This is a genomic window from Streptomyces montanus, from assembly GCF_005786655.1.
GTDB lineage: Bacteria > Actinomycetota > Actinomycetes > Streptomycetales > Streptomycetaceae > Streptomyces > Streptomyces sporangiiformans.
The window spans coordinates 57,672-170,328 of the sequence record NZ_VBZC01000011.1 but is presented as its reverse complement, the minus strand read 5'-3'; the positions used below and the strand labels follow the sequence as shown (position 1 = coordinate 170,328).

Sequence of the window (112,657 nt, the reverse complement as noted above, 5' to 3'; positions counted from 1 at the left end):
GGTCCGCGCTGAACTCCGTCCACAGCCATTCGGCACCCGGCACGGGCTCGAAGCCGAGCGCGCTGAGCGCTTGCGTGCGCTCCGTGAACGTCGGCAAATGGTCGGGCTGCTCGAAGCTGTGCTCAGGCCACGCGACCGGGGTGCCCCGCAGAGCCACGAACAGCAGCCACCGGCCGCCGTTCAAAGACATGTGCGCCGTGAACTCCCCATCCATCACGCCGCCTCCCCCGAGGTGGCACGGTTGGCGAGCGTCGCCCGCTCAGCCAGCACTCGGTGCCGGTCGCGACGCACGCGCCGCTGGTCCAGTTCGTTCGGCGTCCGCTCCAGCAGGGCGATCCGCACGTCCAGTGCCTCGATGTCGGCCTCGACGTCGGCGAGGATCAGCGGCATCTCAGCCTCGATCGCGTCAAGCTCAGCGTCCGTCGGCTCCATCCAGTCGGCGAACGCGGTAACAGCGTCCTGAACAGTCACGATGTGGTCCATGGGTCGTGCTCCTCTCTCAGGTGGAACGGCCCGAACAGCACCCCCGGAGTAGCCGCTCCGGGGGTGCGCGCCGTTGTGGAGTCAGGGGATTCCGGCTCCCCTCAACCCCGCCCGTACGACCCCCGCACGAAGTGCGGAGCCGGACGCGCGGGGGAGGCAACCGGCCGCAGTCGACAGCGCTGCGGAGAGATTGAAGGGGCGCGGGCCTCACCCCGCGCTGGCCGCCTTTTCGGAGGAGGCGGCGACCTCATCACGCTGTTGAGTTCTCAAAGAACGACCAACAAGGGGCCCCTGAAAGAGCGAGCTATCCCGAACCGGTAGGGCTGTCCGCGCACGCCGGATAAGCCCCTTGCGGAGCCCCTGGGCGACGAACCTCCCTAGGGATATTTAAAGCACTCCTCCCTAGGGAGGTCAACAGGGCACGAAAAAAGGGGCCCGCGTGAGCGGGCCCCTTCGGGCTGTACTCGTTCCCGTCAGCCGGTGATGTGGTACTCCATGACGTACACCCCGGCGTCCAGCAGCATCCTGTTCACCTCAACCGGCCTGCCGTCCTCAGTGAGGGCCGTCCGGTAGATCTCAACCACCGGGGTTCCCTCGGTCAGGTGCAGACGCTCGGTTTCCTCCTGGCTGGGCATCCGTGATCGCAGCTCTTCCACGAACCGCACTGGCTTGGCACCGAGTTCGGCCAGGCGTGCGTATGTACCACCAGGACCGGTGTCCTCCTGGGCGATAGCCGACTCTCGTACGAGATCAGCCGACAGGTACGAGACCGCCGCCTGGACCGGTTCGCCCTCGACGGTGAACAGCCGGTCTCGGACCACGACGGCCGCGCCCTCCTCTAGGTCGAGGATGCGCGCCACGTCGTCCGGGGCGGGAGCCTCATAGACCCGTAGCTCGGTCACGGTCATGGGGCGTTCACCGATGTCCGCGCTCCAGATGGCGCGGCCGGCGCCCCACGTTTCCTGGGAAAGTCGCCGGTTTGCGACTCGCCGAATCGGTTGGAATTCCCGGACGTAGGTACCGCTACCCTTCCGTCGAACGGCCAGCCCTTCGGACACGAGCAGCATCAGTGCCCGCCGCGCCGTCTCCTTGGCCACCCCGTGCTTCTTCACGAGGGCAGGCTCACCGGGGAGCCGTGCGCCGGGCGCCAAGTCGCCTGAACGAATGCGCTCCCGCAATTCGTCGGCGATCTCCCGGGCGGTCTCCGCCATCAAGCTCCTCACTTCCCTAGGGTGGTTCTGGCTTACAGCTTGGCACACCTGCGGGCGGTTGCCTCTCTGGGGGAGAGTGACCCGCGTGTGGACCTCGAATCCGGCGGGTTGTGGGCCATGCGTGGGCCAGCGCCCTCGGCGTCGCCTCGGAACAGTGCTACCGACCAGGTCAGGCGGGGTTTCGCCCGGTGAAGACGTCTAGCGTCACCTCGGGCCCTTCGAATGCCGTGCTGATGAATGACTGCAGCGTGACCGCGTGCGCGCCGCGCGCGGTCCTCGTCCCCGAAGTGCGGATTCGCTGCGCCTTGATCACCCTGGATCCGCTGCCCTGACGGGTCTCGATCCACCCCTCGTTGCGCAGTGTCCACAGGGCCCGCTGCACGGTGTCCCGAGAGACCTCGAATCCGTTGCCAGAGAACGCTGAGGTGGCAGGAGCGTTCCCAGCGGGTAGACGCCCACGGCCATGCGTTTCCTCAGTTCGTCCGAGACCCTCTCCAATTCCCTGTCGCCACCGTCCACGGCTCCGTCTCCGCTCACCGTGGAACCGTGTCTCTTCCGGAAGACGAGCAAACCAACTTCTGTGCGTGCGGCCGAACTTCCCAGGCCCCTCGGTCAGGTGTCCGTCACGCCAACGCACTCTCAGCTCTAGGGACGCCCAGTGGCCGTCAGCTCAGACGCCACGACGGCTAGGTGGTGCGAGGTTGCCCAGGCGCGCCACTCAGTGCCTCCTCCCGCCTTCTGGCGCTTACGTTGTGCGCGCTCCTCAAGGCGAGCGTCGCCCCAGGATGTGGCGGCTCCCGTGGCAGGCCAGTAAGGCGAATTGACGAGGTCCTGGCTGAGCGTGAAGAAGTCGTCGTTGCCCTGCCGGAGTCGCGGATACACGAAGACTTGCCAGTCCACCGCCGTGGTGTAGCGCATGTTGGGATCTGGAGTCCCGCGGCTCTTGGGCAGGATCCGCGGGTACGTTACGCCGAAGTCCCCGAAGTCAGGTTGCGGACCCTGCCACCTCTTGATGACCTCCCGCCAGAGCAGTGCGTCTTCTCTCACCACGGGTGTAGCTCGGCCTCGCTTGAAGCCCGTCAGATTGATGGGGAAGGCACCGGCCGCCACGCAGAGATGCCTCCACTGCCAGTGCGAGAGGTGCTTCAGGGCCTCGATGGTCTGCTCAGCCAGGGCTTCCCTTGTCCGATCCGAGTGAACCGGACCGGCATCAAGCAGCAAGTCGACCTCCTCGGGGGCCAGCTGCACTGCTCGAAGCAGGTCATGTATCTGCTCTTCGTGTGGGAGCGAATCGCCGAAGTCATCGGCCGTAGAGATTCGCAGGCATGCTCCTTGTTGGTGGGCTGTCGCTACCCCTGCCACCTCGGCCAACACGTCATCTGGGTCGGAGCCCCTGAAAACCGGGGACATGGCAACGCCACGTAGTCCCAGAGACTCACCGACTCGAGTGACGGGCCCGCCGGCTTCTCCCTTGAGCACGCGGCCGGGTGGCAGTGCGCCACAGTCAACTGTGACGATCATGCCGTTCGGTACGTTTTCCATGGCGTGCTCGCAGAAGGTCTCCAGCAAGTCTCGTAGCTCAAAATCCGGCACGATCTCCATCACTGGACGGACCTGAGCTTGCACCTCGGGCGAGGCGTGCCCCAGCGCCAGAAACTCGCCCGCCTTGCCCTTCAGAATAGGAACGTAGGCCACCGGCCACCCCCAAGCGCTCCCCACACTCAGCCAGTTGTCGAGCTAATCGTTCTTGACAGAGTGACCGCGCCAGACAGAGGTAGGTAGAGCGCTGTTCGAGCCACGGGGCTCAAAGTTGAGGGTCGAACGAAGACCCGTCCCTCAGACCGTCTCCGATCGGCGCCGCCGCAGACGGCGTTGAGGGGTGACGAGGGGCAGTGGCTGGATCCGGGGGACCCAGCCACTGCGGCGCAGAGCGGCATCGCAGTCGTCGGGGAAGCCGACCACTAGGAGGCTCGACGACCACTGTCCTATAGCGAACTCCTGAAGCTACGGCCGGCTGTCAGAGGCTCGACTCCACGCGGTACTTCAGGACCCGACCGTCGTCTGGTTTGGCGGCTGAGGGGAGCTCCAACCGGAACGCCATGACGATTCGAGTCGAGTCAAACCTGAGGGTCTCCTCGTCCGGCTTGGCGATCATTGGGTAGAGCAACATGCCAGCCGTACGTGAACCCGGGACGCGCACCACATCGTGAAGCAACCGATGATGTATGGGTTGCGACTTCGCCTGGAGGCGCCCTTCGATCTCGTTCCGACTGTGGAGACTGAAGGGTCCGAAACTGAGCAATGGCGTGGTTGATTCAGCGTCGAGAAGCTGTGGCATGACAACGTGCCAACGGTCGACTTGCGAGGAACCCAAGGTCTTCAGCCAACGCAAGTCCGCTTGGAATTTCTCCTCATCCAGCCAGGACAGCTTCTCCAAGATCTTGACAACCAGGCCATGGCTGAAGTCGCCCTGGAAGATGCTCAGCGACTTACTCACGTGTGGGGCAGGCTGTGGACCGCTCATTCCGGCGAAGATGGGTCGAAAAGCCTCCAGGTTATCGCGCAGCTTCGCTTTCTCGCTCAGCAGCGGGTACGCGCTACTGGGCTCTTTGACGTCCGTAGCGTCCTGTTCGAGGATGGCGCACCATCTCTTATTCGCTGCGGTGGGCTTGACTGAGGAGTGCTGAGCGACCAAGGGGACGATCCGCTGAGGTGTGATCAGGGGCTGGCCGTTGTCATCCATCTTTGCGTACTTGTCGAGTTGATTTCGAAAGAATTCTTCGTCTTGGCAGATCCCGGCGAAAGTCTCATGAAGACTCTCGGGGATATAGAGTCGCACCAGATCGCGGTAATTCTTCCGGAAACCGAACCAGCGTCCCATCTGCATAAGTGTGTCAGCTGCCCGTGCGGCGCGCCGGTAGTAGGTAACTGTGAGACCCTCGACGGTGAAACCGCGGGCTAGCATGTTGCCGCCGATCAAGATACGCCAGACGGGCGATGAATCGAAATCCAGCTCTTCGCCTTCGATCTTATCGCTGTTGACGACCAGGACCGGGTGCCCTGTTTGCTCGATTAGTGCTACAGCTTCCGCTATGTAGGGTTTGAGCTCGTCAAAGCCGGCGGGCAAAGGCAAATCGCTAGCGATGGCTGAGGAGGCTGGTGCGATGTCTCGCAGGTATAGGTTCCGGAGTCTTTCATAGCTATTGGTCGAAGAATATCCGGCCCTACGCCAGTGCCGCTTGATGTTTTCGGCCTGATCTCTATGTACGGTCTTCTTCTGGGCTTCATGAACGAGCATGGTGTGATGCTTGAATTTGCCAATCCCCATGCTCTCTCTAAAGAGCTTAACGGCTCCAGAAAGTACGAAGGCATCGAGGGCCTCCCCAAGCTTGGAATCATCATCCTTGCGTCGGGGTAGGAATCTCACATGGCATTTCTCAGGTGAGTTCGCGTAAGTCTTTTCTTCCCCGTCCGTAGACGAATCGTCGTCATTGAAGTCCGATGCCCCCATGTATCCGCTGGGGCGGTCCAGGGAGATGAGGAAGTCCTTCGGGAAGAGGCTGTGGGGATCCCCGGGATCTATAAACACGTTGGCGAAGGGCGTTGCCGTATACCCCACGTACTGGGCGCGAGGCAACATCATGAGCAGTTCGGATATAGCTTTGTTGATAGCGGTCCGTTCAGCTTCTTCCTCGTACCACTTCTTACGGTTCGTGTTGATTGAAGCCTGATCCGACTCGTCGTCGATGATCAGGGTGGGGATTCCGGGTAGGCGCGAATGAACCCTTTTCAAGTCCTTGATAACTCGCTTGAGGACACCCGAGTTTTTCTTCACCACGGCGAGGCGAGCGGCTTCAGGGAATACGTTGTCGGGATGATACAGCGGCTTGGTTGGGTCTGTGCCATGGAAGTCGAGAGAATCGATGGCTCCCGATTGATAGTCCTGATGATGCCTGGTGAGACGGTGCACCTCAGGTATACGCGCTCCTGCGGGTATCTGCCCATGGTCAATGAATCGACCGGCGACCCACTCTTTATCCTGCTGGTAGTCGACATCATCCAACGCGTATTCGTCTGCCGGGTCGATGCCTCCCAACACGCTGCTGACGCCAGCGAATTCCATATCGAGACGCCGCTGAGTCTGAGACCGTAGCTTATCTGTGGTCCCCGTCAGTACGATAATGAGCCGGTAGCCGACATCGACTGCCTTAGCGATCACTCCGGTGAAGTTGGCCGTCTTTCCGCTCTGAACATAGCCGACAACGAGTCCCTTGGACTGGTAAGGCTGATCAGTAGTCGGATCAGCCAATCGCTCCACCACGCGTGAGGTGGCCGGCCCCAGGGAGCTCGCGACGTCTTCGGCGGACCACCCTTTCTCGATAAGATAGTTCTTATAGTGATTCCAGTAGAATCCTCTGTCGCTGGCTAGTCCTTCTGTGTACCAGGGAATCCAATTTTCGGCCGACGTGATGACCGTGGGCCGGCCCGTTTGCGCTACTGGGAAGAGTTCCACGAATAGTTCGGCCGTTTTCTCATCGACCCGAAGACGATCAATGATGACCGCTCGGCGTTGGTCACTTCCAGCCTCAGTGTGCTGCGTCCACGAGTCGGTGGGTGGCGCGGCGTCCCATCCGGCTATGCTCATGTGCATTTGGATCCGAAGAGGGTCATTGGCGCCGACTGAGCTAAGGTAGCGACAAAGCTCGGGATCCCCCACCTGAACCGGTGAAGTGTCGGAGTCATCCGCAGCAAATTCGGCTGCGGTATGGAGAGATCGAGGACCGCGTGCTTCCATCAATTTGAGAGCCGCCAGGTAAGCGTCTGTCAATGCGTGGCCGCTGCTCATACATCATCCACTTCTTCTAGGCTGTCTGTGAGAAATTTTGGTAGTGGAGCGCTCGAGTTGCGGCCCGTCAGGTCGATTTGGTAACGGACTTGGATGATCTGTTCCCGAGCTGCCACTCTGCGGACTTGATCCGGAGTCAGGCGAGGGAAGTCGTCCGTAACAGCGAAAGCCGCAGGTTTCGTGCGAAGCGCCCAGGGGCCCTGACAGGTGCGCTCGAAGCGATCGCGCCAGCCAGCCTGTTCTAGGTGTGCCTCCAAGGCAGCATGGTCTTCGTCGTCTCGTGCTTCGGCTCTGGCGAGGCGGACCAAGTCGGGCAACCTATTCCCGGTACCTGGCCCTGCCGACGTTATTTGGCAAGAAATTAGCCAGAGGGGCTGGGAACCGGTGGGGCGCAGCTGGGTTAGAGATTCGATCCAATGGATGCGTCGTTCCGACCGTGTTGTCTTTACTTCGATATTGAGGCCCCGTAGGGCAAAGTCGTGCTCTTCTCTTCGGGGACCCAGCCAAGCCCCGAGAGCCTCCTTACTGCCGATAGTTCGTGTCAATCCGAGCAATACGATGAGCTCGCCGAAGAGTCCCACCTCGCGTTCGATCTCCAGCGCGTGGCCGCTCTGGATCAGGTTCGCTAGCGAACGAACGGTGTCGCCGAGTGCCTGTTCCGGAGAGAGGCCTTGCAGCTGGATCCGGTCGGCGATGACACAAAGCATGGGATAGGCGTCAGCGAACAGGTCACGGCGAGTCACCGCGATCTCTAGGTAGCGGCGTTCACTGTTTCGTACAATCTCGCAACGAATGTGCTCCAAACCCCGGTCGGGGATAATCCCGGTGCCATCAAAAGGAACTCGCAGCCCAATTTCTGGTCGCTTTGGGGAGATGAAGAGAATTAGAGGCGGATCGCCAGGTATGGGCTGATCGATGGGGACGTTTGAGCGCAGGTAGCTCCTGAGGCTCGCTTCGCTAAGATGGCGTCGCTCGACCCCGTGGGTCACGATTTCTCCCCCTGTGCCGCCACGGTCAACAACTCCTGCCAGATTTCAAGATTGTCTTTGTCTTTCGAGCCGAGATATTCACCCTGGAATAGGTCTTCCATGATGATATATAGAAGCGCTTTGAGGACGGGCATGTCGTTGAGTCCACCTCTGCGACCACCTAGCAATGTCGCCCGATAGCGTTCGTTGAGCCACAGGGTACGGTTATCGCGATCGACGAGAAAGAAGGACTCATCGGCGAAGGCGGCCCAGCGAATATTGATGGGCTCTTCGTCCTCCAGTAGCGGTATTTCTCGCTTGATGGCCTTCTTCAGGGGCGGAGCGAGGCCGCGGCCGGGAGGGATCATCCGCCTTCGCTGCATAGTTCGTTTTTTGGAGTCACGGAATACGGTTTCGGCGACTTGCAGGTAGTCGGCGAGGGTGGTTTTGTCCTCCGCCTGGGCCTCTTCGCATAGGTATGCAAACTTGGGACCTATACTGACCTTAGATTTTTCCGGATTCATTTTGAAAAGGCCAATCGTGTCGTCTTCGATGTCGATTTCGACACGGGCCAAACGGAGTCGGCGGTCGCTGGCGTGGATTCCCTCCCATCCGCCAGCGTGGAGTAGGCGGTCGTTTCGGTAGAAGTACAGCCCCTGCCTGAAGTCAGCCCCGCCCGGAAGGTTGAACTCGGGCAGCTGTGAGCGACCAGGCCAGATGTGACAGCGCATGCTCAAGGTGAGCCCTTCGGCCCGGCCCACCAACGTCTTGGGCCAGCCGCTCTTGCCTGTCCGGGTGTAGCCGAAGGGGTCGAGTGGCGAAACGCCGAAGCGGCTACCGCATTCCCCGGTCTCCGCCTCTTCCACCTCGACCCATATCCTCATGCGGTGCGCGGCCAGTAGCCGATGCATGACCAGTCCGAGGTGCTGACGTATCTGTACCAGGGTCCTGCTGATGTACTCCTCTACCCGGGCCGGGTCGTCGGTGGCGGGGAATCCCGTGACCTCGTCCCAACGAACAACGGTTCTTCCGGCGCCTTGAGGGAGGTTCCACTCGCGGTCAAGCTCGCCGGCGGCGAAGTGTTCGGGCACGACGCCGCAGAGAAATCCGCTCTGCTGAGGGCTAAGCTCCCACCGGCGACCAACCACACGTCCCCTCTGGTCCCGAGAGAGCAGAGTGAGACTGCGAGCCTGACTGAAGGATGCAGCCTTCAGACCAATGCCGAAACGGCCTAGATCACCGGTCCTGTATTTGCGACGCCCCCCTAGGGTCATGGCGTCATCGATGGCTTCAGGTGCTATGCCGAAGCCATTGTCAACCACGTAGAGGCTACGGAGCCTGCCCGCACTCCTGACTATGCGGATGAGGATGTCTGTGGCTTCTGCGTCCACGGAGTTGTCCACTAGGTCGGCTAGCGCGGTATCTAACGAGTGATTGCGACCGAGACCATCCATCGACCGTGCATCTGGCGGCAGGTCGACGCCCCCGCTGGTAGGAACCTCATCGCGCCATCTGACCATGGGACGATGATCGCTGCGAGCTCAGTGCCTGTAAAGGCGCTTGGATATCTTGGTGGGACGTTGACCGGAAGAAACGATGCCGCTACGACTCATGATGTAGGGGGCGCCGTGCCGCATCCGTGCGCACATAGGTACGTGTACTTCCTTCGGAGCCCTTACCCCCTGCTCTAGAGCGCTCCCAGTCAGTCTCGGTGAGGTGTTGAACGGTCTCCGGAACACGGAGACGATCGCCTTCGATCCTGTCGCCCTGGAATTTTCAGTTCCGTTTCGCGGGGAGGTGCTTGGAGTCCCGCGCCGGAAGCAGCCCTCGACGAAGACCGCCACATGCCCGCGCTGGGAGGTGACGGGACGAAGGGGCCTGTGTACACGCTGGTGCCGTTGCTGGGCAGGGGCCGTAGGCGACGCCCCTGCTCGCCACCGGCGCCCGGCCGAGTCTGCTGGGAACTCCGGACGGGGTCAGCCAGGGAACCTCTCCTCGCATGGGTGCAGCGGCCAGAGTTACGTCCCCTTCAGGACGATGAGGGCGGGCCGCTCCGACTCCCGCCTGCTCCCGGTGGGCAGGCCACTGCCACCTCCGTGGAGTTCCCCCAGGCGTCCCCCAGAGAAGCATCGGATTGTCGAACGGCCTGGTCAGAGATATCAGGGGCGGCCCGCTGTAAAGCTGCTGCCCTGCCTTCATGGAGTTGCAGGGCATCCCGCGGTCGAGTGACGCAGCCCTTGCTCAGGTGACGGCGTGGGGCGCCAAGTCGTGCGCGCTTAGCTCGAGGTGATGCCGTCGGCTCGTTGGCCGCCGGCCTTTGCGGGTGGGCGGCATGTGGAGCACTTGCCCGTCAGCGTCCGCCGCTCCAGTGACGAAAGATCCCTATATCAGACGTAGATGCTTGGTGTCTCGAAAACAGGAGAAGAGTGCCAACCGACTGAACTTTTCGACAAGGTAATCGCATTGGACGCACTTCGTCCCGGCACGTCGCGAGACATGGCATTCCTCCCCATGTGTTGGCAGTGGTCGCACCGTCACCTCGACGGAGGACCCGACAGGCGATCGGCACTGGGTGCGGCCGCTCGGCAACACCGGAATCTTAGGGATGCCGCAGCGGGGACAGCTGGTCGCCTAGCGGCCCTTCGTCTCCAGGTGAGGCGGAAGGGCCCTTTCGTTTGTCTGAAGTGGCATGTCCCACGGAGGGCTCCGATCGCCTCAACGAACCCCAGCGCCGCTGCGGTTCGTTCCACGCAAATCGGAAGGACCCCCCGTGGACGAGAACCACGACGCTCAGCTGCCGTCCGACGGCCCCGAGTCAAATCCGGCATCTTCCGCTGAGCCCACCCCTTCACCCCAGGAGCAGGCGCAGGCCAGTTCGGATGAGGTCGAGCTCTCCGCTTCGGAGTCGAGCCAGACAGGCGCGGACGAGGCTGAGCGCTCAGAAGAGGATCTTCCATCCTTGCCCGATGGGCTACCGGCTCTTCCCCGGACGGCGGCAGTACGCAAGCTCGCTAGCACGCTCGTCACACATGGGTTCAGTGAAGGCGCGGCCACAGCGGTCGCACGAGCGATCGCACGGCCCGAAGAGGCTCGCAAGCGGCTCCAGAATCCTGACATCATGCGTGTCCCTGGAGGAATTCTCCACACCATCACAACCCAGGTATGGGCGCCTGCGGTCTGTCACTTCCCCGGCAACAACCGGGAAGCGGGCTACAGGGTCTACCCCCTGTCGGGAACCCTGTCGCCGGGGCAATTCCCCCCTCTGCGGGGCCTAGAAGCAGCTCCGGGGGAAACCGGGGAACTCGTTCTCCAAGCAGAATCGCGCGCCCACGTGGTTAGCGCCATGGATAAGTCGAACAGCTTCCTTGCTCGGCACAATGACCTTACCGAGACCATCGGGCAGCACGGAATCCTGAGGGAGCTCTTGCTCACGGTCGTCAGGATCGACCATGAGTCTGAGGACGAACCGCCGGCATGGGCTCTCGCCGGTGCTGACGGTAGCAGCCGGATTTCTGCGAGTCACCGGATTCACGCACTGGGAGCGAGCGACGTCCTGTATGGACTGCCGGGCGACGACCGAAAGTATCGGCAGCTGCTGAGCCAGGTCCTTGGGACGGGTGAACGCCCGCGTGAGGAGGTCACTCCCGACGACGTGAAGCGGGCTCGAGCACTCGTTGCCCCAGCGACACTCGTCCTGCGCTTCGTCCCGGACGAAGGCTCCCAGCTGCAATACGACCAGGCGGTCAAGTTCATCGTGGGGATCACCCACGTAGAACCTCCGAAGCCCTGGGGAAGCGCAAGCGAGAACGACGCTTTGGCGGATCCGGTCATTGAAGAATTTCTGCGAGCCGGCCGCCTCACGCGTACCCGCGCGGAGTGGTTCGCCGCAGACCTGACGCCTGAAGAAGTGCGCTCCAACGTCCTCGATCCCTGGCCCGATACCCGGGTCACCGAGATCGTGTCCACCTTCCTCAACGCCGAAGAGCATGCCCTCTTTCGCAAGGGCGTCTTGAGGATCACCGCCAAGAGCAAGGTGACAGCCGACTTCAAGGCGAAAGTGGTCACCGAGATGATCTTGCGCCCTTGGCGCGCAGCCAACGCTGACGCTGATGCCGCGGATCGGGTGAGTGGGACTCGCAGCACGCTGCAACGCATGCTGAAGTGGACGCCGCTACAGGCGTCAGGCTGGCACACCAGCGGCGACAACGATCCCGACAAGATGCTGGAAGTAGCCCTCCGCAATCTCAAGGAGGGCGGCAGCGCGGAAGAGGCGGGCATTGAGCTGGGCGTCCGCGGCGGCTACTACCTGGCGGTGCACGGGACTCTGGTTCGAGAGGCACGAGGACGCACTGTGGACTACCGCACTCCGTCATCGGTGCTCCAGCGGATGACGGAAAGCTCTCATGGGCTCAGGACCCTTCACAGGGCGATCGTCGACGGACGACAGAACAGGAAGCCGCAGAGGGTCGACGAGGTCGGAACACCGCAACTCAACCTGAGCAACAAGCCTCTCCTAGCCGACGATAAGTGGCTGCGCACCACATTCACTGCCGTCGGTGAATCCGTGGCGTCGCCTCCCATCGAAGGAGACGTAACCACGCCAGAGAGCGAGTTCGAGTCAGCCAAGACCCACTTCGCGAACCTCGTGGCCTCTCTGGAAAGCGCACTCGTAGCAGCCGAGAGTGTGCGTGGACACAGTCGGCCGTTCGTCAGGGAACAGGGATGGCCTCAGGTTCACGCGGAGGACCTTGGTATCCGTCTCGACAAGATCAGCGGACGGCTGAAGATGTACGCCGCGATCGCCGAGGCGGCGGAAGAGGCTCACTCCGGCAGCACGGATGGCACGGAGGAGGCAGACGAAGTCTGAGGGCTGACTACATGCCGTCGTACCCGGCGCGGGGTCGAGACCTACGGATATGGCTGAGCGGAAGCCAGTGGATGCCGCTCGTGGGGCCTTAGCTGCGCCGAAGACTGAAGCGGTAAGCCAATGAGGCCTTGTAGTGAGGTCTGCAAGGCTGCCGGTCGGCTGGCTGGCGCTGCGCGCGCTGTTCGTGATCGCCGCCGAGCGAGGTGCCTGGTATGTAGAGCATTTGAGATCGCCCGGCTGAGGAATGGTTAGCGCGCTCGTCAGGTGGCCACCTGCGGCCAGCTGCGAAGGGCCGGAGACTCAGTCTCCGGCCCTTCGCAGCCGTTTTGGGATGAGCCGGGATTGAACTCGCCATCCACGACCGGCCAGCGCCGTGGACTACAGATCGCCCTCGGTGAAGTGGCTCAGTTCGGCCTCGGTCAACTCCGGGGTGGACGTCGGGTCTGGGTTGGCTACAGGCACGGCAAGATGCTCTCGAATGAGACGAAGGCTCTCTTCCGGGCTTCGACCGGGCTTGTCGTGCTTGGCGGCCCATGTGCGCCCGGGGTGGAACTCGTCCCAGTCAGGACGGGCCCCGCGGCGGCGGCCGCCGCCCGGATCATGGTTGCCGAAGCCCTGTAGGACCTGATTCCACAGCGGTCGGTAATGCCCGATCATGAGCGCTTCGGCCAACGGGACCCAGATGTCATCCACTACCAGGAACCTGCACTTGAAGTCGCTCAAGCGCAGCTGGGGTTGGCCGTTCTCCGCACCATAGGACTCGACCTGCGCCAGGCTACGGGCGTGCTCTCGGAGGCGCAGGTACAGTACAGGCTCTTCCGGGGTGGACAGTAGGCCGTTGAGGCCAGCCCGGGCTCCCTTCGGCACGGCTCGGCCGACGTAGATAGGCGTCTCCAGATCCAACTGGCTGTAGGGCTCATAGGGACCCGCGTAGTAGATGCAATAGAGACCCGAGCCGTTGAACGAGACTTCGGGAGCAAGCGGGTTGAGCGGCTCCTCCCGAAGCGCCTGTTCCACACTCCAGGCCAAGTTGATTCGGTCCAGCGGATTGAATCTCTCCGTACGCTTTCGCTGCACAGAGGGAGTCGCTACTGGCTGGCTCGACCGTCCGCGACGGTCGAGATAATCCCGAACAGCGCTCCCGCTGAATACTGGCCCACTCCGGAGCTCGACCAGAGGCAGGGGGAATTGCGCGTCTCGGCTGCGCATGTTGGTGATCGCTTGTCTGGTCATACCTGACAGCTCGGCGATCTCCGCGATGCCCACAAGATCCACGCGACGCGTCTCAACGCTCGGTTCGAACTCGAACAAGGAAGTCTCCCACCCGTAGTGTCACTTGGAAACGTCAAGCCGTTTCCCTCATGCACGGACGTTACCGTGAAACTTAACCGCTGTCCACAACGTGCTGTGTCAGGCGTACACGCCAGAAGGTTCCTTGACGCTCGAGGCGACTACCGGCGTTGGGCTCTGGGACAAGGGCGCGCTTCGGCGGCTGAGCAGCTCCCTGAGGGAGTGGGGTCGCTCGGGAGGTGTCGCCGCTGAGCAGGTCATCAACGGCCGATCAGTGACGGCGCACGTGCTTTGAGGGCGAGCAGGTCAGGAAGGCGAGTCAGGGCGAGAGTCGCCCCTGATCTCCTTTCGGGCGAAGGACCGTCGAGGACCTGCGCGTGCGCGGAGGTGAAAGAGCCCTAGACGCCGTGGGGCCCGCGTGGGGCGGCCGGGCAACGTGCGGCGTTTCCGCTGATCAAGGCCGCCCGGTCGCGCGGACTGTAAATCTGCCGGCTCAGCCTTCCCAGGTTCGAATCCTGGCGCCGCCACAGTTGAAACGAGACCCCCTCTGATCTGCGAGAACGCAGAGCGGAGGGGGTTTCTTCGTGTTCGGGCTCGTTCCGTTTTGTGTGTGGACGGCGATCGGGGCGGTCGGCGGTACGGGATGCGGTGCGCAGGAGCGTGGACGTGGTGCGGACCGAAGCGGACCGCGAGGGCCAGGGAGCCGAGTCGTGCGCCCGCCGCCGTCCGGCTTCGTACGCTGAGGTGTATGTCGTCACGTCGCAGGAACTGCCCCGAGTGCCGTCGCGAGATCGCCGTCGTCGCCGGGCGGTTCGCGCGGCATGATCCGCCTGGGGCGCGCGAGAGCGGGGAGCTCGTGTCGTGTCCGGGGTCGCGCAGGCAGGCGCCGCTCGGAGCGGACCAGCCCGCGCTGGACGGGTACGTCGTACCGGAGTTCCCCGGCCAGCTCCCCCTCTTCTGACCACGAGGTCACGACGTCACGAGAGCGGGCGTACGTCCATCCGGCTCACCAAACCGTCCGCGCCGAACCGGTACACATGCTCGACCGGCTCCTCCGCCCAGTGATCGCCCGAGTCGTCCCGCAGCCCCGGCCGTACCGTGGCGACCACGCGGCTCCCGTCCTCGTCCAGGCGCAGCCCGTCCAGTCGTACGAGAGGGTGCATGGTCTCGAACTGCGCCGCCCAGTAGGCGCGTACCTCGGCGTGGCCGTGCAACCGCACCCCGTCGGCGACGTTCGGCCAGTCCACGTCCGGGGCCAGACAGTACGGGACGAACGCGTCGCGTTCATCGGTGCTGAAGACCTCGTACATCTTCCGCAGCAGGGACTCCTGCGCGGCGGGAACCTCTTCGGACACGACAACGACTCCTCCGCTCGGGCTGGTCACCGTCCCCTCAGTTCCCCGCCACCGATTTCACCGCCACAGAAACCGGCACCGACCCGCTGATCAGCTCCAGTGTCAGCCCGGCCGTCGCGGATGTGTCCACCAGCTCGGCGAGGACGGCCGCGACGTCGTCGCGCGGGATGGGGCCGCGGCCCGTGGAGGCCTCCAGGCGTACGAGACCCGTGCCGGCGTCGTTCGTCAGCATTCCGGGGCGCAGGATCGTCCAGTCCAGGCTCTTGAAACCGCGGATGTACGCATCGGCCTGGCCCTTGGCGCGCAAGTACACGTCGAACACGTCGTCCCCGGGGTGCGAGGGGTCCGCGCCCATCGACGACACCACCACATACCGTCGCACCCCGGCCCGCACCGCGGCATCCGCGAAGAGGACCGCGGCACCCCGGTCCACGGTGTCCTTGCGGGCCGTGCCGCTGCCCGGGCCCGCGCCCGCCGCGAAGACCGCGGCGTCCGCGCCCTGCAGATGCGCGGCGACCTCCTCGACCGAGGCCGACTCCAGATCGCACAGGACCGGCTCGGCTCCGGCAGCCCGCAGATCGTCGCCCTGCTCGGGCCGGCGGATGATTCCCGCTACCTCGTCACCGCGCGCGGCGAGCAGTCGCTCCAGCCGCAGCGCGATCTGACCATGACCTCCAGCGATAACAATGCGCATGTTTCCGACCGTACGCCCGGACGCCCACACGTGCCGCACAACTCTGTGGACAACTCATGAGTCTCCTGATTGATCGCTGAGGTACCAGAACGATCACTCAGTCACGAGGGCGACGCCGCGCGGCGTCCGAAGGAGACCGTCATCATCGCCATGACCACTGCCATGACCACCCTGCGCAAGCCCCTCGCCGCGGTCGGCTGCACCGCTGTCCTGTTCGCCGGAGCGGCCGCCTGCGGAACGGTCGAGAACCTCACCGCCGGGCAGAAGGTCGACCACGCCGTCGAGGCACTCGGCGAAAAGAAGTCGCTCTCCTTCGAGTTGGCGCTCGACGCCGAACCGTCCGCGCTCACGAAGCTGGCCGGAGAGGCGGACCCGGGCGAGGAACTGCCGCCCGAGCTCGCGAAGTTCCTCACGGGGATGCGGGTCACGGTGTCCGTCGAGTCGAAGAAGCCGCTCGCCGACTCGGGCGAGAAGGACCTCGTGGGTACGGGCATGCAGGTCTCCGGGGCCGACGGCGTCCTGGTCGAGTACCGGGCCGTCGGCGACTTCACGTACTACCGCGCCGACATGAAGGCGCTCAGCGACGTGATGGGCTTCCCGTTGCCCACGGCCGACGAACTCCCCGAGGGGGAGAAGGAGTTCAAGAGGGTTCTCGAGGGCAAGTGGGTCAAGGTCGACAACAGCGAGCTCGAGAAGTCCGGGAAGCGCGCCTCGGGATCCGGCGAAATCGACACCAAGACCCAGCAGAAGATCCTGAAGGCCGTCCGCGGTGTCTTCGCGCGTGAGGTCACCTTCAGCAGCAAGGAAGGCAGCGACGGCACCGAACGGATCATCGCCAAGGCCTCGTTCCGCGACCTGCTCACGGGGGTCTTCGACAAGCTCCGGCCGCTGGCCGACGACCTCCCGGCGGGCACCGAACTGCCCACCCGCAAGGACCTCAAGGACGCCCCGGACAAGAAGATCGCCGTCAACTTCTCCTTGAAGAACGGCGACCTGACCCGCGTCTCCGTAGATCTCGCCGCCCTCGCTGAGGACGCGAAGGGCGCCAGGCTCCCGCTGGTCCTCACGTTCGGCAAGGCCGCCGACGTCAGCGCTCCGTCCGACGCCACCGAGGTGCCCGCGGGGGAGTTCGCGGGCCCCGGCAACCCGTTCACGGGCGGGGTGCTGCCCGGCGGTTTCTGAGGCAGGAAGCAGTCGCCATCGGTGACAGCTGAGAACACAGGCACGCGCGCGTGGACCCCTAATGCCCCCGATAAGCCCCAGAAGACCTTCACGCGCGCGTGAACCCTGAAAAACCTCCACGCGCGCGGTGCCCCGCCCAAAGTCCCCAGGACGGCCCCTCAGGACGGCCCCCCCAAGCCTTCAAGACGGCCCCTCAAGATGGTCCCCAGCCCGCCCCTGCCGAGGCAGATCCAACGCCGCAGCCGCAGCCGACCCGCAGTACTCGCGCACCGCGCTCGTCCGCGCCACCACCCGACCCCGGTGCACCACGATCCGGCTGTACGCCAGCGCCAGCGCCCCCGAGAGCCGGTCGCCGCGCACGGCGAGCAACTCGGCCGGGAAACCCGCCTCCACACGCACCTCGGGCAGCCCGAGCAACGCCCGTGCCGACGAGCTGACCGCGGTGTAGGCGTCCTCGGGGCGCAGCCCGTAGCGGGAGGCCAGCAGGTACGCCGCTTCCAGCGGATCTCCGCGCCCCACGGGATTCGACAGGTCCCTCATCGCCCCGCTGCCCGCCGCGACACGCACCCCGGCCGTCTGCAGCAGTCGTACGGGAGCCGTCCCGCGCCGGTCGACTCCCGAGCAGCCGCCCTGCGGCAGGCAGACCACGGTCACTCCGGCCGCGGCGAGCTGATCCGCCGTCCGCGACACCGTCTCGAAGGGCAGCCGGCCGAGCGCGCCGCACGGACCGAGCGTCACCCCGGGTCGCAGCCCGCCGGCCATGGCCGCGAACCGCGTGAGCCGCGCCGGATCGTCACCGTCCGTGTGCAGGTCGACCGGGCAGCCGTGCTCCGACGCGACCTCCAGGACCGCCTCCACGTACCCCGTCGGGTCGGGGTCGAGATCCGGACAGCCGCCCACCACGGAGGCGCCCATTTTCATCGCGTCCCGCAGTATCGCCAGCCCTTCGGCCCCGGCGAGCCCGGTCAGCACCCGCGGCATCGCCACCGCCGTCAGCTCGACGAGTCCCCGCAGCGCCCGCCGAGCCCGGAGCACCGCCGTCAGCGCGCCGAGCCCCTGCACATCGCCCACGTGCACGTGCGAGCGCAACGCGGTGGCCCCGTGTCCGAGTTGCAGCAGCGCGGCCTCGGTCGTACGGCGCTGGACGTCCTGACCGTCGTACGAGACCGGACCGTCGCCGTCGGCCGACAAGGCCGTGTCGCTGTGGGCGTGCGCCTCCGCGGGGGCCGGAAGGAGCAGATAGCCGGCGAGGTCCACGCGCGCGGTGTGCGCGCTGAGGCTGCCGGCCGTACCGACCGCCTCGATGCGCCCGCCGCCCAGCCGCACGTCCACGGTCCGGCCGTCGGTCAGCCGCGCACCGCACAGCAGCAGGGCGGAGCCGTCGCCGGGGCCCGGCGAGGGGGACGAGGGAGAGGGCTGCGGCGGCTGACTGTCGGGCATCGCGCTCCTGGGGCTCGGCGGCTGCGGAGAGGGACACCTGATCACGCAGCGTGAGTCGAGCCTAGGATGACGATCGGCGCGCTTCGAGGAGGAGCGGAATAGTAGTACCGGTGTGGTCCGCTGGGTGTGAGGAGCGGATGGAACTCCTGGGAAGCGCAGGGGAACGTCCTGGAACGGGGTGGGGCAGGTGCCGCGAAACGGATTTGGGCGATCGGTGGCCGACCGTGTAATGTCTTCATCGCTCGCCCCAATAGCTCAGTCGGCAGAGCGTCTCCATGGTAAGGAGAAGGTCTACGGTTCGATTCCGTATTGGGGCTCTGGTGCGTGAGGTTCCTGCCGCGAGGCGGGGCCCGATCGCATCGCAGCGGTGTAGCTCAGTCGGTAGAGCAAGCGGCTCATAATCGCTGTGTCACCGGTTCAAGTCCGGTCACCGCTACTGACAGTAGCCGATTGTGGGGTCGGTCCTTCGATCGGCTACTCTTTTATGTCTATGCGTTAAACCCTGTCCCATCCGTTCGTCAAGGAGCACTCACGTGGCTGCCACCGACGTCCGCCCGAAGATCACGCTGGCCTGCGTGGAGTGCAAGGAGCGGAACTACATCACCAAGAAGAACCGGCGTAACAACCCGGACCGTCTTGAGATGAAGAAGCACTGCCCGCGTTGCAACGCGCACACCGCGCACCGCGAAACGCGATAAATCAGGCTCGTACGCGAGGCCGTCCCCAGCAGAATGGGGGCGGCCTCGCGTCGTTGTCGGCCTACCGGGCCGGCCAGAACGAACGCTCAGTTCGGGCAATCACAGCGAACACAGGAGGTACCGAGCCCATGGCGCTCGACCAGTCCTTCGTGGGGCGGTCCTACCCGCCCACCGACCCTTATGAGGTCGGCCGGGAGAAGATCCGCGAGTTCGCGGAGGCGGTGGGAGACCCCAACCCCGCGTACACGGACGCCGAGGCCGCCAAGGCCTTCGGCCACTCCGATGTGATCGCCCCGCCCACCTTTGTGTTCACGATCACCTTCAAGGCCGCGGGGCAGGTCATCCAGGACCCTCAACTGGGCCTCGACTACAGCCGCGTGGTGCACGGCGACCAGAAGTTCGCCTATACGCGCCCGGTGCGCGCGGGCGACCGGCTCACGGTCACCTCGACCATCGAGGCGATCAAGTCCCTCGCGGGCAACGACATCCTGGACATCCGCGGCGAGGTCCACGACGAGGCGGGCGAGCACGTGGTGACCGCCTGGACCAAGCTCGTGGCCCGCGCGGCAGAGGAGGGCTGACACGTATGACGGCGAAGATCGCGTACGCGGATGTGGAGGTCGGCACCGAACTGCCGGCCCAGGCCTTTCCGGTGACCCGCGCCACGCTCGTTCAGTACGCGGGTGCCTCCGGTGACTTCAATCCGATCCACTGGAACGAGAAGTTCGCGGTAGAGGTCGGCCTCCCCGATGTCATCGCGCACGGCATGTTCACGATGGCCGAGGCGATCCGGGTGGTCACCGACTGGGTGGGCGATCCGGGTGCCGTCGTCGAGTACGGCGTGCGCTTCACCAAGCCCGTCGTCGTCCCGAACGACGACAAGGGAGCCACCATCGACGTCAGTGCCAAGGTCGGGGCCAAGCTGGACGACAACACCGTGCGCGTCGACCTCACGGCGATGAGCGCGGGCCAGAAGGTCCTGGGGATGTCGCGGGCGGTCGTACGACTGGCCTGAGGGCAGCGCTTGGGCCGGCGGCGCCCGCAAGCTCTTGTGTAAGGGGCACCCTCTACGGAGGCGTGCCCCTTACTCATGAGCTCTCCTCATCCTTGGGCTCTGTATGGGCCTCACGCCACCCCTTGACTTAGGTAGTGATTGGCCACTAACTTAGTCGCATGGTCAGGATGAGCGCGGAAGAGAGGCGCGAGAGCGTCATTCGCGCCGCGATGAGCGAGTTCGCCCGGGGCGGCTACTACGGCACGTCCACCGAGGCGATCGCCAAGCGTGTGGGCGTCTCGCAGCCGTATCTCTTCCGCCTCTTCCCGGGCAAGAAGGCGATCTTCCTCGCGGCGGCGGAGCGCTGCACGGAGGACACTCGCCGAACCTTCGAGGAGGCGGCCAAGGGCCTGGAGGGCGAAGAAGCCCTGCATGCCATGGCGGACGCGTACACCAAAGTCATCGCGGAGCAGCCGGAGCGGCTGCTGATGCAGATGCAGGTGTACGTCGCGGTGGGCGCCGCCGAGGAAGCCGGTGACCATGAGTTCGGTGAGGCGGTGCGGGCGGGCTGGATGCGCCTGTGGGACACCGTCCACCTGCCGCTCGGGGCCGACCTGGGCGAAACCGCGACCTTCATGGCCTACGGGATGCTCATCAACTGCCTGGTGTCCATGGGATTTCCGCCCGAGCACCGGGTGTGGGAGGGCGTCTACCCCTCGGCTCGGACCAAGGGCCGGCTCGAGAAAGGCTGAAGCCGGGACGGTGCAGATCGGCGCCTCTTCATGACCGTAAAAGTTAGTCATCAATAACTAACCAAACTACTGGGGGAGCGATGTCACAGGAGACAGCACGTCGCGGGAGCACAGCCTGGGCTCTCGTCATCACCAGCGTCGCCGGGTTCATGGCGGCGCTCGACAACCTCGTCGTCACCACCGCACTGCCCTCGATCCGAGAGGACCTCGGGGGAGGACTCGACGACCTGGAATGGACCGTGAGCGCGTACACGCTCACCTTCGCCGTGCTGCTGATGTTCGGCGCGGCCCTGGGCGACCGGTACGGCCGCCGCCGGCTCTTTCTCGCCGGAATCGCGATCTTCACCGGGGCCTCGGCCGCCGCGGCCATGGCGCCCGGCATCGACTCGCTGATCGCTGCCCGCGCGGTGCAGGGCGTCGGTGCGGCGATCATGATGCCGCTGACGCTGACCCTGCTGACGGCCGCCGTTCCCGCCGCCAAGCGCGGTATGGCGTACGGGATCTGGGGTGCCGTCAACGGTCTCGCGGTCGCCTCAGGGCCGCTCATCGGCGGCAGTCTCACCGAACACGTCTCCTGGGGCTGGATCTTCTGGCTGAACGTGCCGCTCGGCCTGGCCTTGCTGCCGCTCGCCCGGCTCCGCCTCTCGGAGTCGTACGGCTCGGGCGCTCCGCTCGACATCCGCGGCACCCTGCTGGCCAGCGGCGGGCTGTTCGGCGTCGTGTACGGCCTGGTGCGCGCGCCCATCGTCGGCTGGACCGACGAGCTGGTGATCCTGGGCCTGTTCGCCGGCGCGGCTCTGCTCGTCGGCTTCGTGGTGCACGGCAGCCGTGCCAGGCATGCGATGCTGCCGATGCGGCTGTTCCGCAGCCGCGCCTTCGCCGGGATCAACGCGGCCAGCCTGCTGATGTTCCTCGGCATGTTCGGCTCGATCTTCCTGCTCAGCCAGTACATGCAGGGCGTTCTCGGCTACTCGCCCACCGAGGCGGGCCTGCGGATGCTGCCCTGGACCGGCATGCCGATGATCGTCGCACCCGTCGCCGGCTATCTGTCCGACCGGATCGGCGGCCGCCCGGTCGTCGCCGTGGGCCTGTTCCTGCAGGCCGTCGGGCTGGGCTGGTTCGCCTCCGTCGTCGCGACCGACACCTCGTTCGCCGCGCAGCTGCCCGCCCTGATCATCAGCGGCATCGGAATGTCCCTCTTCTTCGCCCCGGCCTCCAGCCTGGTCATGTCCAGCGTCAAGGGACATGAGCAGGGGATCGCGTCCGGCGCCAACAACGCGCTGCGCGAGGTCGGTGGCGCGCTCGGTATCGCGGTGATGGCCTCGATCTTCTCCGCCCAGGGCGGCTACGAGACCGGCCAGACCTTCGTGGACGGCATCCGGCCGGCGCTGTGGGTCGGCGCCTCAGCGGTGGCCCTGGCAGGCGTCGCGGCCCTGTTCATCCCGGCCGGAGGCCGTACGGCCGAGGCGGGGACGCGGGACGCCGAGGCCGACACCGATGTGGACGCCAAGACGGCGCCCGCGCCGGTGCTGGAGACCGTCTCGCCCTGAGTCCGGAAATCGAACCTTCTGTTTTCGCAGTGGATCCAGAAACCAAACCCTGGAAGGAGCCCAGCCATGCCCACCCTCCCCTGGACCATGCCGAACATCCCGCCGGACCACACCGAGGTCCATGTCTTCGCCTCCCGCTTCGAAACCCGGACCCTCTGGGGAGCGCTCAAGTTCTTCGCCAGGACACCGGGTGTCTGGCGGCAGGTGCGCAGGGCGCCCGGCGCGTACGGTGCCACGCTGAAGGCAGCGCCGCTGCGGCGCACCTTCTGGACGCTTTCCGCCTGGGAGTCGCCCGCGGCGCTCAAGGCCTTCGCTCGCGGCGGCGTCCACGCGCCGACCGCCCGGGGCCTCGCTCCTCAGATGCGGGACGCGAAGTTCGCCACCTGGACGGTGACGACGGACGACCTCCCGCTGGACTGGGCCGACGCGTTCCGACGCCTGTGACCGAGCCCCGCGGAGAACGGCCCCGCCCTGCCCGGCGGGGCCGTTCTCGTACTCTTGTGCACGTGCAGGAACTCCACGACGCCCCACTGGCCCCACTGACCACATTCCGGCTCGGCGGTCCCGCCACACGCCTGATCACCGCGACGACCGACGCCGAGGTGGTCGCCGCCGTCCGCGAGGCCGATGACACCGGTACTCCGCTGCTGCTCATCGGCGGCGGATCCAACCTGGTCATCGGCGACAAGGGTTTCGCGGGCACCGCCCTGCGCATCGCCACGCGCGGCTTCGAACTCGACAGTACGGCCCTGGAGCTGGCCGCCGGCGAGGTGTGGACCGACGCGGTCGCCCGCACCGTGGAGGCCGGCCTCGCGGGCGTCGAGTGCCTCGCCGGCATTCCCGGCTCGGCCGGGGCGACGCCGATCCAGAACGTTGGCGCGTACGGCCAGGAAGTGTCGTCGACGATCACCGAGGTGATCGCCTACGACCGGAAGACCCGCGAGACGGTCACCGTTGCGAACGCCGAGTGCGCCTTCTCGTACCGCCACAGCCGGTTCAAGGCCGACCCCGAGCGCTTCGTCGTCCTGCGCGTCCGCTTCGCGCTGGAGGACGCGGCCGGGCTCTCCGCGCCGATCAAGTACGCCGAGACGGCCCGGGCCCTCGGTGTCGAGCCCGGCGACCGCGTGCCCCTCGCGGCCGCTCGCGAGACCGTTCTGAAGCTGCGCTCCGGCAAGGGCATGGTCCTCGACCCCGAGGACCACGACACGTGGTCGGCGGGGTCGTTCTTCACCAACCCGATCCTCACGGACGAGGAGTTCGCCGCGTTCCACGCGCGCGTGGAGGCGCGTTTGGGCGCCGGCGTCACCCCGCCCGCGTACGCGGCGGGCAACGGGCACACCAAGACCTCCGCGGCCTGGCTGATCGACAAGTCGGGCTTCACCAAGGGCTACGGCACCGGCCCGGCGCGCATCTCCACCAAGCACACCCTCGCCCTCACCAACCGGGGCGGGGCCACCACGGAGGACCTGCTCGCACTGGCCCGCGAGGTCGTCGCCGGAGTCCACGACGCCTTCGGGATCACGCTGGTCAATGAACCCGTGACGGTGGGCGTCAGCCTGTGACCGCGGCTCATGCGAGCCAGTCGTCGACCCCGGACAGCAGCTTCTCCTTGATGTCCTCCGGCGCCGCCGACCCCCGGATCGACTGCCGTGCCAGCTCGGCCAGTTCGGCGTCCGTGAAGCCGTGATGGCGTCGCGCGATCTCGTACTGGGCGGCCAGCCGCGACCCGAAGAGCAACGGGTCGTCCGCGCCGAGCGCCAAAGGGACCCCGGCCTCGAAGAGCGTGCGCAAGGGGACGTCCTCCGGCTTTTCGTACACCCCTAGGGCGACGTTCGACGCCGGGCACACCTCGCAGGTCACCCCACGGTCCGCGAGCCGCTTCAGCAGACGCGGGTCCTCGGCGGCCCGCACCCCGTGCCCGATCCGTGTGGCGTCCAGGTCGTCCAGGCAGTCGCGCACCGACGAGGGACCGGTCAGCTCGCCACCGTGCGGGGCCGACAGCAGCCCGCCGTCGCGCGCGATGGCGAAGGCCCGGTCGAAGTCCCGTGCCATACCGCGCCGTTCGTCGTTGGAGAGGCCGAAGCCGACGACGCCCCGGTCCGCGTACCGCACGGCGAGGCGGGCCAGCGTGCGGGCGTCCAGCGGGTGCTTCATACGGTTCGCGGCCACCAGGACCCGCATCCCGAGCCCGGTCTCGCGCACGGCCGAGTCCACCGCGTCCAGGATGACCTCAAGGGCCGGAATCAGCCCGCCCAGACGAGGCGCGTACGACGTCGGGTCGACCTGGATCTCCAACCAGCCGGAGCCGTCCTTGATGTCCTCCTCGGCGGCCTCGCGCACCAGCCGCTGAATGTCCTCGGGCTCTCTGAGGCACGACCGTGCCGCGTCGTACAGCCGTTGGAAACGGAACCAGCCACGCTCGTCCGTGGCCCGCAGCTTCGGCGGCTCCCCGCTCGTCAGCGCGTCGGGCAGCCGTACGCCGTACTTGTCGGCCAGCTCAAGCAGAGTGGAGGACCGCATGGACCCGGTGAAGTGCAGGTGCAGATGAGCTTTCGGTAGTTCAGAGACATCACGTACGTGCTCCATCCCAAGATCCTGCCGCAGGTCCCCGTCGTGCCGGTACCGCTTTCCCCGATAGTGGTCTTGCTCGCACTGAAAAGCGGGCCGTCGACCTACTCACGGTGAGTAGGTCGACGGCCCGCACGCGCGCGCAGAGCACGAAAAACGTCAGTCCCGCGCCTCTGCCAGCAGCTTCTGGATCCGCGAGACACCCTCGACGAGATCCTCGTCACCCAGGGCGTAGGACAGCCGCAGGTAGCCCGGCGTGCCGAAGGCCTCGCCCGGGACGACCGCGACCTCGGCCTCCTCCAGGATCAGGGCGGCCAGCTCGACCGAGTCCTTCGGGCGCTTGCCGCGGATCTCCTTGCCGATGAGGGCCTTCACGGAGGGGTACGCGTAGAAGGCGCCCTCAGGCTCGGGGCAGACCACGCCGTCGATCTCGCTGAGCATGCGCACGATGGTCTTGCGGCGGCGGTCGAAGGCCTCACGCATCTTGGCGACGGCCTCCAGGTCGCCCGAGACGGCGGCGAGCGCGGCGACCTGCGCCACGTTCGACACGTTGGACGTGGCGTGCGACTGGAGGTTCGTCGCGGCCTTCACCACGTCCTTCGGGCCGATGATCCAGCCCACGCGCCAGCCCGTCATCGCGTACGTCTTGGCCACGCCGTTGACCACGACGCACTTGTCGCGCAGCTCGGGCAGGAGGGCCGGCAGCGACACGGAGGCCGCGTCCCCGTAGACGAGGTGCTCGTAGATCTCGTCCGTCATCACCCACAGGCCGTGCTCGACGGCCCACTGGCCGATGGCCCTGGTGTCGGCCTCGCTGTAGACCGCGCCGGTCGGGTTGGACGGGGACACGAAGAGGACGACCTTGGTCTTCTCCGTGCGGGCCGCCTCCAGCTGCTCGACCGAGACCCGGTAGCCGGTGGTCTCGTCGGCGACGACCTCGACCGGGACACCGCCTGCGAGACGGATCGACTCGGGGTACGTCGTCCAGTACGGAGCCGGAACGATCACCTCGTCACCCGGGTCGAGGATCGCGGCGAACGCCTCGTAGATGGCCTGCTTGCCGCCGTTGGTCACCAGGATCTGCGAGACGTCGGGCTCGTAGCCGGAGTCGCGCAGCGTCTTCGCGGCGATCGCGGCCTTCAGCTCGGGCAGGCCGCCGGCCGGCGTGTAGCGGTGGTACTTCGGGTTCTTGCACGCCTCTACGGCGGCCTCGACGATGTAGTCCGGCGTCGGGAAGTCGGGTTCGCCGGCGCCGAAGCCGATCACCGGTCGCCCGGCTGCCTTGAGGGCCTTGGCCTTGGCGTCCACGGCGAGGGTGGCGGACTCGGAGATCGCGCCGACTCGGGCGGAGACCCGGCGCTCGGTGGGAGGGGTTGCTGGGCTCATGGGGCCCATCGTTCCAGACCCGAAACGTCCCTGGCACATGGGTTTCACAGACTGAACAGGCCCCTGCCAAAGTCCGTACGGACGCTTCCTGTTCGACGACCGGCCGCCGACCACGTACACTCTCACCTCGTTGGCCTTCACCGGCCGCACTCACCCGGTGCACACCGAGCACTCGGGCCGATGCGGTACGTTGAGGGGGACACAAAGGGTCGTAGCTCAATTGGTAGAGCACTGGTCTCCAAAACCAGCGGTTGGGGGTTCAAGTCCCTCCGGCCCTGCTACACACTCCTTCGCCAGGAAGTGTGCGCATGTACGTACTGCAATGCACCCGCCGTGCGGCTCAACCGGGCGCGGCACGGCCACGACCCGGAATCAGGTGAGGACGAGTGACGGACGCCGTGGGCTCCATCGACATGCCTGATGCCCAGGATGAGGCGCCGGAGTCCAAGAAGAAGGGCCGCAAGGGCGGCAAACGTGCCAAGAAGGGTCCGTTGAAGCGTCTCGCCCTCTTCTACCGCCAGATCATCGCGGAACTCCGCAAGGTCGTCTGGCCGACTCGCAGTCAGCTGACGACATACACCACTGTGGTGATTGTCTTTGTTGTCATCATGATCGGTCTGGTGACTGTGATTGACTTTGGACTCGACAAGGCCGCCAAGTACGTCTTCGGCTGAGCAAAGCGCGAAGGGCGCCGTACTCGGCGCCCCATTTCGCGTGTTCCACCCCCATGATCCAGGAAGAAGCAGCCACCGTGTCTGACCCGAACCTGAACGACGCCGGCGAGTCGGTCGAGTCCGTTGACGACGAGCTCGACATCGTCGAGGGCGCGGACGCCAAGGACGAGTTCGAGGCTGCCGACGCCGAAGCCGGCGAGGCCGCCGAAGAGGCTGCCCTGAACGTCGAGGACGAGTCCGGCGAGGACCGCGAGGTCGACGTGGACGCCGCGGACCTGGCCGTCTCGGACGAGACCGAGGAGGCCGAGGAAGAGGCCGAGCCGGTCGACCCGATCGCCGCCCTTCGCGAGGAGCTCCGCACGCTGCCCGGCGAGTGGTACGTCATCCACACCTACGCCGGTTACGAGAACCGCGTGAAGACCAACCTCGAGCAGCGAGCCGTCTCGCTGAACGTCGAGGACTTCATCTTCCAGGCCGAAGTGCCGCAGGAAGAGGTCGCGCAGATCAAGAACGGCGAGCGCAAGACCGTCCGCCAGAACAAGCTCCCCGGCTATGTGCTGGTGCGCATGGACCTGACGAACGAGTCCTGGGGCGTCGTCCGCAACACGCCCGGTGTCACCGGTTTCGTGGGCAACGCCTACGACCCGTACCCGCTGACGCTGGACGAGATCGTCAAGATGCTCGCCCCGGAGGCCGAGGAGAAGGCCGCCCGCGAGGCCGCCGAAGCCGAGGGCAAGCCGGCTCCGGCCCGCAAGGTCGAGGTCCAGGTGCTGGACTTCGAGGTCGGCGACTCGGTCACCGTCACCGACGGCCCGTTCGCGACGCTGCAGGCGACCATCAACGAGATCAACGCCGACTCGAAGAAGGTCAAGGGCCTTGTCGAGATCTTCGGCCGCGAGACCCCGGTCGAGCTGTCCTTCGACCAGATCCAGAAGAACTAGCAACCGCTGGAACAAACGCTTCCGACCAGGTCAGGCGAACGCGCGAGCGAGCGCCTGACCTGCTCGGTTTTTGGCCGCACATGGATACCCGTTATCGTTGTGCGGTATGCCTCCATCCGGATGATCCGGTTCGGACGGCTGGAAACTCTCACTAGGACCCGGAGAGAGCAATGCCTCCCAAGAAGAAGAAGGTCACGGGGCTCATCAAGCTCCAGATCCAGGCCGGCGCCGCCAACCCGGCTCCGCCGGTCGGCCCCGCGCTGGGCCAGCACGGCGTCAACATCATGGAGTTCTGCAAGGCGTACAACGCCGCGACCGAGTCGCAGCGTGGCTGGGTGATCCCGGTGGAGATCACGGTCTACGAGGACCGCTCCTTCACCTTCATCACCAAGACGCCGCCGGCCGCCAAGATGATCCTCAAGGCCGCGGGCGTGGAGAAGGGCTCCGGCGAGCCGCACAAGACCAAGGTCGCCAAGATCACCGAGGCGCAGGTCCGCGAGATCGCCACCACCAAGATGCCCGACCTCAACGCGAACGACCTGGACGCCGCGTCGAAGATCATCGCCGGTACCGCCCGCTCCATGGGCATCACCGTCGAGGGCTGATCACACCCCGTAGACCTCTGTGGTAGGGCCAGCGCTGGTCCGCACCACGACTCCATACCTGAACTCAGGAGTAGAAGTGAAGCGCAGCAAGTCTCTCCGCGCTGCGGACGCCAAGATCGACCGGGAGAAGCAGTACGCCCCGCTCGAGGCCGTGCGTCTCGCCAAGGAGACCTCCACGACGAAGTTCGACGGCACCGTCGAGGTCGCCTTCCGCCTGGGTGTTGACCCGCGCAAGGCCGACCAGATGGTCCGTGGCACCGTGAACCTCCCGCACGGCACCGGTAAGACCGCCCGGGTCCTGGTCTTCGCGACCGGTGACCGTGCCGAGGCCGCGCTCGCCGCGGGAGCCGACATCGTCGGCTCCGACGAGCTCATCGACGAGGTGTCGAAGGGCCGTCTCGACTTCGACGCCGTCGTCGCCACCCCGGACCTCATGGGCAAGGTCGGCCGCCTCGGCCGTGTCCTCGGCCCGCGTGGTCTGATGCCGAACCCGAAGACCGGCACCGTGACCCCGGACGTGGCCAAGGCCGTGACCGAGATCAAGGGCGGCAAGATCGAGTTCCGCGTCGACAAGCACTCGAACCTGCACTTCATCATCGGCAAGGTGTCCTTCGACGACACCAAGCTGGTGGAGAACTACGGCGCCGCGCTGGAGGAGATCCTCCGTCTGAAGCCGTCGGCCGCCAAGGGTCGCTACATCAAGAAGGCCGCCATCACCACCACGATGGGCCCCGGCATTCCGATCGACCCGAACCGCACGCGCAACCTCCTCGTCGAGGAGGACCCGGCCGCCGTCTGATCCGACGGCAGCCGCGAGCCGCCAAGCCGGCACGCGTAGGTGTTCTCAGCGGGCCCCGCAACCTTTCGAGGTGCGGGGCCCGTCCCTTTGATGAATACGGATTTTTCGGATCCGTGTCAGTGGCCTGCGCTAGCGTGCGGGGCACAGGAATCGCATAGGGGTGGGACGAATGAAGAGCACGACCGTGCGTCGCGTGGCCCTGTCGATCGCGGTGACCGCCGCGCTGACGGGGGTGGCGGCCTGCAGCGGCTCGGACTCCGGGGGAGGCGACAAGGCGGCCGGTGACAAGACCGGCGGCAAAGCGGCCGGTGACGGCACGAACAAGGCCGGCCCGATGGCGGCCCTGCGCTCCGTGGAGAAGAACACCGACCAGGCCGACTCCGCCAAGGTCGAGTCCACGACGACCATGGGCACGATGATGTCCATGAAGGCGGACGGCGCTCTTGGCTGGGGCGACGGCATCACCGGCACCGTGACGATCACCTACACCGGCGGCACGATGACCGACACGATGCGTCAGCTGGGCTCCACGTCGATGGAGGCCCGCTATCTGCCCGACGCCTACTACGCGAAGATGGGCGACAAGTTCGCCGAGCAGTCGGGCGGCAAGCACTGGATCAGGTACGGGTACGACGACCTGGCGGACCTCGCCGGGGGATCGGGCGCGTATCTGAAGGACCAGATGCAGAACACCACCCCGAACCAGTCGGTGAAGCTCCTGCTGGCTTCCGGTGACGTGAAGAAGGTCGGCGAGGAGAAGGTGCGCGGCCAGAACACCACGCACTACTCGGGCACGGTGGACGTCGCGGATCTCGCCGGGCGGAACTCGAACCTCACCAAGGGCCAATTGGCCGACATGAAACGCCAGTTGGAGCACGCCGGAGTGACGACCGAAACGGTCGACATCTGGGTCGACGACGACGACCTTCTGGTCAAGAAGACCGAGAAGGGCGAGCTGGCGACCGGCTCGATGTCCTCGACGGCGTACTACAGCGACTACGGGGTGGAGGTCTCCGCCGAGGAGCCGCCGACGAGCGACACCGCCGACTTCAAGGACCTGATGCGGAATCAGCCCACCGCGTGAGGCCGCGAGTTGCCGGACCCGTAAACCGGGCCGCCGAAATGGCGTGGTCGGGATAAGGTCGCGCTCTGTTCACTGATCGGTCAGATGTTCCTGGGGGGACTCATGATGCTTTCCGTACGCGGCTCCGTACGGCACAGAGCGGCCGGTGCCGTTCTTGCCGCCGCGTTCCTGTCTGTCGGCGCGACCGCTTGCGGGTCCTTGGGGAAGGGGAGCGCGGAGGGAGACTCTCCGCGTATGACGCCCGCCGCGGCCGTGGCGAAGGCGGCGAAGAACACGGAGGACATCACCTCCTTCCGTTACCGGATGACCGGCAAGGTCCCGGTGGAGGGCCGCGTCGAGGCCGAGGCCGCGATGAGTCTGAAGCCCTCCATCGCCATGAGCATGAAGATGACCGCGCTGGATCAGGGAGCGGACGGCAAAGTCGAGATCAGGCTCGTAGACAAGGCCATGTACCTGGGCGGGGGCGCCGTCGCGAAGGAGATGGACGGCAAGAGGTGGATGAAGTTCGACCTCTCCGGGGCCGCGGGTAAGGCCCTGGGCGGCGGCGGGCTCGGGAACCAGGCCAACAAGAATCCGGCCCAGGAGTCCACCTTCCTGACCGGCTCCAAGGACGTGAAGAAGGTCGGCACCGAGAAGGTCGACGGCGTCGAGACCACCCACTACAAGGGCACGGTCACCCTCGACCAGTTCCGCGAGGCCCTCAAGGACGAGGACGAGGCGACCCGCGAGAAGCGCGAGAAGAGCCTCGAGCAGTACGAGAAGCTGGGCGTCGACAAGATCACGATGGACATGTGGATCGACGGCGACGACCACACCAAGCAGTTCCGCATGCGGGGCGACGCCGACAAGGGCCCGCTCGACATGACCATCACCTTCCTCGAGTTCAATGAGCCGGTGACGATCGAGGCCCCGCCCGCCAAGGACACCGCGGACCTGGCCGAGATGATGGCCGACGCCCAGAGCTGAAGCCGAGGGCTGACGCCCAGAGCTGACGCCGAGAGTCGAGCATCCGCCCGGACGGTCCCCGTCCGGGCGGATTTGCTTGGCACTCGACCGGTCGCGTACTCTTCCTGAGAAGCCAAAGACCGCTGGTCGTTGCTGTGTGCTCGTACGAGGGCACGGCGGCCGAAGGATCCGCTGAACTGCGGACGACCCGCGTAGGTGACTGTGGAAGTGCTCCCGCGTCCCGTCAGGGATGTCCGGTCGAGTTCACGCCCCGTGCGCCTGCGCCGGGGCGTTTCGTTTTGAAGTCGAGCCCCTTCCTCGCGTGCCTGATTCAGGCGGTCCGGCGACGTGCGGCTGATCGAGAGGTCAGTCGAGGATCATCACCCCGGAAGGAGGCCGAGGCTCATGGCGACGTCCGACAAGGTCGCAGCCGTTGAAGAGATCACCAGGAAGCTGCGTGACTCAAACGCCGCTGTTGTCACTTCTTACACCGGACTGACCGTGGCGCAGCTCAAGGAGCTCCGCCGTTCTCTCGGCGAGAACGCTCAGTACCGAGTGGTGAAGAACACGCTGACCCAGATCGCGGCCAAGGAGGCCGGGGTCCAGCTGGACGAGCACCTCAAGGGCTCGACCGCTGTTGCCTTCGTGACCGGTGACCCGGTCGTGGCGGCGAAGGGTCTTCGTGACTTCGCCAAGAACAACCCCGCTCTCGTCATCAAGGGCGGTGTCCTTGACGGCAAGGCGCTGTCCGCCGACGAGATCAAGAAGCTTGCGGACCTCGAGTCCCGCGAGGTTCTGCTCGCCAAGCTGGCGGGCGCCATGAAGGGCAAGCAGTCCCAGGCTGCCGCGCTCTTCCAGGCGCTTCCCTCGAAGTTCGTCCGCACCGCGGAGGCGCTTCGTGCCAAGCAGGCCGAGCAGGGCGGTGCCGAGTAATTCGGCTCGCACATTGACCGTGGCCTGAGGCAGCACGCCTGAGGCGGACGGTCGAAGCGGGCCCAACGTACGCCCGCCGACATGTACATCCGGCACCAGCCGAATTAGTGGAAGGATCGCCCATCATGGCGAAGCTCAGCCAGGAAGACCTGCTCGCGCAGTTCGAGGAGATGACCCTCATCGAGCTCTCCGAGTTCGTGAAGGCGTTCGAGGAGAAGTTCGACGTCACCGCCGCCGCTCCGGCCGCCGTCGCCATCCAGGGTGGCCCCGCCGCCCCGGTCGAGGCCGAGGCCGAGCAGGACGAGTTCGACGTCATCCTCACCGGCGCCGGCGACAAGAAGATCCAGGTCATCAAGGTCGTGCGTGAGCTGACCTCCCTGGGTCTGAAGGAGGCCAAGGACCTCGTGGACGGCGCTCCGAAGCCGGTCCTCGAGAAGGTCGCCAAGGACGCCGCCGAGAAGGCCGCCGAGTCCCTCAAGGGCGCCGGCGCCTCCGTCGAGGTCAAGTAAGTCTCCCTGTGCGGCTACGGCCGCACAGTGACTGCCGTGACCACGGCTCTCCCGTAGGGCTGTAACGCGGACGCAGTGAAGAGCGATCACCCATCTGGGTGGTCGCTCTTCGCGTTCGAGGGGGCGCGGTGGCGGCTCCCTTGCACTGTCGGTCGCGACGAGTATGGTGATCTTCGTTGTGCCCGACTCTCCCCGTGACGGGCAGCAAGACGGGTAGCAAGGCGGGTTGCAAGTGACGATGGCAGCACCCGGTTAGGGCTTGGGGGCCTTGACGAACCGCACGCAGCGCGCAATTCTCAGGACGCGTCGTCACAACGATCCGGATCCGAGGCATGGATCGGCGGCGAAGAGGGCAGTATCGATGTGCATCGAGGGCGTGGCTTGCAGCAGGTGTTGAGAACAACGAGGGTCTCCAAAAACCCGCACTGGACATCAGTGGGCCGAGTGGCTACACTGACCCTTTGCGCTGCCTGTTAGCTGCCTCCTGCCCGTCACCAGGGGCATGCCCTCGCTTGAGCATGGTGAAAAGAAATAGCCCTGACTTGGGATTTCTTTCTCTGTGCCCGGCTAGGGACCGGTACGCGCGTAGTGAGTCCGAGCCCTCGGAAGGACCCCCTCTTGGCCGCCTCGCGCACTGCCTCGACCGCGAATACGAACAACGGCGCCAGCACCGCCCCGCTGCGCATCTCCTTTGCAAAGATCAAGGAGCCCCTCGAGGTTCCGAACCTTCTTGCGCTGCAAACCGAGAGCTTCGACTGGCTGCTCGGTAATGACGCGTGGAAGGCTCGTGTCGAGGCGGCTCTGGACAGTGGACAGGACGTCCCCACCAAGTCCGGTCTGGAGGAGATCTTCGAGGAGATCTCTCCGATCGAGGACTTCTCCGGGTCGATGTCGCTGACCTTCCGCGACCACCGTTTCGAGCCCCCGAAGAACTCCATCGACGAGTGCAAGGAGCGCGACTTCACGTACGCCGCCCCGCTCTTCGTCACGGCCGAGTTCACGAACAACGAGACCGGCGAGATCAAGTCCCAGACCGTCTTCATGGGCGACTTCCCGCTCATGACGAACAAGGGCACCTTCGTCATCAACGGCACCGAGCGTGTCGTGGTGTCCCAGCTGGTCCGTTCACCGGGTGTCTACTTCGACTCCTCCATCGACAAGACGTCCGACAAGGACATCTTCTCCGCGAAGGTCATCCCGTCCCGGGGTGCCTGGCTGGAGATGGAGATCGACAAGCGCGACATGGTCGGTGTGCGCATCGACCGCAAGCGCAAGCAGTCCGTCACCGTCCTGCTCAAGGCGCTCGGCTGGACGACCGAGCAGATCCTCGAGGAGTTCGGCGAGTACGAGTCCATGCGCGCCACCCTGGAGAAGGACCACACCCAGGGCCAGGACGACGCACTGCTCGACATCTACCGCAAGCTGCGTCCGGGCGAGCCCCCGACCCGCGAGGCCGCGCAGACGCTGCTCGAGAACCTCTACTTCAACCCCAAGCGCTACGACCTCGCGAAGGTCGGCCGCTACAAGGTCAACAAGAAGCTGGGCGGTGACGCCCCGCTGGACGCCGGGATCCTGACCGTCGAGGACATCATCTCGACGATCAAGTACCTGGTGAAGCTGCACGCCGGTGAGACCGAGACCGTCATGGGTGACGCCGGCACCTCGATCGTCGTCGAGACCGACGACATCGACCACTTCGGCAACCGTCGTCTGCGTAACGTCGGCGAGCTCATCCAGAACCAGGTCCGTACGGGTCTGGCGCGTATGGAGCGCGTCGTGCGTGAGCGGATGACGACTCAGGACGTCGAGGCGATCACGCCGCAGACCCTGATCAACATCCGGCCGGTCGTCGCCTCCATCAAGGAGTTCTTCGGCACCAGCCAGCTGTCGCAGTTCATGGACCAGAACAACCCGCTGTCGGGTCTCACCCACAAGCGCCGTCTGTCGGCTCTTGGCCCGGGTGGTCTCTCCCGTGAGCGGGCCGGCTTCGAGGTCCGTGACGTGCACCCCTCGCACTACGGCCGCATGTGCCCGATCGAGACCCCTGAAGGCCCGAACATCGGCCTGATCGGCTCGCTCGCCTCGTACGGCCGGGTCAACGCGTTCGGCTTCGTCGAGACGCCCTACCGCCGGGTCACCGACGGTGTCGTCACCGACGAGGTCGACTACCTGACCGCCGACGAGGAAGACCGCTTCGTCATCGCCCAGGCCAACGCGCCGCTGTCGGACGACATGCGGTTCGCCGAGGCGCGCGTGCTCGTCCGCCGCCGTGGCGGCGAGGTCGACTACGTCGCCGGTGACGACGTGGACTACATGGACGTCTCCCCGCGCCAGATGGTGTCGGTCGCGACCGCCATGATCCCGTTCCTCGAGCACGACGACGCCAACCGTGCCCTCATGGGCGCGAACATGATGCGCCAGGCCGTGCCGCTGATCACCGCCGAGGCCCCCCTCGTCGGTACGGGCATGGAGTACCGCTGCGCCGTCGACGCCGGTGACGTCATCAAGGCCGAGAAGGCGGGTGTGGTCCAGGAGGTCTCCGCGGACTACATCACCGTGGCCAACGACGACGGCACGTACACCACGTACCGCGTGGCCAAGTTCTCCCGCTCCAACCAGGGCACCTCGGTCAACCAGAAGGTTGTCGTCAACGAGGGCGACCGGGTCGTCGAGAGCCAGGTTCTGGCCGACGGTCCGGCCACCCAGGAAGGCGAGATGGCGCTGGGCAAGAACCTGCTCGTCGCCTTCATGCCGTGGGAGGGCCACAACTACGAGGACGCGATCATCCTGTCGCAGCGCCTCGTGCAGGACGACGTCCTCTCCTCGATCCACATCGAGGAGCACGAGGTCGACGCCCGTGACACCAAGCTCGGCCCCGAGGAGATCACCCGGGACATCCCGAACGTCTCCGAGGAGGTCCTCGCCGACCTCGACGAGCGCGGCATCATCCGCATCGGTGCCGAGGTCATCGCCGGCGACATCCTCGTCGGCAAGGTGACCCCCAAGGGCGAGACCGAGCTGACGCCGGAGGAGCGCCTGCTGCGTGCGATCTTCGGTGAGAAGGCCCGTGAGGTCCGCGACACCTCGCTGAAGGTGCCGCACGGCGAGACCGGCAAGGTCATCGGCGTGCGCGTCTTCGACCGCGAGGAGGGCGACGAGCTTCCCCCCGGTGTGAACCAGCTGGTGCGCGTGTACGTGGCGCAGAAGCGCAAGATCACCGACGGTGACAAGCTCGCCGGCCGTCACGGCAACAAGGGCGTCATCTCCAAGATCCTGCCGATCGAGGACATGCCGTTCCTGGAGGACGGCACCCCGGTCGACATCATCCTCAACCCGCTGGGTGTCCCGTCCCGAATGAACCCGGGACAGGTCCTGGAGATCCACCTCGGCTGGCTCGCCAGCCGCGGCTGGGACGTCTCCGGCCTCGCGGACGAGTGGGCGGAGCGCCTGCAGGTCATCGGCGCCGACCAGGTCGACCCGGGCACCAACGTCGCCACCCCCGTCTTCGACGGTGCGCGTGAGGACGAGCTCGCCGGTCTGCTGCAGCACACCATCCCGAACCGCGACGGAGAGCGCATGGTGCTCCCGACCGGTAAGGCGCGTCTGTTCGACGGCCGCTCCGGCGAGCCGTTCCCGGACCCGATCTCCGTCGGGTTCATGTACATCCTCAAGCTCCACCACCTGGTCGACGACAAGCTGCACGCCCGCTCGACCGGCCCGTACTCCATGATCACCCAGCAGCCGCTGGGTGGTAAGGCCCAGTTCGGTGGTCAGCGCTTCGGTGAAATGGAGGTGTGGGCGCTGGAGGCTTATGGCGCCGCGTACGCCCTCCAGGAGTTGCTGACCATCAAGTCCGACGACGTCACCGGCCGCGTGAAGGTCTACGAGGCCATCGTCAAGGGCGAGAACATTCCCGAGCCCGGCATCCCCGAGTCCTTCAAGGTGCTCATCAAGGAGATGCAGTCCCTGTGCCTCAACGTGGAGGTGCTGTCCTCGGACGGTATGTCCATCGAAATGCGCGACACGGACGAGGACGTCTTCCGCGCCGCGGAGGAGCTCGGTATCGACCTGTCCCGGCGCGAGCCGAGCAGCGTCGAAGAGGTCTGACGGGTCTGGCGGAGGGCTTCCACAGAAGTCCCGGAAGCTCTCCGCCGGCCCCCCGACCCGTACAGACCATGATTGAGACACGACCCCGAAAGAGGGATTGACGACAAGTGCTCGACGTCAACTTCTTCGACGAGCTGCGGATCGGCCTGGCGACCGCGGACGACATCCGACAGTGGTCCCACGGCGAGGTCAAGAAGCCGGAGACCATCAACTACCGCACGCTCAAGCCCGAAAAGGACGGACTCTTCTGCGAGAAGATCTTCGGTCCGACCCGGGACTGGGAGTGCTACTGCGGCAAGTACAAGCGTGTCCGCTTCAAGGGCATCATCTGCGAGCGCTGCGGCGTCGAGGTCACTCGCGCCAAGGTGCGTCGTGAGCGGATGGGCCACATTGAGCTGGCCGCTCCCGTCACTCACATCTGGTACTTCAAGGGCGTTCCGTCGCGGCTGGGCTACCTGCTCGACCTCGCCCCGAAGGACCTCGAAAAGGTCATCTACTTCGCCGCGTACATGATCACGTACGTGGACGAGGAGCGCCGTACGCGCGACCTGCCCTCGCTGGAGGCGCACGTCTCCGTTGAGCGTCAGCAGATCGAGAACCGTCGCGACGCCGACCTCGAGGCCCGCGCCAAGAAGCTCGAGACCGACCTGGCCGAGCTCGAGGCCGAGGGCGCCAAGGCCGACGTGCGCCGCAAGGTGCGCGAAGGTGCCGAGCGGGAGATGAAGCAGCTGCGTGACCGTGCGCAGCGCGAGATCGACCGTCTCGACGAGGTGTGGACCCGCTTCAAGAACCTCAAGGTCCAGGACCTGGAAGGCGACGAGCTCCTCTACCGCGAGCTGCGTGACCGCTTCGGCACGTACTTCGACGGTTCGATGGGTGCCGCGGCGCTGCAGAAGCGTCTGGAGTCCTTCGACCTCGACGAGGAGGCCGAGCGCCTCCGCGAGATCATCCGTACCGGCAAGGGCCAGAAGAAGACCCGTGCGCTCAAGCGCCTCAAGGTCGTCTCCGCGTTCCTGCAGACCAGCAACAGCCCCAAGGGCATGGTGCTCGACTGCGTGCCGGTGATCCCGCCGGACCTGCGTCCCATGGTGCAGCTGGACGGTGGCCGCTTCGCGACCTCCGACCTGAACGACCTGTACCGCCGTGTGATCAACCGCAACAACCGCCTGAAGCGGCTTCTCGACCTCGGCGCGCCCGAGATCATCGTGAACAACGAGAAGCGCATGCTCCAGGAGGCCGTCGACGCGCTCTTCGACAACGGCCGTCGTGGTCGCCCGGTCACGGGCCCCGGCAACCGTCCGCTGAAGTCGCTGTCCGACATGCTCAAGGGCAAGCAGGGTCGCTTCCGTCAGAACCTGCTCGGCAAGCGAGTCGACTACTCGGCGCGTTCCGTGATCGTCGTCGGCCCGCAGCTGAAGCTGCACCAGTGCGGTCTGCCGAAGGCGATGGCGCTGGAGCTCTTCAAGCCGTTCGTGATGAAGCGGCTCGTGGACCTCAACCACGCGCAGAACATCAAGAGCGCCAAGCGCATGGTGGAGCGCGGCCGCACCGTCGTGTACGACGTCCTCGAAGAGGTCATCGCCGAGCACCCGGTGCTGCTGAACCGTGCGCCCACCCTGCACCGCCTCGGCATCCAGGCCTTCGAGCCGCAGCTGGTCGAGGGCAAGGCCATTCAGATCCACCCGCTCGTCTGCACCGCGTTCAACGCGGACTTCGACGGTGACCAGATGGCCGTGCACCTGCCGCTGTCCGCGGAGGCGCAGGCCGAGGCCCGCATCCTGATGCTGTCCTCGAACAACATCCTCAAGCCCGCTGACGGCCGTCCGGTGACGATGCCGACCCAGGACATGGTTCTCGGTCTGTTCTTCCTCACCACCGACGGCGAGATGCGGGACATCAAGGGCGAGGGCCGGTCCTTCGGTTCCGCCGCCGAGGCGATCATGGCGTTCGACGCGGGCGAGCTCTCGCTCCAGTCGAGGGTCGACATCCGCTTCCCCGTCGGCACCATCCCGCCGCGTGGCTGGACCCCGCCTGCACGGGAAGAGGGCGAGCCGGAGTGGCAGCAGGGTGACAGCTTCCGGCTGAACACCACGCTGGGCCGCGCGCTCTTCAACGAGCTGCTGCCCGAGGACTACCCGTTCGTCGACTACGAGGTAGGCAAGAAGCAGCTCTCCGAGATCGTCAACGACCTCGCCGAGCGCTACCCCAAGGTCATCGTGGCGGCGACGCTCGACAACCTGAAGGCGGCCGGCTTCTACTGGGCGACCCGCTCCGGCGTCACTGTCGCCATCTCCGACGTCGTCGTTCCCGAGGCGAAGAAGGAGATCGTCAAGGGCTACGAGGCGCAGGACGAGAAGGTCCAGAAGCAGTACGAGCGCGGTCTGATCACCAAGGACGAGCGCACGCAGGAGCTCATCGCGATCTGGACCAAGGCGACCAACGAGGTCGCCGAGGCGATGAACGAGAACTTCCCGAAGACCAACCCGATCTTCATGATGGTGAACTCGGGCGCCCGAGGGAACATGATGCAGATGCGTCAGATCGCCGGTATGCGTGGTCTGGTGTCGAACGCCAAGAACGAGACCATCCCGCGGCCCATCAAGGCGTCGTTCCGTGAGGGTCTCTCCGTGCTGGAGTACTTCATCTCCACGCACGGTGCCCGTAAGGGTCTGGCGGACACCGCTCTGCGTACCGCCGACTCGGGTTACCTGACCCGTCGTCTGGTCGACGTCTCCCAGGACGTCATCATCCGCGAGGAGGACTGCGGCACCGACCGTGGCCTCAGGCTGCAGATCGCGGAGCGGGACGCGGCGGGCAACCTGCTCAAGGCGGACAACGTCGAGACCAGCGTGTACGCACGTGCGCTGGCCGAGGACATCGTCGCCGACGGCAAGGTGCTGGCCCCGGCCAACACCGACCTGGGCGACGTGCTCATCGACGAGCTGGTCCGCCACGGCGTCGCGGAGGTCAAGACCCGTTCGGTCCTGACCTGTGAGTCCGCCGTCGGCACCTGCGCCATGTGCTACGGCCGTTCGCTGGCCACCGGCAAGCTGGTCGACATCGGTGAGGCGGTCGGCATCATCGCCGCCCAGTCCATCGGTGAGCCCGGCACGCAGCTGACGATGCGTACCTTCCACACCGGTGGTGTGGCCGGTGACGACATCACCCAGGGTCTGCCCCGTGTCGTCGAGCTCTTCGAGGCTCGTACGCCGAAGGGTGTCGCCCCGATCTCCGAGGCCTCCGGCCGCGTCCGGATCGAGGAGACCGAGAAGACCAAGAAGATCGTCGTCACCCCGGACGACGGCAGCGACGAGACGGCGTTCCCGATCTCGAAGCGTGCCCGTCTGCTGGTGGGCGAGGGCGACCACGTCGAGGTGGGCCAGAAGCTCACCGTGGGTGCCACCAACCCGCACGACGTGCTGCGCATCCTCGGTCAGCGGGCCGTTCAGGTCCACCTGGTCGGCGAGGTGCAGAAGGTCTACAACTCACAGGGTGTGTCGATCCACGACAAGCACATCGAGATCATCATCCGGCAGATGCTCCGCCGTGTGACGATCATCGAGTCCGGCGACGCCGAGCTGCTGCCCGGCGAGCTCGTGGAGCGCTCGAAGTTCGAGACCGAGAACCGTCGTGTGGTCCAGGAAGGCGGCCACCCGGCCTCCGGCCGTCCGCAGCTGATGGGTATCACCAAGGCCTCGCTGGCGACCGAGTCGTGGCTGTCGGCGGCGTCCTTCCAGGAGACGACCAGGGTCCTCACGGACGCGGCGATCAACGCCAAGTCCGACTCCCTGATCGGCCTCAAGGAGAACGTCATCATCGGTAAGCTCATCCCGGCCGGTACGGGCCTGTCCCGCTACCGCAACATCCGGGTCGAGCCGACCGAGGAGGCCAAGGCCGCGATGTACTCGGCCGTCGGCTACGACGACATCGACTACTCGCCGTTCGGCACGGGCTCCGGCCAGGCCGTTCCGCTGGAGGACTACGACTACGGTCCGTACAACCAGTAAGGCGTAGGTCTGTTGAAGGGCGGTCACTCCGTTTTCGGACGGGGTGGCCGCCCTTCGGCGTTGCCGCTACCGGTGCGGCTGCAGGTATGGCCTCAGACGATGCAGCCGGGTCGGGTAGTCGGGATGCGTCGAGAGCAGCCGGGCGAACAGCCCTGGTTCGGCGGGCCTTGCCCCGGCGGCGGCCAGAGCCTGCCGCTTGGCCTCGGTCTCGGTCGCATGCATGGTCTGCAGGACCTGCGCGAGCATCGGGCCGAAGCCCAGAGCGGCGGCGTGCCGGTCCGCGCGCAGCTCGGCCCGGCGTCCCACGGCCGCGATCAGATACGGGGTCACCAGCAGCACGAGGGGGAGACCGTAGAGCTGAGTGATCGTGGAGTACGTGACGATGCCGATCACGAGCACCAGCACCGCGGTGGCCGGCCAGGAGAAGTAGCTGGTGAGCGCCACGGCGAAGACGACGACCAGCCGGATGACGTACCACGCGGCGCGACCCGGCAGCGCGTACCAGTAGCCCAGCAGCGAGGTCCACACATGGCCGCCGGTGTGGTGCCCCAGTTCGTGCGCGAGCACCGCGGCGAGCTGGGAGCTCGACAGGTGGTCCAGGGCGAACCGGGTGACACCCACGATGTGCCCGGCGGCCGCGTAAGCGTTGAGGTCCTGGCTGTCCTCGACCCACAGCTCGTACGTCCGGCCGTCCACGCCGGCGCGTGCGGTCACCTCGCGCCAGACGGGATCGAGGCGTGCGTACTCCTCGGGCATCGGGCGCTGCAGCCGCAGGAGGTAGCGGGCGAGGAAGTCCTCGGTGGGGCGGTGGAAGACCAAGGCCCCGGAGGCCAGCCAGATCAGCGGCGGTATCCAGAGCGGAACCCCCAGCCAGGCGTCGAGGCCGCCGGATATCAGGAGGAGCACCAGCAGGCTCATCACCGTGCCGGGGAGGTGGAGGACGAGCTGGCCGAAGGCCGTGGCATCGACGCCACGCTGGTGGGCGCCGAAATGGAGTCGGCCGCTCTTGTGGCGGTAGTCGAGGTCGTCTCGCGCCTCGCCGGTGTCATGGGGTTCCGGGTGCGGGGGATCGGTCGGGTACGGCATGGTCAGCCTCCGAGAGGGGGACGTCACTTCGCGGTGCGGGGCGTCAGCCGATGAGCAGGGAGCCGGGGAGCAGCACCACGGCGGCGCCGAAGGCGATCAGCCCGGTGCGTATCCACTGGTGCTTGCGCGCGGCGATACGGCTGTTCTCGGTCAGGGCCGCGATCGCGCCGGCCGCCGGGGCGCTCTCGGTCTCGGCCAGCGCTTCCGCCAAGTGGCCGCTGCGCGCGGCCTGTTGGATGTCACCGAAGTACGACAACGGGGCACCCGGTGCCCACCTGCTGCTGCCGTAGCGCGGCAGTACGGCCATGAGCAGCGCGAGAACTGCCACAGCCAGCGCGAACACGCCTGACCACCACGCCGAACCGCCGAGCGCGGAGAGGCCGGCCGGTGTCCACTCTCGCGTGGCCAGCAGTCCGCTGAAGACGCCCGCCGCCACGCCGAGGGCAGCCACCAGTACGGCCGCTTTGGCGTCCGCGCGGGCGATCTCGGAGCGCAGGTCGGCGAGCAGGTGTTCCGCTGTGCCGACGCCCGGCGCGGGCGCGGGCACCCGCGCGGGAACGGGAATCCGGGAGTCCGCGCCGGTCATGAGGGGGAGTCCTCCTGCGGCGGCGCCTCCGGCGAAGGCGAGAGGGTCCCCGGTGGGGGAGCCGGCGACTGGCCTTGGGGTATCCCCGGAAGGCGCTGGTTGAAGATCTCGTACAAGGCGTCCAGGGCCATCTGCTTGGGTGCTTCCAGCTCGTAGTCCTCGGCGCCGTCGCCACCCAGCAGCTGTTTCACCAGCTCCATTTTGGATTCGATCAGCCGGAGTTGATCGTCGCGCATGCTGTTGATGACGAGCTTCGAGTCCTCGGGATGCGCGTTGAGATGCATGGCCCAGGCCCGGACGCCGCCTTCTTCGAGGTACTTCTGGTAGTGCTCGATCTTCTCGGCCTCCTCCCGCTGGAGCTCCGTCTGATGGCGGATCCGCAGCAGGTCCTGCTCCTGCTGCCATTTCTGTCGCTGGAGTGTGAGCTCCTGGTCCAGCCGGCCGTAATCCATGGCCCGGCCGACTTGGAGTTCGTCCTGGTGGCGGGTGCGCCGGTCGAGCGCGATGTCGTACTCGATACCGCTCTGCTCGGTGCGTATCTGCTCGGCAGACGCATGGTCGATGGACTGCAGGCGTTGCTGGTGGTCGATCTCCTGCTGATCACGGCGGAGACGCAGCGTCCAGATCACCTTCAGACCGGCGGTCGCGCCGGGCGAGGCCTGCCCGGCAAGGACGCTGAGCAACTCCGCCTCGGCCCTCGCGCTGCAATGGATGGCGAAGCGGCGGGTGAGGGGGCGAGCGGCCTGCTGCAGTTCGCCGAGAAGCAGCACCGGCACGTCCCGGTGGCCGCTCCGCACGAAGGCGGCAGGATCGACCACCTGCCAGGACAGGTCGACGGCGGCCGTGAACTCGAAGGCGTCGTTGTCGCTGGGCAGGCAGAGTTCGGCCTGGTGGGCGTGGACGCCCATGTCCACCTCGTACACCGCGGTGTAGCGCTTCGTGGCCACCTCTCCGCGGCTCGGCCGCAGGGGCGGCGGATAGGCGTCGTATCCGCCCTTGGAGGTGGAGAAGACCAGGGCGTGGTCGATTCGGGTCAGTGACCGGCGGGAGAACCCGAACCGCGAGAGCTGCCGCACGGTGATGACGGGATCGACCAGGGGTGAGTGCCGGCCGGCGGGTTGCTGCCAGTCCGGCGGCTGGCGGAAGTCAGCCATGACGCTTGCCTCCTTGACGGGTTCGTACGTCGACGGGGGTGGGCCGTGCGGTTCAGCGGCCGTGCAGTTCGATGGCTCAACGGCCGTTCACTGGCGGGCCGAAAGAGTGGTGAGCAGGCGGGCCGCGACGTCCGGCGGGGGCGGACTGTCCTCGCCGCGCATGGTGCGCAGCAGATGACTCAGGCGCTGGTGTTCGGCAGCGGTGCCGGCCAGGGTCGGCAGCAGGGCGGCGAGCGCCCCTTCCGTCTCGGGGTCCCGGTCGGCGGTATGGATCCACGAGGTCAGCTCATCGAGCGCGTCCCGCGTGTGCCTGCGGTCGTCGAGCGCCGCGCGCCAGAGCCGGGTGATTCCCCCGGCCGTGCGGCCGCCGTCCGCCGCCGAGGTGGCGTACCAGTCGAGAACCAGAGGCCGCCCGTGCCGCTCGTCTTCCTTTCTCCGCCGACACGCGCTGAGGAAGCCGCCCAGGGCGAGGTCGTGGACGGCCCGGTCGTCGTCGAGCGTGCGCAGCAGCTCAGTGAGGACCTGGTCACCGGCGGGCGAGAGCAGCAGCAACTCCACCGACTCCGCGAGCTGATTCACCATGAGATCGCCAACGCCGTCCCGTTCCCCGGCGCCGTCCCCGTTGCCGTCGCCGTCGGACTCCGGTCGTCCGTACTGCTTGCGGACGGCGCTCCGGAGAGCGGCGAGTGTCTGCTCCGGCCGCTCCGCGCCGATCAGCCCGTACGCGCGGATCGCCACCCAGCACATGCCTTCGTCGTCGCTCTCGCACCAGGCGTCGAGGATGCGCGGGATGTTGGGTGCGTCGAGCAGATGCGCGAGTGTCAACGCGTTGACGGCGACGAGGCGTCGGCGGAACAGGCGGGAGGTGGCCCATGGTTCGATGACCAGGGCCATGGTGGAGGGCAGGTCCGCGTACGCGAGGACGGCGACGGTCGACGCCGCGCGGGTGCGGACCAGGGGCCTTCCGTCGTCGGCGAGCCGCTGGAGCCAGCGGACCAGGGCGGGCCGGGCCGAGGGGTGGCCGGTCCACACCTCGCGCAACAGAACGAGCGAGACGCGGTCGTCGAGGAAGGCGGCCTTGGACTGGATGACCGGTCCCCACTCCGTGTTCTCCTCCTCCTGGTAGCGATCGGCGCGCGCGAGTTGCAGGCGCTTGCCGATGTGTGTCCCGAACACGGGGACCTGTGGGCGGAGAGCGGAGTTCTCGGTGCCCTGAAGGAAGGCGTAGAGCAGGTCGCTCAGCTCGGCCGTGAGGGCGTACGGGCCTCCGTCGAAGGCGGCAAGCGCGACGAGGAACGCCTTGTCCCGCAAGGGGACCCGCTCCTCGTCCTCCTCGAACCACTCCTGGACCTGGCTTTCGAGGCTGAACAGCGAGAAGTTCCTGACGGCTGCCTCGCCGACCTCTCCGTCCGCGTACCGCTTGAGGGTCTTCGCGAAGTCCGCGACCTCGCGCAGCTGGTGGTCGCGTCCGAGGAATTCCGCGACAGAGGGCAGCGCCAGCAGCCGGTGTGCCGTGGCCTCGTCGGTCAGCACACGCAGGTGCGCCGCCAGCACATCGCCGGGGCTCGGCGGCTTCCAGCCGACGGGGGAAATGTCCTCCAGAGCCGCCGTGGGGCCGACGGTGATGACCAAGTAGCCGTCGTTCTTGGCGAGTTGGTCGCGAGCGGCGAGGAGATGCGGTTCCCGCAGCGGCTGGTCGCGGCGGGTGGTCAGATCGCACAGCACATATCCGCGCGCCGGGTGCTTGTCGTCGCTGAGCTGCTGGACGAGCTGCTCCGGAGTGGTGTCGCGGACCAGGGTGCGGACCGGGGACACGCCGAGGCGGTGGAGCAGCATCAGGGCGGCGGTACGCCGGCCGGTGAAGTGAGGGCCGGAGAGTACGACGACACGTTCCGTGTGAAGCCGTGTCACAAGGCCCTCGAAGACGCTCTCTTCGGCGACGAAGTACGGAGCGAGACGGTCCAGCGTCGCTGGTGGCACCTCGCCGGAGCCATGGCCCGTGGCGGAGACCCCGAAGTGGTAGATCTCCGTCTTGCTGCCCATGATCACGTCTCCGGCGACCAGGCCGCCGGACACGCCGTGCTGGTCTCCGGCGACCAGGCCGCCGCCGAAGCGTGCGTTGGCGCCGACGTGCATGGACTTCGGGCTGTGGTCCACCAGATCCCGTCGGGCGGACCACGCGTCCTGCGGTCGATCCTGTTCTTCTTCCTTGTTCTCGGCATGCTCGGTGTTCTTGGCGTTCTTGGTGTTCTCGGCGTTGTCGGTGTGCTCGGTGCTCTCGGCATCCGAGGCTTCGGGTGTCATTCCCGCTCACCCCGTCCGCGGGAGCCGCTGCCGCCGAGGTGCACATCTCCGTGCACGGTTCCGCCGGACACACCGTGCTGGTCGCCGTTCACGAAGCTGCCGCCGAAGGAAGGGGAGCCGCCGAAGAAGTTGACGGACGCGGAGGCGGGGCTGGAAGTAGCGGCCGGAGGGCTCGGCGCGGCGGCAGGTTGATCTTCGGCGACCTCGGCGACCTCGGCGACCTCGGCGACGTCCGCGTCCTGCGGCACCGGCCCGTGCAGCCATGCCCGCAGGGGCCCGTTCTTGCTGGACATCGTGACCGCGTGGAAGTCGTCCTTGGGGATGCCCGGGTAGTCGTGCTGGACGATTCCGTGGTGCACGCTCTCCGAGACGCACAGGGCGAAGTCGTCCGGGCGCTCCCTCAGCGCCGTGCGCAGGACGGCGCCGTCGAGCAGCCGGCAGGCGTGGTTGAGATCGGATCCGACCCAGCCGTCGAGCTCGTCGATCGCGACGTACCCGGTGGCGAGCACGGCTCGCAGCCTGATCTGCGCGGACTTCGACGCCGTGCGGTTCACCGCGCGCAGTTCCACGGGCGCCTCGGTCAACAGGGCGCGGAGCAGCGCGGTCATCGAGGCGCCGGCGTCGATGAGCTCCATGACCGAGTCTCCGCGGTCGGCGCGCAGGCGCCGGGTCTCATCGATGCCGGCGCTTTCCAGAACGCGGTCGGTGATGCCGTAGAGCATGCGGCGCAGATACGCCTGCTCCACATCGTCCCGGTCGCTGTACTTCTCTATGTCGAGGAGAAGGATCGTCCTGCTCACGGGGTCGGTCATGTTCACCTCTCGGCCGGGGGAGTTGTGCCGAGCAGCAGCTTGGCGACGAACAGCCCGGAGCCGTGAGGGAGGATGACGCACTCGAACTGTGACCGTGTGCACTGAAGAACTCAGAAATCCGGATGCTCGGCCCGGGCGATGCGGCGCAGGATGTCCGGACGGGCGATGAGCAGCGTGCGCCGGCCGGTGGTCACCACCTGGCGCGTGCGCAGCTCTTTCAGCAGGCGCTGGACCATCTCCCGGGACGCGCCGACGGATCCGGCCAGCTCCTGCTTGCTCAGGGGCACGGAGAGCTCGATGCCCTCGGCGGTACGACGGCCATGGGCGCGGGCCAGGTCCAGCAGCAGGACGGCGAATCGTTCCCGCACGTTCATGGACGCGAACTCCAGCCTCCGTCGGTCGGCCGCGCGTGTGCGGTCGGACGTGAGTCCGAGCAGAGCGAACGACACCGCGGGGGAGTGGGCGAGGAAGTCGGTGAAGCGCTCGCGTTCCACTGCCACGGCGCGCACCTGTTCCAGCGCGGTCACCGTTGCCGAGCGCGGTCGCCCGGTCAGCGCGGCGGACTCGCCGATGATGTCGCCGGGACCACGCAGCGCGAGCAGCGCCTCATAACCGTTGGGCGCGGCCGCGGTCACCTTGGACCAGCCCTCGACGACGAGGAGGACATGCGACGACGGCTCGCGCTCATGCAGGATCACGACACGGGGCGAGAAACCCAGCTCGTGTCCCAGCGCCAGCAGCGCCGTGCGCTCCTCGCGCTCCAGCCGGGCGAGAAAGGGCACCTGGTCGTCCAGGCCCCCGCCCGGTAAGTACGCCTCCGTCATACGGCCCCCGATCGTCACGCAGCGGACCGATCAAGGTACTGAATGTGCGTATGGCATGAACACCCAATGCGGGCGTATGGACTCACGAAACGGAAACATGAGGGGGCGCTTCGGGCGCACTTCGGGTGCACTGGGAGGGCACTCGGGTCGTGATTCGCCCGCTGAGAAGTCCGGCGTGTCGCGCTGGACTGCATTTGTTTTGACCGAAGTCCCTGAGGTAGGTACGCTCAGACCTTGTGCCTGGGGTGTGCCCTGGCTCCCGTGCGTGCCTTCAGACCGCAGAGGGAGCCGTCACTGGCCACCGTAATCTGCGCCCTTTTCGCCTTGCGGCGGGAATCTGCAGCATTCGACACACCCGACCGCGTGGGTCGGCGACGTTCCAGGTTAGCTTTACGATTCGGCACACAGAAACCGGAGAAGTAGTGCCTACGATCCAGCAGCTGGTCCGGAAGGGCCGGCAGGACAAGGTCGAGAAGAACAAGACGCCCGCACTCGAGGGTTCCCCTCAGCGTCGTGGCGTCTGCACGCGTGTGTTCACGACCACCCCGAAGAAGCCGAACTCGGCCCTGCGTAAGGTCGCGCGTGTGCGCCTGACCAGCGGGATCGAAGTCACCGCTTACATTCCGGGTGAGGGACACAACCTGCAGGAGCACTCCATCGTGCTCGTGCGCGGCGGCCGTGTGAAGGACCTGCCGGGTGTTCGCTACAAGATCATCCGTGGCTCCCTCGACACCCAGGGTGTCAAGAACCGCAAGCAGGCCCGTTCCCGCTACGGCGCCAAGAAGGAGAAGTAAGAATGCCTCGTAAGGGCCCCGCCCCGAAGCGCCCGGTCATCATCGACCCGGTCTACGGTTCTCCTCTTGTCACGTCGCTCATCAACAAGGTGCTGCTGAACGGCAAGCGCTCCACCGCCGAGCGCATCGTCTACGGCGCCATGGAGGGCCTGCGCGAGAAGACCGGCAACGACCCGGTCATCACGCTGAAGCGCGCTCTCGAGAACATCAAGCCGACCCTCGAGGTCAAGTCCCGCCGTGTCGGTGGCGCCACCTACCAGGTGCCGGTCGAGGTCAAGCCCGGCCGCGCCAACACCCTGGCGCTGCGCTGGCTGGTCGGTTACTCCCGCGCCCGTCGCGAGAAGACCATGACCGAGCGTCTGCTCAACGAACTTCTCGACGCCTCGAACGGCCTCGGCGCGGCCGTGAAGAAGCGCGAGGACACCCACAAGATGGCCGAGTCCAACAAGGCCTTCGCGCACTACCGCTGGTAGTCGCTACCCACATCGAGACCGAGAGAAGACGAAAGCCTTATGGCTACCACTTCACTTGACCTGGCCAAGGTCCGAAACATCGGGATCATGGCCCACATCGACGCGGGCAAGACGACCACCACCGAGCGGATCCTGTTCTACACCGGCGTTTCGTACAAGATCGGTGAGGTCCACGACGGCGCTGCCACCATGGACTGGATGGAGCAGGAGCAGGAGCGTGGTATCACCATCACGTCTGCTGCGACCACCTGTCACTGGCCGCTCGAGGACAACGACTACACCATCAACATCATCGACACCCCGGGTCACGTCGACTTCACCGTCGAGGTGGAGCGCTCGCTGCGCGTGCTCGACGGTGCCGTGACGGTGTTCGACGGTGTCGCCGGTGTCGAGCCGCAGTCCGAGACGGTGTGGCGTCAGGCCGACCGTTACGGCGTGCCCCGTATCTGCTTCGTCAACAAGCTGGACCGTACCGGCGCCGAGTTCCACCGCTGCGTGGACATGATCTCGGACCGTCTGGGCGCCCAGCCGCTCGTCATGCAGCTGCCGATCGGTGCCGAGGCCGACTTCAAGGGCGTTGTGGACCTGGTCCGCATGAAGGCGCTCGTGTGGTCCGCCGAGGCGGCGAAGGGCGAGATGTACGACACCGTCGACATCCCGGCCACGCACGCCGAGGCGGCCGAGGAGTGGCGCGGCAAGCTGCTCGAGGCCGTCGCGGAGAACGACGAAGAGATCATGGAGCTGTACCTGGAGGGCGAGGAGCCCACCGAGGAGCAGCTGTACGCCGCGATCCGTCGCATCACCATCGCGTCCGGCAAGTCCAGCGACACCACGGTCACCCCGGTGTTCTGTGGCACCGCGTTCAAGAACAAGGGCGTCCAGCCCCTGCTCGACGCGGTCGTGCGCTACCTGCCCACTCCGCTTGACGTCGAGGCCATCGAGGGCCACGACGTCAAGGACCCGGAGCTGGTCGTCAAGCGCAAGCCGTCCGACGAGGAGCCGCTGTCCGCGCTGGCGTTCAAGATCATGAGCGACCCGCACCTCGGCAAGCTCACCTTCGTCCGGGTCTACTCGGGCCGCCTCCAGTCCGGCACCGCGGTGCTGAACTCGGTCAAGGGCAAGAAGGAGCGCATCGGCAAGATCTACCGCATGCACGCGAACAAGCGTGAGGAGATCGAGTCGGTGGGCGCCGGCGACATCGTCGCCGTCATGGGCCTGAAGCAGACCACCACCGGTGAGACGCTGAGCGACGACAAGAACCCGGTCATCCTGGAGTCCATGGACTTCCCGGCGCCGGTGATCCAGGTCGCGATCGAGCCCAAGTCCAAGGGTGACCAGGAGAAGCTGGGTGTCGCCATCCAGCGTCTCGCGGAGGAGGACCCCTCCTTCCAGGTCCACTCGGACGAGGAGACCGGCCAGACCATCATCGGCGGTATGGGCGAGCTGCACCTCGAGGTGCTGGTCGACCGTATGCGCCGTGAGTTCAAGGTCGAGGCCAACGTCGGCAAGCCGCAGGTCGCCTACCGCGAGACGATCCGCAAGGCCGTCGAGCGCGTCGACTACACGCACAAGAAGCAGACCGGTGGTACCGGTCAGTTCGCCAAGGTGCAGATCGCGATCGAGCCGATCGAGGGCGGCGACGCCTCGTACGAGTTCGTGAACAAGGTGACCGGTGGCCGTATCCCGAAGGAGTACATCCCTTCGGTCGACGCCGGTGCGCAGGAGGCCATGCAGTTCGGCATCCTCGCGGGCTACGAGATGACGGGCGTCCGCGTCACGCTCATCGACGGCGCCTACCACGAGGTCGACTCCTCCGAGCTCGCGTTCAAGATCGCCGGCTCGCAGGCCTTCAAGGAGGCCGCGCGCAAGGCCAGTCCCGTACTGCTCGAGCCGATGATGGCCGTCGAGGTCACCACGCCCGAGGACTACATGGGCGACGTCATCGGTGACATCAACTCCCGCCGTGGCCAGATCCAGGCCATGGAGGAGCGTGCCGGTGCCCGCGTCGTGAAGGGCCTGGTTCCGCTGTCGGAGATGTTCGGCTACGTCGGCGACCTCCGCAGCAAGACGTCGGGTCGCGCGAGCTACTCGATGCAGTTCGACTCCTACGCCGAGGTTCCGCGGAACGTCGCCGAGGAGATCATCGCGAAGGCCAAGGGCGAGTAACTCACCGAGTCAGACTCAACCGAGTTCACACCTTAGGCTTGACTCCGGAGCCTGCTGGGGCATTCCGCCAGAACCGTGGCGGAATGCCCTGGGCCCCGGCTTTCCAGCAAAGATCACCTGGCGCCGATGAGTAAGGCGTACAGAACCACTCCACAGGAGGACCCCAGTGGCGAAGGCGAAGTTCGAGCGGACTAAGCCGCACGTCAACATCGGCACCATCGGTCACATCGACCACGGTAAGACGACCCTCACGGCCGCCATTACCAAGGTGCTGCACGACGCGTACCCGGACCTGAACGAGGCCTCGGCCTTCGACCAGATCGACAAGGCTCCTGAAGAGCGCCAGCGCGGTATCACCATCTCCATCGCGCACGTCGAGTACCAGACCGAGACGCGTCACTACGCCCACGTCGACTGCCCCGGTCACGCGGACTACATCAAGAACATGATCACGGGTGCGGCGCAGATGGACGGCGCCATCCTCGTTGTCGCCGCCACGGACGGCCCGATGCCGCAGACCAAGGAGCACGTGCTCCTGGCCCGCCAGGTCGGCGTTCCGTACATCGTCGTCGCCCTGAACAAGGCCGACATGGTGGACGACGAGGAGATCCTGGAGCTCGTCGAGCTCGAGGTCCGTGAGCTGCTCTCCGAGTACGAGTTCCCGGGCGACGACGTGCCGGTCGTCAAGGTCTCCGCTCTGAAGGCGCTCGAGGGCGACAAGGAGTGGGGCAACTCCGTCCTCGAGCTCATGAACGCCGTCGACACCGCGATCCCGGAGCCGGAGCGCGACGTCGACAAGCCGTTCCTGATGCCGATCGAGGACGTCTTCACGATCACCGGTCGCGGTACGGTCGTCACCGGCCGTATCGAGCGTGGTGTCCTCAAGGTCAACGAGACCGTGGACATCATCGGTATCAAGCAGGAGAAGACCACCACCACGGTCACCGGCATCGAGATGTTCCGCAAGCTGCTCGACGAGGGCCAGGCCGGTGAGAACGTCGGTCTGCTTCTCCGTGGCATCAAGCGCGAGGACGTCGAGCGCGGCCAGGTCATCATCAAGCCGGGCTCGGTCACCCCGCACACCGAGTTCGAGGCGCAGGCCTACATCCTGTCCAAGGACGAGGGTGGCCGCCACACGCCGTTCTTCAACAACTACCGTCCGCAGTTCTACTTCCGTACGACTGACGTGACCGGTGTTGTGACCCTCCCCGAGGGCACCGAGATGGTCATGCCGGGCGACAACACTGAGATGAAGGTCGAGCTCATCCAGCCCGTCGCCATGGAGGAGGGCCTGAAGTTCGCCATCCGTGAGGGTGGCCGGACCGTGGGCGCCGGCCAGGTCACCAAGATCAACAAGTAAGTTCGCTTACTTGAAGGTCGCCTGACCTGGTAGCTCCTCGCGAGCTCCTTGAAGGGGCCCGCACGACTTCGGTCGTGCGGGCCCCTTTGCTGTTACGAAACTATTCGACGGTTACGACCCATTCCCCCCAGGCGTCCCTCGCTCCACTATTTGTCATGCCGCTGAGCAAATGGGGATCCAGGGGTTCGAGGGGTGCATGGCATGTCTGGACACGTCAGTCGTAGAGCCGTCTTGGGGGCGGGCGCCGGGGTCGTCGCCGCGCCCGCGCTGTCGGGGCTGTCGGGGCTGTCGGGGGTCGCGTGGGCGGAGAGTGGGACCGAGGGTGCTGCTCCCCGTCCTACGGATCCGGGGGCGTACATCTCCTTCGTGGCGAGGGCGGGCGCCCTTCCCCTCGTACGAGGCGGTCGTGCCGTTCCGGTCCTGGTCAGCGGTGAGGACCACCCGGGAGTCGTACGCGTCGCAAAGGACCTGCGGGACGACATCGAGCGCGTCACGGGCGTACGTCCGGGCGACTCAGTCGCGCGCGAGGTCGTGCTCGTCGGCACCATCGGCCGCAGTCCGCTGGTCGATGGGCTGATCGCCGCCGGAAAACTCGATGTCACGGGCGTGCGGGGCAGGTGGGAGACCTCCCTGCAGGCCGTCGTCGAACGGCCGATGCCTGGCGTGGAGCGGGCGTTCGTCGTCGCGGGCAGCGATCCGCGGGGGACGATCTTCGGGGCGTACGACGTCTCGTACGGAATCGGGGTCTCGCCCTGGTACTGGTGGGACGATGTGCGGCCGGTGCGCCGGGACGAGGTGTACGTTCTGCCGGGGCGATACACGCAGGGCACGCCCGCCGTGAAGTACCGGGGCGTCTTCATCAACGACGAGAACCCGGCCCTCGGCACCTGGGCGCCCGCGTTCTTCGGGCCCGGGAAGGCGCCGGGTCACTCCGGAGGCTTCAACGCGGACTTCTACGCGAAGGTCTTCGAGGTACTGCTGCGGCTGAAGGCGAACTACCTGTGGCCGGCGGTGTGGGGGCGGGCCTTCGCCGAGGACGATCCGGAGAACCACGCGCGCGCCAAGGAATATGGGATTGTCATGGGCACGTCCCATGAGGCGCCCATGATGCGAGGCATCGAGGAATGGAACCGGCATGCGGTGCCCGCGGTGCGCGACAGCTCCGGTGATGTGGTCACCCCGGGCCACGACCCCTACGGCGGCACGGGGGAGTGGTCGTACCGGCGCAACGCCGATGCCATCAAGGCGTACTGGCGCGACGGCATCCGGCGCATGGTGGACCAGGACTTCGAAGGCGTGGTCACTCTCGGGATGCGCGGCAACGGCGACACCAGCCTGCCGGACGGCGACGGCATCGAGCTCATGCAGGAGATCATCGCGACGCAGCGGGAGATCATCGCGGAGGTCACGGGGAAGCCGCTCTCCGAGGTGCCGCAGGTGTGGACGCTCTACAAGGAGGTCCAACGCTACTGGGACCGCGGGCTCCGGGCGCCGGACGATGTGACGGTCGTCCTGACGGACGACAACTGGGGCAACATCCGTAAGCATCCCGATCCGGGGGAGCCCGCGCGCGGCGGCGGCTACGGGCTCTACTACCACTTCGACTACGTGGGCGTGGGCCGCAACTACAAGTGGGTCGACACCACGTCCCTGCCGAACATGTGGGATCAGCTCCACCAGGCCGTCGAGTACGGCAATCACGGGCTGTGGGTCACGAACGTCGGTGACCTCAAGGGGAACGAACTGCCGACGGAGTTCTTCCTCAACTATGCCTGGGATCCGGGACGTTGGCCGCTGGAAAGCCTGGGTGAGTGGGAACGGCGGTACGCGCGGCAGAACTTCGGCGCGGCAGAGGCGTCGGCGATCGCGTCGGTGTTGGCCACCTATGCGCAACTCCAGTCGCGCCGCAAGCCCGAGCTGCTCAACCGCCGTATCAGGCTGGACGGTTCGGGCAGTTCAGAGGGTTCGAAGGTCGTGTACGACGACAAGGCCACGCCTTTCTACTTCGGGCATCGTGAGCTGGAGCGGGTCACCGAGGACTGGCGTCGGCTCGCGAAGGAGGCGGACCGGATCGGGCGCCGGTTGCCGGCCGAGGATCAGGACGCCTGGTACGAGCTCGTCGGGTACGAGGTGCGGGCCACCGCCAACGTGTACGAGCTGCGCGAGGCGGAGTTCACGAATCTGCTGTACGCGGCGCAGGGCCGTGCGGCGACGAACGACCTGGCGGCCGCGGCGGAGGCTGGGCTGGAGCGGGACTTCGCGTTCTCCGAGCGCTTCAACTCCCAGGTGGCGAAGGGAAAGTGGCGCGGCTTCCAGACGCAGCCGCACATCGGGTACGGGGACGTCGAGCGCTACGGCCCGAACGCGCCGTGGCAGCAGCCGGAGCGGAACAACGTGGCGCTGCCCGACGAGATCTTCCCGGCGGTCAAGCGGATCGAGGTGCCGGCGGCGGCGGAGATGGGGGTGGCGGTCGACGGTTCGGAGTCGGGGGAGTGGTGGCCGCGGACCTCGGAGGAGGCCGTACTGCCGGTCTTCAGCCCGTACCAGACCCGGCCGGCTCAGTACATCGAGGTGTTCAACCGGGGCCGGACGGCCTTCGACTACCGGATCACGCCGTCCGTGCCCTGGCTGCGGGTGGACCGTCCGCGCGGCCGGGTGGACAAGCAGGTACGGGTGAGTCTGACCGTGGACTGGGCGAAGGCGCCGCGCGGCCGTACCGAGGCGTCGATGACCGTGGAGGGAGCGGGCTCCGAGGTGACGGTCAAGGTGGTCGCCGAGCATCCGTCCCCGCGCGGGCTGCGCGGTTTCGTCGAGGCGGGCGGATACGTGGCCGTCGACGCCGACCACTACACGCGCGCGGTCGGCTCCCGGGGCGTCCGCTGGCAGCGCATCGACCGGATCGGCCGTACGGGCGCGGGCATGACGCCGTTCCCGGTGACGGCTCCCCGGCAGAGGCCGGGCGGGGGCTCGCCCAGGCTGGAGTACGAGGTGAGCGTGTTCGCCTCCGGCCCGGTGAGGGTCTGGGCGTACCTCTCCCCACGGAACCCTGCCCTGCCGACGGGAGGGCTGAGGTACGCGGTCTCGTTCGACGATGACACCCCGCAGGCCGTCGACATCCACGCGGCCACGGGGGCGGACGACGGCCTGATGAACATGCAGTGGGCCCGCAACACGTCGGACAACGTCAACGTGACGTCGACCCGGCACACGATCGGGGCTGCCGGTGTGCACCGGCTGAAGTTCTGGATGGTCGATCCGGCCGTGGTGCTGCAACGACTCGTGATCGATACGGGTGGGTTGACGCCGACGTATCTCGGTCCGCTGGAGAGCCACCGCGTCCGCTGACCCGCACTCATTGGAGGAATCGCACATGAAGTACTTCCGCATGCCCTTTGTCGGCCTGCTCAGCGCGACGCTGCTGTTCACGGGTGTCACGGGCGTACAGACGGCCTCAGCGCACGAGGCTCCGCTGAGAACGCTCGCCGACCGCGCGGACGTGCGCATCGGCACGGCCGTGGACATGGCGGCGCTGGCCGAGGACAGCACGTACCGTCGTACGACCGCGCGCGAATTCAACTCAGTCACCGCCGAGAACGTCATGAAGTGGGAGGTCGTCGAGCCCACGCGCGGTGCGTACGACTGGTCGGGGGCCGACGCCCTGGTCCGATACGCACGGGACCGCGGCCAGGCCGTCCGTGGCCACACGCTGGTCTGGCACAGCCAGCTGCCCACCTGGCTGAATTCGGGAGTGGCGGACGGCACGATCGACGCGGCGGAACTGCGGGGGATCCTGCGGAAGCACATCACCACGGAGGTCAAGCGGTACAAGGGCAAGATCTACCAGTGGGACGTCGTGAACGAGGTCTTCGAGGAGGACGGTTCGCTGCGCAACTCCATCTGGCTGCAGAAGCTCGGCCCGTCCTACATCGCCGACGCCTTCCGCTGGGCCCACGCGGCCGACCCGAAGGCCAAGCTCTTCCTGAACGACTACAACGTGGAAGGGATCAACGCGAAGTCCACCGCGTACTACGACCTGGCGAAGCGGCTGCGCGCGGAGGGCGTCCCGGTGCAGGGATTCGGCATCCAGGGGCATCTGGCGATCCAGTACGGCTTCCCGGGCGATGTCGCGGGGAACCTCGCGCGCTTCGCGGCCCTGGGCATGCAGACGGCCTTCACTGAGGTGGACGTCCGCATGATCCTGCCGTCCGACCCGGAGAAGCTGGCGAAGCAGGCGACGTACTTCCGCAGTCTGCTGGACGCGTGCCTGGGCACGCGCAGCTGCAAGTCCTTCACCGTCTGGGGCTACTCGGACAAGTACTCATGGGTGCCGGGGGTCTTCGCGGGGCAGGGAGCGGCGACGCTGCTGGACGAGGAGTTCGTGGCGAAGCCGGCGTATGGGGCGCTGCGGGAAGGCCTGGCGGCGGGCCGCTGAACCCATGGGTGGCGGGCGGTACCCGTCCCGCCCCTGTCGGCGGATCCGGCCGGCGGCGCGCAATCCAGGCATGTACTCCGCGAAAGCGTGAACACTTTCCCGGAAAGTGTTCACGCTTTTCACAGCTGGTGTCTCGGCAGGGAGGGAGGGGCCAACAGCCACGGGGTCGCGAGCAGCCGGGCCAGGCCCCGGTACCGCCGCGGCATGCGGGGCGGAAGCAGCGGGGCTGTCCTTTACGAGTCCGTGCGGTGCCAGTCCTGCGGGGACAGGCGGCCCAGGTCCTCGTCACGAGCTGTGAAGTCCGCCAGGCTCGTCCGTCCGGTGTTGTGGAAGGACAGGATCTGACCGTGTCGGACGATCTTCGTCTGGATGGCATGCCATTCTCCTGCTCGCGGTCCGTCGGGGACTTGCAAAGTCGAGCTCGTGTGGATCAACAGGACGTCGTCGCTGATCGGGCGGCAGTCCATGCGCCGGATCTCGAGTCGGCTGTCCTTGTAGATGGTGTCGAAGATCTTCTGGTGTTCCGCGGCGATTACCTGTCGGCCGCGCTGCACTCGTCCCACCACGTCGACGAAGTCCGCGTCCTCGGCGAAGTTCGCGGCCCACGCGGCGCCATCGCCCGCGTTCCACGCGCGTGTCATCTCGGCGATGATCTCGTCCACGGTCATCATCAAGCTCTCCTGATAGACTAGAACAGCAATCTATTAGTTGGAACATCGTTCTAGGTGGAGCGTACATGCCAGCCGACCTGCCCGGCATCATCCGGTTGCGCGATCGGCGTGAGGCGCTCACTTTGCGCACGATCCTCACCACGGCGCGCCGGCTGTTCGCCACACACGGCTATGCCCGAACACCAATCCGCCTCATCGCGAAGGAAGCGGGAGTTGCTCCGCAGACCATCTACGCCCACTTCGGTTCCAAGGCGGGCGTCCTTGCCGGGCTCGTCGATTTGATGGATGAAGAAGCCGGCCTGCCGGACCTGATGGCCCAGTCGCAGGAGGTGGAGGAACCTGTCGAACTGCTCGGCCTGCTGGCCCAGGCCAGCCGCCAAGTCAGGGAGCGCTGCGGGGACATCGTCACGATCCTCAGTTCGGGCGCCGCCGTCGACTCGGACATCGCGGCCACGCAGGCCGAAGGGGCTCGACGCAACCGGCTCGGCGTCGAAATGATCATCGATCGCATTCGCGGCACCGGTTGCCGCACCCACCCCAAGGCGGCCGATATCGCGGTCGCGTTGATGAGCGCCGAGGTCCACGACAGCCTCGTCCGAGATGCCGCATGGTCTCACCGAGAGTACGAAACCTGGCTCAAGCACACCCTGGTTGCAGCGCTGCTGCCCTGAGGCGTCGAACCTCCACGGTCAGTTCGGCCCAGACTCGTGCCGACGGTCGCTGGCCGATTCGTCCAAGCCTGACGTGGCCGCCGGATGACACGGTTCTCGTATGAGCATCCACCTGGGTCGCGCGGACGCGTTCATGGCCTCGCACGCAAGAGTTCTCGATCGGCGTCGCTTCGAGGCCGTCACCACCGACAGCGACGCCGCTCGCCAGGCGATCAACCGCGGACTCGACGCCTATCGAAACCCCGATGGGGGCTACGGATGGGGGCTCGAACCGGACCTTCGCGCCCCGGAGAGCCAGCCCGGGGCGGCCCTGCACGCGCTCGAAGCGCTTGCCGATGCCGGCCCTGCGACCTCCCCGCACGCCACCGCGCTTCTCGACTGGCTGAACTCCGTGACGCTTCCCGACGGCGGCCTGCCCTTCGCGCTCCCGGTCAGTGATCCCGTGGCGTGTGCCCCGTTCTGGGTTCACGCGGATCCTGCGGAGTCGTCGTTGCAGATCACCGCTGCCGTGGCGACGCAGGCGCATCGCGCCGCGCGCTGGGACGAGTCCGTGCGAGACCATCAGTGGCTGGCGACGGCGACACGGTACTGCTTCGACGCGATCCGCCGGATCGACGAAGCCCCCTTCGCCTATGTGCTCTCCTTCGCGCTTCAACTCCTCGACATCGCCTCTGATACGCACCCGGAGGCGAGCGAGCTGCTTGACCACCTCGGACAGTTCGTCCCGAGGGACGGGGCGTTCGCCGTCGTCGGCGGGGCGGAGGGCGAGACGCTGCACCTTCTCGACTACGCGCCCGAACCGGGGCGCCCGATCCGTAACCTGCTCGATTCCAAGGCCGTGTCGAAAGACCTCGACCGACTGGAACAGGGGCAGCTCCAGGACGGAGGGTGGGCGGTGGACTTCCTCAGTTACTCAGACGCGGCCTCCCTGGAATGGCGGGGATACGTCACAGTCGGCGCGGTCGCCGTGCTGCGCATGAATGGACGCTGACGCAGCGCGCGCCCGCGTGTTCCCGGGCCTTGCGCCCACGGGCCGGATACCGTGAGCGCTTCCGCCTGGGTGAGAGCGCGGCGAACGAGACAAAACCTCGTGCGCAGTCGTTCTGCCTTCGTGAGGTGCGCCTCGCACCCCCTGATTCAGATCCGCCCCTCCTGTAAATTCGCTGCTGCGTACGGTTGTTGCCGACGAGGCTGGCGTAACGGGGGCTGCGTGATGGCGGGTTATCGGCCGACGGACTGGCATGTCCTGGACTTGGAGAAGGATCCGACGCCGGGGGATCCGGACCGGGTGCGGTCTTTGGCGAAGAGCCTGCATGACTTCGCCGATGATGTGCAGGACGCGCTGCGGCTGGTGAAGGGGATGGCGGAGGAGGAGGCCGTCCTGACGTGGGTGGGCAAGACCGCCGAGGTCTTCCAGGACGAGTTCTCCGGCGTTCCGAAGAACCTGAAGAAGCTCAAGAAGTCCTACGACCTCGCCGGTGACGCTTTGGCGGCGTACTGGCCCAAGCTGGAGCGCGCCCAGGCACTGGCCGACAAGGCGCTCGCCAAGGGCCGTGAGGCGCAGGCCGATCTCTCCTCCGCCAAGTCCCGCCTTTCTACGGCCGATTCATGGGTGAGTCGCGCCAGCAAGGAGGCGGACAAGTACAAGGACGACAAGAAGGCGGGCAAGGACGTCCCGAAGCCGGACGAGGACAAGGTCCGCGCCGCCACCCGGGACGCGCAGAACGCGGAGTCCGCGCAGACGTCCGCGCAGTCGGACGTCAACTCGGCCCAAAGTGCCCTGGACGCGGCGAAGAAGATGGCCGCCGACGCCCGCCAGATGCGCGAGGACGCCGCCGGCGAGGCGAAACGCAAACTCGACGAAGCCTCCGACGCGGGTATCCAGAACCGTAAGTGGTACGAGGAGGTCGGCGATTGGTTCGAGGACAACTGGGACACCATCGTCGCGGTCTGCAAGGTCGTCGTCGCCGTCCTGGGCGTCATCGCGATGATCATCGGTGGACCGATCCTCGGCGCCATCGTCCTCATCGCCGCGCTCGTCGTCCTCGCCGACACCCTCAACAAATACGCGAAGGGGCAAGCTTCCCTCTGGGATGTGGCCTTCGCTGCCCTCGACTGCATCCCCGGCATGAAGGGCCTGACCAGCCTCCGAGGGCTTGCCAAGGGCATCAAGGGGCTCAAAGGCGGCCTGAAAGGCATGGCGGCCGGCGTACGAGGACTGAATTCCGCCCGAAGCGCCCTCACCAAGGGCGCGAAGGGCGCTTTCAACCGTCTCAAGACCGCGATCAAAGGCTGCGGTGACCCCGTCGACGCCGCCACGGGGCAGATGTTCCTTCCCCAGACGGACATCGCCCTGCCCGGCACGCTCCCACTCGTCTTCACCCGACGGGCCGCTTCCAACTACCGCACGGGCTGGTGGTTCGGGCCGTCCTGGTCCTCCACCATCGATCAGCGCCTCGAAATCGACGAGGAGGGCATCGTCTTCGTCACCGAGGACGGCATGCTCCTCGAGTACCCGCACCCCGAGGCTCCGGACACCACGGTGATGCCCGTGGCGGGCCCACGCTGGCCTGTGGCCCGTCTGGATGACGGCGGCTACCGCATCACCGACACGATCAGCGGTCACAGCCGCTACTTTGCCCCGCCCGGTGACGGCGTGGCCCTCCTGAAGCGGATATCCGACCGCAACCACAACACCATCGACTTCGACTACGACGAAGACGGCACCCCTCTCGCGATCCGGCACTCCGCCGGTTACCACATCCAAGTGACGGTGGACGGCGCACAGGTCACCGCGCTGAGTCTGGTCGGCGCCGGTGAGGGCGGCTCAGACGTCGTCATCAAGCGCTACGGCTACACCCAGGGCAATCTCACATCTGTCGTCAACTCGTCCGGGCTGCCGCTGCGGTTCACCTACGACGAGCGGCTGCGCGTCACTTCCTGGACCGACACCAACGACAGCCGCTACTCGTACACGTACGACGACCTGGACCGCTGCGTCGGCCAAGGAGGCGAGGCCGGCCACATCAAGGGGAGTTTCACGTACGACGCGACGGACCCTGCCTGGCCCGGCTGTCGCGTCACCACGTTCCGCACGGCGGACGGCTCCGCGTGGCAGTTCGTCATCAACGACAACTCCCAGGTCGTCGCCGAGATCGACCCGCTTGGCAACACGGTCGGCACCGTCTACGACGCCGATCATCACGTGGTGTCCTGGACGGACGCACTTGGTCACACGACCGGCTACGTGAACAACGAGCTGGGGCAACCCATCGAGGTGAGGCGCCCGGACGGCGCCGTCACCCGCTACACCTACAACGACCTGCACCTCCCCAGCGAAGTGGCGCTGCCGGATGGCTCGTCCTGGCGGCAGACCTACGACGAGCGCGGCAACTGCACCAGCGTCACCGACCCGTCCGGGGGCACCACCCGCAGCAACTACACCGACCGTGGTCACCTCACGGCGTTCACCGACGCGTTGGGCCACACCACCAGGGTGCGCTGCAACGCAGCGGGGATAGCGGTCGAGGCCACTGACCCTCTGGGCGCGATCACCAGGTGGGATCGCGATGCCTTCGGACACCCCATTGCCGTGACCGACAGCTTGGGGCGTGCCACGCACCGCACGTGGACGATCGAGGGCCTGCCCCTCAGCCGTACCGCGCCGGACGGCTCGTCCGAGACCTGGACCTATGACGGCGAGGGCAACTGCCTGAGCCACACCGATCAGTTGGGGCAGACGTCCCGCTTCGAGTACACCCACTTCGACCGGATGGTGGCCCGTACGGCCCCGGACGGAACCCGCTACGAGTTCACCTACGACGCGGCGCTGCGCCTCACGCAAGTCACCAACCCACAGGGCCTGAGGTGGACTTACGCATACGACGCCGCCGGACGTGTGGTTTCGGAGACGGACTTCGACGGCCGCACCCTCATCTATGCGCACGACGAGGCCGGTCGGCTCGCCTCACGAACCAACGGAGCTGGGGAGACCGTCAGGTTCGAGAGGGACGAGCTCGGTCAGACGATCCGCAAGGACGCCGCCGGGGCTCTCACGACCTTTACGTACGACGTGCTCGGCCACCTTGTCCGGGCTGTCGGGCCAGACAGCGAACTCAGCCTGCAGCGGGACCAGTTCGGGCAGATTCTCACCGAGACGGTCGACGGCCGCACGCTCACCCACCGCTACGACGGATTGGGACGCCGCGTCAGCCGCACCACTCCCTCCGGTGCGACCAGCACTTGGACCTACGATGCAGCAGGTCGCCCCACAGGGCTCAATGCCTCAGGCCGCGCCATCGCCTTCGAGTACGACACGGTGGGCCAGGAGCGGGCACGGCACGTGGGCGGCACCGTCACGATTGCCCACGTCTTCGACGAACTGGGCCGTCTCACCGCCCAGTCGGTGACGACGGCCGACGGCCGTTCCGTACAGAACCGTGCCTACGCCTACCGTGCCGACAACAGCGTCACTGGCGTGGCCGACCAGTACTCCGGCACCCGTCAGTACGACCTGGACTCGGCGGGTCGCGTCACCGCCGTACGCGCCGAGCAGTGGGCCGAACGCTACGCCTACGACGAGGCGGGCAATCAGACCGAGGCCGCCTGGCCCGTCCGCCATCCCGGACAGGAAACCACCGGCCCACGCGAGTACACGGGCACCCGCATTCGCCGAGCCGGCGCCGTGCGCTACGAGCACGACGCGCAGGGCCGCGTCGTCCTGCGGCAGAAGACGCGTCTGTCCCGGAAGCCGGAAACCTGGCACTACACCTGGGACGCGGAGGACCATCTCACGGCAGTGGTCACGCCGGACGGGACGCGATGGCGCTACCGGTACGACCCTCTCGGCCGCCGCATCGCCAAGGAGCGATTGGCGGCCGACGGGGAGAGCGTCGCCGAGCGTACGGTCTTCTCCTGGGACGGCACCACTCTGTGCGAGCAGACCACCGAAGCCGCGGAACTGCCCCGCCCCGTCACGCTGACCTGGGACCATCAAGGGCTGCGCCCTGTCGCGCAGACGGAACGCATCACGGCGGTCGCGGACGCCCCGCAAGCGGAGATAGACAGCCGCTTCTTCGCCATCGTCACCGACCTCGTCGGTACACCCAGCGAACTCGTCGACGAGAGCGGGGAGGTGGCGTGGCGCTCGCGTTCCACGCTCTGGGGCACCACCGCATGGCCGTCGGACAGCACGGCCTACACACCGCTCCGCTTCCCAGGCCAGTACTTCGACCCGGAGACCGGCCTCAACTACAACCACTACCGCCAGTACGACCCGGAAACAGCCCGCTACCTGTCCCCCGATCCCCTGGGGCTCCACCCGGCCCCGAACCCCTTCACCTACGTCACCAATCCCCTCACCTGGGCGGATCCCCTTGGTCTCGCAGCTTGCGATGTGGCCTTGGGATACCAATGGGCGGGCACCAAGAAGTTCGCGGAGGACCGGGGCCTCAAACACTTCCTCAACCTGAGTCAGGAGGAATGGAGGGGTCCGGTCCTGAAGGCGATTCAGGATGGCTCGGTGAAGCTTCACGTGAACATGAATGGATTCGCCGGAGGCTTCGATGGAATGGCGAAGAGGGGTCTCGGGATTGAGAAGGCGGATTTGATTCATGCGACCGAAGAGGAGATGGGGTGGATAGCGAGAGCAGTGAAGCATGGGCACCGGGACTGGGATAGCATTACGTGGTACGACGATGCTGGAAAGGTCCGCACTGATGTACCTGAGCCCGACTGGGAAAACTTCGGTAGAGTGCGCGACTTCATTCTCTGACACTCTTGCGTTCCTATTTGACCGGTGGATGCGAGAGAACCTGCTGTTATCATCTGAAGCTGCAATTATTGCCCTTGCTGGTCGATCTGAAAGGCTCTCCCTGACATGGCGTCTGATGACGGCACCTCCCCTCGGGAAATCTCAGATTTCTTGGACTCCTCTTTGTATCCGGATCTTGTCGAGCTCGGCGGTCTGACGGCGGCTTTGACACATGTGGCCCGCGAGTCAGGGATTGATCTGGGCTCGGTCGGTTCGGCGAGCTCGAACCGAATGGGTCACCTCGTGACGGCCCGCGTGGAATCGGATCGCGGTCCTGTACTGATTCACGTGGGATCGCAAGTACGTTGGTTCTCCATGAGCATGAACGGTGACGTGCGCCCGTGGGCGGAAGGAGGCACCGACGACCTCCACGCTGCGGTGAAAGCCATCGACGCATGGCGTAACGACGCGACCCTCAGCGAACTGAAGTCCCGGTTCCCATTCATGGATTACGACGAACTCGCCCAGGCGATGGAAAGCGGCGACCACGTCGCCACCCAGTGGCGGCTGATCCTGCGTGATGAGGACCGACCCGTTCTCCGAGAGCTACTGCTGGAGGTTTATGCCCACACCCGACTCCGCACTCTGTTCCCCTCCTTCAGTATGGGGACTCTCCGCCTTACCCGAGACTTCACCGACCGCAGCGCGGGCCAGGTCTGGATCGCCCCCTTGAAGGACGGGCGCTACCGCGTCGAATCGACGACTTCCGGTGAGCGGGTCGAGGTCGAGTCGGTGGACCAAGCCATCGCCACAGCGGATTCGTTCCTGGCTCAGCCGTAAGGGCGCCGGACAGTTGCCAGCCTCTTCGTCTGCCGACGCTCCTGAGGACACCCACGTACGAGTTCTCTCCCGGTCCTCCCGCACCTTCCGGTTGTGGCGTTACGGCGTGGGTCACTCCCAGCTCCTGCTCCGCGCCACCCCCGACAGCGACGAGCCCCGCTGCATCGATCTACACTTCGAAGGCGTCGCCGCGGTCCAACTCGGCACCCGGTACGTCGCTCCCGAGGTATGCCTCGGCACCGACGAGGAGCGCGCGGTACTGGAGGCCCTGGCTCAGTCGGGGGCAGGACCGCGCCACATCGCCCTCGCCCTGCGCACCGAGACGGGCACCGGCCTGGTGCTCTGCAGAAGAGTCCGCGTCCTGCGGGGCGGTACGGATCCCTTCGGCGAGCTCGAGAACAGCGAGGTGCTGTGGAGCCATCGCGCGTGATGGCACCCTCGTCCCGAGAGGAGGGCCATGGTGAGACCCGCGGTCGGGGCGGCTTTGCGCCGCTGCGCGGAATGCGGCGGGTACGAGTACGGCGGTGCACCTGCCTGTACCTCTTGTCGCGAACTGGTGGACGGCATCGTGGACGAGGAGTGGTCTGCCTTTCTGCGCGACTGGGACGCCGGCGGCGACCAGGAAGTCGCGCTCGCCGAGATGGTGACGGCCGAACCGGACCGTCACGACTGGCGGGTGGTCGACGCCGCGCTCGACAGACTGGTCTGCTCCGGATGCGGTGACCGGCTCAGCCGCGGCCCCGTCGACTGCTCCGCCTGCGACCTGGCTCACGGCTTCCGCTATGCCGCGATCGAGACGGACCGGCCGGGTGTCCCACCGGGCAATGAACACGCCGTCCGGGTCAACGTTTCGGTCGTGCGTCGGCCGCAGGGCAACTCCGAGAACGAAGTCCTCGTCCGGCGCCTGGTGCTACCGGTGCTCCTGGTGGGTCTTTTGCCGACCACCGAAGAGGCCCAGCGGGTGAGCGCCCTGATCAAGAGAAGCTCCCCAGCACAGAAGCCCGTCCTTATCGAGCAGGCCATCGAGGAAATGCTCCGAAGGTGAGTTCGGCCCAGACCGTCTTGCGCGGCGCGGGACCGGACGTCACGCCCCAGCGATCGGCGAGCGCCTCGACGAGCACGAGCCCGCGCCCCGACTCGGCCTCAGGTGAAGGGGGTTGGGGGCGGGGGACCGGTCGGTCGCCGCGTGTGTCGGTCACCTCGATACGGAGGGTTCCGCCGGTCACGTAGAAAACGCTGCACTACAACCACCACCGCTACTACGAGCCTGGCACGGCCCGTTACTTGAGCCCCGACCCCTTGGGCCGGACACCGGCGCTGAATCACCACGCGTATGTGAAGAATTCCCTGCAGTGGTTGGACCCTCTGGGGCTCAAGGCGCCGTGCATGGTGGATCTCTATCATGGGACCTTCGGGCGTGCTGCGGACAGCATCATCAATGACGGAATCAATCTCGCAGTGAGTGATCGTGCGATGGGCTTCGGCAAGGGTGGTTTCTATGTGACGAATGATCCCAGGCAGGCGATAACATGGGCCAAGAGGCTGGCCAAGGGTAAGGGTGATATTCCTGCTGTATTGCACTTCCGAGTCCCGAAGAGTGAACTGGACAACTTGAACAGCAAGATATTTGATGGTCCGAGTGATGAACTTGCTTCCTTCGTGAAGCACCATCGAAACGAGGGTGCTATGCACAACTATGAACTCGTGGAAGGGCCAATGCTGAGAAATCCCGGAAGCTTTAAGCGTGGTAAGGCTGATCCTATTTTCTTCGGCCATCAGGTGGCGATCTATTCGGACCGGGCGGCGGAACTCTTCAATAATTCATTCTATCGGAGGCTTGGGCCGGCATCATGAGAACCGAAGAATTTCTTACTCGCCTCGACGATGAGATGCTCGACTATTTTCGGGAAATGGTCGATGTGTTGATGGAGCGTTTCAATGTATCGCGGGCGGAGGCCGTCGCCAGAATCAACGAGAGGTACGCAGGCGAGGATATCAGCGGCATGAATCAGGACTTCATGTGCCACGAGATGCCGGAATTCTGGGCCTACCACCTCTACTTCAAGCCCACGCAGGACGCACGGCCGCTTCCCTCAGGTGACCCCAACGTGGACGGCGACCTCTCGGAGTGGGAGATCCGCCCGCTGCCGCCCAAGGACTCGCCGGTGTGGACCCTCCAGGACGAGTCGGACGGTTGATGCCGCTGAGGAAGCGGCGCCGGAAAGCAGGGCCGTGTGGAACGAGTTGCCGGAACCTGTCCTCGATGCCATAGCCGCGTGCGATGCGGAGCGGCTGGAGGTGGAGCGGTCGCGGCTCGCGCCGGAGCTGCGGGAGAAGATCACGGCTCCGGTGTACTCGGTGGCGGACAGGTTCGCGTCCTGGGAGCGGCTGCTGCGCCGGATGGAGCCGGGCTGGTCGAGTGAGGACTTCTATCCCGTCAGTGCGTACGGCAACGACCTGGACTCCCGGGACTCCCGGGACTCGCTGGACGAGGTGATGCACGCACTGCCCGCGGAGGTGCGTGAAGGCGCGTTAGGGCGGCTGCTGGCGCGGCTGGACGCGCGCTTCTGTGCCGCGAGCGTCCCGGACCCGGAGCGCTCCCTGCGTCCCTGGGTACGTCCGACGAACGAGAAGCCCGAAGCCGAGCTCGCGGAGTGGTGGAAGCGTAAGCCGGTGTGCGAGCCCTGGGACTGAGCGCACGCGTGGAGGGGCTCTCAAGCACTTCGAAATTGCGACGGTGACCTGGAGATGAGTGACGAACTCCGACCGGTTTGGTCAGCGTTGACCTACCGTGTGTTGCGGTCAGCCGCGTGGCACCCCGACCGCTCGGTGCCCATAGGGGATTGGGAAAGCGCCTTGCGCGAGCACGGCGGCTTTGAGATCCATGATGCGGCGCGGCGATTCCTCACTGAGTTCGGCGGGTTGAAGACCGATGAGTGGACACCGGGTCCGGTCATGCCGCAATCGCCGTTCCGGTTCGATCCGCGCGTAGCCGAGGGCGAAGGCGATACCTTTGCCAAGCTCAGCCAGCAGGCCGGGACGTACCTTTACCCCATTGGCCATGCCGACAGCGGCAACAGCTATCTAGGCATGGCTGCGAACGGGGCGGTCTACATCGGCAAGGACAGCGTCGAACTGCTGGCGGACACCGCTTACGAGGCGATGGAGAAACTCGTCATGGAGCGGCGCACAGATGCCCCCCTGCCGTTCGTGCCGGCAGGTGACCATCTCGTGCTGCCGCACCACCCCGAACACGATCTGAGTGCCGAGATCGGGGCCCGGTGGTCCGCGGAGACCGATCGGGTGCTGCGGCTGGCGGGGTGGCACCCCGGTCGCTCGGTGTCCACCGAAGAGTGGCAACGCGTCCTGCACGAGGAGGACGAGGGCTTCGAGATGCACGATGCCGCACGGCGGTTCCTCGCCGAGTTCGGGGGCCTGGAGATCAACCAGCAAGGGCCGGGCAGGACGATGGGCCGCTCTCCGTTCCGGCTTGATCCACTCGTTGCGAAATGGGACTTCGAGATCATCGATGTCCAAAGTGAGGAAGTCGGGACCTATCTCTACCCCATCGGCGACGCCTCCCACGGCAATTTCTACCTGACCATGGATGCGAACGGGGCGGTCTACCACGGCATGGACTACGTGTACCTGCTGGCGGACACCGGCGACAAGGCTCTCGAGAAGCTCATCGAGGGAAACAAGTAACCGGGACGGCGCCGGAGCGGGGAACTGGGGCCGGCGGCTGGCTCGGTGTGAGAGCGCGGCACACAAGTAATGACTGCAGAATCTTGGCAAGAGGCGAAGCGAAGGTACCCGATGGGGTCCACGGCTCAGGGAAAGGTGAAGGACCGGTTCGGCTTCGGAGTTTTCCTGGAACTTGAGGACGCTCCCGAGGTCCACGGCTTCATCGACCTCCTGTCGTACAACCCTGACGGCACGATCAACGACCCCGATGCCGCCCCCGTCCCGCTGCCCGAGGTGGGGGAGCTCGTCGAGGGCGTAGTCGCGATGCATGTCGACCGCGACAGGCAGATCCGGATCCGAGTCGGTCTTCCGTACTGGGAGTTGTGATCCCGCGAGCCTGGAGCAAGTGGACTAGGAAACCTCATGGATCTGACCGGTCACGCGACCGACTTCGTCGTGGACTCGACGTTCCCCGTAGCCATGCGGCGTTTCGTCCGACGGCGGCACGTGTGGTGGCCAGGACTGTTCCTCCAGGGAGAACCGCTCGTCTCCGGCGCCCTGGCCGCCGACTGGTGTCTGCCAGAAGTGGGGGACGACGACTGCTCGGGCATCGTCACCTTCTCCTCCGGACAGGAGATGGAGGACTTCTGGGAGGAGTACGGCTACGCGCTCGACGCATCGGGAGAAGGGCCGTACGCGGTCTTCTATCGACTCCAACTGCAGCCGCTGCATGCGACGGAGGTGACCGGAGTGCGCTCTGCTTGCCCGGAGGGCGCGACGGTTGTCGAGAGAACAGGGCTTCTCCTGTCCGAGTACTTCGCGGTCAGCGTGGTCACGCCTGGGGACCCGGCGACCGATCCGTTCTCCGAGAGTGTCGTGAGCGACTTCGTGGCATCGTTCGGTGCCTCGGATCGCTCTGATCGTGGTTAAGGTCGGCTATGGCGTCAGGGTGGGACTGGGGAAGCGGCGAGGGTCTGCTGGGTATCGACGACCCCGACGACTGGGATGCTGCGTTCGAGCGCGGCGAGCCGCGTCTTGGCACAGCAGCTATCGGGTTGGCGTTCCAGTGCTCGCTGGAGGACGCGTCGCCCCGGATTGTCAGGGCGATGCAGCTGCCGGACGCCGGTCAGCGAGGGTTCGCGTTCACCGCGGCGGGCACCGCGGCGCGGCTCAACGGTGAGCTGACCCCGGAGCTGTACGCCGCACTGCGTGCGGAAGGTCGTCGTGGCTTCGCCGAGAACGCCATCGACGACACGCTGACGTTCGTGCCGTTCCGGCAGCTGCCGCCGTGGTTCAAGTGGCAGAAGGTCGCGTCAAGGGTGCGGGACAAACTGGAGACCTGGCGGCTGGAGTCCGCGTACGCGGTCAGTGACGCTTGGAAGGCCCTGCGCCGACGGCGCTGACGGAAGGGGATTCGGCCGTGGCGTCCAAGTGGGACTGGAAGACCGGCGAAGGGGTGTCGCATGTCGACGATCCTGCCGAGGTGGACGCCGCGTTCGAGCGGGGTGAGTGGCCTCTCGGTTCGGCGGTGATCGGGTTGGCCTTCAACTGTTCGCTGGAGGAGGCGTCGCCGCGCATCGTCAGGGCGATGCAGTTGCCGGACCGCGACCAGCGGGGGTTCGCATTCACCGCGGCGGGTGCCGCGGCCCGGCTCAATGGGGAGTTGACTCCGGAGCTGTACGCGGCCTTGCGTGCGGAGGGTCCCGGTGGTGTCGCCGAGCACCCCATCAGAGACACGCTGGGGTTCGTACCGTTCCGGAAACTGCCGCCGTGGTTCAAGCGGCGGTGGGTGGTGGTGACTGTGCGGAACAAGCTGGAGGGCTGGTGGCTGCGGTCAGGGGAGACGATCGCGGATGCCTGGCGAGCCCTGCGCGGACGCCGCTCCTGAGGGAGGGCTATGGCCAAGGAGTGAGCGGCACATCGCATGGGGGACGAGCGAATTGGATGAGGTGGCCGAGCTCGCGCAAGCGGTCGAAGGCACGGGGAAGCTGCAGATGAAGGGAGTTGTCCTCCTGAGCGAAGGAATCACCATCGCCTCTGCCGGAGGTGGAGCGCGGCCGGATTCGACGCGGCGGAAAGCGGGTCCCGTACGAGACGTTTTGGAAGCCGCGCCGGAAAGCAGGGCCGTGTGGGACCAGTTGCCGGAACCTGTCCTCGATGCCATAGCCGCGTGCGATGCGGAGCGGCTGGAGGTGGAGCGGTCGCGGCTCGCGCCGGAGCTGCGGGAGAAGATCACGGCTCCGGTGTACTCGGTGGCGGACAGGTTCGCGTCCTGGGAGCGGCTGGTGCGCCGGATGGAGCCGGGCTGGTCGAGTGAGGACTTCTATCCCGTCAGTGCGTACGGCAACGACCTGGACTCCCGGGACTCGCTGGAGGAGGTGATGCACGCACTGCCCGCGGAGGCGCGTGAAGGCGCGCTGGGGCGGCTGCTGGCGCGGCTGGACGCGCGCTTCTGTGCCGCGAGCGTCCCGGACCCGGAGCGCTCCCTGCGTCCCTGGGTACGTCCGATGAACGAGAAGCCCGAAGTCGAGCTCGCGGAGTGGTGGAAACGCAAGCCGGTGCGCGAGCCCTGGGACTGACGTCTGATGCAGCTGGATGACCTGCATGGTTGGTACGCCCGGTTGCGGGCCGAGTTGGACGTGGCGCGGTTCGAGGTCGGCTGGCAGGGACCGGAACCCGGCCGGGCCAAGGCGAGCGTGTGTCTGAGCGTCGACGGGCCCGAGCGGTTGGGCGAGCTGGTGGTCTGGGAGACCGGTGAGGCGCAGCTGCAGTTGGGGGACGTGGCCGGCGGGCTGGTCACCGACGAGAGGATGTGGCTGGCGGACGCGGAGCAGCTTGCGACCGCCGTGGGCAGGATGACCGCTTGGGTGGTGGGTGGGGCATGACCCGAGGTCTCGGAGGTCTTGGAGGTCCCGGCGTCCTTGCGGACCGGATAGGAGGACCATGGCTCGTACCACCCCCGAGCGCCCCGTGGACATCGAGGAAGTCATTCCCGAGCTGTCCGGATACCGCCGGCTCGGTACGCGGCTGCACCCACGGCCGGGGGCTCCCCGCCCGGACCAGAGCTCCGTAGGAGGACCGTTCCTGTGGCCCGCGGACGAGCCGTGGCCCATGTGTACGGAGCCGCACAAGCGTCGGTTCGGTGAGCGCCTCAGTGATGTCCGCCTGCGTAGGAGGATCCTCGCCGAGGCGTGGAGCCGACGACCGGGCCCCGGACAGTCCGAGGGGCCGACGGACGAGGAGTTCGAGATCCTCCGCTCGCTCCGACGAGGGCGGCACGCCCCCTGGCTGGCCGATACGGACCCGATTCCGCTGATGCCGGTGGCCCAGTTGTACACGCGCGACGTGCCCGGCCTGAGTCTGCCGGGCGATGCGGATCTGCTGCAGGTCTTCTGGTGTCCGTTCAATGCGCACGGAGAAGAGCGGAATGTCGCCGTGCACATGTACTGGCGAAAGACTTCCGACATCTCCGCGGTGCTGGCCGAGCAGCCGGAGCTGGAAGTCGTGGGTCGGGAAGAGTACGTGCCGGCCCCCTGCGTGCTGCACCCCGAGCAGATCACGGAGCACCAGTGGGGAGACCTGCTGCCTTTCTCGATCCGTGCCCGCCTCGACGAATGGGAGGACTGGGAGGACGAGGACGAGGACGCGGTCAGCTACCAGTTCGACCTCTCCGTCCCTCCTGGCTGGAAGGTTGGCGGATACGCCCCGTGGCCCCTCACCGGACCGCAGGAAATGGTGTGCGGGTGCGGGCAACAGATGGAACTCCTGCTGACGATCGACGGCAGGGAATGGGACAAGGGAACCCGCAGCTGGGTCCCGCTCGAGGACCGCGATGTGGCCGACACGGAGGCGAACACTCCGACGCAGATCGTCGTGGGGCGCGGCGGCCGGCTCATGGTCTTCGTATGCTCTTCAGACTGGTCGCATCCACACCGGGTCGTCCTGCAGTAAGGCAGGCCTCACGGGCTGCGTCGTCGGTGTCACTACCCGTTGCCATCGACGGGGGGCAGAGCAGGGGCGACAGAGCGCCGCCTGGCCCGCGTTTGACCCAGGTAACCCCCGGGGTACCCTCTACGGCTCGATTGGCCAGCTCCATGCCCCGTATGGCAGACTATCGGGGTTGCTCGGTTGAGTGCCGATGCTGCGCGCCTCCCGCCGGGAGGACCGGAAGCGAGTCCCACAGTACTCGTCGTTCCAACTGTCCCAAGGGCTGTAAGGCCCCCACGGCAGCGCTGGGGCGGACGTACGGGAATCTTCCGGGAAGTGTCAGCGGGGTACCGGCCAGGCGCCCGGTGGGTGTTTCGCCCTCGGTTCCGCGGTCGACGATCGCACCCCCTGGAAGGGATATCCCGTGTGGATATCTGTGTCAGCGAGGGAGCGACACGCCCGACCGCGTGGGTCGGAGGCAAGGCGCGTACCCCCGGGGTCGCCAGAGCGTTTTTACGAGAGACAGGACTACGGAGTAGCCATGGCGGGACAGAAGATCCGCATCCGGCTCAAGGCCTACGACCACGAGGTCATCGACTCTTCGGCGAAGAAGATCGTCGAGACGGTGACGCGCACTGGTGCGTCGGTCGCAGGCCCGGTGCCGCTGCCCACTGAGAAGAACGTGTACTGCGTCATCAAGTCGCCGCACAAGTACAAGGACTCGCGCGAGCACTTCGAGATGCGCACGCACAAGCGCCTGATCGACATCCTCGACCCGACCCCGAAGACCGTTGACTCCCTGATGCGACTCGACCTCCCGGCCGGTGTCGACATCGAGATCAAGCTCTGAGGCCGGTGATCTGAGAATGGCTAAGCAGATCAAGGGCATCCTGGGCGAGAAGCTCGGCATGACGCAGGTGTGGGACGAGAACAACCGTGTTGTTCCGGTCACCGTCGTCAAGGCCGGCCCGAACGTCGTGACCCAGGTCCGTACGAACGACGCCGACGGCTACGAGTCGGTCCAGATCGCCTTCGGCGAGATCGACCCGCGCAAGGTGAACAAGCCCCTCAAGGGCCACTTCGCCAAGGCCGACGTGACCCCCCGCCGTCACCTCGTTGAGATCCGCACGTCGGACGCCAGCGAGTACACGCTCGGGCAGGAGATCACCGCCGAAACCTTCGAGGCCGGCGTGAAGGTCGACGTCACCGGCAAGAGCAAGGGCAAGGGCTTCGCCGGTGTCATGAAGCGCCACAACTTCCGTGGCCTCGGCGCCGGACACGGCACCCAGCGCAAGCACCGCTCTCCCGGCTCCATCGGTGGCTGCGCCACCCCGGGCCGTGTGTTCAAGGGCCTCCGCATGGCGGGTCGTATGGGCAACGAGCGGGTCACCACCCAGAACCTGACCGTCCACGCCGTTGACGCGGAGAAGGGTCTGCTGCTCATCAAGGGCGCGGTTCCCGGTCCGAACGGCGGCCTCGTCCTGGTCCGCACCGCGGCCAAGGGGGCCTGAGGTAACCGATGAGCACTGTTGACATCCTTTCGCCGGCAGGCGACAAGGCCGGCACCGTCGAGCTCCCCGCGGAGATCTTCGACGTTGAGAAGGTCAGCATCCCGCTGATCCACCAGGTCGTCGTCGCCCAGCTGGCCGCTGCCCGCCAGGGCACGCACAAGACCAAGACCCGCGGCGAGGTTCGTGGTGGCGGTAAGAAGCCTTACCGTCAGAAGGGCACCGGCCGCGCGCGCCAGGGCTCGACCCGCGCCCCGCAGTTCGCCGGTGGTGGCGTCGTGCACGGTCCCGTGCCGCGTGACTACTCGCAGCGGACCCCGAAGAAGATGAAGGCCGCGGCTCTGCGCCACGCCCTCACCGACCGGGCCCGCAACAACCGCGTCCACGTCGTCTCCGGCGTGATCGAGGGCGAGGCCCCGTCCACCAAGGCCGCCAAGACCCTGTTCGGCAAGATCAGCGAGCGCAAGAACCTGCTCCTGGTCGTCGACCGGGCCGACGAGGCCGCGTGGCTCTCCGCCCGCAACCTGCCCCAGGTGCACATCCTGGAGCCGGGCCAGCTGAACACGTACGACGTACTCGTCTCGGACGACGTGGTCTTCACCCAGGCCGCTCTCGAGTCCTTCGTGTCCGGCCCGAAGGCCACTGACACCGAAGGGAGCGAGGCCTGATGGCTACCCGTCACCCCGCTATCGCCTCGAAGGCCGCCAAGGCCGCCAAGGCCGCACGCGTCGCCAAGGCGAAGCGCATCGCGACCCAGGGCAAGTTCGACGTCGAGCCGACCCCGCTGAGCAAGGGCTACACGGACCCCCGTGACGTCCTGCTCAAGCCGGTCGTCTCCGAGAAGAGCTACGCGCTCCTCGACGAGGGCAAGTACACGTTCATCGTCGACCCGCGGGCCAACAAGACCCAGATCAAGGAGGCCGTCCAGGCGGTCTTCTCGGTCAAGGTCACCGGGGTCAACACGATCAACCGCCAGGGCAAGCGCAAGCGGACCCGTACGGGCTTCGGCCAGCGTGCGTCCACCAAGCGCGCGATCGTGACCCTCGCTGAGGGCGACCGTATCGACATCTTCGGCGGTCCGACCGCCTAAGGGCGGTCCGGATCGTCCGATATCGGACGAGGACTGAGAAATGGGAATCCGCAAGTACAAGCCGACTACGCCGGGCCGTCGTGGCTCCAGCGTCGCCGACTTCGTCGAGGTCACGCGGTCCACGCCGGAGAAGTCGCTGGTCCGCCCGCTGCACAGCAAGGGCGGCCGTAACAACGCCGGTCGTGTGACCGTTCGCCACCAGGGTGGCGGACACAAGCGCGCCTTCCGTGTGATCGACTTCCGTCGTCACGACAAGGACGGCGTGCCGGCGAAGGTCGCGCACATCGAGTACGACCCCAACCGCACCGCGCGCATCGCGCTGCTGCACTACGCCGACGGCGAGAAGCGCTACATCCTCGCCCCGCGCAACCTGCGGCAGGGCGACCGCGTCGAGAACGGTCCCGGGGCCGACATCAAGCCGGGTAACAACCTGGCGCTCCGCAACATCCCGGTCGGTACCACGATCCACGCGATCGAGCTCCGTCCGGGTGGCGGCGCCAAGTTCGCCCGCTCCGCCGGTGCCTCCGTGCAGCTGCTCGCGAAGGAGGGCCAGATGGCCCACCTCCGCATGCCGTCCGGTGAGATCCGCCTGGTCGACGTGCGCTGCCGCGCCACCGTCGGCGAGGTCGGCAACGCCGAGCAGAGCAACATCAACTGGGGCAAGGCCGGCCGTAAGCGCTGGCTGGGCGTCCGCCCGACCGTTCGCGGTGTGGCGATGAACCCGGTTGACCACCCCCACGGTGGTGGTGAGGGCAAGACTTCCGGTGGTCGCCACCCGGTCAGCCCCTGGGGTCAGAAGGAAGGGCGTACTCGTTCGCCGAAGAAGGCCTCGAACAAGTACATCGTCCGCCGCCGCAAGACGAACAAGAAGCGCTAGGAGCGGGTTTAGATGCCGCGCAGTCTCAAGAAGGGGCCCTTCGTCGACGACCACCTGATCAAGAAGGTGGACGCCCAGAACGAAGCCGGTTCCAAGAACGTCATCAAGACCTGGTCCCGTCGCTCCATGATCATCCCGGCGATGCTCGGGCACACGATCGCGGTGCACAACGGCAAGACCCACATCCCGGTGTTTGTCACCGAGTCCATGGTCGGCCACAAGCTCGGCGAGTTCTCGCCGACGCGCACCTTCCGGGGTCACGTCAAGGACGACCGGAAGTCGAAGCGCCGCTAAGCGCGGGGTGAATGACCATGACAGACACTGAAGGGACAACCATGGAAGCCAGGGCCCAGGCGCGGTACATCCGCGTCACGCCCATGAAGGCCCGCCGAGTGGTGGACCTCATCCGTGGCATGGACGCCACGGAGGCTCAGGCGGTCCTGCGCTTCGCCCCGCAGGCCGCGAGCGAGCCGGTCGGCAAGGTGCTGGACAGCGCCATTGCCAACGCCGCGCACAACTACGACCACACCGACGCCGACAGCCTCTACATCTCCGAGGCGTACGTCGACGAGGGCCCGACCCTGAAGCGGTTCCGTCCGCGTGCCCAGGGCCGCGCCTACCGGATCCGCAAGCGGACCAGCCACATCACCGTGGTCGTCAGCAGCAAGGAAGGAACCCGGTAATGGGCCAGAAGGTTAACCCGCATGGGTTCCGGCTCGGTGTCACGACCGACTTCAAGTCGCGTTGGTACGCCGACAAGCTGTACAAGGACTACGTCAAGGAAGACGTCGCCATCCGTCGGATGATGACGTCCGGCATGGAGCGCGCCGGTATCTCGAAGGTGGAGATCGAGCGCACCCGTGACCGCGTGCGGGTGGACATCCACACCGCTCGTCCCGGCATCGTCATCGGCCGCCGTGGCGCCGAGGCCGACCGCATCCGCGGTGACCTCGAGAAGCTCACGGGCAAGCAGGTCCAGCTGAACATCCTCGAGGTCAAGAACCCCGAGACCGACGCTCAGCTGGTTGCCCAGGCCGTTGCCGAGCAGCTGTCCTCGCGTGTCTCCTTCCGCCGTGCCATGCGTAAGAGCATGCAGTCGGCGATGAAGGCGGGCGCCAAGGGCATCAAGATCCAGTGTGGTGGCCGTCTCGGCGGCGCCGAGATGTCCCGCTCGGAGTTCTACCGCGAGGGCCGCGTGCCCCTGCACACGCTCCGCGCGAACGTCGACTACGGCTTCTTCGAGGCCAAGACGACCTTCGGCCGCATCGGTGTGAAGGTCTGGATCTACAAGGGCGACGTCAAGAACATCGCCGAGGTCCGCGCCGAGAACGCCGCAGCCCGCGCCGGCAACCGCCCGGCCCGTGGTGGCGCTGACCGCCCGGCCCGTGGTGGCCGCGGTGGCGAGCGTGGCGGTCGCGGTCGCAAGCCGCAGCAGCAGCAGTCCGCGCCGGCTGCCGAGGCCCCCAAGGCCGAGGCTCCCGCCGCCGCTGCCGCTCCGGCTGAGAGCACTGGAACGGAGGCCTGACCGACATGCTGATCCCTCGTAGGGTCAAGCACCGCAAGCAGCACCACCCCAAGCGCAGTGGTATGGCCAAGGGTGGTACTGAGGTCGCATTCGGCGAGTACGGCATCCAGGCGATCACCCCGGCGTACGTGACGAACCGTCAGATCGAGGCCGCTCGTATCGCGATGACCCGTCACATCAAGCGTGGCGGCAAGGTCTGGATCAACATCTACCCGGACCGTCCCCTCACCAAGAAGCCCGCCGAGACCCGCATGGGTTCCGGTAAGGGCTCCCCCGAGTGGTGGGTCGCGAACGTCAAGCCCGGTCGGGTGATGTTCGAGCTGTCCTACCCGAACGAGAAGATTGCGCGTGAGGCGCTTACCCGCGCTGCTCACAAGCTTCCGATGAAGTGCCGCATTGTCCGGCGCGAGGCAGGTGAAGCGTGATGTCGGCCGGTACCAAGGCGTCCGAGCTGCGCGAGCTGGGCAACGAGGAGCTTCTGGCGAAGCTTCGCGAGGCCAAGGAAGAGCTGTTCAACCTCCGCTTCCAGGCGGCGACCGGTCAGCTCGAGAACCACGGCCGTCTGAAGGCGGTCCGTAAGGACATCGCGCGGATCTACACCCTGATGCGTGAGCGCGAGCTGGGCATCGAAACGGTGGAGAGCGCCTGATGAGCGAGAGCAACGTGACTGAAGAGACGAAGGCCGCGCGCGGCTTCCGCAAGACCCGTGAGGGTCTGGTCGTCAGCGACAAGATGGACAAGACCGTCGTCGTCGCCGTCGAGGACCGCGTCAAGCACGCGCTGTACGGCAAGGTCATCCGCCGTACGAACAAGCTCAAGGCGCACGACGAGCAGAACGCCGCCGGTGTCGGCGACCGTGTCCTCCTCATGGAGACCCGGCCGCTCTCCGCGACGAAGCGCTGGCGCGTCGTCGAGATCCTCGAGAAGGCGAAGTAATCAAGCGGGGGTTCCGCCCCCGCTGCCCCTCGCTGGGGGCTCTGCCCCCAGCGGAGGTTTTCCATCTCAAGAGGCCAAGTAATTCCTGCGGGAGCAACTCGCAGGACGGTTCCGCCAGGCTCGCAGGTTCGGCCCGAAGAGGTCCCTGCGGGAACCGGCAGACAAACAGGAGATAGACGTGATCCAGCAGGAGTCGCGGCTGCGTGTCGCCGACAACACTGGTGCGAAGGAAATCCTTTGCATCCGTGTGCTCGGTGGCTCCGGTCGCCGCTACGCGGGTATCGGTGACGTCATCGTCGCCACCGTCAAGGACGCGATCCCCGGTGGCAACGTGAAGAAGGGTGACGTCGTCAAGGCGGTCATCGTTCGCACCGTCAAGGAGCGCCGCCGTCCGGACGGCTCGTACATCCGCTTCGACGAGAACGCCGCCGTCATTCTGAAGAACGACGGCGACCCTCGCGGCACCCGTATCTTCGGCCCGGTCGGCCGTGAGCTGCGCGAGAAGAAGTTCATGAAGATCATCTCGCTCGCGCCGGAGGTGCTGTAAGCATGAAGATCAAGAAGGGCGACCTGGTCCAGGTCATCACCGGTAAGGACAAGGGCAAGCAGGGCAAGGTCATTGCCGCTTACCCGCGCGACGAGCGTGTCCTGGTCGAGGGTGTCAACCGGGTCAAGAAGCACACCAAGGCCGGCCCGACCGCCAAGGGTTCGCAGGCCGGTGGCATCGTCACGACCGAGGCCCCGATCCACGTGAGCAACGTTCAGCTCGTCGTGGAGAAGGACGGCAACAAGGTCGTCACGCGTGTCGGTTACCGCTTCGACGACGAGGGCAACAAGATCCGCGTTGCCAAGCGGACGGGTGAGGACATCTGATGGCTACCACCACCACTCCGCGTCTGAAGACGAAGTACCGCGAGGAGATCGCGGGCAAGCTGCGTGATGAGTTCAAGTACGAGAACATCATGCAGATCCCCGGCCTCGTGAAGATCGTGGTCAACATGGGTGTGGGCGACGCCGCCCGCGACTCCAAGCTGATCGAGGGCGCCATCCGCGACCTCACCACGATCACCGGTCAGAAGCCGGCCGTCACCAAGGCCCGTAAGTCCATCGCGCAGTTCAAGCTGCGTGAGGGCCAGCCGATCGGTGCCCACGTCACGCTCCGTGGCGACCGCATGTGGGAGTTCCTGGACCGCACCCTGTCGCTCGCGCTGCCGCGCATCCGCGACTTCCGTGGTCTGTCCCCCAAGCAGTTCGACGGCCGTGGCAACTACACCTTCGGTCTCACGGAGCAGGTCATGTTCCACGAGATCGACCAGGACAAGATCGACCGCGTCCGGGGTATGGACATCACCGTGGTCACCACGGCGACCAACGACGCTGAGGGCCGCGCGCTCCTTCGTCACCTCGGCTTCCCCTTCAAGGAGGCGTGAGCGAGATGGCGAAGAAGGCTCTGATCGCGAAGGCTGCTCGCAAGCCCAAGTTCGGCGTGCGTGGCTACACGCGCTGCCAGCGCTGCGGCCGTCCCCACTCCGTGTACCGCAAGTTCGGCCTGTGCCGCGTGTGCCTTCGTGAGATGGCTCACCGTGGCGAGCTGCCGGGCGTGACCAAGAGCTCCTGGTAATCCCCTTCATCAGGGATTTCAGAGGCTCTCGGTAAGTAAAGGGCTCGGTCAGGAGCCCACCCTTCCATGGCTTAGGCTTGGAGGGTTGGGCGCCTGACGCCCGTACGACTTACTACGCCGTAGGTCCACCGCGCCGCACCCGTCCCGTCTCGGATCGGGGAGAGGGATGGCGCACCAGGAAACCCCGGCGAGAGAGGCCGAAGGCCAATTTATGACCATGACTGATCCGATCGCAGACATGCTGACGCGTCTGCGTAACGCGAACTCGGCGTACCACGACTCCGTGGCCATGCCGCACAGCAAGATCAAGTCGCACATCGCGGAGATCCTCCAGCAGGAGGGCTTCATCACGGGCTGGAAGGTCGAGGACGCCGAGGTCGGCAAGAACCTCGTCCTGGAGCTGAAGTTCGGCCCCAACCGTGAGCGCTCCATCGCGGGCATCAAGCGGATCTCCAAGCCCGGTCTCCGGGTGTACGCGAAGTCCACCAACCTGCCGAAGGTGCTCGGCGGCCTCGGCGTGGCGATCATCTCCACGTCCCACGGGCTCCTCACCGACAAGCAGGCCGGCAAGAAGGGCGTAGGCGGAGAAGTTCTCGCCTACGTCTGGTAGCGGAAGGGAACGGAGGAAACAGCTATGTCGCGCATTGGCAAGCTCCCTATCGCGGTTCCCGCCGGCGTGGACGTCACCATCGATGGCCGTACGGTCGAGGTGAAGGGCCCCAAGGGCACCCTGTCCCACACCGTTGCCGCGCCGATCGAGATCGTTAAGGGTGAGGACGGCGTTCTCAGCGTCACCCGCCCCAACGACGAGCGTCAGAACAAGGCCCTGCACGGCCTGTCCCGCACGCTGGTGGCGAACATGATCACCGGCGTGACCCAGGGTTACGTGAAGAAGCTCGAGATCAGTGGTGTCGGTTACCGCGTGCTGGCGAAGGGCTCCAACCTGGAGTTCTCGCTCGGCTACAGCCACCCGATCCTGGTCGAGGCCCCCGAGGGCATCACCTTCAAGGTCGAGGCTCCGACCCGTTTCTCGGTCGAGGGCATCGACAAGCAGAAGGTCGGCGAGGTCGCGGCCAACATCCGCAAGCTCCGCAAGCCCGACCCGTACAAGGCCAAGGGCGTCAAGTACGAGGGCGAAGTCATCCGCCGCAAGGTCGGAAAGGCGGGTAAGTAAGCCATGGCATACGGTACGAAGATCGCTAAGGGCGACGCTTACAAGCGTGCCGCCATCAAGCGCCGCCACATCCGGATCCGTAAGAAGGTCTCGGGTTCGGCAGAGCGTCCTCGTCTGGTCGTGACGCGCTCGAACCGCCACATCGTGGCCCAGGTCATCGACGACATCAAGGGTCACACCCTGGCGTCGGCGTCGACCCTGGACACCACGATCCGCAGCGGCGAGGGTGACAAGTCCGCGCAGGCCAAGCAGGTCGGCGCCCTGGTCGCCGAGCGTGCCAAGGCTGCCGGTGTCGAGGCCGTCGTGTTCGACCGTGGTGGCAACCAGTACGCCGGGCGCATCGCCGCCCTGGCGGACGCCGCCCGCGAAGCCGGGCTCAAGTTCTGAGCCTGCCGTAGCTAGCGGAAACAGAGAGAGGTAATTCCAATGGCTGGACCCCAGCGCCGCGGTGGCGGTGCCGGTGGCGGCGAGCGGCGGGACCGGAAGGGCCGTGACGGCGGCGCAGCTGCCGCCGAGAAGACCGCATACGTTGAGCGCGTTGTCGCGATCAACCGCGTCGCCAAGGTTGTGAAGGGTGGTCGTCGCTTCAGCTTCACCGCGCTGGTCGTGGTGGGCGATGGTGACGGCACCGTGGGTGTCGGTTACGGCAAGGCCAAGGAGGTGCCGGCCGCCATCGCCAAGGGTGTTGAGGAGGCCAAGAAGCACTTCTTCAAGGTCCCCCGTATCCAGGGCACCATCCCGCACCCGATCACGGGCGAGAAGGCCGCGGGCGTCGTCCTGCTCAAGCCGGCTTCCCCCGGTACCGGTGTTATCGCCGGTGGCCCGGTGCGTGCCGTGCTCGAGTGCGCCGGCGTTCACGACATCCTGTCGAAGTCGCTCGGCTCGTCCAACGCGATCAACATCGTGCACGCGACCGTGGAGGCCCTGAAGGGTCTGCAGCGTCCCGAGGAGATCGCGGCCCGCCGCGGTCTGCCCCTCGAGGACGTCGCTCCCGCGGCTCTGCTGCGTGCACGTGCCGGGGCTGGTGCTGCGTAATGGCTCAGCTCAAGATCACGCAGACGAAGTCGTACATCGGCAGCAAGCAGAACCACCGCGACACCCTGCGTTCGCTTGGCCTGAAGCGGGTCAACGACGTGGTCGTCAAGGAGGACCGCCCCGAGTTCCGCGGCATGGTGCACACCGTCCGCCACCTCGTGACGGTCGAGGAGGTCGACTGATCATGGCGGAGAACAACCCGCTCAAGATCCACAACCTCCGTCCCGCCCCGGGCGCCAAGACCGCCAAGACCCGTGTCGGTCGTGGTGAGGCGTCGAAGGGTAAGACGGCCGGTCGTGGTACCAAGGGCACGAAGGCCCGTTACCAGGTTCCGGAGCGCTTCGAGGGCGGGCAGATGCCCCTCCACATGCGTCTCCCGAAGCTGAAGGGCTTCAAGAACCCGTTCAAGACCGAGTACCAGGTCGTGAACCTCGACAAGCTGGCCGCTCTCTACCCCGAGGGTGGCGAGGTCACGGTGGCCGATCTGGTCGCCAAGGGCGCTGTTCGCAAGAACAGCCTCGTCAAGGTCCTCGGCCAGGGCGAGCTCTCCGTGGCGCTGCAGGTGACGGTCGACGCCGTCTCCGGCTCCGCCAAGGAGAAGATCACCGCCGCCGGCGGTACCGTCACCGAGCTCGTCTGAATCCTTCGGACGCCTCGATGACTTGAGCGATCCCGACCGGGGATGCCCCACAAAAGGGGCATCCCCGGTTGGTCGTTCCAAGGTGACCCTTGTCGCCGGTATGGTGGCGAGCACTGTTGCTCTGTTCCATGCGGGGCTCCGCCCCGGGGCCGGCCGGCGTACCCACGGGGGAACTCTGGACGGCTTTTGGCTGTTAGTTAGCTGTCCGTTACTTATTCGTCGAACCTCAAGACCGTCACCTCTGACGCAGTTGCGCGGGGGTCGCAGGAGGCACCGTGCTCACCGCGTTCGCCCGGGCGTTCAAGACGCCCGACCTGCGCAAGAAGCTGCTCTTCACGCTCGGCATCATCGTGGTCTACCGGATCGGTACGCATATCCCGATCCCGGGCGTCGACTACAAGAACGTCCAGGCCTGTATCGACAACGCCAACGCGAGCCAGGGCCTGCTGGGCCTGGTCAACATGTTCAGTGGTGGCGCGCTGCTGCAGATCACGGTCTTCGCGCTCGGCATCATGCCGTACATCACGGCGAGCATCATTCTGCAGCTGCTGACCGTGGTGATCCCGCGTCTGGAAGCCCTCAAGAAGGAGGGCCAGGCCGGTACGGCGAAGATCACGCAGTACACCCGTTACCTGACGGTGGCGCTGGCCATCCTTCAGGGCACCGGCCTGGTGGCCACCGCTCGCAGCGGCGCGCTGTTCCAGGGCTGCCCGGTCGCCACCCAGATCGTGCCCGACCAGTCGATCTTCGTGACGATCACGATGGTCATCACGATGACGTCCGGTACCGCCCTCGTCATGTGGCTCGGTGAGCTCATCACCGACCGCGGCATCGGCAACGGCATGTCGATCCTGATGTTCATCTCGATCGCCGCCACCTTCCCGTCCGCGCTGTGGGCCATCAAGCAGCAGGGCGACCTCGCGGACGGCTGGATCGAGTTCGGCACCGTGATCGCGGTCGGCCTCGTGATGGTCGGCCTGGTGGTCTTCGTCGAGCAGGCGCAGCGCCGCATCCCGGTCCAGTACGCGAAGCGGATGATCGGCCGCCGCTCCTACGGCGGTACGTCCACGTACATTCCGCTGAAGGTCAACCAGGCGGGCATCATCCCTGTGATCTTCGCCTCGTCGCTGCTCTACATCCCGGCGCTGATCGCGCAGTTCGCGGGCGGGAACTCCGGCTGGAAGACCTGGATCGAGCAGAACCTCACCAAGGGTGACCATCCGATTTACATCAGCACGTACTTCGTACTGATCGTGTTCTTCGCCTTCTTCTACGTGGCCATCTCGTTCAACCCCGAGGAAGTCGCGGACAACATGAAGAAGTATGGTGGCTTCATCCCGGGCATCCGGGCTGGCCGGCCGACCGCTGAGTACTTGGGATACGTACTCAACCGGATCACCTGGCCGGGTTCGCTGTACTTGGGTCTGATCGCTCTCGTGCCGACGATGGCGTTGGTCGGTTTCGGAGCAAACCAGAACTTCCCGTTCGGTGGAACCAGCATCCTCATCATCGTGGGTGTGGGTCTGGAGACGGTGAAGCAGATCGAGAGCCAGCTCCAGCAGCGCAATTACGAAGGGTTCCTCCGCTGATGCGAATCGTCCTCGTCGGGCCGCCCGGTGCCGGCAAGGGAACGCAGGCTGCGTTTCTTGCCAAGAACCTGTCGATCCCGCACATCTCAACGGGCGACCTCTTCCGCTCCAACATCAACCAGAAGACGGAACTCGGCAAACTTGCCAAGTCCTACATGGACGCGGGGAACCTGGTACCGGACGAGGTCACGATCGGGATGGCCCGGGACCGTATGGAGCAGCCGGACGCCGCGAACGGCTTCCTGCTGGACGGCTTCCCGCGCAATGTCTCGCAGGCCGAGGCGCTGGACCAGGCGCTGAAGGCCGACGGGGTGGAGCTGGACGCGGTTCTGGACCTGGAGGTTCCCGAGGACGAGGTGGTCAAGCGCATCGCCGGCCGCCGCATCTGCCGCAAGGACTCGAGCCACGTCTTCCACGAGTCGTACAGCCCGCCGAAGAATGAGGGCGTCTGTGACGTCTGCGGCGGCGAGCTGTACCAGCGGGACGACGACACCGAGGAGACCGTCCGCAAGCGGCTGGAGGTCTACCACACGCAGACCGAGCCGATCATCGACTACTACCGGGCACAGGGTCTGGTCGTGACGATCTCGGCGCTCGGCAAGGTGGACGAGGTCACCAAGCGTGCGATGGAAGCGCTCCGGCGCAAGGACGACGAGGACGACCAGGACGACGCCTAGGGCCTTCCGGCCCGGTTGTCCCGCTGTTCGGCCGCGGTGCCCGTGACGGGTGCCGCGGCCGTACTGTTGTGCACGTAGCTTTGTACGCGACGCTTTGTACACGACCGAGTTGTTGACGTAGCCGAACCTTCGGCTGAGAACCCGCCGGGCATCGGCAGAGAAGACGGAGAGCGCAGGCCCTCATGGTGCAGATAAAGTCCCCCGAGCAGATCGCCAAGATGCGTGAGGCGGGCCTTGTCGTCGCCGCCGTCCACAAGGCGACGCGGGAAGCGGCGGTGCCGGGGGCCACGACCAAGGACCTGGACGAGGTCGCCCGCAAGGTGCTGGACGAGCACGGGGCGAAGTCGAACTTCCTGGGGTACGGAGGCTTTCCCGCGACGATCTGCACCTCCGCGAACGAGGTCGTCGTCCACGGGATTCCGAGCGAGGACGTCGTCCTCAAGGACGGCGACATCATCTCCATCGACGCGGGCGCCATCGTGGACGGGTGGCACGGGGACGCCGCGTACACCGCGTTCGTGGGCAGCGGCCACGCCCCGGAGCTGATCGAGCTCTCCCGGGTGACCGAGGAATCGATGTGGGCGGGCATCGCGGCGATGAAGCAGGGCAACCGGCTGGTCGACGTGTCGCGTGCCATCGAGACGTACATCCGCCGCCAGCCGAAGCAGGGCGGCGGCCGTTACGGGATCATCGAGGACTACGGCGGCCACGGCATCGGCACGGAGATGCACATGGACCCGCACCTGCTGAACTACGTCGAGCGGCGGCGGGGGAAGGGGCCGAAGCTGGTGCCCGGCTTCTGCCTGGCCATCGAGCCCATGGTGTCCCTGGGCACCCCGAAGACCGAGGTCCTCTCGGACGACTGGACGGTCATCACCACGGACGGCTCGTGGTCGTCCCACTGGGAGCACTCGGTGGCCCTGACGGAGGCCGGCCCCCTGGTACTGACAGCTCCGGACGGCGGCAAGGCCAAGCTCGCCGAGTACGGCATCACGGCCGCCCCGGACCCGCTCGCCTGACGGCGACGGGGGCCGCGACGGCCGGTCGGAGAGCGGGGGACGAGGGTTGGTCGACTGGACGGTCTTCACGGCGGACGGCGCGTGGTTGTCCCGCTGGGAGTACTCGGCGGCGCTGACGGAGGCCAGGTCCGCTGGTCGTGACGGCGGCAAGGCCAAGCTCGCCGAGTACGGGATCACGGCCGCCCCGGATCCACTCGCCTGACGGCGACGGCGACGGCGAGGGCGACGGCGGCCGCGACGGCCGGTAGGAGGCCGGTGCAGCCGTTCGAAGGTTGTGCGGCGTTCCAGGCGCCGAGCCCGCGGCGTCGAGGTTCGGTTGTGTGGCGTTTCGGTCGTCCCGGGGCCGGTTGCCTGACGGTGGCCGGGGCCGGGAGCGCCGGTCGGAGGCGGGTGCGGCCGCTCGAAGTGCGGGATCTCGGCGGGGCCGGATCCGCTCGCACAGCGGATGCTGGTTCCGGCGGCCCGCATGATGATCTCCGATGCGGGGCAGTCTTTCTCGATTCGTCTTTCCGAGGGGCCTGACGTAGACTGACTCGTCGACTCTCGTGTATCCGCATGTCTCCATGCGGTAGCGCTGAGTCGCTCAAGGTAGTCGATTCGAAGGGCGAAGCGTGGCCAAGAAGCAAGGTGCCATCGAGATCGAGGGCACTGTCGTCGAGTCTCTTCCGAACGCCATGTTCAAGGTCGAGCTCCAGAACGGCCACCAGGTCCTGGCACATATCAGCGGCAAGATGCGTATGCACTACATCCGCATTCTCCCTGACGACCGGGTCGTGGTGGAGCTGTCTCCGTACGACCTGACGCGTGGCCGGATCGTCTACCGATACAAGTAGATCTTGCCCGCACTCCGCCTCGGCGGGGTGGTGGCACTGACCCGGAGAACCTCACCCCATGAAGGTCAAGCCGAGCGTCAAGAAGATCTGCGACAAGTGCAGGGTGATCCGCCGTCACGGCCGGGTCATGGTCATCTGCGACAACCCGCGCCACAAGCAGCGCCAGGGCTGACGCACGACCGCCTTCTGCATCCGCAGATTCTTCGCGCGACGCAAGCAGCACATGTTCATACGCAGAGCCCGGATCCACTGTTCAAAGGGATCCGACACCCCCGGTCGGAGGCCGGGGACCCAGTTCGTACCTCATACGGCGACTGGGAGCCGGTTCTGCGGAAGACCTCCGAACGACAACTGGAGCCATTGAATGGCACGCGTTTCCGGTGTTGACATCCCGCGTGAAAAGCGCGTGGAGGTCGCCCTCACCTATGTGTTCGGCATCGGCCGGACCCTCTCGCAGAAGACGCTGGCCGAGACCGGCGTCAACCCGAACACCCGCGTTCGTGACCTCTCCGAGGAGGAGCTGGTCAAGATCCGCGAGTACGTGGACAACAACATCAAGACCGAGGGTGACCTCCGTCGTGAGGTTCAGGCCGACATCCGCCGCAAGGTGGAGATCGGCTGCTACCAGGGCCTGCGTCACCGTCGTGGCCTGCCCGTCCACGGTCAGCGCACCAGCACCAACGCCCGCACCCGCAAGGGCCCGCGTCGCGCCATCGCCGGTAAGAAGAAGCCGGGCAAGAAGTAGTCCGCAGCGGACCACGCTTCATCAGCGGTCTTCGCTGTAGGACCGACCACCTCCCTGTAGGAGTAAAGACATGCCCCCCAAGGGTCGTCAGGGCGCTACCAAGAAGGTGCGCCGCAAGGAAAAGAAGAACGTCGCTCACGGTCACGCGCACATCAAGAGCACGTTCAACAACACCATCGTTTCGATCACGGACCCGACCGGCAACGTGATCTCCTGGGCCTCCGCCGGCCACGTCGGCTTCAAGGGCTCGCGCAAGTCCACCCCCTTCGCCGCGCAGATGGCTGCCGAGTCGGCCGCCCGTCGCGCGCAGGAGCACGGCATGCGCAAGGTCGATGTCTTCGTGAAGGGCCCGGGCTCGGGTCGCGAGACGGCCATCCGTTCGCTGCAGGCGACCGGTCTCGAGGTCGGCTCCATCCAGGACGTCACGCCCACCCCGCACAACGGCTGCCGTCCGCCCAAGCGCCGCCGCGTCTGACGTACGGACGCTTGGTTCGAGGATTTCGGGCGGTACGGCTCTTTATATGGGCCGTATCGCCCGTACCCTTGCAGTACCCCGCCGGGTGACCGTGCGGGTTCCGTCGGGCGTCAAATAGCGGGCGTCCACGAAAGAAGGATCTGATCCACACATGCTGATCGCTCAGCGTCCCTCGTTGACCGAAGAGGTCGTCGACGAGTTCCGCTCCCGGTTCGTGATCGAGCCGCTGGAGCCGGGCTTCGGTTACACCCTCGGCAACTCCCTGCGTCGTACGCTCCTCTCCTCGATTCCGGGTGCGGCGGTCACGTCCATCCGCATCGACGGCGTTCTGCACGAGTTCACCACCGTGCCGGGCGTCAAGGAGGACGTCACCGACCTGATCCTCAACATCAAGCAGCTCGTCGTGAGCAGTGAGCACGACGAGCCCGTCGTGATGTACCTGCGCAAGCAGGGGCCGGGTCTCGTCACCGCCGCCGACATCGCGCCGCCGGCCGGTGTCGAGGTGCACAACCCCGACCTCGTCCTCGCCACGCTGAACGGCAAGGGCAAGCTGGAGATGGAGCTGACGGTCGAGCGCGGCCGCGGTTACGTCTCCGCCGTGCAGAACAAGCAGGTGGGCCAGGAGATCGGGCGTATCCCGGTCGACTCCATCTACTCGCCGGTGCTCAAGGTCACGTACAAGGTCGAGGCCACCCGTGTCGAGCAGCGCACCGACTTCGACAAGCTGATCGTCGACGTCGAGACCAAGCAGGCCATGCGTCCGCGTGACGCCATGGCTTCCGCCGGTAAGACGCTGGTCGAGCTGTTCGGGCTCGCCCGCGAGCTCAACATCGACGCCGAGGGCATCGACATGGGTCCGTCCCCGACGGACGCCGCGCTCGCTGCCGATCTGGCGCTTCCGATCGAGGAGCTCGAGCTCACCGTTCGGTCGTACAACTGCCTCAAGCGTGAGGGCATCCACTCCGTGGGTGAGCTCGTGGCTCGTTCTGAGGCCGACCTGCTCGACATCCGTAACTTCGGTGCGAAGTCGATCGACGAGGTCAAGGCGAAGCTGGCCGGTATGGGCCTGGCCCTGAAGGACAGCCCGCCCGGATTCGACCCGACCGCTGCGGCGGACGCCTTTGGCGCGGACGATGACGCGGATGCGGGCTTTGTGGAGACCGAGCAGTACTAGGCGCTCCGCGAGGAGGCCGGATTTCTGGCTGCGGCTCCGCTGTGGCTGGTCGCGCAGTTCCCCGCGCCCCTAACGGGGCGCGGTCCCTCCGGGCCCCTTCGGGGGCCCGGATCTCCGACAGGCGACCGCCTGCTCGGATACTGACCCCGGTACCTGATACGGCCGGGGCAGACACCTAGGAGAAACACCATGCCGAAGCCCACCAAGGGTGCCCGTCTGGGCGGCAGCGCCGCGCACGAGAAGCTGCTCCTCGCGAACCTCGCGAAGGCGCTGTTCGAGCACGGCCGTATCACCACCACCGAGGCGAAGGCCCGCCGTCTGCGGCCGTACGCCGAGCGTCTGGTCACCAAGGCGAAGAAGGGCGACCTTCACAACCGCCGTCAGGTGCTCCAGGTCATCACGGACAAGAGCGTCGTCCACACGCTCTTCACCGAGATCGGCCCGCGGTACGAGAACCGTCCGGGCGGCTACACCCGTATCACCAAGATCGGTAACCGTCGGGGCGACAACGCGCCCATGGCGGTCATCGAGCTGGTGGAGGCGCTGACCGTGGCGCAGCAGGCCACGGGTGAGGCCGAGGCCGCGACCAAGCGTGCCGTGAAGGAGGACGCCCTCAAGAAGGAGGACGTGCTCAAGAAGGACGCTCCGGAAGCCGCCGAGGCTGCCGAAGAGGTCGAGGACGCGAAGCCGGCCGACGCCGAGGGCGAGTCCAAGGACGCCTGAGGTTTCGCCTTGCGTTGAGCGGGTCCGCCCTTCGGGGCGGGCCCGCTTTCGTGTCCCCGAGTCCTGAGAGGATCTAGGTGTGAGTGACGAAGTGCAGCCCGGGTTCGTACGGGTGCGGCTCGATCTTTCGTATGACGGTAGCGAGTTCTCCGGGTGGGCCAAGCAGGCCGGGGGGCGGCGGACCGTACAGGGGGAGGTCGAGGACGCCCTGCGTACGGTGACGCGGTCGAGGGACACCACGTACGAGCTGACCGTTGCCGGGCGGACCGATGCCGGGGTGCACGCCCGGGGGCAGGTCGCGCACGTCGATCTGCCTCAGGGGCTGTGGGCGGAGCACCGGGGGAAGCTGCTCAAGCGGCTGGCCGGGAGGCTGCCCAAGGACGTACGGGTGTGGGCCCTGAGGGAGGCGCCCAGCGGGTTCAACGCGCGGTTCTCCGCGATCTGGCGGCGGTACGCCTACCGCGTCACCGACAACCCGGGCGGCGTCGACCCCCTCCTGCGCAACCACGTCCTCTGGCACGACTGGCCCCTCGACGTGGACGCCATGAACGAGGCAGCCCAGAGCCTCGTCGGGGAGCACGACTTCGCGGCCTACTGCAAGAAGCGGGAGGGCGCGACGACGATTCGTACGCTGCAGGAGCTGAGTCTGAGCAAGGGTGCCGACGGGATCATCACCGCCACGGTGCGCGCCGATGCCTTCTGCCACAACATGGTGCGGTCGCTGATCGGGGCGCTGTTGTTCGTGGGGGACGGGCATCGGGCCCCCGACTGGCCCGGGAAGGTGCTGGCCGTCGGCGTCCGGGACTCCGCCGTGCATGTCGTACGGCCGCACGGGCTGACGCTGGAGGAGGTCGGCTACCCGCCGGACGAGCTGCTGGCCGCGCGGAACAAGGAAGCGCGGAACAAGCGGACGCTGCCGCCCACGGGCTGCTGCTGACGGACGCCCGCGCCCACGGGCTGCTGCTGACGGGCTCTGCCGGCGCAGCCGCTCGGCCACTGTGCGCCCACGGTGCGCGGCGGCCGGTTACCGCTGGAGCTGGTGTGCGCCCGCCGCGATGGCCAGGGAGGCCGCGGCGAACAGCGGGACCGCCGTGATCGGCCGCCAGTCGCGCGCTCGGCTCTGCTCAAGGGTGTAGTGCATGATCATCGCGGCCAGCCAGGTGAGTCCGGTACCCAGGATGAACAGTGCGTAGGGCTTGAGGTCGGGGGAGAGCATCAACAGCAGCCAGTACACCGGCAGGTGCAACAGGTACATGCTGTACGAGATCTGGCCGATCTCCATCAGTGGCTTCATCCGGAGCACTCGGGCCAGAGGGCCGCGGTCCGTGCTGAGGCAGGCGGCCGTCAGCGCGATCAGGAAGGCGACGATCGCCAGTCCGCCCTTGTAGAGCCGGGGGTCGTGGTACGTGTTCACCTCGACGCTGAGGTAGACCACCCCGGCCAGGGACGCGATCGCGGTGAGCGAGGCGAGGTGGTACGCGAAGCCGCCCTTGGACTGGCGCCGCCCGCTCCGGTGCGCCCGCCGCTGCACCAGGTACACGACGAACGCGGCCGCCGCGCCCGCCATGAAGGCCACGGCACGGGTGTGCGTCGCCAGGTACAGGTAGTCGGTGTCGTGGGTGCCGCGCCTCCACAGCACCGGCGCGACCAGTGCCGAGGCGCCGCAGATCAGCACCGTGAGCACGGCGACCGGCAGCACGCGTCTGCGGAAGACGGCGAAGAACACGACGAGGACCAGCGGCCACACCACATAGAACTGCTCGGTCAGGCTCAGCGACCACAGGGCGGACAGCGGCTGGACGGTCCCGAAGTGGTGGTCCGAGTACGCGTCACCGCGGGCGATCTGGGCCCAGTTGCCGACCTGAAGGAGCGCCCCGAGCGCCTGTTCCGAGACCACGCGGGCCTCCTTCGGCGGGCTGGTGAGGCGGGAGACCGCCACGACCAGGGCGAGGGTCACCAACAGGCCCGGCACCAGCCGCTTGAAACGGCGGCGGTAGAAGCGGCCGATGCGGATACGGCCGGTGCGCTCCACCTCGCGGGTGAGGACGAGCGTGGTGAGAAAGCCGGAGAGGACGAAGAAGGCGTCCACGCCGAACAGACCGCTGCTGAACCAGTTGGTGTGGTAGAGCAGCACGGAGAGGACGGCGAGGCCGCGCAGGCCGTCGACGGCCCCGAAGCGGGTCCGCATGGGTGCGGGTTCCGGTGTCGGTTCCGGTGCTGGTGCTGGTGCCGGTGCCGGATTTCGGAGACGGCTCGGGGTAGCGACGTCGATGGGTTCGGGGGCGTAGGGCTCGTATGGGTAGTGCTCGGGCTGCCTGGGGGAGAGCTGGCCGACGTACTGCTGCGGCACGGGCGGGCGGCTGTGCTGCTGCTGTCCGTAGCCCCGCTGCCCGTGGCTCTGCGGCCCGTACGGCTGTTGCGGATACCCCTGTTGCCCGTACCCGTGCTGCCCGTACGGCTGCTGTGGGTAGCCCTGTTGCCCGTACTGTCCCTGCCCGTACGGAGCCTGCCCGTACGGAGCCTGCCCCTCGTGCGGCTCCCCGTATGTCTCCCCGTACGTCTGCCCGTATGTCTGCTGCCCGTGGCCGTCGGGGCCCGGGTGGTCAGCGGGCGGCCGGCGACGCATGGGGTGCTCCGGAGTGCGCGAGGTCCTGCGCGGTGCAGGGCCGCGGGGATGCCGATGTCCGGACGCCGTGGGCGGGCAGGACGGCGCCACAGGCGATGCGCAGGCCGGCCGGGAGTTCGTTGCCCTCCGCCACCTCGGCGTGGTCGCCGACGACCACGGCGTCCAGGACGCTGCCCTCACCGATGCGGGCGTGCCGTCCCACGACGGAGGCGTGCACGCTGGCCCGGGCGGCGATCACGGCGCCGGCCAGCACCACGCTGCCCTCGACGACCGCTCCTTCGCCGACCACTGCCCCGGCGGCCACGACCGTGCCCCCGCTGAGCAGGGCGTCGCGGTGCACCTGGGCACCGGGCAGTACCAGGGCGTCGCCCACCGGGCCGGGCAGCGCCGGGGAGGCGACCCGGCCGCGCACGAGGTCGGCCGAGCCCTGGACGAACGCGGCGGGAGTGCCCAGGTCGAGCCAGTAGCTGTCGTCGACGATTCCGCGCAGATGCGCGCCCGTCGCCAGCAGTTCGGGGAAGGTCTCGCGCTCCACGGAGACGACTCGGCCGGCCGGGATGCGGTCGAGCACGGATCGGGTGAAGACGTAGCAGCCCGCGTTGATCTGGTCGGTGATGATCTCTTCGGGGGTCTGGGGCTTCTCCAGGAACGCCTGGACGCGTCCCTCGGCGTCGGTGGGGACCAGGCCGAACGCACGGGGATCGGCCACCCGCTTCAGATGCAGGGTGACGTCCGCTCCCGAGGCGCGGTGACCGTCCCGCAGGGCGGCGATGTCCACCCCGGAGAGGATGTCGCCGTTGAACACCAGCACCGGCTCGTCGGGGGCGCTGCGCAGGCGCTCGGCGGCGTTTCGGATGGCTCCGCCGGTGCCGAGTGCCGTCTCCTCGGTGACGTACTCCAGTTCCAGGCCGAGGCCGGAGCCGTCCCCGAACTCCTCCTCGAAGAGTTCCGCCAGGTAGGAGGTCGCGAAAACGATCCGGGTGACCCCCGCGGCCGCCGCGCGGGCCAGTTGGTGCGTGAGGAACGGCACTCCGGCCACCGGCAGCAGTGGCTTGGGCGTGTGGCTGGTCAGGGGCCGCAGTCGGGTGCCCTGACCGCCGACGAGAAGGATCGCTTCAGTCATGTCGTGTCCGCCTTGGGTCGCGGGACTAGATGGAGAGTGGGGCGTGGGGGTGCTCCATCGCTCGGGTGGGTGGTGTGGGGGAGGGGAACTGCGTCAGCAGGGTGACCGCGTCAGGGCGAGGCCGCGTTGCCCGGCCCGGCGTAGTCCGAGGTGAAACAGGCCTTGATGGCCTTCTCCGTCTTGGGCCGTCCGGCGAAGTCGAGGCGGGACTGCTTCTTGTCGTCGGGCTTGGTGTTCGGGTTGTCGTCGAAGTAGATCGACCACCAGTAGACGCCGGACATCTTTCGCTCCCGGACGACCTGGCAGACGGCGGTGTACCAGTTCGCCTGCACCTGGGGGTTGACGGTCCGTTTGGTGTAGAAGTCGCCGGGAGCGTCGTACGCGCCGTTCATCGCGCCGATGCCGGCCTCGGCGAGGGTGATCTTCGGCAGCGGGCCGGTGGCCTTGCGGTCCAGCCACTTCTGCCATCCCTTGACGAGGGTGTCCACCGACGCGTCGTCGTCGGCCTCGACAGGGAAGTAGGCATCGATACCGAGGTGGTTGACGGGCATGGTGACGGGGCCCTGGACGTACGCGTCCCAGTTCGAGTCGTACGCGACCTCGCCGCCGAAGAGCTTCTCGGCATCGTCCACGAGCCCGTCCCAGTGGGCGTCCCCCTCCATGGAGTTCAGCTCGGTGCCGATGACGAAGGTGGTCGCCTTCTCGCTCTCCGCGACCTTCAGATACGGGGTCAGGAACTTCTGGTAGGAGGCGAACCACGCGTCCCGGCCCGCGGGTTTGATGTTTCCGCGCCAGCCGGTCGGAGGGTCGAGGGACTTCTCGTCCATGAGGGGCCGGACGGTGGTGCGCAGCCCGGCCTCGTGGAAGATCCGCAGTACATGGCCGAGGCGCTCGGGGGTCGGGGTCTTGTCGCCGTGGGCGATCTTCGTCGACGAGCGGTTGCCCGTGTAGAACGGGAAGGTCACGCTGACGGAGTTGGCGTGCAGGCCGACCAGGTAGTCGGCGTGCAGCCGGGCCTGCTTCTCGACGTACTTCAGGGAGTGGTCCGGGTTGTCCTCCCAGTACACCTGCGCGCCCCACTGGGGCATGCCCTTCTTCCACTCCTTGTCCACCTTGTCGACCTTGGCGGTGCCCGTGGTGGCCCCCGGCGATCCGCCCGAGGCGGTCGTGCCGTCGTGCTCCGGTGAGCCGGTGGACGATCCGCCGTCATCGCCGTTGAGTACGAGACGGGGGATGACCGAGCCGGATTCCCAGCGCAGCGGGTGGTCGCCGACAACGAAGGGAACGGCGACCACGGAGGAGATGACGACAACGGGGAACACGGCGAGCAGAGGAAGTCGGGCGCGTTTCATGGGAGTCGGGATCTCTTCCGGGTCAGGCGGGCTTGGCGATGACGACGAACTTGTTCTCCTCGCGGCGCAGGAACTTCAGGAAGCCCTTGAAGCCGCCGATTCCTTCGAGGAGGGAGAACAGCGGCAGCATGAGGAGGACCGCGAACGGTTCCCACCACTTGCGCCTGCCGTTCGCCGAGGCGATCGCGTTGAGCCGCAGCCCTTCCCAGTACGCCCAGATCACATACGCGAAGCTGATGGACCACAGCACGACGACGGACTGGGTCACGGGAGAGGTGTTGAGGTCACCGATGAGCCACCCCGCGATCAAGATGGCGCCGACGTGCTGCAGGGGTCCCAGGATCCAGCTGGTGACGCAGATCGTGAGGAACCAGCGGTAGCGCAGCGGCACCTTGCGGTTGAAGCAGAGGGCGACCAGGCCCCAGGCCCAGCGTTCGCGCTGCTTGATGAAGTCCTTGGCGTTGGCCGGCGAGGCGCCGTAGCAGCGGCCGTTGAACCAGTCGCTGCGGCCCGGGTAGCGGCGGCAGAAGGTCAGCGCGAGCCGGGCGTCCTCGACGATCTCCTTGGGGCCGAAGTCCCACCCGATCTCGGCCTCGATGGAGGCCCGCAGCACCAGCAGCTCACCGTGCACGCCCGCGGCGGGGGTGCCGAGGCCGGTGAAGGCACGGAATCGCGCGATGTCGTCGGCGGGGCGAATGGCGTCGGCGAACCAGGTGAACAGGCTCACCGCGTTCTCCCGCGGGTAGGTGAGGATGCCCTGGGCCATGTGCTTGACCTCGTCGGGGGTCGCGCGGCGCTGGCGGTTGATGAACTGGGAGAGGGACGCGGCGGTGTCGGGGCCGACGCCGGTGTCGTCGTCCATGTGCAGCACCCAGACGTTCTCCAGGGCCTCGCCCTCGTCGATGCGCAGCTCGTGGGCGTAGTTGTTGGCGCGGGCCTTGAAGCGCGTGCCGTTCTTGGTCTGGTACGCCTTCGGGACCGTGACCACGCGGATCAGCGGGTGGCTGGCGGCCAGCGTGTCGATGCGTTCGGTGGCCTCGCAGCCCTCCTCGGTGAGGACGTCCACGCGCATGTACGGGAACCACGTCGGGAGGTGCTCCACGTACGAGAGGACGGACCGCTCCAGGGCGGGATAGGTGTCGTGCCGGCCGATGGTGGGGACGAGCACGATCAGGAAGTCCTGCTCCACCGGGGCGGGCGGGGTCATCAGGTGGGCCTTGCGGGCCCGGCGGCGGATCAGGATGAAGCCCTGCACGGAGACGAGCACGCCGGGCACCGGCAGGGCCCAGGCGATGGTGATCAGCCAGGCGAGCGGTGAGTCGGTGGGCGTGTAGGACCACAGGCTGAAGAAGAGCAGGATCACCAACGGGATCAGGAACGGCAGGATCCCTGGCCTCCATGCCGCGGTGCGCTTCGCGAGCTTCGCGTTGTGCCGGGAGTGTGAGGCACCCCCGTCGACCAGTGTCGATGCCATTTCGGCTACAGGCTCTTCCGTGAGATCGGCGGCGCCGAGCGGCACGCCGAGCACGGAAGTTGGGAAACGCGACATGACGTCGCGTTGAACGACTGCCCCACCCCGGGCCTTGCGGATTGCCCCTCGACGTCTTCTTCGGCGTCACGGCCAGCTCAGATGCCCCCCCGGGCGTCTTTCAACCCCGGCCGTACAGGTAGACGAATCCTGCCACGATTGTGAGCGCGAACAAACGGTTGTGAGCAAGTTGTGTTTGAAAGTTCACCACGTCAGATCTTGGCTAGTGATCGCCAGTCAAATCCCGACTTACCGCCGTCAGTACCCGTGATGACCTGCGGAGAGGTGTATGTCCGCTTCACGTCGGCAGGGGTGTTCTTGCCGCGGGGCGAAGAGATGTTGTCGTACGTGAGTGATTGACCCCACACCGTCCACAGGACCCAGGGCGTTGTGGAAAGTGTTCGCTTTTGATCGGAATTAAGGGGTACGTGGAAGGACTCGGCCATGACGCGGGGCTTCCTGTACTGCTCCAGGCCGCGGTACCAGAACTCGGTCCAGCGCTCGCCGCGGAAGGGGCGGGAGGGGGTGTCGCTGTAGTCGTCGACGCCCACGATGTCGACGTACCGCTCGCCGGGGTAGTACTTCCACGGCTCCAGCCCGAAGTGGCCGTCCCAGGAGTTGGGCGTCCAGACGAAGATCAGGTTGTGCAGGCCGCGGCTGCCGACGAGGTAGTCGTAGGTGATCCGCCAGAGCTTCCGGTACGCCACCGGGTCCTGCGCCGCCCACCAGAAACCGTCCTTGTCGCCGGCCGTGTTCATCTCGTGGTACGGGCGCAGCAACACCGGCACTCCGCGCTCGGCGAGGTACTGGAGGTGGTCGGCGAGATAGCCGAGGTCGTACAGCAGGTCCTTGTGCTCGGCGCTGCCCTGGGTGACCACGCGGGCGAACCAGTCGGGGTCCTGCGCGCACGGCGAGTTGTGGCGCAGTGTCTGGTCGTAGCCCTTGACGGGGCTGCCCGGGTAGGGCTGGTGGAAGGAGAAGCCGACGATGCCCGCCGGTCCGCCGCCGTTGTGCGGCAGGCTCACTTCCGTGCCCGACGAGCAGTCCTGGCGGGTGCCGGTGGGGTTGTACGAGCCGTCCTCCGGGCGCGGCAGCCCCGCCCACACTCCGACGGCCAGGTCCACCGCGTCCTCGGCGTACCCCCAGTGCGGGCGGCAGCCCGGCCACGACGAGCGCGAGTACGAGCGCGTCTCGCCCACCGCCCAGCCCTGCTCGTGGTAGCCGGGGCCGAGGTCCACCTCCACGAAACCCGGGAGACGGCCGGTGATGTCGCGGGCCTTGCCGTAGTAGTAGCCGGGCTGCTTGGTGCCCCGGTAGTCGCCGTACTCCGGGTTGTACCGCTCGTTGTGCAGTTCGACGTGCTGGCCGATCACGGTGCGGGTCGCCCTGCCGCGTCGCGCGTCGTTCTCGAGGCCGGCCAGCATCGCGTACACCCGGCGCGCGGCGGGCGTCGCCTCCGGGTCCCGCTCGCCCAGGTCCGTCGGGACGAGCCGGGATTTCAGCCTGGCGTCCCCGGACCGGGTCGCCCACAGCGTGAGCGGAGCGAGCAGGGCGCCGGAGACTCCGGCCCCTATGAGCTGGACTCGCCCTCGCATACGCATTCTTTTCCGCCCCTCCTCGACATCCCCTGCCGAGATTCTGCCCTGCTCGAACAGCCGGCACGGGGATCGGATCCCCGCGTACCTCGACGAGGGGCCGCGCGACGGCCGAGGTGGGAGGGGCGGGCGGTCGCGTATCGGGTGCAGCGTCTGCGCCGGGGCAGCGCCTGCGGGGTCCGGCGCCTATGGGGTGCGCCTGCGGGGTGCGCCGCTGTTGTTGCCTGGGCTTCGCGGCGGTGGTGGATCTGCCGGGAGGTGGACTCCCGGCGACTCGGTGCCCGTCTTGGTGTCGGTCTTCGCTCGGGGATCGGATCCTCGCCGGCTCGACGAGGGGCCGCGCGACGGTCAGGTGGCGAGGCCTGGGGGCTGCCTATTGGTGCCGCGTCTGCCGGAGGCAGTGGCGGCAGGGTGCACACCGCCTGCGGGGTGTGCCGCCTACTGGTTCGCCGCTGCTGAGGCCTGGGCCTCGCCGCGGCGGCGGATCTGGCGGAAGGTGAACTCGCCGAGGTCGTCACCCGTGGCGAAGACCTTGGAGTCCTTCGGTACGACGTCCTTGCCGTCGGTGAAGCCGGCCACCGTGAAGTAGGCATAGCGCCCGTACGAGTTGGTGGTCGAGCGGCAGATCGCCGAGCGGCAGAAGGAGGGGACGCCGGACCCCGACAGCGACTGGACGACGCTCTTGTTGTCGGCGTCGTTCTTCGCCTTGGTCGCCTTGGCCTCGGTCTCGAAGACGGCCACGCCGACCGTCACCGCCACGCCGTCCAGGGAGTAGGTGACGCGCATGAGGCGGGTGCAGTCGTTCTTGGTGAGGACCGCCCCGAGCGTGCCCTGGGCAGCCGACGCACAGTTCTTCGTGGACGCGACCGCGCCCTTCTTGTAGACGTTCTCGCCCATCGTCAGCCGCGTACCGGGAAAGAGGGTCTCCGGGCTGAGCGGAGCCGTGTCCTTCTTCGCGCTGGAGACGAAGTCCTTCGGGTCCAGCGGGGGAGGCGCCGAGGTCTCCTCGAACGACGGGCCGGGACCGGTGGTGTCCGGCGGGATGTCCGTGCTCGCGGGGAGGTCGGAGGCAGGCCTGTTCGACGCCTGGCCGTTTCCGTCGGCCGAGACCACGGCCACGGCGACGGCCGCGCCGACCGCGACCGTGGCGAACGCGCCGCCGCAGACCAGCAGCAGTCTGCGGCGCCGGTTGCGCGACTCGGACGCCTCGGCGAGCGCCGCCCAGTCCGGAGTCTGGCGTCCCCACTGCGGCGGCTGAGAACCCGATCCCCCGGGACCCCACTGGGGTCCCCCCTGCCCAAAGCTCATGGGGCGCATCTTAGTCGGGACAACAGGTGTACTGGTCCGCCCCGTTCACCACTTGAGCCCCAGGCGTGACATACGAACGCCCGGCGCCGCCCCGTATCCCGCCCGGGCAGAGGGCTCCACCGTCGCCCCCACCGGCCCGGCTGTCAGCCGTTTTGACCCGTACAGGGCTCCGAAGCTATTGTTGCTGTTCGTTATGTGTATTGGCTTGCTCATTCTCACGTGAGGGGCCCTTACACCGGTCCACCGGGACCGATGACCAGCGATCTGCATGCGGTTGCGTCGCCGCCGTGCGGTCAGGGCTGTCGTGATCGTCCGTGGTGGCCTTGTCAGGACCCATTCACTGCAGAAGCGAAGGCTACGAACCGTGCGTACGTACAGCCCCAAGCCCGGCGACATCACTCGCCAGTGGCACGTCATCGATGCCCGGGACGTCGTTCTCGGGCGTCTGGCGACCACCGCCGCCACCCTTCTGCGGGGCAAGCACAAGCCGATCTACGCCCCGCACGTCGACGCTGGTGACTTCGTCATCATCATCAACGCGGACAAGGTGCACCTGTCCGGCAACAAGCGGACCCAGAAGCTGGCCTACCGCCACTCCGGGTACCCGGGTGGTCTGCGCTCCGTCCGCTACGACGAGCTGCTGGACAAGAACCCCGAGAAAGCGGTCGAGAAGGCCGTCAAGGGCATGCTCCCGAAGAACTCCCTGGGCCGTCAGATGCTCTCGAAGCTGAAGGTGTACGCGGGCGAGAACCACCCGCACGCCGCTCAGCAGCCGGTCCCGTTCGAGATCACCCAGGTCGCGCAGTAAGTCCGGCCACCCCTAAGACCAGAAGAGAATCTGAGGAGAATCGTGGCCGAGACCACCGCTGAGCAGCCGGTCGAAGAGACTGAGCTGGTCGACATCGAGCAGTACACCACCGAGTCCGAGGTCCCCGTCGAGGGCGAGTACACCTCGGAGTCCCTTGCCTCCCGCTTCGGCGAGCCGCAGCCGGCCGCCGGACTGGGCCGTCGCAAGAACGCCATCGCCCGCGTCCGGATCGTCCCGGGCACCGGCAAGTGGAAGATCAACGGTCGCACCCTTGAGGACTACTTCCCCAACAAGGTGCACCAGCAGGAAGTCAACGAGCCCTTCAAGGTGCTCGAGCTCGAGGGCCGCTACGACGTCATCGCCCGCATCACGGGTGGCGGCGTCTCCGGCCAGGCCGGCGCCCTGCGCCTCGGCGTGGCCCGCGCCCTGAACGAGGCGGACGTGGACAACAACCGCGGCGCGCTGAAGAAGGCCGGCTTCCTCCGCCGCGACGACCGTGCGGTCGAGCGCAAGAAGGCCGGTCTGAAGAAGGCCCGCAAGGCCCCGCAGTACAGCAAGCGCTAACGCTCCGCTCGGAGGCCGGTTATCCACTGCCGGTCTGCTGTGGCTGGTCGCGCCCACGCGGCGGAGCCGCATGATTTCGCAGCCCCGCGCCCCTTCAGGGCGCAGCATCGCCCCGGCGGCACATTCTGTGCCGCCGGGGCGTTCGTTTACGGCGGGTGGGCACTTATCAGGGCCTTACGCCACCGATTCACGGTCTTATGCCACCGATTCGCATGATTCGCCAGTCTGGGAATGGGGCCCGGGGGATATACCTGGCTGAGGCACACCTGGACACTCGGCATGAGCCGCAATTTCTGAGCATGTTCGGAGGACACCAGTGGGACGACTCTTCGGCACGGACGGCGTGCGCGGTGTCGCCAATGCGGACCTGACGGCTGAGCTGGCGCTCGGCCTGTCCGTCGCGGCGGCGCATGTGCTGGCCGAGGCGGGCACCTTCGAGGGTCACCGGCCGACGGCGGTGGTCGGGCGGGACCCGCGGGCGTCCGGGGAGTTCCTGGAGGCCGCCGTGGTCGCCGGCCTCGCCAGCGCGGGCGTGGACGTCCTGCGCGTCGGCGTGCTGCCGACGCCCGCCGTGGCGTACCTCACCGGCGCGCTCGGCGCCGACCTCGGTGTGATGCTCTCCGCCAGCCACAACGCCATGCCCGACAACGGCATCAAGTTCTTCGCGCGCGGCGGCCACAAGCTCGCGGACGAACTGGAGAACAAGATCGAGGCTGTGTACGAGGAGCACCGCACCGGAGCTCCCTGGGACCGCCCGACGGGTGCCGGGGTCGGCCGCGTGAAGTCGTACGACGAGGGCTCCGATCGGTACGTCGCGCATCTGACCGGTGTGCTGCCGAACCGTCTCGACGGGATCAAGGTCGTCCTCGACGAGGCGCACGGCGCGGCCGCCCGGGTCTCGCCCGAGGCCTTCGAGCGGGCGGGCGCCGAGGTCGTCACCATCGGTGCCGAGCCGGACGGCCTGAACATCAACGACGGGTGCGGCTCCACTCACCTGGACCTGCTGAAGGCCGCCGTCGTCGAGCACGGCGCCGACCTGGGCATCGCGCACGACGGCGACGCCGACCGCTGCCTCGCCGTGGACCACACAGGCACCGAGGTCGACGGGGACCAGATCCTGGCCGTCCTCGCGCTGGCGATGCGGGAGCGCTCCGCGCTGCGCTCCGACACCGTCGTCGCGACGGTCATGTCCAACCTGGGCTTCAAGCTGGCCATGGAGCGCGAGGGGCTGTCGCTGGTCCAGACGGCGGTCGGTGACCGTTACGTGCTGGAGGAGATGAAGGAGCACGACTACGCGCTCGGCGGCGAGCAGTCCGGGCACGTGATCATCCTCGACCACGCGACCACCGGCGACGGCACGCTGACCGGCCTGCTGCTTGCGGCGCGGGTCGCCCAGACGGGGCGTACGCTCCAGGACCTCGCGTCCGTCATGGAGCGGCTGCCGCAGGTGCTGATCAACGTGCCCGACGTCGACCGGTCGCGGGTGAGGACCTCCACCGAGCTGGCGGCCGCGGTCGCCGAGGCCGAGCGCGAACTCGGTTCCACGGGGCGGGTGTTGCTGCGCCCGTCGGGCACCGAACCGCTGGTGCGCGTGATGGTCGAGGCCGCGGACCTCGACCAGGCGAGGTCGGTCGCCGGGCGGCTGGCGGACGTGGTGAAGTCCGCGCTGGGCTAGGCCCTGTCGCGAACCTGGCGCCTACACCTTGAGTTTCTCGGCGGTGCGTTCACGCTGTTTGGCCCAGTGCAGTTTCTGGGCGAGCAGCGTGAGCGTGCCGGCGAGGACGATGCCCAGCAGGTTCAGGAGCAGCTGCTCGGTGGAGCCCCAGGTCTGTTTCGTGTCGCCGTAGCTCAGGGCCACCGCCGCGTTGGCGGCCGCCGGGACGGTCGTGACGGAGATCGCGACGCCGACCAGCGCACCCGATTTGGCCGACGTCAGCGAGAGCGTGCCGGCGGCGCCCGCGAGGGCGGCCACGATGAAGGAGAACCAGTCGGGGGCGTAGATGAAGGCCGTGTTGGGCCGATCGTCGCTCAGCAGATCCTGGCTGAAGAGGTCGATCGAGTCCATGAAGAGGCTGAAGACGACCGTCACCGCCATGGCGAAGGCGAAGCCCACCAGCAGCGCCGTCAGTGAGCGCAACGCGAGTCGCGGGGCGCGCCGCACCAGTGCCGTGCATATCCCGGCCAGCGGCCCGAACTCCGGGCCGACCGCCATCGCGCCCACGATCAGGATCGCGTTGTCGAGCACCACGCCGCAGGCCGCGATCATCGTGGCGAGCGTGAGGAACGCGACGTACGTGATGGAGAGCGTCGACTCCTCGTGGGTCGCGTCCGCCAGGTGCTCCCACAGGACGGCGTCCGCGCCCTCGCCCGGCGCGTCCTCCTCCGCCTTCTCGGCGCGCTTCGACAGCGACAGGTCGATGTTCTCGACGGCGATCGAGCCGTCCTCGTCGAGGCCCAACACCCTGAGATCGGCGAGCAGTTCGTCGCCCGCCTCGCGTGCGACGTCGCACATCACCACGTCCCCCGATGGGTTGTGGGCCGCTCCCGGCAGCACCACCAGGTGGGCGGTGCCGACCGTCTTCTCGATCAGGCGCACCACCTCGTCCGTCGTGTCGGCCGGGGTGATCAGACGTAGGTGCAGCACAACTGTCCCTCTTCCGTCCTTCTACAGCTTGCGCAGGCTCAGGCGCTGCACTTTGTGGTCGGGGCCCTTGCGCAGGACAAGGGTGGCGCGCCCGCGCGTGGGGGCCACGTTCTCCAGGAGGTTGGGCTTGTTGATGGTGCGCCAGGTCGTGCGGGCGTAGTCGAGCGCCTCCTCCTCGGAGACCTGGGTGTACTTGCGGAAGTACGAGGACGGGTTCTGGAAGGCCGTCTCGCGCAGCTTGCGGAAACGATTCAGGTACCAGTGCTCGATGTCCTCCGGCCGGGCGTCGACGTACACGCTGAAGTCGAAGTAGTCGGCGAGGCCCACGCGGGTGCGGCCGTCCTTGCCCGGGAGGGCGGGCTGCAGGACGTTCAGGCCCTCGACGATCAGGATGTCGGGGCGGCGCACGGTGAGCAGTTGGCCCGGCACGATGTCGTAGATGAGGTGCGAGTAGACGGGCGCGGTCACCTCGTCCTTGCCGGCCTTGATGTCCGCGACGAAGCGGGTCAGGGCCCGCCGGTCGTACGACTCGGGGAAGCCCTTGCGGGACAGCAGGCCGCGGGCCTGGAGCTCCTTGGTGGGCAGCAGGAAGCCGTCCGTGGTGACCAGTTCCACGCGCGGGTGCTCGGGCCAGCGGGACAGCAGTGCCTGCAGGAGACGGGCGACGGTCGACTTGCCGACCGCCACGGAACCCGCGACCCCTATGACGAACGGGGTGCCGGACTGGGAGCCCTGCTCGCCGAGGAAGGTGTTCAGGGCGCTCCGGAGGCCGTCGGTGGCCCCGACGTACAGATTCAGCAGCCGGGACAACGGCAGGTAGATGTCCCGTACCTCGTCGAGGTCGATGACATCCCCCAGGCCGCGCAGCTTCTCGACCTCCTCGGCGGTCAGTGGGAGCGGCGTCTTCTCGCGCAGCGCGCTCCACTCGGCACGGGTGAGGTCGACGTAGGGAGTCGCCTCCGGCCTGGACCGGTGGGCGCTCCGCGGCAACGAGGAGACCGAAGAGATCACAGTCCATTGTTACGGCAGTACTGCGGAGGCGACGGGTGGGGTCCGTCACGTCAGTGCGTTCTACACGCGTCCCGAGGTCTAGACCTGGAGGTCGGGCGGGGATAGCGTCCGTCCCGCCATCCGGGAGCGAGCCGCCTCCTGGAGCGATGGGGGTTGGGAGTGGTCATGTCCGTACGTTCCCGTATGCGTGGTTTTGTGGGCAGACACAGACCCGGGGTGAGGATCGGGGTGCGGGTCCGGCCCCGAGCCGGAGCCGGAGCCGGAGCCGGGGCGGGGGTCGGGGTCGGGGTCGGCGTCTCGGCGGTGGATCTGGAGGGCCGTGTGTGCAGCGAACTGGCCACCGATCTGCCGGACGAGGATCTGGGGGAGTACCTCTACGACTGCATCGACCTGTACGAGATGGGCAGCAAACCGCGCTGCGAGGAAGTGGAGTACCTGGAGCTCGTACAGGAGGCGATCGAGCGCGTTGAGCGGGGGCGCTAGGGGAGTGCCGGTTTCGGGAAGGGGGGTGGGGAAGAGCCCCATCACCTCAGCCCACGACATCCCGCCACGCGGAGCGAATCTCCTCGGCCACGTCATGCGCCCCCATCGGCGCCCCATCCGCCGCGAACCGCCCCGCGAGCCCGTGCAGATACGCCCCGACGCTCCCCGCGTCCAGGGCACCGAGACCCGCGGCGAGCAGCGACCCGGTGAGCCCCGACAGCACGTCCCCGCTCCCCGCGGTGGCGAGCCAGGACGTGCCCGTCGGATTCACCCGGACCGCCCCACCCGTGGCCGAGGCCACCAACGTGGTCGACCCCTTCAGCAACACCGTCGCCCCATACCGGCCCGCGAGCTCCCGCACGGAGTGCAGCCGCGCTCCCTCGACCTCGTCCCGCGAAACCCCTAGCAACGCCGCGGCCTCGCCCGCGTGCGGCGTCAGCAGCGTGGGCGCCCTCCGCGCCCGTACGAGATCGCGATCCGCGAGCCGCAGCCCGTCCGCGTCCACGAGAACGGGCACGTCCGCCCGAAGCACGGCTGCCACGGCCTCCGCGTCGTCCCCGACCCCGGGCCCGACGACCCACGCCTGCACCCGCCCGGCCCGCTCGGGCGAACCGGAGGACACCAGCGTCTCCGGGAACCGCGCGATCACGGCGTCCCCCGCGGGCCCGACGTACCGAACGGCTCCCGCCCCGCCCCGCAGGGCCCCGGCCACGGCGAGTACGGCCGCCCCGGGGTACCGCGCGGACCCGGCGGCGATGCCTACGACCCCCCGCCGGTACTTGTCGCTCTCGGCCCTCGGCACCGGCAGCAACGCCGCCACGTCGGCATGCTGCAAGGCCTCCAACTCGGCCTCGTCGGGCATCGAGAGCCCGATGTCGATCAGCCTCACCGATCCGGCGTACTCCCGTGCGGGATCGATCAACAGCCCCGGCTTGTGCGTCCCGAAGGTCACCGTCAGATCGGCACGGATCGCCGCGCCCCGCACTTCTCCGGTGTCGGCCTCGACACCGCTCGGCAGATCCACGGCGACCACGGCGGCGCGGGACGCCGCGGTGACCTCGGCCAGAGCGGCGGCGTCCGGCCGGAGCCCTCCTTTGCCGCCGATTCCGACGATGCCGTCGACCACGAGATCGGCCGCGAGAATCACTCGCTCGGCGGCGGCCAGGTCGGCGGGGCCTTGGCCCCCGTCGTCCCGCCGGCTCGGAGCCACGGTGCCGCCGGCGCGGCGGAGCGCGGCCAGGCCGCCGGTATGCGTCCGGTCGGGTGCGAGCAGTACTGCCGTGACGCCGGCGCCGCGGCGGGCGAGGCGGGCTCCCGCGTACAGGGCGTCGCCACCGTTGTCACCGCTGCCTACCAGCAGGACGACGCGGGCGCCGTACACCCGCCCCAGCAACTCCGCGCAGGCGGCGGCCAGTCCGGCGGCTGCCCGCTGCATGAGCGTCCCCTCCGGGAGCCGGGCCATCAGCTGCCGCTCGGCCGCCCTCACCGTTTCCACTCCGTACGCACTACGCATACGCCGAGTCTCCCGCACCCCTGCCCTCCCGGGCGCGGGTTCGGGGGGAGGGTTTCCTTCCCTCAACTCCACCCCTTCCCGAAACAGGGGGCTGCGCCCCGGACCCCAGGGTCGTGAATCGGCTGCGGGCCGGTCGTGGCTGATCGCGCGGTTCCCCGCGCCCCTAAAGGGGCGCGGGGAGTGCCGGTGTGTCAAACGCGGAGCGACTAGCCCTCCGCCACCACCACCGCCGAAGCCACCCCCGCGTCATGGCTCAATGACACATGCCACGACCGCACCCCAAGTTCGGCAGCCCGCGCCGCCACCGTCCCGCGTACACGCAACCGCGGCTGCCCGCTGTCCTCGACGTACACCTCCGCGTCGGTCCAGTGCAGCCCACCAGGCGCCCCGAGCGCCTTGGCCACCGCCTCCTTCGCGGCGAACCGGGCCGCGAGCGAGGCGAACCCTCGCCGCTCCCCGCTGGGCAGCAGCAACTCGCGCTCCAGAAAAAGCCGTTCGGCCAGTCCGGGCGTCCGCTCCAGCGAAGCCCGGAACCGATCGATCTCGGCAACGTCGATCCCCACCCCAATGATCACAAGGCCACTCTCACTCCACCAGGCACCAGGTCACTCCACCGTCACCGACTTCGCCAGATTCCGCGGCTGATCCACCTCGTTCCCCCGAGCCGTGGCCAGCTCGCAGGCGAAGACCTGCAACGGCACGGTGGTCACCAGGGGCTGAAGAAGCGTCGGCGTGGCGGGAACACGGATCAGATGGTCCGCGTACGGAACGACCGCCTCGTCGCCCTCCTCCGCGATCACGATCGTCCGAGCCCCCCGCGCCCGGATCTCCTGAATGTTCGACACGATCTTGTCGTGCAGCACCGACCGCCCCCGCGGCGACGGCACGACGACGACCACCGGCAGATCCTCCTCGATCAACGCGATCGGCCCGTGCTTCAACTCCCCCGCCGCGAACCCCTCGGCGTGCATGTACGCGAGTTCCTTGAGCTTCAGCGCGCCCTCCAGCGCGACCGGATACCCCACATGCCGCCCCAGGAACAGCACCGTGTCCTTGCCGGCGAGCGACCGCGCCAGCTCCCGCACCGGCTCCATCGTCTCCAGCACCCGCTGGACCGCACCGGAGATCTCCGCCAGGTCCCGGACGACGGCCCTGATCTCGTCCCCCCACTTGGTGCCCCGCACCTGGCCCAGATACAGGGCCACCAGGTAGCAGGCCACGAGCTGGGTCAGAAACGCCTTGGTGGAGGCCACCGCGACCTCGGGCCCCGCGCGCGTGTAGAGCACCGCGTCCGACTCGCGTGGAATCGTCGAACCGTTGGTGTTGCAGATCGCCAGCACCCTGGAGCCCTGCTCTCGTGCGTGCCGCAACGCCATCAGCGTGTCCATGGTCTCGCCGGACTGCGAGATGGCGATCACCAGGGACCGCGGATCCAGAATCGGATCCCGGTACCGGAACTCGCTCGCCAGCTCCACCTCGCACGGAATCCGCGTCCAGTGCTCGATCGCGTACTTGGCGATCAGCCCGGCGTGAAAGGCCGTCCCGCACGCCACGACGACGACCTTGTCGACCTCCCGCAGCACCCTCGGAGGGATCCGCACCTCGTCGAGCGTCAGTGACCCGGCCGGATCGATCCGCCCGAGCAACGTATCGGCGACGGCCTTGGGCTGCTCGGCGATCTCCTTGAGCATGAAGTAGTCATAGCCCCCCATTTCGGCCGCCGAGGCGTCCCAGTCGACGTGGTACGACCGCACCTCGGCCGGCCGCCCGTCGAAGCCGGTGACCGTCACGCCGTCCCGGCGCAACTCCACCACCTGGTCCTGCCCCAGCTCGATCGCCGACCGCGTGTGCGCGATGAACGCGGCGACGTCCGAGGCGAGAAAGGACTCGCCGTCTCCCACGCCCACCACCAGCGGCGAGTTCCGCCGCGCCCCCACCACCACATCCGGCTCATCGGCGTGTACGGCCACCAGCGTGAAGGCCCCCTCCAGCCGCCGGCACACCAGCCGCATCGCCTCGGCCGGATCCGCGCACGCCGAGTACTCCTCGGCCAGCAGATGCGCGACGACCTCGGTGTCCGTCTCGGAGGCGAGCGTGTGCCCCCGCTCCGCCAACTCGGCCCGCAGACAGGCGAAGTTCTCGATGATCCCGTTGTGCACGACGGCCACGCGCCCCGCGTTGTCGAGGTGCGGATGCGCGTTGGTGTCGGTCGGCCCGCCGTGCGTGGCCCACCGCGTGTGCCCGATCCCGGTGGTCCCGGTCGGCAACGGCCGGTCGCCCAGCTCCTTCTCCAGGTTGGCCAGCTTCCCGGCCTTCTTCGCGGCGGCCATCCCTCCGTCGGCCAGGATCGCGACGCCGGCCGAGTCGTACCCCCGGTACTCCAGCCGCTTCAGTCCGGCCATCACCACGTCGAGCGCCGCCTGCGCCCCCACGTAACCCACGATTCCGCACATGCGGGCAGCCTACGGCGCACCCTCGCCGTCCGCCCCTCGCCCGCACTCGCTCCTCAGCTCTCCGCCCGGCCTCTCTGTCTCCGAGCGCACCTCTGTCACCCCAGTACACCTCTGCCCCAATGGCCCCGGCCCCAGACCCCGGGCTCGCATTGCGGCCGCGGGCCGTTGGCTGGTCGCGCAGTCCCCCGCGCCCCCCGGGGGCTGGGGGCTCCGGGGGACGCAGCCCCCAGCCCCCCGGGGGACGCAGCCCCCTCCCTGACAGGGCGCGGGAGCCGACGTCCGAAGGGCGTGTCCGAGCACTCTGCGACACTGGGCGCGATGAGTGAGACAGCAGTCGCGCGTGCTCGCGCCGAGATCGACCTGGCCGCCCTGAGGGCCAATGTGCGGACCCTGCGTGCCCACGCGCCCGCCGCCGCCCTCATGACGGTGGTCAAGTCGGACGCGTACGGGCACGGGGCGGTCCCGTGTGCCCGGGCGGCCCTCGCCGCGGGCGCCACCTGGCTGGGCACGGCCACGCCCGAGGAGGCGCTGGCCCTGCGCGCGGCGGGCCTGCCGGGCCGGATCATGTGCTGGCTGTGGGCACCGGGCGGCCCGTGGCGCGAGGCCGTCGAGGCCGACCTGGACCTGGGCGTCAGCGGGCTCTGGGCGCTGCGGGAGGTCGCGCGTGCCGCACGCGCGGCGGGCCGCGCCGCCCGCATCCAGCTCAAGGCCGACACCGGTCTGGGGCGCAACGGCTGTCAGCCCGGCGACTGGGCGGAGCTCGTCGGCGAGGCGCTGCGCGCCGAGGCCGAGGGACTCGTCCGGGTCACCGGGCTCTGGTCGCACTTCGCGTGTGCCGACGAGCCGGGGCACCCCTCCATCGACGCCCAGCTCGCCCGTTTCCGCGAGATGGTCGCGTACGCCGAGGAGCGGGGCGTACGGCCGGAGGTGCGGCACATCGCCAACTCGCCCGCCACGCTCACCCTCCCCGAGGCCCACTTCGATCTCGTACGCACGGGAATCGCGACGTACGGCATCTCTCCCAGCCCCGAGCTCGGCACCGCGGCCGACCTCGGACTGCGCCCGGTGATGACACTGTGGGCGTCACTCGCGCTGGTGAAGCACGTTCCGGCGGGGCACGGCGTCAGTTACGGGCATCAGTACGTCACATCGGGCGACACGACCCTCGGCCTCGTGCCCGTCGGGTACGCGGACGGCATCCCGCGCCACGCCTCCGGCACCGGCCCCGTTCTGGTCGGCGGCAAATGGCGGACGGTCGCCGGCCGGGTCGCGATGGACCAGTTCGCGGTCGACCTCGGCGGGGACACACCGCCGGTCGGCGAGCGGGCGGTGCTGTTCGGGCCCGGTGACCGGGGCGAGCCGACCGCCGAGGACTGGGCCCAGGCCGCGGGCACGATCGCTTACGAAATCGTCACCAGGATCGGAACCCGCGTGCCGCGCGTCTACGTGAATAACGAACAAGACGGGTACTCCCTTTCCGGGGCCGGCCCCCGGACCTCCGGCGCACAGACGCCCGGCGACACAGGACAGAGGGAACCAGCAGCACCAGACGACACTGCGGTGAAGAGGAGCGGTACGTGAGCGAGAGCAGTGCGGAGGCCGCCGCCTCGGTGGTCTCCGCCGCGGGGAACGCCGGGAACTGGCGCAAGGCGGGCCTCGCGGGCGCGGCGATAGGCGTCATCGCGGCGGGCGCTGCCGCCGGCGTCGCGATCGAACGACTCACGGTCGGCCGCGGCATGCGCAGAAAGGCCCGGCTCGCGCTCGACTCGGCCGGTCCCTACGGCGCGCTGCGCGGCATGCCCGGCACGGCGACCGCGGACGACGGCACAGAGCTGTACTACGAGGTCGACGACGTGGAGCAGGACACCACGCTCACGCCCCGCCGCCGCAGACTCTTCGGCCGCAAGGCCCCGGCCCCGGTCACCGTCGTCTTCAGCCACGGCTACTGCCTCAGCCAGGACTCCTGGCACTTCCAGCGCGCCGCGCTGCGCGGTGTGGTGCGGACCGTCCACTGGGACCAGCGCAGCCACGGCCGCTCGGGTCGCGGCGTCGCCCAGACGCGGGACAAGGTGCCGGTCGACATCGACCAGCTCGGCCGTGACCTGAAGGCGGTCATCGACGCGGCCGCACCCGAGGGCCCGCTCGTGCTCGTCGGTCACTCGATGGGCGGTATGACGCTGATGGCGCTGGCCGACCAGTACCCGGACCTCGTGCGCGAGCGCGTGGTCGGCGTGGCGCTCGTCGGAACGTCGTCGGGGAACCTGGGCGAGGTCAACTTCGGGCTGCCCGTGGCGGGCGTCAACGCGGTGCGGCGTGTCCTGCCCGGGATACTGAAGGCGATGGGGCAGCAGGCCGAGCTGGTGGAGCGCGGGCGGCGCGCCACGGCCGATCTGTTCGCGGGGATCGTCAAGCGGTACTCGTTCGCGACCCGGGACATCGACCCGGCGGTCGCGCGGTTCGCGGAGCGGCTGATCGAGGGCACGCCGATCGACGTGGTCGCGGAGTTCTACCCGGCCTTCGCCGACCACGACAAGACCGAGGCACTGGCGTCCTTCGACGAACTGCCCGTGCTCGTGCTGGCTGGAGTCAAGGACCTGGTGACCCCGAGCGAGCACAGCGAGGCGATCGCGGACCTGCTGCCGGACGCGGAGCTGGTGCTCGTGCCGGACGCCGGGCACCTGGTGATGCTGGAGCACCCGGAGGTCGTAACCGACCGCCTCGCCGACCTCCTCACCCGCGCGGGAGCCGTCCCGGCAGGGGCTACCGTGGGTGGTTATGGAAGCACCAGCAGCACCGCACAACCCGGCTGACACCATGCCCGTCACCGCCCGGCTCACCGTCGAATCCCCCGAACAGATGCAGGAGTTGGGCCGCCGTCTGGCCAAGCTGCTGCGGGCCGGTGATCTCGTGATGCTCACCGGGGAGCTCGGCGCGGGCAAGACGACGCTGGCTCGCGGGCTCGGCGAGGGGCTCGGTGTGCGGGGCGCGGTCACCTCGCCGACCTTCGTGATCGCCCGCGTGCACCCCTCCCTCGGTGATGGGCCGCCGCTCGTCCACGTGGACGCGTACCGCCTCGGCGGCGGGCTCGACGAGATGGAGGACCTCGACCTCGACGTCTCGCTGCCCGACTCGGTGATCGTCGTGGAGTGGGGCGAGGGCAAGGTCGAGGAGCTCACCGAGGACCGGCTGCATGTGCTGATCCACCGGGCGGTTGGGGACACCACGGACGAGGTACGGCACGTCACCCTCACCGGAGTCGGACAGCGCTGGGCCACGGTCGACCTCGGCGTGCTCACGGTCTGATCGCGGACAGTCGTCACGGACAGTCGCACACGGGCCGGCTGTCCTCGGCCTTCGCACGTTCGCCCTAAGGTTCCGACAAGTCGTCGGCAAGATGTTGCGTACCGCGCCTTCGCCGTGTTCACATGGATACCGGTGTTGGTTAGGTCTACCTAACTACGTCTGCGCCCGGAGCCCCAGGAGGCGGCCATGTCGACTTCGGAACGTGATGTGGCGCGGCCGCGTGTTCCTGCGAAGCCCGCCGGGGTGTCGATGCGCGAGCTCCTCGCGGCAAGCGCTGCCGC

115 protein-coding genes, 4 tRNA genes and 3 pseudogenes (2 of these 122 only partly in view) are annotated in these 112,657 nt (G+C 67.1%); 88 read left to right on the top strand and 34 right to left on the bottom strand.

The features are described 5' to 3' along the window. From FE633_RS12580 to FE633_RS49740, 9 genes are all read right to left on the bottom strand, one after another. On the bottom strand, positions 1 to 190 hold the 5' portion of the coding sequence (locus FE633_RS12580; protein WP_246113574.1) for a DUF6303 family protein. 74 nt of this gene lie to the left of the window's left edge; only the first 190 of its 264 coding nucleotides appear in the window; the start codon lies at positions 188 to 190; the stop codon falls past the left edge of the window. 23 nt (positions 191 to 213) lie between these two features. Further along, the gene (locus FE633_RS12575) at positions 214 to 483 is read right to left on the bottom strand and encodes a DUF6284 family protein (RefSeq protein WP_138045196.1); all 270 of its coding nucleotides are present in this window, start codon (positions 481 to 483) and stop codon (positions 214 to 216) included. Between the two features lie 473 nt (positions 484 to 956). Further along, entirely contained in the window at positions 957 to 1,694 is a 738-nt protein-coding gene (locus FE633_RS12570) for a GntR family transcriptional regulator (protein ID WP_138045195.1), read from the bottom strand. Positions 1,695 to 1,863: 169 nt separating this feature from the next. Continuing rightward, the gene (locus FE633_RS12565; protein ID WP_246113573.1) at positions 1,864 to 2,076 is read right to left on the bottom strand and encodes a hypothetical protein; all 213 of its coding nucleotides are present in this window, start codon (positions 2,074 to 2,076) and stop codon (positions 1,864 to 1,866) included. A 263-nt stretch (positions 2,077 to 2,339) separates the two neighbouring features. Beyond that, positions 2,340 to 3,389 (bottom strand): beta family protein, encoded by a 1,050-nt coding sequence (locus tag FE633_RS12560; RefSeq protein ID WP_138045194.1) that lies wholly within the window; start codon positions 3,387 to 3,389, stop codon positions 2,340 to 2,342. A 322-nt stretch (positions 3,390 to 3,711) separates the two neighbouring features. Continuing rightward, the gene (locus FE633_RS12555) at positions 3,712 to 6,540 is read right to left on the bottom strand and encodes a Z1 domain-containing protein (RefSeq protein WP_138045193.1); all 2,829 of its coding nucleotides are present in this window, start codon (positions 6,538 to 6,540) and stop codon (positions 3,712 to 3,714) included. Beyond that, the gene (locus tag FE633_RS12550; protein ID WP_138045192.1) at positions 6,537 to 7,529 is read right to left on the bottom strand and encodes a PD-(D/E)XK motif protein; all 993 of its coding nucleotides are present in this window, start codon (positions 7,527 to 7,529) and stop codon (positions 6,537 to 6,539) included. Before FE633_RS12550 ends, FE633_RS12555 begins: the two co-directional genes overlap by 4 nt. Then, complete coding sequence (locus FE633_RS12545) at positions 7,526 to 8,962, bottom strand: ATP-binding protein (RefSeq protein ID WP_281291175.1); 1,437 nt, start codon at positions 8,960 to 8,962, stop codon at positions 7,526 to 7,528. Before FE633_RS12545 ends, FE633_RS12550 begins: the two co-directional genes overlap by 4 nt. 1,080 nt (positions 8,963 to 10,042) lie before the next feature. Further along, the gene (locus FE633_RS49740; protein WP_138045190.1) at positions 10,043 to 10,465 is read right to left on the bottom strand and encodes an EspF repeat-containing protein; all 423 of its coding nucleotides are present in this window, start codon (positions 10,463 to 10,465) and stop codon (positions 10,043 to 10,045) included. Between the two features lie 386 nt (positions 10,466 to 10,851). On the opposite strand from FE633_RS49740, the gene FE633_RS12535 reads away from it, so the two are divergent. Then, a complete protein-coding gene (locus FE633_RS12535; protein WP_138045189.1) occupies positions 10,852 to 12,375 on the top strand; it encodes a hypothetical protein in 1,524 nt (507 codons plus the stop codon). Between the two features lie 378 nt (positions 12,376 to 12,753). On the opposite strand, the gene FE633_RS12530 is transcribed toward FE633_RS12535, so the two are convergent. Next, the gene (locus tag FE633_RS12530; RefSeq protein ID WP_138045188.1) at positions 12,754 to 13,686 is read right to left on the bottom strand and encodes an Eco29kI family restriction endonuclease; all 933 of its coding nucleotides are present in this window, start codon (positions 13,684 to 13,686) and stop codon (positions 12,754 to 12,756) included. A 401-nt stretch (positions 13,687 to 14,087) separates the two neighbouring features. On the opposite strand from FE633_RS12530, the gene FE633_RS47140 reads away from it, so the two are divergent. Together FE633_RS47140 and FE633_RS12525 are read left to right on the top strand one after the other, a co-directional pair. Next, positions 14,088 to 14,192, top strand: a tRNA-Tyr gene (locus tag FE633_RS47140). A gap of 221 nt (positions 14,193 to 14,413) precedes the next feature. After that, positions 14,414 to 14,626 (top strand): hypothetical protein, encoded by a 213-nt coding sequence (locus FE633_RS12525; protein ID WP_138045187.1) that lies wholly within the window; start codon positions 14,414 to 14,416, stop codon positions 14,624 to 14,626. Between the two features lie 16 nt (positions 14,627 to 14,642). Here the strand turns inward: FE633_RS12525 and FE633_RS12520 are convergent, their stop codons facing one another. Next, positions 14,643 to 15,020, bottom strand: coding sequence for a nuclear transport factor 2 family protein (locus FE633_RS12520; RefSeq protein ID WP_246113572.1), 378 nt, complete (start codon positions 15,018 to 15,020; stop codon positions 14,643 to 14,645). Between the two features lie 37 nt (positions 15,021 to 15,057). After that, positions 15,058 to 15,714 (bottom strand): SDR family oxidoreductase, encoded by a 657-nt coding sequence (locus tag FE633_RS12515; protein ID WP_138045186.1) that lies wholly within the window; start codon positions 15,712 to 15,714, stop codon positions 15,058 to 15,060. A 150-nt stretch (positions 15,715 to 15,864) separates the two neighbouring features. On the opposite strand from FE633_RS12515, the gene FE633_RS12510 reads away from it, so the two are divergent. Further along, positions 15,865 to 16,896 carry a hypothetical protein gene (locus FE633_RS12510; protein ID WP_138045185.1) on the top strand — a complete coding sequence of 344 codons (1,032 nt, stop codon included), beginning with the start codon at positions 15,865 to 15,867 and terminating at the stop codon, positions 16,894 to 16,896. A 180-nt stretch (positions 16,897 to 17,076) separates the two neighbouring features. Here the strand turns inward: FE633_RS12510 and FE633_RS12505 are convergent, their stop codons facing one another. Next, positions 17,077 to 18,336 carry an amidohydrolase family protein gene (locus tag FE633_RS12505; RefSeq protein ID WP_138045184.1) on the bottom strand — a complete coding sequence of 420 codons (1,260 nt, stop codon included), beginning with the start codon at positions 18,334 to 18,336 and terminating at the stop codon, positions 17,077 to 17,079. Between the two features lie 244 nt (positions 18,337 to 18,580). Between FE633_RS12505 and FE633_RS12500 the strand changes: the two genes are divergently transcribed. From FE633_RS12500 to FE633_RS12460, 9 genes are all read left to right on the top strand, one after another. Continuing rightward, positions 18,581 to 18,653 (top strand) — tRNA-Thr (locus FE633_RS12500). Positions 18,654 to 18,699: 46 nt separating this feature from the next. Further along, positions 18,700 to 18,772: transfer RNA gene (locus tag FE633_RS12495), tRNA-Met, on the top strand. Positions 18,773 to 18,869: 97 nt separating this feature from the next. Beyond that, entirely contained in the window at positions 18,870 to 19,034 is a 165-nt protein-coding gene (gene rpmG, locus FE633_RS12490; RefSeq protein ID WP_003948671.1) for a 50S ribosomal protein L33, read from the top strand. Between the two features lie 128 nt (positions 19,035 to 19,162). Next, positions 19,163 to 19,615, top strand: a complete 453-nt coding sequence (locus FE633_RS12485; RefSeq protein WP_119102627.1) for a MaoC family dehydratase N-terminal domain-containing protein — start codon at positions 19,163 to 19,165, stop codon at positions 19,613 to 19,615. Positions 19,616 to 19,620: 5 nt separating this feature from the next. Continuing rightward, complete coding sequence (locus FE633_RS12480) at positions 19,621 to 20,049, top strand: MaoC family dehydratase (RefSeq protein WP_138045183.1); 429 nt, start codon at positions 19,621 to 19,623, stop codon at positions 20,047 to 20,049. A gap of 158 nt (positions 20,050 to 20,207) precedes the next feature. Beyond that, positions 20,208 to 20,780 carry a TetR/AcrR family transcriptional regulator gene (locus FE633_RS12475; RefSeq protein ID WP_171059914.1) on the top strand — a complete coding sequence of 191 codons (573 nt, stop codon included), beginning with the start codon at positions 20,208 to 20,210 and terminating at the stop codon, positions 20,778 to 20,780. An 80-nt stretch (positions 20,781 to 20,860) separates the two neighbouring features. Beyond that, positions 20,861 to 22,330, top strand: a complete 1,470-nt coding sequence (locus FE633_RS12470; protein WP_138045182.1) for a DHA2 family efflux MFS transporter permease subunit — start codon at positions 20,861 to 20,863, stop codon at positions 22,328 to 22,330. Positions 22,331 to 22,396: 66 nt separating this feature from the next. Then, positions 22,397 to 22,774, top strand: a complete 378-nt coding sequence (locus FE633_RS12465) for a DUF3291 domain-containing protein (protein WP_138045181.1) — start codon at positions 22,397 to 22,399, stop codon at positions 22,772 to 22,774. A 62-nt stretch (positions 22,775 to 22,836) separates the two neighbouring features. Beyond that, entirely contained in the window at positions 22,837 to 23,892 is a 1,056-nt protein-coding gene (locus tag FE633_RS12460) for a UDP-N-acetylmuramate dehydrogenase (RefSeq protein WP_246113571.1), read from the top strand. A gap of 7 nt (positions 23,893 to 23,899) precedes the next feature. Here FE633_RS12460 and FE633_RS12455 read toward each other — a convergent pair whose 3' ends face one another. Continuing rightward, complete coding sequence (locus FE633_RS12455) at positions 23,900 to 24,916, bottom strand: adenosine deaminase (protein ID WP_138045179.1); 1,017 nt, start codon at positions 24,914 to 24,916, stop codon at positions 23,900 to 23,902. 141 nt (positions 24,917 to 25,057) lie between these two features. After that, positions 25,058 to 26,284, bottom strand: a complete 1,227-nt coding sequence (locus FE633_RS12450) for a pyridoxal phosphate-dependent aminotransferase (RefSeq protein ID WP_138045178.1) — start codon at positions 26,282 to 26,284, stop codon at positions 25,058 to 25,060. Between the two features lie 205 nt (positions 26,285 to 26,489). Between FE633_RS12450 and FE633_RS12445 the strand changes: the two genes are divergently transcribed. From FE633_RS12445 to FE633_RS12390, 11 genes are all read left to right on the top strand, one after another. Beyond that, positions 26,490 to 26,562, top strand: a tRNA-Trp gene (locus FE633_RS12445). Between the two features lie 108 nt (positions 26,563 to 26,670). After that, positions 26,671 to 26,958: a preprotein translocase subunit SecE gene (secE, locus tag FE633_RS12440; RefSeq protein WP_119102620.1), complete on the top strand. Its 288-nt coding sequence runs from the start codon at positions 26,671 to 26,673 to the stop codon at positions 26,956 to 26,958. Positions 26,959 to 27,035: 77 nt separating this feature from the next. Continuing rightward, a complete protein-coding gene (gene nusG, locus FE633_RS12435) occupies positions 27,036 to 27,899 on the top strand; it encodes a transcription termination/antitermination protein NusG (protein WP_138045177.1) in 864 nt (287 codons plus the stop codon). A gap of 170 nt (positions 27,900 to 28,069) precedes the next feature. Next, the gene (gene rplK, locus FE633_RS12430; protein WP_016645192.1) at positions 28,070 to 28,504 is read left to right on the top strand and encodes a 50S ribosomal protein L11; all 435 of its coding nucleotides are present in this window, start codon (positions 28,070 to 28,072) and stop codon (positions 28,502 to 28,504) included. 76 nt (positions 28,505 to 28,580) lie between these two features. After that, positions 28,581 to 29,303, top strand: a complete 723-nt coding sequence (rplA, locus tag FE633_RS12425; protein WP_119102618.1) for a 50S ribosomal protein L1 — start codon at positions 28,581 to 28,583, stop codon at positions 29,301 to 29,303. A gap of 169 nt (positions 29,304 to 29,472) precedes the next feature. After that, complete coding sequence (locus tag FE633_RS12420) at positions 29,473 to 30,387, top strand: SCO4651 family lipoprotein (RefSeq protein WP_138045176.1); 915 nt, start codon at positions 29,473 to 29,475, stop codon at positions 30,385 to 30,387. A gap of 102 nt (positions 30,388 to 30,489) precedes the next feature. Then, positions 30,490 to 31,353: an SCO4651 family lipoprotein gene (locus FE633_RS12415; RefSeq protein WP_138045175.1), complete on the top strand. Its 864-nt coding sequence runs from the start codon at positions 30,490 to 30,492 to the stop codon at positions 31,351 to 31,353. A gap of 384 nt (positions 31,354 to 31,737) precedes the next feature. Next, positions 31,738 to 32,265 (top strand): 50S ribosomal protein L10, encoded by a 528-nt coding sequence (rplJ, locus tag FE633_RS12410; RefSeq protein ID WP_138045174.1) that lies wholly within the window; start codon positions 31,738 to 31,740, stop codon positions 32,263 to 32,265. Positions 32,266 to 32,390: 125 nt separating this feature from the next. Then, on the top strand, positions 32,391 to 32,774 hold the full coding sequence (gene rplL / locus FE633_RS12405; protein WP_138045173.1) for a 50S ribosomal protein L7/L12: 384 nt from the start codon (positions 32,391 to 32,393) through the stop codon (positions 32,772 to 32,774). Between the two features lie 618 nt (positions 32,775 to 33,392). Next, positions 33,393 to 36,881, top strand: coding sequence for a DNA-directed RNA polymerase subunit beta (rpoB, locus tag FE633_RS12395; protein WP_138045172.1), 3,489 nt, complete (start codon positions 33,393 to 33,395; stop codon positions 36,879 to 36,881). Positions 36,882 to 36,988: 107 nt separating this feature from the next. Further along, entirely contained in the window at positions 36,989 to 40,888 is a 3,900-nt protein-coding gene (locus FE633_RS12390; RefSeq protein ID WP_138045171.1) for a DNA-directed RNA polymerase subunit beta', read from the top strand. Between the two features lie 66 nt (positions 40,889 to 40,954). On the opposite strand, the gene FE633_RS12385 is transcribed toward FE633_RS12390, so the two are convergent. The 6 genes from FE633_RS12385 to FE633_RS12360 all read right to left on the bottom strand — a co-directional run bounded on the left by FE633_RS12385 (position 40,955) and on the right by FE633_RS12360 (position 47,654). Continuing rightward, on the bottom strand, positions 40,955 to 41,974 hold the full coding sequence (locus tag FE633_RS12385; protein WP_138045170.1) for a M48 family metalloprotease: 1,020 nt from the start codon (positions 41,972 to 41,974) through the stop codon (positions 40,955 to 40,957). Between the two features lie 43 nt (positions 41,975 to 42,017). Continuing rightward, positions 42,018 to 42,560, bottom strand: coding sequence for a Pycsar system effector family protein (locus FE633_RS12380; protein ID WP_138045169.1), 543 nt, complete (start codon positions 42,558 to 42,560; stop codon positions 42,018 to 42,020). Beyond that, the gene (locus tag FE633_RS12375; protein WP_138045168.1) at positions 42,557 to 43,714 is read right to left on the bottom strand and encodes a hypothetical protein; all 1,158 of its coding nucleotides are present in this window, start codon (positions 43,712 to 43,714) and stop codon (positions 42,557 to 42,559) included. The genes FE633_RS12380 and FE633_RS12375 overlap by 4 nt, the downstream gene beginning before the upstream one ends. A gap of 87 nt (positions 43,715 to 43,801) precedes the next feature. Next, positions 43,802 to 46,018, bottom strand: coding sequence for a hypothetical protein (locus tag FE633_RS12370; protein ID WP_212747207.1), 2,217 nt, complete (start codon positions 46,016 to 46,018; stop codon positions 43,802 to 43,804). Beyond that, positions 46,015 to 46,830 (bottom strand): hypothetical protein, encoded by an 816-nt coding sequence (locus FE633_RS12365; RefSeq protein WP_138045167.1) that lies wholly within the window; start codon positions 46,828 to 46,830, stop codon positions 46,015 to 46,017. The genes FE633_RS12370 and FE633_RS12365 overlap by 4 nt, the downstream gene beginning before the upstream one ends. A 110-nt stretch (positions 46,831 to 46,940) precedes the next feature. Continuing rightward, positions 46,941 to 47,654, bottom strand: coding sequence for a Crp/Fnr family transcriptional regulator (locus FE633_RS12360; RefSeq protein WP_138045166.1), 714 nt, complete (start codon positions 47,652 to 47,654; stop codon positions 46,941 to 46,943). A gap of 422 nt (positions 47,655 to 48,076) precedes the next feature. Between FE633_RS12360 and rpsL the strand changes: the two genes are divergently transcribed. The 6 genes from rpsL (at position 48,077) to FE633_RS12330 (ending at position 56,879) form a co-directional block, all read left to right on the top strand. Continuing rightward, positions 48,077 to 48,448: a 30S ribosomal protein S12 gene (rpsL, locus tag FE633_RS12355; protein ID WP_003948652.1), complete on the top strand. Its 372-nt coding sequence runs from the start codon at positions 48,077 to 48,079 to the stop codon at positions 48,446 to 48,448. Positions 48,449 to 48,450: 2 nt separating this feature from the next. Next, positions 48,451 to 48,921, top strand: a complete 471-nt coding sequence (gene rpsG, locus FE633_RS12350; RefSeq protein ID WP_003998848.1) for a 30S ribosomal protein S7 — start codon at positions 48,451 to 48,453, stop codon at positions 48,919 to 48,921. A gap of 39 nt (positions 48,922 to 48,960) precedes the next feature. Then, entirely contained in the window at positions 48,961 to 51,087 is a 2,127-nt protein-coding gene (gene fusA / locus FE633_RS12345; RefSeq protein ID WP_119102607.1) for an elongation factor G, read from the top strand. 166 nt (positions 51,088 to 51,253) lie between these two features. Beyond that, entirely contained in the window at positions 51,254 to 52,447 is a 1,194-nt protein-coding gene (gene tuf, locus FE633_RS12340) for an elongation factor Tu (protein WP_030233924.1), read from the top strand. Between the two features lie 201 nt (positions 52,448 to 52,648). Further along, positions 52,649 to 55,792, top strand: coding sequence for a glycosyl hydrolase 115 family protein (locus tag FE633_RS12335; RefSeq protein ID WP_138045165.1), 3,144 nt, complete (start codon positions 52,649 to 52,651; stop codon positions 55,790 to 55,792). Positions 55,793 to 55,817: 25 nt separating this feature from the next. Further along, the gene (locus tag FE633_RS12330) at positions 55,818 to 56,879 is read left to right on the top strand and encodes an endo-1,4-beta-xylanase (protein ID WP_138045164.1); all 1,062 of its coding nucleotides are present in this window, start codon (positions 55,818 to 55,820) and stop codon (positions 56,877 to 56,879) included. A gap of 233 nt (positions 56,880 to 57,112) precedes the next feature. Here FE633_RS12330 and FE633_RS12325 read toward each other — a convergent pair whose 3' ends face one another. Beyond that, entirely contained in the window at positions 57,113 to 57,550 is a 438-nt protein-coding gene (locus FE633_RS12325) for an SgcJ/EcaC family oxidoreductase (RefSeq protein ID WP_212747206.1), read from the bottom strand. A gap of 65 nt (positions 57,551 to 57,615) precedes the next feature. On the opposite strand from FE633_RS12325, the gene FE633_RS12320 reads away from it, so the two are divergent. From FE633_RS12320 to FE633_RS12295, 6 genes are all read left to right on the top strand, one after another. Continuing rightward, positions 57,616 to 58,221, top strand: coding sequence for a TetR/AcrR family transcriptional regulator (locus FE633_RS12320; RefSeq protein WP_138045163.1), 606 nt, complete (start codon positions 57,616 to 57,618; stop codon positions 58,219 to 58,221). A 100-nt stretch (positions 58,222 to 58,321) separates the two neighbouring features. Continuing rightward, positions 58,322 to 59,212, top strand: a complete 891-nt coding sequence (locus FE633_RS12315; RefSeq protein ID WP_138045162.1) for a hypothetical protein — start codon at positions 58,322 to 58,324, stop codon at positions 59,210 to 59,212. 222 nt (positions 59,213 to 59,434) lie between these two features. Then, on the top strand, positions 59,435 to 63,994 hold the full coding sequence (locus FE633_RS12310) for a DUF6531 domain-containing protein (RefSeq protein ID WP_138045161.1): 4,560 nt from the start codon (positions 59,435 to 59,437) through the stop codon (positions 63,992 to 63,994). A 105-nt stretch (positions 63,995 to 64,099) separates the two neighbouring features. Continuing rightward, positions 64,100 to 64,813: a DUF6193 family natural product biosynthesis protein gene (locus FE633_RS12305; RefSeq protein ID WP_138045160.1), complete on the top strand. Its 714-nt coding sequence runs from the start codon at positions 64,100 to 64,102 to the stop codon at positions 64,811 to 64,813. 106 nt (positions 64,814 to 64,919) lie between these two features. Continuing rightward, complete coding sequence (locus tag FE633_RS12300; protein WP_138045159.1) at positions 64,920 to 65,243, top strand: hypothetical protein; 324 nt, start codon at positions 64,920 to 64,922, stop codon at positions 65,241 to 65,243. 27 nt (positions 65,244 to 65,270) lie between these two features. Next, positions 65,271 to 65,858 (top strand): hypothetical protein, encoded by a 588-nt coding sequence (locus FE633_RS12295; RefSeq protein WP_246113570.1) that lies wholly within the window; start codon positions 65,271 to 65,273, stop codon positions 65,856 to 65,858. Here FE633_RS12295 and FE633_RS48295 read toward each other — a convergent pair. After that, a pseudogene (locus tag FE633_RS48295) lies at positions 65,821 to 66,042 on the bottom strand (ATP-binding protein); the annotation flags it as partial. The gene FE633_RS12295 and the pseudogene FE633_RS48295 overlap by 38 nt on opposite strands. Positions 66,043 to 66,049: 7 nt before the next feature. On the opposite strand from FE633_RS48295, the pseudogene FE633_RS49205 reads away from it, so the two are divergent. From FE633_RS49205 to truA, 44 genes and pseudogenes are all read left to right on the top strand, one after another. After that, positions 66,050 to 66,175: pseudogene (locus FE633_RS49205) on the top strand (RHS repeat-associated core domain-containing protein); the annotation flags it as partial. Between the two features lie 24 nt (positions 66,176 to 66,199). After that, positions 66,200 to 66,667 (top strand): DUF3990 domain-containing protein, encoded by a 468-nt coding sequence (locus tag FE633_RS12280; RefSeq protein WP_138045157.1) that lies wholly within the window; start codon positions 66,200 to 66,202, stop codon positions 66,665 to 66,667. Then, positions 66,664 to 67,011, top strand: coding sequence for a hypothetical protein (locus FE633_RS12275; RefSeq protein WP_138045156.1), 348 nt, complete (start codon positions 66,664 to 66,666; stop codon positions 67,009 to 67,011). Before FE633_RS12280 ends, FE633_RS12275 begins: the two co-directional genes overlap by 4 nt. 46 nt (positions 67,012 to 67,057) lie before the next feature. After that, the gene (locus tag FE633_RS12270) at positions 67,058 to 67,507 is read left to right on the top strand and encodes a hypothetical protein (protein WP_138045155.1); all 450 of its coding nucleotides are present in this window, start codon (positions 67,058 to 67,060) and stop codon (positions 67,505 to 67,507) included. Between the two features lie 54 nt (positions 67,508 to 67,561). After that, positions 67,562 to 68,518, top strand: coding sequence for an SUKH-3 domain-containing protein (locus FE633_RS12265; RefSeq protein ID WP_138045154.1), 957 nt, complete (start codon positions 67,562 to 67,564; stop codon positions 68,516 to 68,518). Positions 68,519 to 68,629: 111 nt separating this feature from the next. Next, positions 68,630 to 68,884 carry an RNA-binding protein gene (locus FE633_RS12260; RefSeq protein WP_138045153.1) on the top strand — a complete coding sequence of 85 codons (255 nt, stop codon included), beginning with the start codon at positions 68,630 to 68,632 and terminating at the stop codon, positions 68,882 to 68,884. A gap of 36 nt (positions 68,885 to 68,920) precedes the next feature. After that, positions 68,921 to 69,427: a hypothetical protein gene (locus tag FE633_RS12255; protein ID WP_138045152.1), complete on the top strand. Its 507-nt coding sequence runs from the start codon at positions 68,921 to 68,923 to the stop codon at positions 69,425 to 69,427. An 8-nt stretch (positions 69,428 to 69,435) separates the two neighbouring features. Next, a complete protein-coding gene (locus tag FE633_RS12250; RefSeq protein ID WP_138045151.1) occupies positions 69,436 to 69,900 on the top strand; it encodes a hypothetical protein in 465 nt (154 codons plus the stop codon). 17 nt (positions 69,901 to 69,917) lie between these two features. After that, on the top strand, positions 69,918 to 70,385 hold the full coding sequence (locus FE633_RS12245; protein ID WP_138045150.1) for a hypothetical protein: 468 nt from the start codon (positions 69,918 to 69,920) through the stop codon (positions 70,383 to 70,385). A 238-nt stretch (positions 70,386 to 70,623) separates the two neighbouring features. Next, a complete protein-coding gene (locus FE633_RS12240) occupies positions 70,624 to 71,076 on the top strand; it encodes a hypothetical protein (protein ID WP_138045149.1) in 453 nt (150 codons plus the stop codon). Positions 71,077 to 71,082: 6 nt separating this feature from the next. After that, a complete protein-coding gene (locus FE633_RS12235; protein WP_138045148.1) occupies positions 71,083 to 71,382 on the top strand; it encodes a hypothetical protein in 300 nt (99 codons plus the stop codon). Between the two features lie 58 nt (positions 71,383 to 71,440). Next, the gene (locus FE633_RS12230) at positions 71,441 to 72,448 is read left to right on the top strand and encodes a hypothetical protein (RefSeq protein WP_138045147.1); all 1,008 of its coding nucleotides are present in this window, start codon (positions 71,441 to 71,443) and stop codon (positions 72,446 to 72,448) included. Between the two features lie 517 nt (positions 72,449 to 72,965). Then, positions 72,966 to 73,274: a 30S ribosomal protein S10 gene (gene rpsJ / locus FE633_RS12225; protein ID WP_003948644.1), complete on the top strand. Its 309-nt coding sequence runs from the start codon at positions 72,966 to 72,968 to the stop codon at positions 73,272 to 73,274. Positions 73,275 to 73,290: 16 nt separating this feature from the next. Then, positions 73,291 to 73,935 (top strand): 50S ribosomal protein L3, encoded by a 645-nt coding sequence (rplC, locus tag FE633_RS12220; RefSeq protein WP_119102585.1) that lies wholly within the window; start codon positions 73,291 to 73,293, stop codon positions 73,933 to 73,935. 8 nt (positions 73,936 to 73,943) lie between these two features. Further along, positions 73,944 to 74,600: a 50S ribosomal protein L4 gene (gene rplD / locus FE633_RS12215; protein ID WP_119102584.1), complete on the top strand. Its 657-nt coding sequence runs from the start codon at positions 73,944 to 73,946 to the stop codon at positions 74,598 to 74,600. Continuing rightward, a complete protein-coding gene (gene rplW, locus FE633_RS12210) occupies positions 74,600 to 75,022 on the top strand; it encodes a 50S ribosomal protein L23 (protein ID WP_138045146.1) in 423 nt (140 codons plus the stop codon). Before rplD ends, rplW begins: the two co-directional genes overlap by 1 nt. A 40-nt stretch (positions 75,023 to 75,062) precedes the next feature. Beyond that, positions 75,063 to 75,899, top strand: coding sequence for a 50S ribosomal protein L2 (rplB, locus tag FE633_RS12205; RefSeq protein WP_138045145.1), 837 nt, complete (start codon positions 75,063 to 75,065; stop codon positions 75,897 to 75,899). Between the two features lie 12 nt (positions 75,900 to 75,911). Beyond that, on the top strand, positions 75,912 to 76,193 hold the full coding sequence (gene rpsS, locus FE633_RS12200) for a 30S ribosomal protein S19 (protein ID WP_010986346.1): 282 nt from the start codon (positions 75,912 to 75,914) through the stop codon (positions 76,191 to 76,193). A 41-nt stretch (positions 76,194 to 76,234) separates the two neighbouring features. Beyond that, the gene (gene rplV / locus FE633_RS12195) at positions 76,235 to 76,582 is read left to right on the top strand and encodes a 50S ribosomal protein L22 (RefSeq protein ID WP_119102581.1); all 348 of its coding nucleotides are present in this window, start codon (positions 76,235 to 76,237) and stop codon (positions 76,580 to 76,582) included. Continuing rightward, positions 76,582 to 77,424, top strand: a complete 843-nt coding sequence (rpsC, locus tag FE633_RS12190; RefSeq protein WP_138045144.1) for a 30S ribosomal protein S3 — start codon at positions 76,582 to 76,584, stop codon at positions 77,422 to 77,424. The genes rplV and rpsC overlap by 1 nt, the downstream gene beginning before the upstream one ends. Before the next feature lie 5 nt (positions 77,425 to 77,429). Next, a complete protein-coding gene (gene rplP / locus FE633_RS12185; RefSeq protein WP_119102579.1) occupies positions 77,430 to 77,849 on the top strand; it encodes a 50S ribosomal protein L16 in 420 nt (139 codons plus the stop codon). Then, positions 77,849 to 78,073 carry a 50S ribosomal protein L29 gene (gene rpmC, locus FE633_RS12180; RefSeq protein WP_003974259.1) on the top strand — a complete coding sequence of 75 codons (225 nt, stop codon included), beginning with the start codon at positions 77,849 to 77,851 and terminating at the stop codon, positions 78,071 to 78,073. The genes rplP and rpmC overlap by 1 nt, the downstream gene beginning before the upstream one ends. After that, positions 78,073 to 78,360, top strand: coding sequence for a 30S ribosomal protein S17 (gene rpsQ, locus FE633_RS12175; RefSeq protein ID WP_030039759.1), 288 nt, complete (start codon positions 78,073 to 78,075; stop codon positions 78,358 to 78,360). The genes rpmC and rpsQ overlap by 1 nt, the downstream gene beginning before the upstream one ends. Positions 78,361 to 78,538: 178 nt before the next feature. Then, positions 78,539 to 78,907, top strand: coding sequence for a 50S ribosomal protein L14 (gene rplN / locus FE633_RS12170; RefSeq protein ID WP_003998823.1), 369 nt, complete (start codon positions 78,539 to 78,541; stop codon positions 78,905 to 78,907). 2 nt (positions 78,908 to 78,909) lie between these two features. Further along, positions 78,910 to 79,233, top strand: a complete 324-nt coding sequence (gene rplX, locus FE633_RS12165) for a 50S ribosomal protein L24 (protein ID WP_030046380.1) — start codon at positions 78,910 to 78,912, stop codon at positions 79,231 to 79,233. Continuing rightward, positions 79,233 to 79,790: a 50S ribosomal protein L5 gene (gene rplE, locus FE633_RS12160; RefSeq protein WP_138045143.1), complete on the top strand. Its 558-nt coding sequence runs from the start codon at positions 79,233 to 79,235 to the stop codon at positions 79,788 to 79,790. The genes rplX and rplE overlap by 1 nt, the downstream gene beginning before the upstream one ends. A 5-nt stretch (positions 79,791 to 79,795) precedes the next feature. After that, entirely contained in the window at positions 79,796 to 79,981 is a 186-nt protein-coding gene (locus FE633_RS12155) for a type Z 30S ribosomal protein S14 (protein ID WP_003948630.1), read from the top strand. Positions 79,982 to 80,192: 211 nt separating this feature from the next. Beyond that, positions 80,193 to 80,591 carry a 30S ribosomal protein S8 gene (gene rpsH / locus FE633_RS12145; protein WP_004984520.1) on the top strand — a complete coding sequence of 133 codons (399 nt, stop codon included), beginning with the start codon at positions 80,193 to 80,195 and terminating at the stop codon, positions 80,589 to 80,591. Between the two features lie 24 nt (positions 80,592 to 80,615). Then, positions 80,616 to 81,155 carry a 50S ribosomal protein L6 gene (gene rplF / locus FE633_RS12140; protein WP_138045142.1) on the top strand — a complete coding sequence of 180 codons (540 nt, stop codon included), beginning with the start codon at positions 80,616 to 80,618 and terminating at the stop codon, positions 81,153 to 81,155. Between the two features lie 3 nt (positions 81,156 to 81,158). Beyond that, positions 81,159 to 81,542: a 50S ribosomal protein L18 gene (rplR, locus tag FE633_RS12135; protein WP_138045141.1), complete on the top strand. Its 384-nt coding sequence runs from the start codon at positions 81,159 to 81,161 to the stop codon at positions 81,540 to 81,542. Positions 81,543 to 81,581: 39 nt separating this feature from the next. Continuing rightward, positions 81,582 to 82,190 (top strand): 30S ribosomal protein S5, encoded by a 609-nt coding sequence (gene rpsE, locus FE633_RS12130; RefSeq protein ID WP_013001409.1) that lies wholly within the window; start codon positions 81,582 to 81,584, stop codon positions 82,188 to 82,190. Then, the gene (gene rpmD, locus FE633_RS12125; protein ID WP_119102573.1) at positions 82,190 to 82,372 is read left to right on the top strand and encodes a 50S ribosomal protein L30; all 183 of its coding nucleotides are present in this window, start codon (positions 82,190 to 82,192) and stop codon (positions 82,370 to 82,372) included. The genes rpsE and rpmD overlap by 1 nt, the downstream gene beginning before the upstream one ends. A gap of 2 nt (positions 82,373 to 82,374) precedes the next feature. Next, positions 82,375 to 82,830, top strand: coding sequence for a 50S ribosomal protein L15 (gene rplO, locus FE633_RS12120; protein ID WP_119102572.1), 456 nt, complete (start codon positions 82,375 to 82,377; stop codon positions 82,828 to 82,830). A gap of 275 nt (positions 82,831 to 83,105) precedes the next feature. Beyond that, positions 83,106 to 84,419: a preprotein translocase subunit SecY gene (gene secY, locus FE633_RS12115; RefSeq protein ID WP_138045140.1), complete on the top strand. Its 1,314-nt coding sequence runs from the start codon at positions 83,106 to 83,108 to the stop codon at positions 84,417 to 84,419. Then, entirely contained in the window at positions 84,419 to 85,096 is a 678-nt protein-coding gene (locus FE633_RS12110) for an adenylate kinase (protein WP_138045139.1), read from the top strand. Before secY ends, FE633_RS12110 begins: the two co-directional genes overlap by 1 nt. Before the next feature lie 182 nt (positions 85,097 to 85,278). Beyond that, the gene (map, locus tag FE633_RS12105) at positions 85,279 to 86,115 is read left to right on the top strand and encodes a type I methionyl aminopeptidase (protein ID WP_138045138.1); all 837 of its coding nucleotides are present in this window, start codon (positions 85,279 to 85,281) and stop codon (positions 86,113 to 86,115) included. Between the two features lie 46 nt (positions 86,116 to 86,161). Continuing rightward, on the top strand, positions 86,162 to 86,317 hold the full coding sequence (locus FE633_RS12100) for a hypothetical protein (RefSeq protein ID WP_425473172.1): 156 nt from the start codon (positions 86,162 to 86,164) through the stop codon (positions 86,315 to 86,317). Between the two features lie 409 nt (positions 86,318 to 86,726). Then, the gene (gene infA / locus FE633_RS12095) at positions 86,727 to 86,948 is read left to right on the top strand and encodes a translation initiation factor IF-1 (protein WP_003948620.1); all 222 of its coding nucleotides are present in this window, start codon (positions 86,727 to 86,729) and stop codon (positions 86,946 to 86,948) included. A gap of 58 nt (positions 86,949 to 87,006) precedes the next feature. Next, positions 87,007 to 87,120 carry a 50S ribosomal protein L36 gene (gene rpmJ, locus FE633_RS12090; protein ID WP_003974245.1) on the top strand — a complete coding sequence of 38 codons (114 nt, stop codon included), beginning with the start codon at positions 87,007 to 87,009 and terminating at the stop codon, positions 87,118 to 87,120. A gap of 192 nt (positions 87,121 to 87,312) precedes the next feature. Beyond that, a complete protein-coding gene (rpsM, locus tag FE633_RS12085) occupies positions 87,313 to 87,693 on the top strand; it encodes a 30S ribosomal protein S13 (RefSeq protein WP_119102568.1) in 381 nt (126 codons plus the stop codon). A 70-nt stretch (positions 87,694 to 87,763) separates the two neighbouring features. Beyond that, entirely contained in the window at positions 87,764 to 88,168 is a 405-nt protein-coding gene (rpsK, locus tag FE633_RS12080) for a 30S ribosomal protein S11 (protein WP_007443997.1), read from the top strand. A gap of 151 nt (positions 88,169 to 88,319) precedes the next feature. Further along, the gene (locus FE633_RS12075) at positions 88,320 to 89,342 is read left to right on the top strand and encodes a DNA-directed RNA polymerase subunit alpha (RefSeq protein ID WP_003966937.1); all 1,023 of its coding nucleotides are present in this window, start codon (positions 88,320 to 88,322) and stop codon (positions 89,340 to 89,342) included. A gap of 189 nt (positions 89,343 to 89,531) precedes the next feature. Continuing rightward, complete coding sequence (gene rplQ, locus FE633_RS12070; protein ID WP_138045137.1) at positions 89,532 to 90,065, top strand: 50S ribosomal protein L17; 534 nt, start codon at positions 89,532 to 89,534, stop codon at positions 90,063 to 90,065. A gap of 79 nt (positions 90,066 to 90,144) precedes the next feature. Then, the gene (gene truA / locus FE633_RS12065) at positions 90,145 to 91,002 is read left to right on the top strand and encodes a tRNA pseudouridine(38-40) synthase TruA (RefSeq protein WP_138045136.1); all 858 of its coding nucleotides are present in this window, start codon (positions 90,145 to 90,147) and stop codon (positions 91,000 to 91,002) included. A gap of 87 nt (positions 91,003 to 91,089) precedes the next feature. Here truA and FE633_RS12060 read toward each other — a convergent pair whose 3' ends face one another. From FE633_RS12060 to FE633_RS12035, 6 genes and pseudogenes are all read right to left on the bottom strand, one after another. Beyond that, entirely contained in the window at positions 91,090 to 92,691 is a 1,602-nt protein-coding gene (locus FE633_RS12060; protein ID WP_138045135.1) for an acyltransferase family protein, read from the bottom strand. 49 nt (positions 92,692 to 92,740) lie between these two features. Continuing rightward, positions 92,741 to 93,814, bottom strand: a pseudogene (manB, locus tag FE633_RS12055) (mannose-1-phosphate guanylyltransferase); the annotation flags it as partial. Between the two features lie 110 nt (positions 93,815 to 93,924). Continuing rightward, positions 93,925 to 95,166, bottom strand: a complete 1,242-nt coding sequence (locus tag FE633_RS12050) for a glycoside hydrolase family 113 (protein WP_138045133.1) — start codon at positions 95,164 to 95,166, stop codon at positions 93,925 to 93,927. Positions 95,167 to 95,188: 22 nt separating this feature from the next. Beyond that, positions 95,189 to 96,640: a glycosyltransferase family 2 protein gene (locus FE633_RS12045; protein ID WP_138045132.1), complete on the bottom strand. Its 1,452-nt coding sequence runs from the start codon at positions 96,638 to 96,640 to the stop codon at positions 95,189 to 95,191. Between the two features lie 266 nt (positions 96,641 to 96,906). After that, positions 96,907 to 98,289: a glycoside hydrolase family 26 protein gene (locus FE633_RS12040; protein WP_171059913.1), complete on the bottom strand. Its 1,383-nt coding sequence runs from the start codon at positions 98,287 to 98,289 to the stop codon at positions 96,907 to 96,909. Between the two features lie 438 nt (positions 98,290 to 98,727). Beyond that, on the bottom strand, positions 98,728 to 99,597 hold the full coding sequence (locus FE633_RS12035; RefSeq protein WP_138045130.1) for a hypothetical protein: 870 nt from the start codon (positions 99,595 to 99,597) through the stop codon (positions 98,728 to 98,730). A gap of 364 nt (positions 99,598 to 99,961) precedes the next feature. Here FE633_RS12035 and rplM point away from each other — a divergent pair, with 364 nt between their 5' ends. The 3 genes from rplM to glmM all read left to right on the top strand — a co-directional run bounded on the left by rplM (position 99,962) and on the right by glmM (position 102,644). Then, a complete protein-coding gene (gene rplM / locus FE633_RS12030; protein WP_138045129.1) occupies positions 99,962 to 100,405 on the top strand; it encodes a 50S ribosomal protein L13 in 444 nt (147 codons plus the stop codon). A 42-nt stretch (positions 100,406 to 100,447) separates the two neighbouring features. Next, positions 100,448 to 100,969: a 30S ribosomal protein S9 gene (gene rpsI / locus FE633_RS12025; RefSeq protein WP_138045128.1), complete on the top strand. Its 522-nt coding sequence runs from the start codon at positions 100,448 to 100,450 to the stop codon at positions 100,967 to 100,969. A 316-nt stretch (positions 100,970 to 101,285) separates the two neighbouring features. Further along, positions 101,286 to 102,644, top strand: coding sequence for a phosphoglucosamine mutase (gene glmM, locus FE633_RS12020; protein WP_138045127.1), 1,359 nt, complete (start codon positions 101,286 to 101,288; stop codon positions 102,642 to 102,644). Positions 102,645 to 102,665: 21 nt separating this feature from the next. On the opposite strand, the gene FE633_RS12015 is transcribed toward glmM, so the two are convergent. Then, on the bottom strand, positions 102,666 to 103,613 hold the full coding sequence (locus tag FE633_RS12015; protein ID WP_138045126.1) for a DUF389 domain-containing protein: 948 nt from the start codon (positions 103,611 to 103,613) through the stop codon (positions 102,666 to 102,668). Positions 103,614 to 103,634: 21 nt separating this feature from the next. Further along, positions 103,635 to 104,624, bottom strand: coding sequence for a type I pantothenate kinase (gene coaA / locus FE633_RS12010; RefSeq protein ID WP_138045125.1), 990 nt, complete (start codon positions 104,622 to 104,624; stop codon positions 103,635 to 103,637). A gap of 165 nt (positions 104,625 to 104,789) precedes the next feature. On the opposite strand from coaA, the gene FE633_RS12005 reads away from it, so the two are divergent. After that, positions 104,790 to 105,107, top strand: coding sequence for a hypothetical protein (locus FE633_RS12005; protein ID WP_138045124.1), 318 nt, complete (start codon positions 104,790 to 104,792; stop codon positions 105,105 to 105,107). Positions 105,108 to 105,153: 46 nt separating this feature from the next. On the opposite strand, the gene FE633_RS12000 is transcribed toward FE633_RS12005, so the two are convergent. The 3 genes from FE633_RS12000 to glmS form a co-directional block, all read right to left on the bottom strand. After that, on the bottom strand, positions 105,154 to 106,620 hold the full coding sequence (locus FE633_RS12000; protein WP_138045123.1) for an NAD(P)H-hydrate dehydratase: 1,467 nt from the start codon (positions 106,618 to 106,620) through the stop codon (positions 105,154 to 105,156). A gap of 206 nt (positions 106,621 to 106,826) precedes the next feature. Continuing rightward, positions 106,827 to 107,195, bottom strand: a complete 369-nt coding sequence (locus FE633_RS11995; protein ID WP_119102552.1) for a holo-ACP synthase — start codon at positions 107,193 to 107,195, stop codon at positions 106,827 to 106,829. A gap of 30 nt (positions 107,196 to 107,225) precedes the next feature. Beyond that, the gene (glmS, locus tag FE633_RS11990) at positions 107,226 to 109,073 is read right to left on the bottom strand and encodes a glutamine--fructose-6-phosphate transaminase (isomerizing) (protein WP_138045122.1); all 1,848 of its coding nucleotides are present in this window, start codon (positions 109,071 to 109,073) and stop codon (positions 107,226 to 107,228) included. A 318-nt stretch (positions 109,074 to 109,391) separates the two neighbouring features. On the opposite strand from glmS, the gene alr reads away from it, so the two are divergent. From alr to FE633_RS47135, 4 genes are all read left to right on the top strand, one after another. Next, entirely contained in the window at positions 109,392 to 110,654 is a 1,263-nt protein-coding gene (gene alr, locus FE633_RS11985) for an alanine racemase (RefSeq protein ID WP_138045121.1), read from the top strand. Continuing rightward, positions 110,651 to 111,883 (top strand): alpha/beta fold hydrolase, encoded by a 1,233-nt coding sequence (locus FE633_RS11980; protein ID WP_138045120.1) that lies wholly within the window; start codon positions 110,651 to 110,653, stop codon positions 111,881 to 111,883. The genes alr and FE633_RS11980 overlap by 4 nt, the downstream gene beginning before the upstream one ends. Next, positions 111,849 to 112,376: a tRNA (adenosine(37)-N6)-threonylcarbamoyltransferase complex ATPase subunit type 1 TsaE gene (gene tsaE, locus FE633_RS11975; RefSeq protein WP_138045119.1), complete on the top strand. Its 528-nt coding sequence runs from the start codon at positions 111,849 to 111,851 to the stop codon at positions 112,374 to 112,376. Before FE633_RS11980 ends, tsaE begins: the two co-directional genes overlap by 35 nt. Positions 112,377 to 112,562: 186 nt before the next feature. Beyond that, positions 112,563 to 112,657, top strand: partial view of a hypothetical protein gene (locus FE633_RS47135; protein WP_171059912.1) — the 5' portion only. Its footprint extends 79 nt past the window's final position; 95 of the gene's 174 nt are visible here — the first part of the coding sequence; it begins with the start codon at positions 112,563 to 112,565; its stop codon lies off the right edge, out of view.

Coding starts and splice junctions, on each gene's coding strand:
- FE633_RS12575 (WP_138045196.1), bottom strand. CDS start 483: ATGGACCACATCGTGACTGTTCAGGACGCTGTTACCGCGTTCGCCGAC.
- FE633_RS12570 (WP_138045195.1), bottom strand. CDS start 1,694: ATGGCGGAGACCGCCCGGGAGATCGCCGACGAATTGCGGGAGCGCATT.
- FE633_RS12555 (WP_138045193.1), bottom strand. CDS start 6,540: ATGAGCAGCGGCCACGCATTGACAGACGCTTACCTGGCGGCTCTCAAA.
- FE633_RS12545 (WP_281291175.1), bottom strand. CDS start 8,962: ATGGATGGTCTCGGTCGCAATCACTCGTTAGATACCGCGCTAGCCGAC.
- FE633_RS49740 (WP_138045190.1), bottom strand. CDS start 10,465: ATGGAAGATCCTCTTCTGAGCGCTCAGCCTCGTCCGCGCCTGTCTGGC.
- FE633_RS12535 (WP_138045189.1), top strand. CDS start 10,852: ATGGATAAGTCGAACAGCTTCCTTGCTCGGCACAATGACCTTACCGAG.
- FE633_RS12525 (WP_138045187.1), top strand. CDS start 14,414: ATGTCGTCACGTCGCAGGAACTGCCCCGAGTGCCGTCGCGAGATCGCC.
- FE633_RS12515 (WP_138045186.1), bottom strand. CDS start 15,714: ATGCGCATTGTTATCGCTGGAGGTCATGGTCAGATCGCGCTGCGGCTG.
- FE633_RS12510 (WP_138045185.1), top strand. CDS start 15,865: ATGACCACTGCCATGACCACCCTGCGCAAGCCCCTCGCCGCGGTCGGC.
- FE633_RS12505 (WP_138045184.1), bottom strand. CDS start 18,336: ATGCCCGACAGTCAGCCGCCGCAGCCCTCTCCCTCGTCCCCCTCGCCG.
- FE633_RS12485 (WP_119102627.1), top strand. CDS start 19,163: ATGGCGCTCGACCAGTCCTTCGTGGGGCGGTCCTACCCGCCCACCGAC.
- FE633_RS12480 (WP_138045183.1), top strand. CDS start 19,621: ATGACGGCGAAGATCGCGTACGCGGATGTGGAGGTCGGCACCGAACTG.
- FE633_RS12475 (WP_171059914.1), top strand. CDS start 20,208: ATGGTCAGGATGAGCGCGGAAGAGAGGCGCGAGAGCGTCATTCGCGCC.
- FE633_RS12470 (WP_138045182.1), top strand. CDS start 20,861: ATGTCACAGGAGACAGCACGTCGCGGGAGCACAGCCTGGGCTCTCGTC.
- FE633_RS12465 (WP_138045181.1), top strand. CDS start 22,397: ATGCCCACCCTCCCCTGGACCATGCCGAACATCCCGCCGGACCACACC.
- FE633_RS12455 (WP_138045179.1), bottom strand. CDS start 24,916: ATGGAGCACGTACGTGATGTCTCTGAACTACCGAAAGCTCATCTGCAC.
- FE633_RS12450 (WP_138045178.1), bottom strand. CDS start 26,284: ATGAGCCCAGCAACCCCTCCCACCGAGCGCCGGGTCTCCGCCCGAGTC.
- rplK (WP_016645192.1), top strand. CDS start 28,070: ATGCCTCCCAAGAAGAAGAAGGTCACGGGGCTCATCAAGCTCCAGATC.
- FE633_RS12420 (WP_138045176.1), top strand. CDS start 29,473: ATGAAGAGCACGACCGTGCGTCGCGTGGCCCTGTCGATCGCGGTGACC.
- FE633_RS12415 (WP_138045175.1), top strand. CDS start 30,490: ATGATGCTTTCCGTACGCGGCTCCGTACGGCACAGAGCGGCCGGTGCC.
- rplJ (WP_138045174.1), top strand. CDS start 31,738: ATGGCGACGTCCGACAAGGTCGCAGCCGTTGAAGAGATCACCAGGAAG.
- rplL (WP_138045173.1), top strand. CDS start 32,391: ATGGCGAAGCTCAGCCAGGAAGACCTGCTCGCGCAGTTCGAGGAGATG.
- FE633_RS12385 (WP_138045170.1), bottom strand. CDS start 41,974: ATGCCGTACCCGACCGATCCCCCGCACCCGGAACCCCATGACACCGGC.
- FE633_RS12380 (WP_138045169.1), bottom strand. CDS start 42,560: ATGACCGGCGCGGACTCCCGGATTCCCGTTCCCGCGCGGGTGCCCGCG.
- FE633_RS12375 (WP_138045168.1), bottom strand. CDS start 43,714: ATGGCTGACTTCCGCCAGCCGCCGGACTGGCAGCAACCCGCCGGCCGG.
- FE633_RS12370 (WP_212747207.1), bottom strand. CDS start 46,018: ATGACACCCGAAGCCTCGGATGCCGAGAGCACCGAGCACACCGACAAC.
- FE633_RS12365 (WP_138045167.1), bottom strand. CDS start 46,830: ATGACCGACCCCGTGAGCAGGACGATCCTTCTCCTCGACATAGAGAAG.
- FE633_RS12360 (WP_138045166.1), bottom strand. CDS start 47,654: ATGACGGAGGCGTACTTACCGGGCGGGGGCCTGGACGACCAGGTGCCC.
- rpsG (WP_003998848.1), top strand. CDS start 48,451: ATGCCTCGTAAGGGCCCCGCCCCGAAGCGCCCGGTCATCATCGACCCG.
- fusA (WP_119102607.1), top strand. CDS start 48,961: ATGGCTACCACTTCACTTGACCTGGCCAAGGTCCGAAACATCGGGATC.
- FE633_RS12335 (WP_138045165.1), top strand. CDS start 52,649: ATGTCTGGACACGTCAGTCGTAGAGCCGTCTTGGGGGCGGGCGCCGGG.
- FE633_RS12330 (WP_138045164.1), top strand. CDS start 55,818: ATGAAGTACTTCCGCATGCCCTTTGTCGGCCTGCTCAGCGCGACGCTG.
- FE633_RS12325 (WP_212747206.1), bottom strand. CDS start 57,550: ATGATGACCGTGGACGAGATCATCGCCGAGATGACACGCGCGTGGAAC.
- FE633_RS12320 (WP_138045163.1), top strand. CDS start 57,616: ATGCCAGCCGACCTGCCCGGCATCATCCGGTTGCGCGATCGGCGTGAG.
- FE633_RS12315 (WP_138045162.1), top strand. CDS start 58,322: ATGAGCATCCACCTGGGTCGCGCGGACGCGTTCATGGCCTCGCACGCA.
- FE633_RS12310 (WP_138045161.1), top strand. CDS start 59,435: ATGGCGGGTTATCGGCCGACGGACTGGCATGTCCTGGACTTGGAGAAG.
- FE633_RS12305 (WP_138045160.1), top strand. CDS start 64,100: ATGGCGTCTGATGACGGCACCTCCCCTCGGGAAATCTCAGATTTCTTG.
- FE633_RS12295 (WP_246113570.1), top strand. CDS start 65,271: ATGGTGAGACCCGCGGTCGGGGCGGCTTTGCGCCGCTGCGCGGAATGC.
- FE633_RS12280 (WP_138045157.1), top strand. CDS start 66,200: ATGGTGGATCTCTATCATGGGACCTTCGGGCGTGCTGCGGACAGCATC.
- FE633_RS12275 (WP_138045156.1), top strand. CDS start 66,664: ATGAGAACCGAAGAATTTCTTACTCGCCTCGACGATGAGATGCTCGAC.
- FE633_RS12265 (WP_138045154.1), top strand. CDS start 67,562: ATGAGTGACGAACTCCGACCGGTTTGGTCAGCGTTGACCTACCGTGTG.
- FE633_RS12260 (WP_138045153.1), top strand. CDS start 68,630: ATGGGGTCCACGGCTCAGGGAAAGGTGAAGGACCGGTTCGGCTTCGGA.
- FE633_RS12255 (WP_138045152.1), top strand. CDS start 68,921: ATGGATCTGACCGGTCACGCGACCGACTTCGTCGTGGACTCGACGTTC.
- FE633_RS12250 (WP_138045151.1), top strand. CDS start 69,436: ATGGCGTCAGGGTGGGACTGGGGAAGCGGCGAGGGTCTGCTGGGTATC.
- FE633_RS12235 (WP_138045148.1), top strand. CDS start 71,083: ATGCAGCTGGATGACCTGCATGGTTGGTACGCCCGGTTGCGGGCCGAG.
- FE633_RS12230 (WP_138045147.1), top strand. CDS start 71,441: ATGGCTCGTACCACCCCCGAGCGCCCCGTGGACATCGAGGAAGTCATT.
- rpsJ (WP_003948644.1), top strand. CDS start 72,966: ATGGCGGGACAGAAGATCCGCATCCGGCTCAAGGCCTACGACCACGAG.
- rplC (WP_119102585.1), top strand. CDS start 73,291: ATGGCTAAGCAGATCAAGGGCATCCTGGGCGAGAAGCTCGGCATGACG.
- rplD (WP_119102584.1), top strand. CDS start 73,944: ATGAGCACTGTTGACATCCTTTCGCCGGCAGGCGACAAGGCCGGCACC.
- rplW (WP_138045146.1), top strand. CDS start 74,600: ATGGCTACCCGTCACCCCGCTATCGCCTCGAAGGCCGCCAAGGCCGCC.
- rplB (WP_138045145.1), top strand. CDS start 75,063: ATGGGAATCCGCAAGTACAAGCCGACTACGCCGGGCCGTCGTGGCTCC.
- rpsS (WP_010986346.1), top strand. CDS start 75,912: ATGCCGCGCAGTCTCAAGAAGGGGCCCTTCGTCGACGACCACCTGATC.
- rplV (WP_119102581.1), top strand. CDS start 76,235: ATGGAAGCCAGGGCCCAGGCGCGGTACATCCGCGTCACGCCCATGAAG.
- rpsC (WP_138045144.1), top strand. CDS start 76,582: ATGGGCCAGAAGGTTAACCCGCATGGGTTCCGGCTCGGTGTCACGACC.
- rplP (WP_119102579.1), top strand. CDS start 77,430: ATGCTGATCCCTCGTAGGGTCAAGCACCGCAAGCAGCACCACCCCAAG.
- rpmC (WP_003974259.1), top strand. CDS start 77,849: ATGTCGGCCGGTACCAAGGCGTCCGAGCTGCGCGAGCTGGGCAACGAG.
- rpsQ (WP_030039759.1), top strand. CDS start 78,073: ATGAGCGAGAGCAACGTGACTGAAGAGACGAAGGCCGCGCGCGGCTTC.
- rplX (WP_030046380.1), top strand. CDS start 78,910: ATGAAGATCAAGAAGGGCGACCTGGTCCAGGTCATCACCGGTAAGGAC.
- rplE (WP_138045143.1), top strand. CDS start 79,233: ATGGCTACCACCACCACTCCGCGTCTGAAGACGAAGTACCGCGAGGAG.
- FE633_RS12155 (WP_003948630.1), top strand. CDS start 79,796: ATGGCGAAGAAGGCTCTGATCGCGAAGGCTGCTCGCAAGCCCAAGTTC.
- rpsH (WP_004984520.1), top strand. CDS start 80,193: ATGACCATGACTGATCCGATCGCAGACATGCTGACGCGTCTGCGTAAC.
- rplF (WP_138045142.1), top strand. CDS start 80,616: ATGTCGCGCATTGGCAAGCTCCCTATCGCGGTTCCCGCCGGCGTGGAC.
- rplR (WP_138045141.1), top strand. CDS start 81,159: ATGGCATACGGTACGAAGATCGCTAAGGGCGACGCTTACAAGCGTGCC.
- rpsE (WP_013001409.1), top strand. CDS start 81,582: ATGGCTGGACCCCAGCGCCGCGGTGGCGGTGCCGGTGGCGGCGAGCGG.
- rpmD (WP_119102573.1), top strand. CDS start 82,190: ATGGCTCAGCTCAAGATCACGCAGACGAAGTCGTACATCGGCAGCAAG.
- rplO (WP_119102572.1), top strand. CDS start 82,375: ATGGCGGAGAACAACCCGCTCAAGATCCACAACCTCCGTCCCGCCCCG.
- FE633_RS12110 (WP_138045139.1), top strand. CDS start 84,419: ATGCGAATCGTCCTCGTCGGGCCGCCCGGTGCCGGCAAGGGAACGCAG.
- map (WP_138045138.1), top strand. CDS start 85,279: ATGGTGCAGATAAAGTCCCCCGAGCAGATCGCCAAGATGCGTGAGGCG.
- rpmJ (WP_003974245.1), top strand. CDS start 87,007: ATGAAGGTCAAGCCGAGCGTCAAGAAGATCTGCGACAAGTGCAGGGTG.
- rpsM (WP_119102568.1), top strand. CDS start 87,313: ATGGCACGCGTTTCCGGTGTTGACATCCCGCGTGAAAAGCGCGTGGAG.
- rpsK (WP_007443997.1), top strand. CDS start 87,764: ATGCCCCCCAAGGGTCGTCAGGGCGCTACCAAGAAGGTGCGCCGCAAG.
- FE633_RS12075 (WP_003966937.1), top strand. CDS start 88,320: ATGCTGATCGCTCAGCGTCCCTCGTTGACCGAAGAGGTCGTCGACGAG.
- rplQ (WP_138045137.1), top strand. CDS start 89,532: ATGCCGAAGCCCACCAAGGGTGCCCGTCTGGGCGGCAGCGCCGCGCAC.
- FE633_RS12060 (WP_138045135.1), bottom strand. CDS start 92,691: ATGCGTCGCCGGCCGCCCGCTGACCACCCGGGCCCCGACGGCCACGGG.
- FE633_RS12050 (WP_138045133.1), bottom strand. CDS start 95,166: ATGAAACGCGCCCGACTTCCTCTGCTCGCCGTGTTCCCCGTTGTCGTC.
- FE633_RS12045 (WP_138045132.1), bottom strand. CDS start 96,640: ATGGCATCGACACTGGTCGACGGGGGTGCCTCACACTCCCGGCACAAC.
- FE633_RS12040 (WP_171059913.1), bottom strand. CDS start 98,289: ATGCGAGGGCGAGTCCAGCTCATAGGGGCCGGAGTCTCCGGCGCCCTG.
- FE633_RS12035 (WP_138045130.1), bottom strand. CDS start 99,597: ATGAGCTTTGGGCAGGGGGGACCCCAGTGGGGTCCCGGGGGATCGGGT.
- FE633_RS12005 (WP_138045124.1), top strand. CDS start 104,790: ATGTCCGTACGTTCCCGTATGCGTGGTTTTGTGGGCAGACACAGACCC.
- FE633_RS12000 (WP_138045123.1), bottom strand. CDS start 106,620: ATGCGTAGTGCGTACGGAGTGGAAACGGTGAGGGCGGCCGAGCGGCAG.
- glmS (WP_138045122.1), bottom strand. CDS start 109,073: ATGTGCGGAATCGTGGGTTACGTGGGGGCGCAGGCGGCGCTCGACGTG.
- alr (WP_138045121.1), top strand. CDS start 109,392: ATGAGTGAGACAGCAGTCGCGCGTGCTCGCGCCGAGATCGACCTGGCC.
- tsaE (WP_138045119.1), top strand. CDS start 111,849: ATGGAAGCACCAGCAGCACCGCACAACCCGGCTGACACCATGCCCGTC.